Origin of the sequence: Planosporangium thailandense, from assembly GCF_011947195.1 — a bacterium.
Lineage (GTDB): Bacteria > Actinomycetota > Actinomycetes > Mycobacteriales > Micromonosporaceae > Planosporangium > Planosporangium thailandense.
Genome location: NZ_JAATVY010000007.1, coordinates 57,336 through 172,678 on the forward strand (window position 1 = coordinate 57,336; position 115,343 = coordinate 172,678).

General features: G+C 71.5%; 86 protein-coding genes and 1 pseudogene (2 of these 87 cut by a window edge). 32 read left to right on the forward strand and 55 right to left on the reverse strand.

The annotated features are described in order from the left end of the window. On the reverse strand, window positions 1-815 hold the 5' portion of the coding sequence (locus HC031_RS12765; RefSeq protein ID WP_167925487.1) for a Gfo/Idh/MocA family oxidoreductase. Its footprint begins 226 nt before the window's first position; 815 of the gene's 1,041 nt are visible here — the first part of the coding sequence; it begins with the start codon at window positions 813-815; its stop codon lies beyond the left edge, outside the window. A 99-nt stretch (window positions 816-914) separates the two neighbouring features. Here HC031_RS12765 and HC031_RS12770 point away from each other — a divergent pair, with 99 nt between their 5' ends. Both HC031_RS12770 and HC031_RS12775 read left to right on the forward strand, forming a co-directional pair. After that, complete coding sequence (locus HC031_RS12770) at window positions 915-1,916, forward strand: LacI family DNA-binding transcriptional regulator (RefSeq protein WP_338090630.1); 1,002 nt, start codon at window positions 915-917, stop codon at window positions 1,914-1,916. Beyond that, window positions 1,913-2,647 (forward strand): TSUP family transporter, encoded by a 735-nt coding sequence (locus HC031_RS12775; protein WP_205862666.1) that lies wholly within the window; start codon window positions 1,913-1,915, stop codon window positions 2,645-2,647. The genes HC031_RS12770 and HC031_RS12775 overlap by 4 nt, the downstream gene beginning before the upstream one ends. Window positions 2,648-2,656: 9 nt before the next feature. Here HC031_RS12775 and HC031_RS12780 read toward each other — a convergent pair whose 3' ends face one another. Continuing rightward, window positions 2,657-3,697, reverse strand: a complete 1,041-nt coding sequence (locus HC031_RS12780) for a substrate-binding domain-containing protein (protein ID WP_167925488.1) — start codon at window positions 3,695-3,697, stop codon at window positions 2,657-2,659. 105 nt (window positions 3,698-3,802) lie between these two features. Here HC031_RS12780 and HC031_RS12785 point away from each other — a divergent pair, with 105 nt between their 5' ends. Beyond that, window positions 3,803-4,978 carry a phytanoyl-CoA dioxygenase family protein gene (locus HC031_RS12785; protein WP_167925489.1) on the forward strand — a complete coding sequence of 392 codons (1,176 nt, stop codon included), beginning with the start codon at window positions 3,803-3,805 and terminating at the stop codon, window positions 4,976-4,978. Between the two features lie 78 nt (window positions 4,979-5,056). On the opposite strand, the gene HC031_RS12790 is transcribed toward HC031_RS12785, so the two are convergent. The 12 genes from HC031_RS12790 to HC031_RS12845 form a co-directional block, all read right to left on the reverse strand. Beyond that, the gene (locus HC031_RS12790) at window positions 5,057-5,938 is read right to left on the reverse strand and encodes a sugar phosphate isomerase/epimerase family protein (protein ID WP_167925490.1); all 882 of its coding nucleotides are present in this window, start codon (window positions 5,936-5,938) and stop codon (window positions 5,057-5,059) included. Continuing rightward, a complete protein-coding gene (locus HC031_RS12795; protein ID WP_167925491.1) occupies window positions 5,935-6,963 on the reverse strand; it encodes a Gfo/Idh/MocA family protein in 1,029 nt (342 codons plus the stop codon). Before HC031_RS12795 ends, HC031_RS12790 begins: the two co-directional genes overlap by 4 nt. Continuing rightward, window positions 6,960-7,871 carry an ATP-binding cassette domain-containing protein gene (locus tag HC031_RS12800; protein ID WP_167925492.1) on the reverse strand — a complete coding sequence of 304 codons (912 nt, stop codon included), beginning with the start codon at window positions 7,869-7,871 and terminating at the stop codon, window positions 6,960-6,962. The genes HC031_RS12795 and HC031_RS12800 overlap by 4 nt, the downstream gene beginning before the upstream one ends. Next, the gene (locus HC031_RS12805; protein ID WP_167925493.1) at window positions 7,868-8,923 is read right to left on the reverse strand and encodes an ABC transporter permease; all 1,056 of its coding nucleotides are present in this window, start codon (window positions 8,921-8,923) and stop codon (window positions 7,868-7,870) included. Before HC031_RS12805 ends, HC031_RS12800 begins: the two co-directional genes overlap by 4 nt. Window positions 8,924-8,929: 6 nt before the next feature. Then, window positions 8,930-9,919 (reverse strand): sugar ABC transporter substrate-binding protein, encoded by a 990-nt coding sequence (locus tag HC031_RS12810; RefSeq protein ID WP_338090631.1) that lies wholly within the window; start codon window positions 9,917-9,919, stop codon window positions 8,930-8,932. A 91-nt stretch (window positions 9,920-10,010) separates the two neighbouring features. Next, window positions 10,011-10,907: a TIM barrel protein gene (locus HC031_RS12815; protein ID WP_167925495.1), complete on the reverse strand. Its 897-nt coding sequence runs from the start codon at window positions 10,905-10,907 to the stop codon at window positions 10,011-10,013. Then, window positions 10,904-12,838 carry a 3D-(3,5/4)-trihydroxycyclohexane-1,2-dione acylhydrolase (decyclizing) gene (gene iolD, locus HC031_RS12820; protein ID WP_205862667.1) on the reverse strand — a complete coding sequence of 645 codons (1,935 nt, stop codon included), beginning with the start codon at window positions 12,836-12,838 and terminating at the stop codon, window positions 10,904-10,906. Before iolD ends, HC031_RS12815 begins: the two co-directional genes overlap by 4 nt. Further along, window positions 12,835-13,749: a 5-deoxy-glucuronate isomerase gene (gene iolB / locus HC031_RS12825; protein WP_167925497.1), complete on the reverse strand. Its 915-nt coding sequence runs from the start codon at window positions 13,747-13,749 to the stop codon at window positions 12,835-12,837. Before iolB ends, iolD begins: the two co-directional genes overlap by 4 nt. Next, window positions 13,746-14,645: a Cgl0159 family (beta/alpha)8-fold protein gene (locus HC031_RS12830; protein ID WP_167925498.1), complete on the reverse strand. Its 900-nt coding sequence runs from the start codon at window positions 14,643-14,645 to the stop codon at window positions 13,746-13,748. The genes iolB and HC031_RS12830 overlap by 4 nt, the downstream gene beginning before the upstream one ends. Next, window positions 14,642-15,631: a 5-dehydro-2-deoxygluconokinase gene (iolC, locus tag HC031_RS12835; RefSeq protein ID WP_167925499.1), complete on the reverse strand. Its 990-nt coding sequence runs from the start codon at window positions 15,629-15,631 to the stop codon at window positions 14,642-14,644. Before iolC ends, HC031_RS12830 begins: the two co-directional genes overlap by 4 nt. A 4-nt stretch (window positions 15,632-15,635) precedes the next feature. Beyond that, a complete protein-coding gene (locus HC031_RS12840; protein WP_167925500.1) occupies window positions 15,636-16,511 on the reverse strand; it encodes a sugar phosphate isomerase/epimerase family protein in 876 nt (291 codons plus the stop codon). A gap of 5 nt (window positions 16,512-16,516) precedes the next feature. After that, window positions 16,517-17,527 (reverse strand): Gfo/Idh/MocA family protein, encoded by a 1,011-nt coding sequence (locus HC031_RS12845; RefSeq protein WP_240942433.1) that lies wholly within the window; start codon window positions 17,525-17,527, stop codon window positions 16,517-16,519. Between the two features lie 263 nt (window positions 17,528-17,790). On the opposite strand from HC031_RS12845, the gene HC031_RS12850 reads away from it, so the two are divergent. Further along, window positions 17,791-18,528, forward strand: a complete 738-nt coding sequence (locus tag HC031_RS12850; RefSeq protein WP_167925501.1) for a UTRA domain-containing protein — start codon at window positions 17,791-17,793, stop codon at window positions 18,526-18,528. Between the two features lie 43 nt (window positions 18,529-18,571). Here the strand turns inward: HC031_RS12850 and cds1 are convergent, their stop codons facing one another. The 5 genes from cds1 to HC031_RS12875 form a co-directional block, all read right to left on the reverse strand. Continuing rightward, on the reverse strand, window positions 18,572-19,687 hold the full coding sequence (cds1, locus tag HC031_RS12855; protein WP_338090632.1) for an L-cysteine desulfhydrase Cds1: 1,116 nt from the start codon (window positions 19,685-19,687) through the stop codon (window positions 18,572-18,574). Between the two features lie 128 nt (window positions 19,688-19,815). Beyond that, the gene (mycP, locus tag HC031_RS12860) at window positions 19,816-20,997 is read right to left on the reverse strand and encodes a type VII secretion-associated serine protease mycosin (protein ID WP_167925502.1); all 1,182 of its coding nucleotides are present in this window, start codon (window positions 20,995-20,997) and stop codon (window positions 19,816-19,818) included. After that, window positions 20,994-22,514, reverse strand: coding sequence for a hypothetical protein (locus tag HC031_RS12865; protein ID WP_167925503.1), 1,521 nt, complete (start codon window positions 22,512-22,514; stop codon window positions 20,994-20,996). Before HC031_RS12865 ends, mycP begins: the two co-directional genes overlap by 4 nt. After that, window positions 22,511-22,906 (reverse strand): hypothetical protein, encoded by a 396-nt coding sequence (locus HC031_RS12870; RefSeq protein WP_167925504.1) that lies wholly within the window; start codon window positions 22,904-22,906, stop codon window positions 22,511-22,513. The genes HC031_RS12865 and HC031_RS12870 overlap by 4 nt, the downstream gene beginning before the upstream one ends. Window positions 22,907-23,340: 434 nt before the next feature. Continuing rightward, on the reverse strand, window positions 23,341-24,279 hold the full coding sequence (locus HC031_RS12875; RefSeq protein ID WP_167925505.1) for a hypothetical protein: 939 nt from the start codon (window positions 24,277-24,279) through the stop codon (window positions 23,341-23,343). A gap of 774 nt (window positions 24,280-25,053) precedes the next feature. Between HC031_RS12875 and HC031_RS12880 the strand changes: the two genes are divergently transcribed. Continuing rightward, entirely contained in the window at window positions 25,054-26,541 is a 1,488-nt protein-coding gene (locus tag HC031_RS12880) for a hypothetical protein (RefSeq protein WP_205862668.1), read from the forward strand. 103 nt (window positions 26,542-26,644) lie between these two features. Here the strand turns inward: HC031_RS12880 and HC031_RS12885 are convergent, their stop codons facing one another. The 7 genes from HC031_RS12885 to HC031_RS12915 form a co-directional block, all read right to left on the reverse strand. Further along, window positions 26,645-28,654, reverse strand: a complete 2,010-nt coding sequence (locus HC031_RS12885; RefSeq protein ID WP_167925506.1) for a hypothetical protein — start codon at window positions 28,652-28,654, stop codon at window positions 26,645-26,647. Next, complete coding sequence (locus HC031_RS12890; protein ID WP_167925507.1) at window positions 28,651-29,916, reverse strand: Gfo/Idh/MocA family oxidoreductase; 1,266 nt, start codon at window positions 29,914-29,916, stop codon at window positions 28,651-28,653. The genes HC031_RS12885 and HC031_RS12890 overlap by 4 nt, the downstream gene beginning before the upstream one ends. Next, window positions 29,913-30,983 carry a glycoside hydrolase family 130 protein gene (locus HC031_RS12895; protein WP_205862669.1) on the reverse strand — a complete coding sequence of 357 codons (1,071 nt, stop codon included), beginning with the start codon at window positions 30,981-30,983 and terminating at the stop codon, window positions 29,913-29,915. Before HC031_RS12895 ends, HC031_RS12890 begins: the two co-directional genes overlap by 4 nt. Before the next feature lie 4 nt (window positions 30,984-30,987). Continuing rightward, complete coding sequence (locus tag HC031_RS12900; RefSeq protein ID WP_205862670.1) at window positions 30,988-31,833, reverse strand: carbohydrate ABC transporter permease; 846 nt, start codon at window positions 31,831-31,833, stop codon at window positions 30,988-30,990. Window position 31,834: 1 nt separating this feature from the next. After that, window positions 31,835-32,761: a carbohydrate ABC transporter permease gene (locus HC031_RS12905; RefSeq protein ID WP_167925508.1), complete on the reverse strand. Its 927-nt coding sequence runs from the start codon at window positions 32,759-32,761 to the stop codon at window positions 31,835-31,837. Continuing rightward, a complete protein-coding gene (locus HC031_RS12910; protein WP_167925509.1) occupies window positions 32,761-34,047 on the reverse strand; it encodes an extracellular solute-binding protein in 1,287 nt (428 codons plus the stop codon). Before HC031_RS12910 ends, HC031_RS12905 begins: the two co-directional genes overlap by 1 nt. A 63-nt stretch (window positions 34,048-34,110) precedes the next feature. After that, window positions 34,111-35,154: a LacI family DNA-binding transcriptional regulator gene (locus HC031_RS12915; protein ID WP_338090633.1), complete on the reverse strand. Its 1,044-nt coding sequence runs from the start codon at window positions 35,152-35,154 to the stop codon at window positions 34,111-34,113. 701 nt (window positions 35,155-35,855) lie between these two features. Between HC031_RS12915 and HC031_RS12920 the strand changes: the two genes are divergently transcribed. The 3 genes from HC031_RS12920 to HC031_RS12930 all read left to right on the forward strand — a co-directional run bounded on the left by HC031_RS12920 (window position 35,856) and on the right by HC031_RS12930 (window position 39,877). Then, the gene (locus HC031_RS12920; protein ID WP_167925511.1) at window positions 35,856-36,647 is read left to right on the forward strand and encodes a CBM35 domain-containing protein; all 792 of its coding nucleotides are present in this window, start codon (window positions 35,856-35,858) and stop codon (window positions 36,645-36,647) included. A 134-nt stretch (window positions 36,648-36,781) separates the two neighbouring features. Then, the gene (locus tag HC031_RS12925) at window positions 36,782-38,122 is read left to right on the forward strand and encodes a Chromate resistance protein ChrB (protein WP_167925512.1); all 1,341 of its coding nucleotides are present in this window, start codon (window positions 36,782-36,784) and stop codon (window positions 38,120-38,122) included. Between the two features lie 174 nt (window positions 38,123-38,296). After that, the gene (locus HC031_RS12930) at window positions 38,297-39,877 is read left to right on the forward strand and encodes a GGDEF domain-containing protein (RefSeq protein WP_167925513.1); all 1,581 of its coding nucleotides are present in this window, start codon (window positions 38,297-38,299) and stop codon (window positions 39,875-39,877) included. 9 nt (window positions 39,878-39,886) lie between these two features. Here HC031_RS12930 and HC031_RS34365 read toward each other — a convergent pair whose 3' ends face one another. The 4 genes from HC031_RS34365 to HC031_RS12950 all read right to left on the reverse strand — a co-directional run bounded on the left by HC031_RS34365 (window position 39,887) and on the right by HC031_RS12950 (window position 44,402). Then, the gene (locus HC031_RS34365; protein ID WP_167925514.1) at window positions 39,887-41,419 is read right to left on the reverse strand and encodes a diguanylate cyclase domain-containing protein; all 1,533 of its coding nucleotides are present in this window, start codon (window positions 41,417-41,419) and stop codon (window positions 39,887-39,889) included. Window positions 41,420-41,506: 87 nt separating this feature from the next. Next, complete coding sequence (locus HC031_RS12940; RefSeq protein WP_167925515.1) at window positions 41,507-42,487, reverse strand: IS481 family transposase; 981 nt, start codon at window positions 42,485-42,487, stop codon at window positions 41,507-41,509. A 104-nt stretch (window positions 42,488-42,591) separates the two neighbouring features. Beyond that, on the reverse strand, window positions 42,592-43,875 hold the full coding sequence (locus tag HC031_RS12945) for a hypothetical protein (protein ID WP_167925516.1): 1,284 nt from the start codon (window positions 43,873-43,875) through the stop codon (window positions 42,592-42,594). Continuing rightward, window positions 43,875-44,402, reverse strand: a complete 528-nt coding sequence (locus HC031_RS12950) for a SigE family RNA polymerase sigma factor (RefSeq protein WP_167925517.1) — start codon at window positions 44,400-44,402, stop codon at window positions 43,875-43,877. Before HC031_RS12950 ends, HC031_RS12945 begins: the two co-directional genes overlap by 1 nt. A 275-nt stretch (window positions 44,403-44,677) precedes the next feature. Between HC031_RS12950 and HC031_RS12955 the strand changes: the two genes are divergently transcribed. Further along, the gene (locus HC031_RS12955) at window positions 44,678-45,562 is read left to right on the forward strand and encodes a phytanoyl-CoA dioxygenase family protein (protein WP_338090634.1); all 885 of its coding nucleotides are present in this window, start codon (window positions 44,678-44,680) and stop codon (window positions 45,560-45,562) included. Window positions 45,563-45,637: 75 nt separating this feature from the next. Here HC031_RS12955 and asnB read toward each other — a convergent pair whose 3' ends face one another. From asnB to HC031_RS12975, 4 genes and pseudogenes are all read right to left on the reverse strand, one after another. Beyond that, window positions 45,638-47,572, reverse strand: coding sequence for an asparagine synthase (glutamine-hydrolyzing) (asnB, locus tag HC031_RS12960; RefSeq protein WP_167925519.1), 1,935 nt, complete (start codon window positions 47,570-47,572; stop codon window positions 45,638-45,640). A 285-nt stretch (window positions 47,573-47,857) separates the two neighbouring features. After that, window positions 47,858-48,490, reverse strand: a complete 633-nt coding sequence (locus HC031_RS12965; RefSeq protein WP_167925520.1) for a class I SAM-dependent methyltransferase — start codon at window positions 48,488-48,490, stop codon at window positions 47,858-47,860. A gap of 182 nt (window positions 48,491-48,672) precedes the next feature. After that, window positions 48,673-49,509, reverse strand: coding sequence for a class I SAM-dependent methyltransferase (locus HC031_RS12970; protein ID WP_167925521.1), 837 nt, complete (start codon window positions 49,507-49,509; stop codon window positions 48,673-48,675). A gap of 161 nt (window positions 49,510-49,670) precedes the next feature. Then, window positions 49,671-50,123 (reverse strand): annotated as a pseudogene (locus HC031_RS12975) (questin oxidase family protein); the annotation flags it as partial. Window positions 50,124-50,239: 116 nt separating this feature from the next. Between HC031_RS12975 and HC031_RS12980 the strand changes: the two are divergent. After that, window positions 50,240-50,812, forward strand: a complete 573-nt coding sequence (locus HC031_RS12980) for a hypothetical protein (protein ID WP_167925522.1) — start codon at window positions 50,240-50,242, stop codon at window positions 50,810-50,812. A gap of 11 nt (window positions 50,813-50,823) precedes the next feature. On the opposite strand, the gene HC031_RS12985 is transcribed toward HC031_RS12980, so the two are convergent. The 4 genes from HC031_RS12985 to HC031_RS13000 form a co-directional block, all read right to left on the reverse strand. Next, entirely contained in the window at window positions 50,824-53,703 is a 2,880-nt protein-coding gene (locus HC031_RS12985) for a M48 family metalloprotease (protein WP_167925523.1), read from the reverse strand. Between the two features lie 10 nt (window positions 53,704-53,713). Then, entirely contained in the window at window positions 53,714-54,253 is a 540-nt protein-coding gene (locus HC031_RS32515) for a hypothetical protein (protein WP_205862671.1), read from the reverse strand. A gap of 109 nt (window positions 54,254-54,362) precedes the next feature. Further along, window positions 54,363-55,280, reverse strand: a complete 918-nt coding sequence (locus tag HC031_RS12995; RefSeq protein WP_167925524.1) for a helix-turn-helix domain-containing protein — start codon at window positions 55,278-55,280, stop codon at window positions 54,363-54,365. Beyond that, window positions 55,259-56,098, reverse strand: a complete 840-nt coding sequence (locus HC031_RS13000) for a peptidoglycan-binding protein (protein ID WP_167925525.1) — start codon at window positions 56,096-56,098, stop codon at window positions 55,259-55,261. The genes HC031_RS12995 and HC031_RS13000 overlap by 22 nt, the downstream gene beginning before the upstream one ends. Window positions 56,099-56,447: 349 nt before the next feature. Between HC031_RS13000 and HC031_RS13005 the strand changes: the two genes are divergently transcribed. After that, window positions 56,448-56,900 (forward strand): hypothetical protein, encoded by a 453-nt coding sequence (locus tag HC031_RS13005; RefSeq protein WP_167925526.1) that lies wholly within the window; start codon window positions 56,448-56,450, stop codon window positions 56,898-56,900. Window positions 56,901-57,002: 102 nt separating this feature from the next. On the opposite strand, the gene HC031_RS13010 is transcribed toward HC031_RS13005, so the two are convergent. Further along, complete coding sequence (locus tag HC031_RS13010) at window positions 57,003-58,622, reverse strand: AMP-binding protein (RefSeq protein WP_167925527.1); 1,620 nt, start codon at window positions 58,620-58,622, stop codon at window positions 57,003-57,005. Between the two features lies 1 nt (window position 58,623). Next, window positions 58,624-59,505, reverse strand: coding sequence for a crotonase/enoyl-CoA hydratase family protein (locus tag HC031_RS13015; RefSeq protein WP_167925528.1), 882 nt, complete (start codon window positions 59,503-59,505; stop codon window positions 58,624-58,626). 137 nt (window positions 59,506-59,642) lie between these two features. Here HC031_RS13015 and HC031_RS13020 point away from each other — a divergent pair, with 137 nt between their 5' ends. From HC031_RS13020 to HC031_RS13035, 4 genes are all read left to right on the forward strand, one after another. Further along, entirely contained in the window at window positions 59,643-60,254 is a 612-nt protein-coding gene (locus tag HC031_RS13020) for a TetR/AcrR family transcriptional regulator (protein ID WP_167925529.1), read from the forward strand. 110 nt (window positions 60,255-60,364) lie between these two features. Then, complete coding sequence (locus tag HC031_RS13025; protein ID WP_167925530.1) at window positions 60,365-61,780, forward strand: 3' terminal RNA ribose 2'-O-methyltransferase Hen1; 1,416 nt, start codon at window positions 60,365-60,367, stop codon at window positions 61,778-61,780. Then, window positions 61,781-64,306: a polynucleotide kinase-phosphatase gene (locus tag HC031_RS13030; RefSeq protein ID WP_167925531.1), complete on the forward strand. Its 2,526-nt coding sequence runs from the start codon at window positions 61,781-61,783 to the stop codon at window positions 64,304-64,306. Window positions 64,307-64,403: 97 nt separating this feature from the next. Beyond that, a complete protein-coding gene (locus HC031_RS13035; protein ID WP_167925532.1) occupies window positions 64,404-65,204 on the forward strand; it encodes a DNA polymerase beta superfamily protein in 801 nt (266 codons plus the stop codon). Here HC031_RS13035 and HC031_RS13040 read toward each other — a convergent pair. Continuing rightward, window positions 65,201-66,883: a tetratricopeptide repeat-containing diguanylate cyclase gene (locus HC031_RS13040; RefSeq protein ID WP_240942434.1), complete on the reverse strand. Its 1,683-nt coding sequence runs from the start codon at window positions 66,881-66,883 to the stop codon at window positions 65,201-65,203. The genes HC031_RS13035 and HC031_RS13040 overlap by 4 nt on opposite strands. Before the next feature lie 151 nt (window positions 66,884-67,034). After that, on the reverse strand, window positions 67,035-67,838 hold the full coding sequence (locus tag HC031_RS13045; RefSeq protein ID WP_338090635.1) for an SAM-dependent methyltransferase: 804 nt from the start codon (window positions 67,836-67,838) through the stop codon (window positions 67,035-67,037). Window positions 67,839-68,104: 266 nt separating this feature from the next. Here HC031_RS13045 and HC031_RS13050 point away from each other — a divergent pair, with 266 nt between their 5' ends. From HC031_RS13050 to HC031_RS13060, 3 genes are all read left to right on the forward strand, one after another. Next, a complete protein-coding gene (locus HC031_RS13050) occupies window positions 68,105-68,995 on the forward strand; it encodes a helix-turn-helix domain-containing protein (protein WP_338090642.1) in 891 nt (296 codons plus the stop codon). A 124-nt stretch (window positions 68,996-69,119) separates the two neighbouring features. After that, entirely contained in the window at window positions 69,120-69,359 is a 240-nt protein-coding gene (locus HC031_RS13055) for a DUF397 domain-containing protein (protein ID WP_167925535.1), read from the forward strand. 275 nt (window positions 69,360-69,634) lie between these two features. Then, the gene (locus HC031_RS13060; RefSeq protein ID WP_167925536.1) at window positions 69,635-69,925 is read left to right on the forward strand and encodes a hypothetical protein; all 291 of its coding nucleotides are present in this window, start codon (window positions 69,635-69,637) and stop codon (window positions 69,923-69,925) included. 171 nt (window positions 69,926-70,096) lie between these two features. Here HC031_RS13060 and HC031_RS13065 read toward each other — a convergent pair whose 3' ends face one another. After that, window positions 70,097-70,795, reverse strand: a complete 699-nt coding sequence (locus HC031_RS13065) for an NADPH-dependent F420 reductase (RefSeq protein WP_167925537.1) — start codon at window positions 70,793-70,795, stop codon at window positions 70,097-70,099. 143 nt (window positions 70,796-70,938) lie between these two features. Here HC031_RS13065 and HC031_RS13070 point away from each other — a divergent pair, with 143 nt between their 5' ends. The 4 genes from HC031_RS13070 to HC031_RS33885 all read left to right on the forward strand — a co-directional run bounded on the left by HC031_RS13070 (window position 70,939) and on the right by HC031_RS33885 (window position 81,265). Then, window positions 70,939-71,838, forward strand: coding sequence for a Gfo/Idh/MocA family protein (locus tag HC031_RS13070; RefSeq protein ID WP_167925538.1), 900 nt, complete (start codon window positions 70,939-70,941; stop codon window positions 71,836-71,838). A 239-nt stretch (window positions 71,839-72,077) separates the two neighbouring features. Beyond that, on the forward strand, window positions 72,078-77,324 hold the full coding sequence (locus tag HC031_RS13075) for a diguanylate cyclase (RefSeq protein ID WP_167925539.1): 5,247 nt from the start codon (window positions 72,078-72,080) through the stop codon (window positions 77,322-77,324). Window positions 77,325-77,452: 128 nt separating this feature from the next. Then, on the forward strand, window positions 77,453-77,764 hold the full coding sequence (locus HC031_RS33880) for an antibiotic biosynthesis monooxygenase (protein WP_167925540.1): 312 nt from the start codon (window positions 77,453-77,455) through the stop codon (window positions 77,762-77,764). Window positions 77,765-77,869: 105 nt separating this feature from the next. Further along, the gene (locus HC031_RS33885) at window positions 77,870-81,265 is read left to right on the forward strand and encodes a BTAD domain-containing putative transcriptional regulator (RefSeq protein WP_167925541.1); all 3,396 of its coding nucleotides are present in this window, start codon (window positions 77,870-77,872) and stop codon (window positions 81,263-81,265) included. Here HC031_RS33885 and HC031_RS13090 read toward each other — a convergent pair. From HC031_RS13090 to HC031_RS13100, 3 genes are all read right to left on the reverse strand, one after another. Next, complete coding sequence (locus HC031_RS13090; RefSeq protein ID WP_167925542.1) at window positions 81,247-82,062, reverse strand: ABC transporter permease; 816 nt, start codon at window positions 82,060-82,062, stop codon at window positions 81,247-81,249. The genes HC031_RS33885 and HC031_RS13090 overlap by 19 nt on opposite strands. Next, a complete protein-coding gene (locus tag HC031_RS13095) occupies window positions 82,059-83,060 on the reverse strand; it encodes an ATP-binding cassette domain-containing protein (protein ID WP_167925543.1) in 1,002 nt (333 codons plus the stop codon). Before HC031_RS13095 ends, HC031_RS13090 begins: the two co-directional genes overlap by 4 nt. A 197-nt stretch (window positions 83,061-83,257) precedes the next feature. Then, the gene (locus tag HC031_RS13100; RefSeq protein ID WP_167925544.1) at window positions 83,258-83,974 is read right to left on the reverse strand and encodes a diguanylate cyclase; all 717 of its coding nucleotides are present in this window, start codon (window positions 83,972-83,974) and stop codon (window positions 83,258-83,260) included. 340 nt (window positions 83,975-84,314) lie between these two features. Between HC031_RS13100 and HC031_RS13105 the strand changes: the two genes are divergently transcribed. The 6 genes from HC031_RS13105 to HC031_RS13130 all read left to right on the forward strand — a co-directional run bounded on the left by HC031_RS13105 (window position 84,315) and on the right by HC031_RS13130 (window position 89,962). After that, window positions 84,315-84,767 carry a helix-turn-helix domain-containing protein gene (locus tag HC031_RS13105; protein WP_167925545.1) on the forward strand — a complete coding sequence of 151 codons (453 nt, stop codon included), beginning with the start codon at window positions 84,315-84,317 and terminating at the stop codon, window positions 84,765-84,767. Window positions 84,768-84,860: 93 nt separating this feature from the next. After that, the gene (locus HC031_RS13110; protein WP_205862674.1) at window positions 84,861-86,621 is read left to right on the forward strand and encodes an MDR family MFS transporter; all 1,761 of its coding nucleotides are present in this window, start codon (window positions 84,861-84,863) and stop codon (window positions 86,619-86,621) included. Between the two features lie 448 nt (window positions 86,622-87,069). Beyond that, window positions 87,070-87,522: a helix-turn-helix domain-containing protein gene (locus HC031_RS13115; protein WP_205862675.1), complete on the forward strand. Its 453-nt coding sequence runs from the start codon at window positions 87,070-87,072 to the stop codon at window positions 87,520-87,522. 91 nt (window positions 87,523-87,613) lie between these two features. Beyond that, window positions 87,614-88,135, forward strand: a complete 522-nt coding sequence (locus tag HC031_RS13120) for a hypothetical protein (RefSeq protein ID WP_167925546.1) — start codon at window positions 87,614-87,616, stop codon at window positions 88,133-88,135. A 7-nt stretch (window positions 88,136-88,142) separates the two neighbouring features. Then, a complete protein-coding gene (locus HC031_RS13125; RefSeq protein ID WP_167925547.1) occupies window positions 88,143-89,363 on the forward strand; it encodes an MAB_1171c family putative transporter in 1,221 nt (406 codons plus the stop codon). Next, the gene (locus HC031_RS13130) at window positions 89,360-89,962 is read left to right on the forward strand and encodes a phosphoesterase PA-phosphatase (protein ID WP_167925548.1); all 603 of its coding nucleotides are present in this window, start codon (window positions 89,360-89,362) and stop codon (window positions 89,960-89,962) included. The genes HC031_RS13125 and HC031_RS13130 overlap by 4 nt, the downstream gene beginning before the upstream one ends. On the opposite strand, the gene HC031_RS13135 is transcribed toward HC031_RS13130, so the two are convergent. The 5 genes from HC031_RS13135 to HC031_RS13155 all read right to left on the reverse strand — a co-directional run bounded on the left by HC031_RS13135 (window position 89,927) and on the right by HC031_RS13155 (window position 95,228). Further along, window positions 89,927-91,495 (reverse strand): prenyltransferase/squalene oxidase repeat-containing protein, encoded by a 1,569-nt coding sequence (locus tag HC031_RS13135; RefSeq protein ID WP_167925549.1) that lies wholly within the window; start codon window positions 91,493-91,495, stop codon window positions 89,927-89,929. The genes HC031_RS13130 and HC031_RS13135 overlap by 36 nt on opposite strands. A gap of 148 nt (window positions 91,496-91,643) precedes the next feature. Then, entirely contained in the window at window positions 91,644-92,828 is a 1,185-nt protein-coding gene (locus HC031_RS13140) for a family 1 glycosylhydrolase (RefSeq protein ID WP_167925550.1), read from the reverse strand. A gap of 349 nt (window positions 92,829-93,177) precedes the next feature. Then, window positions 93,178-93,666, reverse strand: coding sequence for a helix-turn-helix transcriptional regulator (locus tag HC031_RS13145; RefSeq protein ID WP_167925551.1), 489 nt, complete (start codon window positions 93,664-93,666; stop codon window positions 93,178-93,180). 271 nt (window positions 93,667-93,937) lie between these two features. Beyond that, complete coding sequence (locus HC031_RS13150; RefSeq protein ID WP_167925552.1) at window positions 93,938-94,210, reverse strand: LysR family transcriptional regulator; 273 nt, start codon at window positions 94,208-94,210, stop codon at window positions 93,938-93,940. Window positions 94,211-95,006: 796 nt separating this feature from the next. Further along, window positions 95,007-95,228, reverse strand: coding sequence for an MbtH family NRPS accessory protein (locus tag HC031_RS13155; protein ID WP_167925553.1), 222 nt, complete (start codon window positions 95,226-95,228; stop codon window positions 95,007-95,009). Window positions 95,229-95,463: 235 nt separating this feature from the next. On the opposite strand from HC031_RS13155, the gene HC031_RS13160 reads away from it, so the two are divergent. The 4 genes from HC031_RS13160 to HC031_RS13175 all read left to right on the forward strand — a co-directional run bounded on the left by HC031_RS13160 (window position 95,464) and on the right by HC031_RS13175 (window position 100,380). After that, window positions 95,464-96,270 carry an alpha/beta fold hydrolase gene (locus HC031_RS13160; protein ID WP_167925554.1) on the forward strand — a complete coding sequence of 269 codons (807 nt, stop codon included), beginning with the start codon at window positions 95,464-95,466 and terminating at the stop codon, window positions 96,268-96,270. Beyond that, window positions 96,263-97,087 (forward strand): alpha/beta fold hydrolase, encoded by an 825-nt coding sequence (locus tag HC031_RS13165; RefSeq protein WP_167925555.1) that lies wholly within the window; start codon window positions 96,263-96,265, stop codon window positions 97,085-97,087. Before HC031_RS13160 ends, HC031_RS13165 begins: the two co-directional genes overlap by 8 nt. Further along, a complete protein-coding gene (locus HC031_RS13170; protein ID WP_167925556.1) occupies window positions 97,084-98,088 on the forward strand; it encodes a hypothetical protein in 1,005 nt (334 codons plus the stop codon). The genes HC031_RS13165 and HC031_RS13170 overlap by 4 nt, the downstream gene beginning before the upstream one ends. Window positions 98,089-98,190: 102 nt before the next feature. Next, the gene (locus HC031_RS13175; protein WP_167925557.1) at window positions 98,191-100,380 is read left to right on the forward strand and encodes an MMPL family transporter; all 2,190 of its coding nucleotides are present in this window, start codon (window positions 98,191-98,193) and stop codon (window positions 100,378-100,380) included. A gap of 103 nt (window positions 100,381-100,483) precedes the next feature. Here the strand turns inward: HC031_RS13175 and HC031_RS13180 are convergent, their stop codons facing one another. The 4 genes from HC031_RS13180 to HC031_RS13195 form a co-directional block, all read right to left on the reverse strand. After that, complete coding sequence (locus tag HC031_RS13180; protein ID WP_205862676.1) at window positions 100,484-102,259, reverse strand: phytoene desaturase family protein; 1,776 nt, start codon at window positions 102,257-102,259, stop codon at window positions 100,484-100,486. Beyond that, window positions 102,256-102,825, reverse strand: coding sequence for a hypothetical protein (locus tag HC031_RS13185; RefSeq protein WP_167925558.1), 570 nt, complete (start codon window positions 102,823-102,825; stop codon window positions 102,256-102,258). Before HC031_RS13185 ends, HC031_RS13180 begins: the two co-directional genes overlap by 4 nt. A gap of 67 nt (window positions 102,826-102,892) precedes the next feature. After that, entirely contained in the window at window positions 102,893-112,675 is a 9,783-nt protein-coding gene (locus HC031_RS13190) for a non-ribosomal peptide synthetase (RefSeq protein ID WP_167925559.1), read from the reverse strand. Continuing rightward, window positions 112,672-115,343: the 3' end of a non-ribosomal peptide synthetase gene (locus HC031_RS13195; protein ID WP_167925560.1), read on the reverse strand. The gene runs 5,986 nt beyond the window's last position; 2,672 of the gene's 8,658 nt are visible here — the last part of the coding sequence; the start codon falls outside the window, past its right edge; it ends in the stop codon at window positions 112,672-112,674. Before HC031_RS13195 ends, HC031_RS13190 begins: the two co-directional genes overlap by 4 nt.

Genomic DNA, 115,343 nt, shown 5'->3' on the forward strand with positions numbered 1-115,343 from the left:
CAGTGGCGGACGGTCAGCTGCGCCGGCGTTCCAGCCGTCACCATTCCGGCCGAGCCGAACACCTCGCCCCGCACGTCGTAGCCGTACGCGGCGGAGAAGCTCGCCTCGGCGGTGGCGAGCGCGCCGTTGTCGTACCGGATACTCACCACCGCCGTGTCGAGGAGACCGTCGGCCTTGAAGTCGGGCGCGACGAGGGCGTCGGCCATCGCGTGGACCTCCACGGCTGTCGCGCCCGCGTTGAACCAGTTGAGCGTGTCGAAGTCGTGGATGAGCGTCTGGGTGAAGATGGTCCACGGTGCAACCGCCCCGGGGTTCGCCAGGCCGGGGTCGCGGGTCAGCGAGCGCAGCAGCTGCGGCGTACCGACACCGCCGTCGTCGACGATCCGCTTGGCGGCCGCGAAGTCCGCGGCGAAGCGGCGGTTGAACCCGACCTGAAGGGGCACGCCGGCCCGCGCGCAGGCGGCGATCGCCACGTCGGCCTCGTCGAGGGTCATCGCCATCGGCTTCTCGCAGAACACCGCCTTGCCGGCGGCCGCGGCCCGCGTCACGAGCTCGGCGTGCGCGGTCGAGGAGCAGGTGATGGCCACGGCCTCGACGCGCTCGTCGGCGAGTACGGCGTCGACGTCGGTGGTGGCCTCGGCGCCGAGCGGCACGGCGAGGCGCTCCGCGGCGCCAGCTGCCGGGTCGGCGACGGTGACCAGCTCGGCTTCCGGAAGGCGCCGGGCGATCGTGGTGGCGTGGAAGGTGCCGATCCGGCCGGCGCCGATGAGCGCGAAGCGCACCGGTTCAGCTCCGGCGGGCGGGGGAAGCGGCATGACGACTCCTCGTACTAGAGCGCTCTAGTCGGAGAGCATTTACCGTATCCGGGCACCCGTCAAGATCCCATGGCTAGAGCGCTCCAGTAGAGTGAACCCGTGACCGCCAGCCGCCCGACCATGGAGGACGTCGCCGCCCGCGCCGGCGTGTCCCGGGCGCTCGTCTCGATCGTCTTCCGTGGCGCGGCCGGCGCTTCCCCGGCCACCCGCGAGCGGGTGCTCACCGCGGCCGCCGAGCTCGGCTACCAGCCGGACCGGAGAGCCAGCCGCCTGGGCCGGACCCGTACCCGCATGCTCGGCGTGGTGTTCGGCGTCGGGCACGCCTTCCACGGCGACCTCGTCGACAGCCTGTACGTCGCGGCAGCCGACTCGGACTACGAGGTGGTGCTGAGCGGCGTGACCCCGCGTCGCCGGGAGGACGAGGCGGTCCGCGCCCTGCAGGCGGAGCGCTGCGAGGCGATCGTGCTGCTCGGCTCGACGCTGCCGGCGCGAGCCCTCGCGGAGCTGGCGAGCCGGCTCCCGACGGTCAGCGTGCTGCGCGACGTGCGCGCCGCCGGCGTCGACGTGGTCCGCACCGACGACGCCGAGGGCCTGCGCCAGGCGGTGGCCCATCTGCACGCGCTCGGCCACCGGCGCATCGCCCACGCCGACGGTGGACAGGCGCCGGGCGCGGCCGAGCGCCGCCGGGGGTACCGGACCGCCGTGCGCCGGCTCGGCCTCGCCGAACTGCCCCTCCTGCCGGCCGGACTCACCGAGGAGGACGGCGCGCGCGCCGCCGGCGCGTTCCTGGCCGGGCCCGCAAAGGATCGGCCGACCGCGGTCACCGCCTTCAACGACCGCTGCGCGCTCGGCTTCGTCGACGCGGTGCGGCGCGGCGGGGTGGGCGTGCCCGAGCGGCTGTCGGTCGTCGGGTTCGACGACATCCGGGCGGCGGCCTACGCCCACATCGCCCTGACGACCATCCGCCAGGACGCGGACGCCCTGGGGCGGCTGGCCATCGAGCGGGCCGCTGCCCGGCTCGACGAGGGCGCGCCGCCGGGTCGACCGGCGGTCGTGGCGCCCACGCTGGTCGTGCGGGCGACGACGGGGGCGCCGCGGTGACCGTGACGACCATGGCCCTCTTCGGGCTCGCGGCGCTGCTGGTCGGCTTCTCCAAGACCGCGATCGGCGGCCTGTCGAGCATCTCGATCGCCATCTTCGCCAGCCTCATGCCGGCCCGGGAGTCCACCGCGGCCATCCTGCTGATGCTGATCGTCGGAGACGTGATGGCAGTCTGGAACTACCGCCACGACTGCGACTGGTCGCTGCTGCGCCGGCTCATCCCCAGCGTGCTGCCCGGGCTCGCGCTGGGCGCGCTGTTCCTCGGCGCGATCGACGACAACGTGCTGCGACGCGTCATCGGCGCGCTGCTCATCGTCATGGCCCTCCTGCAACTGCTGCTGCGGTGGCGCTCCCCGACCCGCGGGGGCCTCGCGTACGGGCGGACCGCGGCCATCGGTGCGGGCCTGGCCGCCGGCTTCACGACGATGGTCGCGAACGCGGCGGGGCCGGTGATGACCCTGTACCTCGTCGCGCAGGGCGTGGACAAGCGGCGGTTCCTGGGCACCGGCGCCCTGTTCTTCTTCGGCGTGAACCTGTGCAAGCTGCCGTTCAGCGCCGGCCTCGGCCTGTTCCACGCCGCGACGCTGACCCGCGCCCTCGCCCTCGCGCCTCTGGTCCTCGTCGGCGGCTGGGCGGGCGTACGCGTGGCGCGGAAAATCAGCCAGGTCCGCTTCGACCAGGCGGTGCTGGGCGCGTCGGTGCTCGCCGCGCTGGCCCTCGTGCTGCGCTGACGCCGGCGGTCACCCGGGTCGCAGCCGGGCCGGGATGTTGTAGGGCGTGATCACCTCGACCCCGGCCGGCACCGACGTCGGCGCCCCCGGCAGCAACCGGTGGTGGCGCAGCACCTGCCGCAGGGCGGCCCGCATGTCGGCGCGCAGATCGTGGTGCAGCACCGCGTGGAGGGTACCGGCCCGCAGCAGTTGCAGGTTGTGCCCGTCGAGGTCGTGACCGAGGAAGACCGCGCAGTCCACGCCCGCGGCGGCCAGCTCGTCGGCGATGGCCCGGTTGCCGCCGCCGACGGAGTAGACGGCCCGTACCTCGGGGTGCTCGGCCAGCGCGGACCTGACGAGGGCGCGCATGGCCTCGTCGAGGCCGTCGGCGTCGGTGACGACGACCACCGCCAACCCGGGCGCGAGGTCCGCCAACGCGTGCCGGAAGGCGTCGGCCCGCTCCCGTTCGCCGAAGAACACCGAGCGGCTCAGGGTCACGAGTACGGTGCCCGTGCCGGCGGGCAGCCACCGCGAGACGAGGTACGCCGCGGTGGCGCCGGCCGCCGCGTTGTCCAGCCCGACGTACGCGATGCGCGGGCAGTCGTGCACGTCGGTGACGAGCGTGACCACGGGTACCCCGCGCTCGTACAGCCGCCGCACCGCCGCCGCGACCTCCGGGGCGTCCGGCGCCTTCAGCAGTACGCCGTGGGTCGTCCGGCCGCGCCGCCCGAGGCCGTCGAGGGCGGCCGCGAGGTCGGCGACCGCACCGGACTCGCGCAGCTGGAACCGCGCCCGCACCGCGGCCGGTCGGATCGCCGGCAGCTCCGCTTCGAGCGCCTCGCGCACCGCGCTGCTGAACCGCTGCGGCGCCTGCATGACGACGTCGAGCATCAGGGTGCGTGCGCCCAGCCGCAGCTGGCGCTGCTGCCGGTCAAGGTCGAGGATCGCCTGTTCGACCGCGCGTACCGCCCGGGGGCTGACGCCGGGACGGCCGTGCAGCACGCGGTCCACTGTGGCTTCACTCAGGCCGGACTGCTCGGCGATGTCGCGGATGCGGTGCCCTCGGGTCACGCCGGCACCCTACCTGAGGTCTTTTTGATGGATTCCGGCGCTGCCGCAGCCGGCCGGCCGACCGGATGCTGGAGACCATCCCGACTCCGTCACGCAGGAGGAATCATGACCGCTACCGCCGCCGCGCGGGTCTGGCTGCGCGCCGCCGACGCCCACGTGGAGGAGCTCCGCGAGGTGCTCCAGACGCGGACCGACCGCGCCGACCACCCGCACGCCGACCGCGTCGAACAGCAGGTCGTCGTGTACGACGCCGCCGCGCTCACCGCGGCGGGAACCGATCCGGACGAGCGGCGCGAGGTACAGGCCGAGATCGCGTACGCGTTGTCGGACGGACCCGGCATCGTGGTCGTCGAGGGCGCCTTCGCGCCCGCGGTCGTCGACCGGGTCACCGCGGCGTTCAACCGGATGATTTCCGACCAGCGGGCGGCCGGGATGGCCGTGGGCGACCACTTCGCCAAGCCGGGCGCCAACGACCGGGTGTGGAACGCCCTGGAGAAGCTCGCCGTCATCGACCCCGAAGCGTTCGTCGACTACTACGCCAATGACGTCGTCGCGCTGGTGTCCACGGCCTGGCTGGGCCCGGGTTACCAGGTCACCTCCCAGGTCAACGTCGTCAACCCCGGCGGGGAGGGTCAGACCGTGCACCGGGACTACCACCTCGGCTTCCAGTCCCCGCAGGCGTCGGCGCGGTACCCCGCGCACGTGCACAGGCTCTCGGCCTTCCTGACCCTCCAGGGCGCCGTCGCCCACTGTGACATGCCGGTGGAGTCCGGGCCGACGCTCTACCTGCCGCACTCGCAGAAGTACGAGCTGGGCTACCTCGCGTACTGGCACACCGAGTTCCAGGACTACTTCGTCGACCACCACATCCAGCTGCCGCTGCGCAAGGGTGACGCGGTCTTCTTCAACCCGGCGCTGTTCCACGCCGCCGGGTCGAACCGCTCCACGGACATCAAGCGCATGGCCAACCTGTTGCAGATCTCGTCGGCGTTCGGCCGCGCCATGGAGACGGTCGACCGGGAGCGCACGGTACGCGCGATCTACCCGGCCCTGCTCGCCCGCAAGGCCGCCGGCTGGGACGAGCACGCCCTGGCCAACGTGGTGGCCGCCAGCGCCGAGGGGTACTCCTTCCCGACCAACCTCGACCGGGACCAGCCGATCGGCGGCATGGCCCCGCCGACCCAGGCCGCGCTCGTCACGCAGGCCCTCGCCGAGGGTGCGTCACCTGAGCAGCTGGCCGAGCGGCTCGCCGCACAGTCCGCGACGAAGCGGAGCCACTGACGGAAGCGCAGCCACTGACACTCATACCGCCGCGGGTGCCTGGCTGCCACGTCCGGGCACCCCGCGCGGGCGGGCGCGCTACGGGGATTCGACGATGGGCGGGGTGGCCCACCGGCCGAGGTACTCCAGGATGGTGTCCCGCATGAACGTACTGGACTCCCGCGCCCGCTCCTCCCAGGCGAACACGCAGGTGGTGACGATGCCGTCGAACCCGACCGACTCCAGTGTCGCGAAGAACTCGTCGAAGTCGACCTCGCCCTGCCCGATGTCGAGATGCTGGTGGACCGTGACCTGCGACCCCGGCGGGTTGACGATGTAACGCAGGCCCGAGGAGGCGGTGTGGTCGAAGGAGTCGGCGACATGGACCATGGCCAGCAGATCGCCCGCCTTCTCCATGATGCCCCTGCAGTCGTTGCCCTGATGGAACGTGTGCGGAGCGCAGTACAGGAACGACACCTGGGGCGAGTTGATGCCCCGGATGACGTCGATCGCCCGCTTGCCGTCCTCCTCCCAGTCATCGGGGTGCGGCTCGATGACGAGCCGGATCCCCTCCCGTTCGAAGACCGGCAGGAGCTCCTCCATGGAGCGCCAGAACTGCCGTTCGCACCCGGCGGCCTGGCGCGGGTTGCCGTTGAACTCCGAGTTCATCGTGTCGACCCCGAGGTCGACCGCGATCTGGATCGCCCGCTTCCAGTACCGGACCGCGGCCTGCCGGTCGTCTTCGTCGGGCCCCGACCACCGGTACAGCGGTAGCACCGACGAGACTCCCACGCCGGCGCCGGTGAGCGCCTTCCTGAACCGCCGCACGGTGTCGTCGTCGACGCGCGGGTGGTTGAAGAAGGGCGTGAAGTCCTCCCGTGGGGACAGCTCGATCCACTCGTAGCCCAGCTCGGCCACGAGCGACGGCAACCGCAGCAGGGGAACCTCCCGGAACATGTACGGGTCAAGGGCGAGCTTCATGTATCCGCGCCCCCGTACACCTCGGCGCGGTCGACCAGGTCGACACGGACCGGCTGGCCGGTCGCGAGCGACTGCATGCCGGCCGTGCACACCGCCACGGCGGCGTAGCCGTCCCAGGCGGTCGGGCCGACGACGTCCCCCCGCCTACACGCGTCGACCCACGCCTGGACCTCCAGGTCGTAGGCGCGGCCGAAACGGTCGCGGAAGTCGTCCGGGATGTACCCGCCGTAGCGGTTGTCGCGGCGGACGAACACGCTCTGCCCCAGCCCGATCGTGACGTTGCCGCACTCGGCGACCGCCTCGCAGCGGACCTCGTACCCGACCTGGCTGTTGACGAAGACCTCCGTGGTGGCCATGCCGCCACCCGCCATCCGGAAGATCGCCACCTGGGGGTCGAGGATCCCGTCCGCCGCCCGGCCGGTCGGCTTCGGCGCGAGCACCGTGATGGTGTCGATCTCGTCGTCGAACAGCCAGCGGCACACGTCGACCTCGTGTACCAGCGAGTCGCGGACGATCATCTCGGAGCGGAACGAGTCCCCGACGGACTTGTTGCGATGGACGTTGTGCACGAGCAGCAGCCGCCCCAGCCCGCCGGCTTCGAGCAGCCGCTTCATCTCGGCGTACTCGGGGTCGAAGCGCCGCATGAAGCCGACCTGGATGAGGGGCGAGCCGGCCTTGCGCTCGGCTTCGACGACGCGCAGCGCGGACTCGCTGTCCATGGTCAGCGGCTTCTCGCACAGGGTGTACTTGCCGTGCGCGACGCAGGCGAGGACCTGCTCCTCGTGGACGAATCCGGGCGAGGCTATGAGCACGGCGTCGACGCCCTCGTCGGCGATGAGGTCGAGCGGGTCCGGGATGGCGCGGACGCCGTCGTAGCGGGCGGCCAGCGCGGCGGCGCGGGCGGTGTCCGGGTCGGAGACCGCGACCAGCGTCGCGCCGGCGATGCGGTGGACGAGCCGGTCGGCGTGGTCGGCGCCCATCACGCCGACACCGACGACCCCGACCCGCAAAGCGGAGGTACTCATGCCGTCTGCTCTTCCTCTTCTTCGCGCTCGATGGCCGCGAGCTCGTCGGGGTTGAGCACGGGCGACTCGACGTGACCGGGCGCCACCTCGGCGGGCGCGGCGACCCGGCCCGGATCGACCCCGCTCAGCTCGTGGCTGAGCTCTTCGAGCTCCTGACCGCCGGCCATCTCCCTGGTCAGCTGCTCCAGCGTCAACGCGTCGCGGTGCGCGTCGAGCACGACCCGGCCCAGCTTGAGGATGACGAAGTGGTTGCCGACCAGGTACGCGTGGTGCGGGTTGTGGGTGATGAAGATGACGCCCAGGCCGGCGTCGCGTGCCTTGACGATGTACCGCAGGACGACGCTGGACTGCTTGACGCCGAGCGCCGCGGTCGGTTCGTCGAGGATGATGACCCTGGCTCCGAAGTAGATGGCGCGGGCGATGGCGATGCACTGGCGCTGTCCGCCGGAGAGCCCGCCGACGGGGCGGTCCAGATCGGGGATCACCACCCCCATCTTGGTCAGCTCCTCGTCGCAGATCCGCTTCATCCGGGCGATGTCCAGGGTGCGCAGCGGCCCCTTGCGGAGCTCGTTGCCGAGGAAGAAGTTCCGCCACACCGACATCAGCGGCGCGAGCGCGAGATCCTGGTACACGGTGGCGATGCCGCCGGCCTGGGCGGCGCGCGGCGAGGCGAACCGGCACTCGACACCGTCGAGCTTCATCGCGCCGTCGGTGTAGTCGTGCAGTCCGGCGATGATTTTGATCAGTGTGGACTTGCCGGCGCCGTTGTCACCGAGGACGCAGGTGACCTCGCCCTGGCGCACGTTGATGCTGACGTCGCGCAGCGCGTGCACGTTGCCGTAGCTGAAGCCGACGTTGTCGAGCTGGAGAACCGGGGCGGCCGACCGGTCGGTGGTCACGGCGCTCATCTGAGGTCCGCCTTCTTCTTGACGTACACGTTCACGATGGTCGCGAGCAGCAGCATCACCCCGAGGAACGTCTTGAACCAGTCGGGGTTCCAGCCGGCGTAGTTGATGCCGAGCTGCGTCATTCCGAAGATCAGCGCGCCGATCGAGGCGCCGACCACCGAGCCGTACCCGCCGGTGAGCAGGCAGCCGCCGATCACGGCGGCGATGATGAAGATGAACTCCTTGCCGACGCCCTCCCCGGACTGCACGGTGTTGAACTGGAACAGCAGATGCATGCCGGACAGCCAGGCGCAGAATCCCACCGCCATGAACAGGCCGATCTTCGTTGCCTTGACCGGCACGCCGACGGCGCGGGCCGCGGCGGCGTCGCCGCCGACGGCGAAGATCCAGTTGCCGACCCTGGTACGCAGCAGGACGTAGGCCGCGACAAGGGTCAGCACGACCCAGTACAGGACGGTGATCTTCAGGGTGACCGGCCCGACGGTGACCTCGGAGCCGAACATGGTGTGGGCGCTGTGGAAGCCGTCCATGTCGGTGATGTCCGCGGTGGCGACGTTGCCGGTCAGCAGCCGCGTGACGCCGAGGTTGACGCCCTGCAGGATGAAGAACGTGGCCAGCGTGACGAGGAAGCTCGGCAGGCCGGTCTTGAACAGCAGCCACCCGTTGAACGCACCCACGGCCACCGAGACGACCAGCGCCAGGAGGATACCGACCCAGACGTTGAGGCCGAAGTTCCAGGCGAGGAGCGACGCGGACAGGCCGGACGTGGTCACCGCGACGCCGGCGGACAGGTCGAACTCGCCGCCGATCATGAGCAGAGCCACGGGTACGGCCATGATGCCGATGGTCGAGGCGCCGTAGAGGATCGTCCCGACGTTGGCGACGTTACGGAACGGCGGCGCGACCGCCATGAACAGTGCGAAGATCACGATCGCGCCGATGAGCGACCCGACCTCGGGCCGGCTCAGCAGCCGGGCCGCCAGCGGGCGATGGGCGACCCGGTCGTCCCGGGCCGCCTCCCCCCTGCTCGGCTCTATCGCCGCAGCAGTCATGTCAGCTCACCTCGTGCCGTTGCCGGCGAACTTCTCGACCGCGGCGACGTTGGTCTTGTCGATGAACGCGGGGCCGGTCAGGGTCGCCTGGCCACCACCGAGCATGTTGCCGTTGGTCTTGTACAGCCACAGGCTGTCGACGGCGAGGTAGCCCTGCAGGTAGGGCTGCTGGTCGACCGCCCAGTCCACCTGGCCGTTCTTGATGGCGGTCACGAGGTCCTTGTTGGTGTCGAACGTGACGACCTTGGCGGAGCTGTTGGCGTCCTTGACCGACTTGATGGCGGTCAGCGCGAACGGCGCGCCGAGGGTCAGCACGTGGTCGATGCTCGGGTCCTGCTGGAGCTTCGAGGTGATGGCCGCCTGGACGCTCGGCATGTCGGTGCCGGTGACGTAGATCTTCTCGGTGTTGGGGAACGTGGTCTTCACGCCGTCGCACCGGGCCTCCAGGCCGACGTGGCCCTGCTCCTGGATGACGCAGAGCGCCTTCTTCGCGCCGTCCTTGGTGAGCCGCTCGCCGGCCGCCTCGCCCGCGATCTTCTCGTCCTGGCCGAAGTAGCCGAGGACCCCCATGCTCTTCCAGGCGTCAATGCCGCCGTTGAGCGCGACGACGGGGATGCCGCCCTGGACGGCCTTCATCACGTTGGCCTTCATGGCGTCCGGCTTGGCCAGGGTGACCGCGATGCCGTCGACCTTCTTGTCGATCGCCGACTGGACCAGGTTGGCCTGGTTCGCGCCGTCCGGGTCGGACTGGTACTGCAGGTCGACGTTGTCCTTCTTCGCCGCGGCCTCGGCGCCCTTGCGAACCAGGTCCCAGAAGGTGTCGCCCGGTGCCGCGTGGGTGATGAGCGCGACCGTCATCTTCGGAGTACCGGCGTTCCCGGCGTTGGCGGTGCCCCCACTGGTGGACTGCTTGCCGCCGCTGGAGCTACAGGCCGCGAGGGCGAGCGCCGTCAGGGCGCCGGCCGCCACTAAGGAGATACGGGATGTACGGACCACGGTTCTTCCTTTCGTCATCCGGGATTGCTGCGTTGGTGTGTTCGTTGGTGCGTTCGCCTCGTTGGGAGTCGGATCGGTGTAGGGGAAAGGGTCAGCGCAGTGGGCCACCGGACCGCAGGTACGCCAGGGTCCGGGTGGCGATGGGCAGGGGGCGGTCGGCGGGGCACGGGTACATGTCCTGCTCGACGATGGCGAAGATCTCGACGTCCAGCTCCGCCAGGGCCGCCAGGATGGGCGGCATCTCAGGTACGCCGGTGGGCGGTTCGCACATGGCACCCATCCGTACGGCCTCGCCGAAGCCGATGCCGTCGGCGTGCACGGCCGCGACGACCGCCGGGTCGACCTGCTTGAGGTGCACGTAGCCGATCCGCTCGGGGTAGTCGCGGATCAGCTTCAGGCTGTCGCCGCCACAGTAGGCGATGTGCCCGGTGTCCAGGCACAGGCCCACCAGGTCGGGGTCGGTCTCGTGGAGGAACCGCTCGACGTTGGCGTGGGTGTCCACATGGGTGTCGGCGTGCGGGTGGAACTGGATCCGCAGGCCGAACTCCTCGCGGATCTGGTGGGCGAGCCGGTTCATCCGCGCGGCGTACGCGGGCCACTGCTCGTCGGTGAGCTGGGCCTCCTCGAGCACCGCCCCGGTCTGCGGATCCCGCCAGAAGTCCGGGATGACCACGAGGTGTGCCGCACCCATGGCAGCGGTCAGCGAGGCCGCCGCCGAGACCTCCTTCCAGGTGCTGTCCCAGGAGTCCGGGCGGTGCAGGTGCTCGAAGATCGTTCCGGCGGTCATCGTCAGGCCCCGCCGGTCGAGCTCGTCGCGCAGCCGGGCGGGGTCGGTGGGCAGGTAGCCGTACGGCCCCAGCTCGATCCGCGAGTAGCCGGCGGCGGCGACCTCGTCCAGGAACCGTTGCCAGGGTGTCTGCTGTGGATCGTCGGCGAACCACACCCCCCAGCTGTCCGGGGCGCTGCCGATCATGGCCGGTCGGCTCATCGGTCGGTCCTCTCTGTGGGCGCCAGGTGCGGGCGCTGGGTCGTCCTGTGCGCGGCATACGTTCCGTAGGCCCGCCGGGTGCTGTCGAGCTCGCTGACCTGGCTGACCGGGACGTCCCACCAGGCGTCGCTGTCCGGGGCGTGGACGCCCGGGTCGGTCTCGACGTGGATCACGACGGGACCGCCGTCGGCGGGGGCGGCCTTGGCGTCCTTGATGGCCTGCTCCAGCTCGGCGCGGCTGTGCACCTCGATCACGGTGGCGCCGAGGCTGCGGGCGTTGGCGGCCAGATCGACCGGCAGCTTCTCCCCGTCGAGGCGGCCGGTGGCGGGGTCGCGGAAGCGGTACCGGGTACCGAAGCGCTGCGACCCGAGAGACTCCGACAGCGAGCCGATGGAGTGGAAACCGTGGTTCTGCACCAGCACCACGATGATCTTGACTCGCTCCTGCACCGCGGTGACCAGTTCGGTCGGCATCATCAGGTACGAGCCGTCGCCCACCAGGACGAACACGTCCCGGTCCGGATCGGCCAACCGTACCCCGATGCCGCCGGGAATTTCGTAGCCCATGCACGAGTAGCCGTACTCGACGTGGTAGGCCTTGCGGTCGCGTACCCGCCACAGCTTGTGCAGGTCGCCCGGCATCGAGCCGGCGGCGCACACGACCACGTCCCTCGGGTCGGACAGCTCGTTGACGCAGCCGAGCACGGTGCCCTGGGTGAGCACGCCGTCGGCGAGCGCGTCGGTGACGTCGGCGGGCGGGTGGTAGGCCGCCTCCACCTGCGCGTCCCACTCCCGCCACAGCGTCGCCTGGCGGTCGACGTACGCCGGGTCCACGGCGAAGCCGTCGAGGGCCGCGGTGAGCGCGGCGAGCGCCTCGCGGGCGTCGGCCACCACCGGCAGGCCCGCCAGCTTCCCGGCGTCGAAGCGGGCGACGTTGATGTTGACGAAGCGGACGTCCGGGTGCTGGAAGGCGGTGTGCGACGCGGTCGTGAAGTCGCTGTAGCGGGTACCGACACCGATGACGACATCGGCCTCCCGGGCGAGCGCGTTCGCCGCCGTCGTACCCGTCGCGCCGATCGCGCCCATCGCCTGCGGGTGGCCGTGCGGCAGCGCGCCCTTGCCGGCCTGGGTCTCGCCGACCGGGATCCCGGTCAGCTCGCAGAAGGCGCGCAGCGCGTCCTCGGCGCCGGAGTAGTGCACGCCGCCGCCGGCCACGATGAGCGGCCGCTGGGCCGCGCGGATCGCGGCCGCGGCCTCGACGATGTCGACCGCCTCCGGCAGCGGCCGGGCCACCCGCCAGACCCGCTCGGCGAACAGCTCGACCGGCCAGTCGAACGCCTCGGCCTGCACGTCCTGCGGCAGTGCGATGGTCACCGCGCCCGTCTCCACCGGGTCGGTGAGCACCCGCATCGCGTTCAGCAGCGCCGTGGGCAGCTGCTCCGGCCGGTTGACCCGGTCGAAGAAGCGCGACAGCGGACGGAACGCGTCGTTGACGGTGATGTCCGCGGCGTACGGGACCTCCAGCTCCTGCAGCACCGGCCCGGCCACCCGCGTGGCGAACGTGCCGGACGGCAGCAGCAGCACCGGCAGGCGGTTGACGGTGGCGAGCGCCGCGCCGGTGAGCATGTTGGTCGAGCCGGGGCCGACCGACGCGGTGCAGGCCCAGGTCTGCAGCCGGTCGGACTGCCGGGCGTACGCGACCGCCGTGTGCACCATGGCCTGCTCGTTGCGGGCCAGCACGTACGGCAGGCGCGCCCCGCTTTCGGCGAGCTCGTGCTGCAGCAGCGCCTGGCCGAGGCCGGCCACGTTGCCGTGGCCGAAGATCCCGACGCACCCGGCGAACAGCTTCTGGCGCCGGCCGTCCCGCTCGCTCCACTGGTTGGCCAGGAAGCGTACGACGGCCTGGCCCACGGTCAGGCGCACCGTACTCATCGGAGCCCTCCCATCGGCAGTCGGGGATCGACATCCTGCGTGGCCCATGACCCGCGGACCCAGCCGTGGGCCGGGTCGTCGCAGATCAGCCAGGCCCGGGTCGCGCCGGGGCCGGCCATCACGTTGAGGTAGTACAGGTCGTAGCCGGGCGGGGCCATCGCCGGCCCGTGCCACCCGTGCGGCACGAGGACCACGTCGCCGGAGCGGACCTCGGCGAGGACCTCGATCGGCCGCGCGGCGGTGCCGTAGACCCGTTGGTAGCCAACGGGATCCGCACCGGCGGGCGCACCCGGCTCGGCGCGTACCTCGAAGTAGTAGATCTCCTCGAGCGCGGTCTCCACGCCGTCGCGCTCCTCGTCATGCTTGTGCGGCGGGTACGAACTCCAGTTGCCGGCCGGGGTGACGACCTCGCAGGCGATGATCGAGTCGGCGTCGAGCACCTGCGGCGTACCGAAGTTGCGCACCTCGCGGGAGGCCATCCCGGCACCGCGCAGCTCCACGGGTACGTCGGTCACGGGCACGCGGCGGAACGGCAGCGGTGCCGGCCGCTTCGTCGCCTTCGCACCACAGAGTGCGACCTTTGCCGGACCGTCGCTCGCGTTGCGTACGGCCAGCCGCGCGCCCCGCGGCACGTAGGCGACATCCGTCGGGCCGGCGAAGACGCTTTCCCGCCCGGTGAGCTGGGCCTCGTGCCGCTCCCCCGCGTGGTCGGTTGCCGTGACGTCGAAGCTGCCGGCCAACGGCACGACGATGACCTCGCTGTCCCCGGTGGACAGCGTCACCTCGCCGGCCAGCTGGAGGGTGGCCACCCGCAGGCTCGTGTGTTCCCACCCGTCGAGCGCATCGGTGATCGACACCTCGAAGTCGCCCGCGCCGGCCGTACCGTACGGGTGGACCCACCGCTCGGTCATCGCACTTCTCCGTGCACGAGCCGGGCGGCCGCATCGACGGCGGCGGCCACGTCGCCGTCCGGCGGGAACAGCAGCGCCCGCCCGACGACCAGGCCGCGCACGGCCGGCAGGTCGAGGGCCCGACCCCACCTGGCGAACGTCTCGTCCGGACGCCCGCTCGGGTCACCGCCGAGCAGCAGGGTCGGCAGCGTCGTGGCGTCCATGACCCGCTCCAGGTCGTCGACGACCGGCAGCTTCAGCCAGGTGTGCCGGCTCGTCGCCCCGAGCCCGGCGGCGATGTGGATCGACTTGATGGTCGAGTCGGGGTCGAGCAGGTTGCGTACCCGGTCGTCCTCGCGTACGGACAGGAAGGGCTCCACCATCGCCATGACGCCGTGGGCCGCCAACTCTCCGATCGCGCGGGCGGTCGCCTCGAGGGTCGCCACGGTACGCGCGTCGCCGAGGCAGATCCGGGTCAGCATCTTGCCGCCGTCCAGGCCCCGCGCCGCGATCTCGGCCGGCGTGTACGCGGTGAACCGGTCGTCGAACTCGAAGACCGAGCCCTGCAGCCCGCCCCGGTTCATCGACCCGATCGCGACCTTGTCCTCCAACTCCCCCATGAGGAGCAGGTCGTCGAGGATGTCGGGCGTGCCGAGCACACCGTCGACTCCCGGGCGCGACAGCGCCACGGCGAGGCGCTCCAACAGGTTGCTGCGCGAGGCCATGGCCTGGCGATCGTCGCGGACGCCGAGCGCGCCGCGGGCGGGGTGGTCCGCGGCCACGATGAGCAGCCGGCCGTCCGCCCCTACCAGTTCGCGGCGCTTGCGGGCGTTCCACCCGTCGGCGATCCGCTGCGGCTCGCGTACCCGGATCTCGGTCAGCTCGGCGATGTCCGGGCGGCGTGACGTCGTGGTCATCGGCGCTCCTCCTGTCCCTGGCCGGCGCTCGCGGCCCCCGTTGCTTCCCGGCCGGCGAGCACCGACTCGACCTCGGCCTGTGTGGGCATGGCGCCCGAGCACTCGAGCCGGGAGGCGACGATGGCGCCGGCCACGTTGGCGAACCGCAGCACACGACGCAGATCCCAGCCGCTGAGCAGGCCGTGGACGAGCGCGCCGCCGAAGGCGTCGCCGGCGCCGAGGCCGTTGACGACCGTGACCGGGAACGGCGGCACCTCGACGCGCTCATCGGCGGTGGCGGCGAGCACGCCCTTGGGCCCCTGTTTGACGATGGCCAGCTCGATGCCGCGTTCGAGCAGGGCGTCCGCCGCGCGCCGCGGATCGGTCTCACCGACGGCGACCTGGCACTCCTCCCGGTTGCCGACCGCGACCGTGACGTGCTCGAGCGCCTTTCCCACCTGGGCGCCGGCCTCGGCCGGGTCCGGCCAGAACATGGGCCGGTAGTCGAGGTCGAGGATCGTGTACGGCCGGCGGCCGCGGGCCTGCCAGGCCGCGAAGTGCGCCGACCGGGACGGCTCCTGCGACAGTCCGGTGACGGTCGCCCAGAAGACGGCCGCATCGCGGATCGCGTCGGTCGGAATCCCGTCCGCGGTGATCATCAGGTCCGGTGCGATCGGATACCGGTAGAAGTACAGCGGGAAGTCGTCCGGTGGGAAGACCTCGCAGAAGGTCACCGGCGTCGGCGGGCCGTCGACCTCGGTGACGAAGGTGTCGTCCACATTGAACTCACGCAGCGCGCGGTGGATGTAGCGGCCGAACGGGTCGCGGCCGGTGCGCGTGACGATCGCGGTCCGGCGCCCGTACCGGGCCGCGGCCACCGACACGTTGGTCGCGCTGCCACCGAGGAACTTCTCGAAGCGCCGGACGTCCTCGAGCCCCACACCGTGGTCGAGCGGGTAGATGTCCACCCCGCACCGGCCCATCGCCACCAGGTCGTACGTCGTCATCGGCTCAAGCCCCGGCCACGGCGAGCAGGTGCGCGATGCTCGCCCGTACGTCGGCGACCGGGCCTTCGCCGCCGGGCTCGCCAGCCAGGATCGTGTCCTGCTCCAGGACGTACCAGCCGGTGTACCCGTTACTCTCGAGCGCGGCGACGATGGCGTGGATGTCGACGTCGCCGGTACCGAGCGGGACGTACATGCCGCCCGCCACGGCCTCGGTGTAAGTCGCCTCGCCGGACCGCACCCGCGTGGCCCAGTCCAGCCGTACGTCTTTGAGATGGGTGTGGGCGATCCGCTCCGGGTGCTGTCGCGCCACCGCGACCGGGTCGCCGCCGCCGATGAGCAGGTGCCCGGTGTCCAGGCACAGCCCGATGCGGCTGCCGGCGAGCACGCGCGTGGTCTCCTCGCCGCTTTCGACCATCGTGCCGACGTGCGGGTGCAGCGTGGCCACGAGCCCACGGCCGGCCGCGGCGTCGGTGATGCGGTCGAGGTTGCCCAGCAGGGTCGACCAGCCGGACTCGTCGAGGACCGGCCGGTCGTCGTACCCGTCCCGGCCGGTCGCGGCGGCGATGACGACCGTCGAGGCGTGCGCCGCGACCAGGCCGTCGATCGCGCGCTCGACCTCCGGCAGCGGGTCGTGGCCGGCGTCGTGCAGGACGACCGGGACGAACTGCCCGACCGCCTGCAAGCCGTACCCGGCCAGGGTCGCCGCCTTGGCCGCCGGCTCGTCGGGCAGGAAGCCGTCGGGGCCGAACTCCGTGGCGGTCAGCCCGAGTTCGCGCATCTGGCGCAGGACGGTGTCGGGTTCGAGCTGGTGGCCCCAGCCGGGGACCTCGCAGACGCCCCAGGAGATGGGCGCACCGGCGATACGCTCAGCCACGGTCATGGTTCTCAGAACCCCTTGATCTCGGAGAGGGCGACGGGACGGCGCTGCGCCCGGGACAGCTCGCACGCCTCGGCGATGCGGAAGGCCTCGAGCGCGTCGTGGACGGTGCACGGCGAGGGCCGCTCGCCGCGGGCGACGTCCGCAAAGGCGGTGAGCTCGGCCCGGTAAGCCGGGAGGAACCGTTCCATGAACGACCACTTCTGCGGCCCACGGGGGAAATCGACGCCCGCTTCCGCGGAGCGCATGGCCAGTGAGTGATCCAGCCCGACGGCGATGGTGCCCTTCTCGCCGTGCAGCTCCATGCGTACGTCATGACCGCCGCCGTTGTAGCGGGTCGAGGAGACGAGGACGATCGTGCCGTCGTCGAGGGTCAGCAGCGCCCCGGCGGTGTCCACGTCACCGGACTCGGCGAAGAAGTCGGCGCCCTTGTTGGCGCCGGTCGCGTAGACGGTGCTCACCTCCCGCCCGGTGACGAACCGGAGGATGTCGAAATCATGGACGTTGCAGTCGCGGAAGATGCCCCCGGAGGTCGGGATGTACGAGGCGTGCGGCGGGGCCTGGTCGTGGGTGTTGGCCCGGATGGTGTGGATGAAGCCCAGCTCGCCCGACTCCACGGCGTGCCGCGCGCGGCGGTAACCGGCGTCGAAACGGCGCTGGAAGCCGACGTGCACCGGCACGTCGCTGGCCGCGACGAGCTCGGCCAGCGTGATCGTCTCATCCAGGGTCGCTGCCACCGGCTTCTCGCAGAAGGTCGGCACCCCGGCCGCGATGGCCTGGCGCAGCAGCGGCGCGTGCCCGGGGGTGGCCGTGGCGATCACGAAGCCGTCCAGGCCCGACGCGAGGAGCGCCTCGACATCGTCGGCCACCTGGGCCCCGAGCCCGTCGGCGACGTTCTTGGCGGCTTCGATGTCGACGTCCGTCACGACCAACTCGTCGACGAAGTCGAGACCCGACAGGGTCTTGGCATGGAAGGCACCGATCCGTCCGACACCCGCGAGCCCGATGCGCATTCGCATCCCATCCAATCCAGGTTGTTGGTCCGTGACGTTGTTGGTTCTGACGTTGTCGTTTCGTCCACGTCGTTGGTTCGTCCACGTCCTTGGTTCGTCCACGTTGCTGGTTCGTCCGCGTTGCTGGTTCGCGCCTCTCAGGGCGCGAGGCCGGGGCTCCAGCCGACCGTTGCCGGGTAGCCTGCGCTTCTAGTGAACATCACGTCAATACTTTGTTCTGACATTTTTACGTAACGTCTTTCTAACCGGCCTGGGGTACACTTTGTGCCGTGGCAATCCAAGTCGGCGTGACGATCGACCGCTCCTCCCCCGTGCCCCTGTACCACCAGCTCGCGGAGCAGCTCAGCGGCGCCATCGCCAGCGGCCAGCTGCAGCCCGGCGACCCTTTCGAGAACGAGATCGCCCTCGCGGAGCGGCTGAACCTGTCGCGACCGACGGTGCGTCGGGCCATCCAGGAGCTGGTCAGCCAGGGCCTGCTGCTACGTCAGCGCGGTCTGGGCACCACCGTCGCGAACCGCAAGGTCCACCGGCGCGCCGAGCTCACCAGCCTCTACGACGACCTCAAGCGGGCCGGCGGTCGACCGACCACGACCGTCCTCAGCCACGAACTGGTGCGGGACGAGCAGGTGGCGGCTGCGCTCGACCTGCCCGCCGACGCCGAACTACTCTCGATCGTCCGGTTGCGGCTCTCCGACGATCAGCCGCTGGCCGTCCTCCGTAACTGGCTGCCCCCGGCGTACAACGACATCACCCGCGAGTGCCTGGAAACCGAGGGCATGTACGCCGTCCTGCGGGACCGCGGCGCCCGTCCCGTCGTCGCGCATCAGACGATCAGCGCCCGGATGCCGACCGCGGCGGAGCGGCGCCACCTCCGGCTCAAGTCCTCGGAGCCCGTTCTCACGATGACGCGCAGCGCCTTCGACGCGACGGGCAACCCCGTCGAGTACGGCGACCACTGCTACCGGGCGCAGGACTACAGCATCGAGGTCATGCTCGACAAGCGGTGAAGTGAGGCGTCGCGCCGAACCTCGGCCGTACACCTCCGCGCGGCTACCGCCACTCGCCGGTAGCGAGAAGGTGTCGCAGCGTCTCCGTGTACGGCGCGAGGTCGAGACCCTGGCCGACCACCCACTCGTCGTTGTAGTAGGTGTGGGCGTAGCGGTCACCGTCGTCGCACAGCAGCGTCACCACGCTGCCCGCCTGCCCTGCGGCGCGCATGCCGGCGATGATGCACAGCGCGCCCCACAGGTTGGTGCCGGTTGAGCCCCCCGCCCGCCGGCCCGTCACTTCCGCGAGCAGACGCATCGCCGCGAGCGAGGCCGCGTCGGGCACCTGGATCATCCGGTCGATCACGGTCGGTATGAAGCTCGGCTCGCACCGGGGTCGGCCGATGCCCTCGATGCGCGACCCACGTCCGGTGGTCCGGGCCAGGTCACCCTCGACCCAACCGTCGAAGAACGCCGAGTTCTCCGGATCAACCACCGCCAGGCTGGTGCTGTACCTGCGGTACCGCACGTACCGGCCGATCGTGGCGCTGGTGCCGCCGGTACCCGCGCCTACGACGATCCAGCTCGGCACCGGGTGCCGCTCGAGCGCCATCTGGTTGAAGATCGACTCGGCGATGTTGTTGTTGCCGCGCCAGTCGGTGGCCCGCTCGGCGAAGGTGAACTGGTCGAGGAAGTGCCCACCGGTCTCCGCAGCGACCCGGTGGGCCTCGTCGTACACGGCCGTCGGATCGGCGACGAGGTGGCACCGGCCGCCGTGGAACTCGATCAGCGCGATCTTCTCCGGGCTCGTCGAAGCCGGCATGACCGCGACGAACGGCAGGCCGAGCAGCCGGGCGAAGTACGCCTCGGACACCGCGGTGGACCCGCTCGACGCCTCCACGATCGTCATCCCCTCCCGGATCCAGCCGTTGGCCAGTCCGTAGAGGAAGAGCGAGCGAGCCAGTCGGTGCTTCAGGCTGCCGGTGGGGTGTACCGACTCGTCCTTGAGGTACAGGTCGATGCCCCAGTCCGCCGGCAGCGGGAAGACGTGCAGGTGGGTGTCGGCGGACCGGTTCGCGTCCGCTTCGACTCGGCGAATCGCCTCGTCCACCCATGCACGGGCGGACCCGCTGTACCGGTCGACCGACCGGACCGGCTGGCTGTCCAAGGTATGGCTCACGCGTCAGAGCGTAACGGGAGCCCTGGTCCTCAGATCATCGTGTCGCCAGGTCGTCGCATCGTCAGGTTGTCGTGGTAGGGCACCGACCCGTCCGGATCCAGCGTCGCCGCCGTGGCGACCCGGGCCCGTCACGTCGGCGGGTTCCGGGTGGTTACGGGTCCCGGCGGCTTGTTCCGGGCACGTACGACCAGCCAGACGGCCACGCCCACGCCGCCGAGGAACAGGACGGCGACGACCCCCAGGCAGACGAACAGCAACGGGCTGAACTTCAGCGGGGCCGCACCGGAAACGTCGATGCTGGGCTCGGCCGCCGGCTGCGACACCGCGGCGCCCGGGCTGCTGGGACCGCTGGTCGCCGGTGCCGGTGACTCCGGTGGAACGTTGGCCGTGAGGGCGGCGACCAGGTTGAGTACCCCGTAGCCGTACTCGGGGTCGCGGCCCGGCGCGCCCTTGTCGGTGGCGGTGGCGGTGAGCCGGTGCACCACCTCTTTCGCCGGCAGGTTCGGGTACTTGGACCGGATGAGCGCCGCGGCGCCGGAGACAATGGCGGTGGCGTCGCTGGTGCCGTTGCCGTCGCAGTACGCGTTGTGCTCGCAGGTGGAGAGAACGTCGACACCGGGGGCGGCGAGTACGACCTCCGGCCCGGTCATTGAGATCGGGGCGAGCGCACCATCACGGCCGATCGCGCCTACGGCGACCACGCCCGGAAGGCGCGCGGGGTAGATCACGCTGCCATCGACCGGCCGGTTACCGGCCGCCGCGACGATGACCACGTCGGCGTCCAGGGCGTCCTGGACCGCGTGCTCCAGGGCACCATCGATGCCGCTGGCGAGCGAAATCGAGATCACCTTCGCGCCGTCGGTGATGGCGGTCTCGATGGCGTCCGGCAGGCTGCCCTTACCGGCGAACTCCGTCTGATTGACGCGGATCGGCAGGATCTTGGCGTGGGGGGCGATACCCTGCACCCCGTCGGCACCGCCGGGACCGTGGCCGTGAGCGGCGATCAATCCAGCCATCGCGGTGCCGTGTTTGGCGACGTCCTGCTGGCCCTTGGTGTCCGCGCCGGTCAGGTCGACCCCGGGCAGCACGTTGCCGGCGAGGTCCGGATGGTCGGCGTTGACCCCGGTGTCGATGACCGCGACGGTCACACCGTCGCCCTGGCTGATCCGGTGTGCCTGCGCGACATGGAGGAAGTCCAGGTGCCACTCGTCGTCGCGGATCTGGTCGGCCGCCGCCGGTGGGGCGGCGGCCAGCACGGCCGCGAGGGTGCAGGGCAGAACCGCCCACCAGCGGCGTAGCCGACGGATCAACGGTCGATCCCGATGACACCGGGTCCGGCGTCGTGTGACCTCGGCTGCTCGTCCGGCTCGATCACCGGCGCGACGCCATCGGCGACCGCCCACGGGTTGTCCGGATCCCAGGTCCGCTCCTCGCCGTCGTCGCCGCCGTGGCCGCGCCGCTGCCCACCGAGGACGCCGGGACCGCCACGACCGCGTACGCCACCGCCCGCCTGAGCGACCGGCTCACCGGCGACGGCAGCACCGCCACGCGCGCGTACGCCACCGCCTGTCTCAGCGATCGGCTCACCGGCGGCGGGCCGCACTCCCCCACGCACGCCGGCCTCGTCCTGGCCGAGGACACCGCCGACCGGGTTGACCCGACGGGCACCGCCCGCACCGCGCACCGTCGCGTTGTTGAGACCGGGCTCGCCGCCGAGGACGCCGCCGGGTGGCAGTGCCCGCCCGCCCGGTCCCAAGCGGGTGCCGACCGGCTTTTCGACGCCGAGGCCGGGCTCGGCGGTCGCCGCGCGCGGGGTGGTCGGTCGCAACGTGCCGTCGAGCGCGCCGTACACGGACGGCACGCCGAGCACGAGGCCGGTCGTCAGGCCGGCGGTCACATCGGTCGCCGGGTTGGACGTCTGGCTCGCCGGCCCGACGACGGGTCCGGTGACCGGTGACGGGCCGTTCGTGCCGCCGGACAGCACCGGCGCCGGCGACGTTCCGTCCGCGCCGCCCGGCTGATCGGTACCGGCGCCTACGGGCGCGACCGACGTGTAGGAGGCACGGGTGTGTGCCGGCGGCGCAATCGCCGGCGGTCGGACCGCGCCGCCACTCGAACCACCGGGGGTGTACGGATGGGGAGTCTCTCCGCCGCGCCCGGGCATCGGCGGCGTGTACGAGGGGGGCATCTCCATGTGGGACGACGCGTCCTGAGCCGTGCCGGCCAGCGTGGCCATGGCGGTCCGAGCCTGCTGGTTGAGCTGGGCCTGGCGGCCGTCGGGCACCGGCGGCGAGGTGAACAGCTCCATGGCGCCCTTACCGAGGAACCCGCCCACGACCCGGCCCGCGCTGCTGACCAGACCACCGGCCACGGGGCCGCCGGCGACCTGCCCCGCGGCGGCGCCCGCCGCGCCGCCAGCCGCCTGCGCCGCGTTGAGCTCGGCGTGGTAGGCGGCCAACTTCTTCTCGTTGGCGACGTACTCGTGGTACAGCGGCGTCACCGTGTCGTGGGTGCGTTCGATCTCGCCGGCGACATGGTCGAGCAGCCGGGCGTTGGTCCCGGCCGCGTTCGCGGTCGCGTCGACGGCGTCCAGGAGGTTGTCGAGGTGGTGCAGGTACGCCGCGGATGCCGCGTTCTCGTCCGGCGGCCACTGCGCGACCAGGTCCGCGCGGTAGCCGCGCAGGGTGTCGGCGTGCCCGCGCAGCATCCCCTCGGCCCGCTGCCACGCCTGGATCTGCGCACGGGTCTGCGGAAGGCCCTGCTTGGCTGCGTCGACCATCGTGTACAGCTGCTTGACGTCGAACACGCCGTAGTCGCCGCCGCTCACTGCGCCACCACCCGACCGTGCGCGTGAGGCTCGGCCGGAAGGATCAGGTTCGCGTTCACCTCGTCCGCGGTCGCCCGCGCGAACCCGTCGGCGTCGCCGTAGCGGGTGGCGATGACGTCGGCCGCCTGTGCCAGCGCCTGGCTGCCCTGGTCGATGTTGTACAGCGCCTTCAGCGTCGTCCGCATGCACTCCGTGTAGACGTCCTGCAGCCAGACCCACTGCTCGCCGGCGATGTGACCACCGATCGTGGCGCCCGTCTGCATCGCGTCGTGCACGCTCGGCACCTGCGGCCGGTACGCCTGATCCAGATCACTGCGCATACCCGCGGCGATGGCTCGGACACTGTCGGTCTCGACGCGTATCCGGGAAATCAGCTCATCAGGTGGCAGCATCGACACTCCCCAGGTCGCTGGTGGACATAGACGATCAACAGAGTATCGAAACTTCCCACATCGCACCGCCCGCATCCGGCCCGACGACAACGAGCGGGCCCGCGCCCGTCGACAATCCCTCATGCTTCCGCTCGGCGAACCGACGACCCGACGAGCGGGAGACGGCACAGCTGACGCGGTCTGAGGGAGGCGACGATGGAGGCGGTGCGGCCTGATCGGGCTGCTTCGCGTCGCTTCGTAGCGGGGTACCCGCTCACCGTCGTCGTCGCGATCGGCGTCGAGGCCGCCTCTCCCGCTGACCCCCGGCCGCTACCCGCCTACGTGCTCACGCGCCCGGCGCACGACGTCCCGTTAGGCGCGGCGCACAATTCGCGAAACAGCCCCTCCGGCATCGCCGGAAGGGCCGTCTTGCGAGCGCTTGCCGATTCGTACGCCTACTGGCCGTTGGCGTTGTATCCGGCCCCGTTCGCGGTGCCCGCCGCCACCTGGTGCCGGGCCGCCCGGACCGCGGCGGGGTACATCTGCTCCAGCTGCGCCATCTGGGACTGCTGCGCCGCCAGATCCGCCTGCGCCGCATTCGCGGCCTGGTTGCACGCCGCCTGCGCCTGGTTCGCAGCCTGCGCCGGCGCGGCCGCCTGAGCCGCCGCGGCCTGGGCCGCCTTGATCGCCTGGATCTGCGCCTTCAGCGCCACAATCTTGGCGATGGTGTCGACGACGCTCCCGACGGCGCCGGCGACACCATTGACGACGCCCAGAACGCCGCCAACGGCGTTCACCTTCACACCGTTGGCATTGCCGGCGTTTCCGGCGTTCACGGCCGCGTTCAGGGCGGCCTGCGCGGCAGTGTTCGACGCCCCGTTGAGCCGGGCCGCCGCGTCGACAGCGCCGTTACCGGCTGCCGCCACGGCACACGCCATCGCCGGTGCCTGGGCCGCATCGGCGGCATGTGCCATCTGGTAGGCCGCCGGATACGCCTGTGCCAACTGCGTCAGCTGCGACTGCTGCGCCGCGAGATCCGCCTGCGCCGCATTCGCGGCCTGGTTACACAGTCGAGCCTGGCTGGCCGACTGTGCCTGGGTCGCCGCCGTCTTGGCGACCGTGATCGCGTTCTTGCTCGCGTGGATAGTCGTCATCATGCTCAACGCATGGCCGGCATGGGCCGCCGTGCTCGCACCTGCGCCGGCCGACTGCGCAGCGCCGCTGTCGCCCTGCGCCGACGAACCGCCGTCGGCGGCGTTACTGTCACGCGTGGCGGTATGCGACTTCAGCATCGCCCGGCAGACGCCGGGATCGAACTGTCGTACCGCACGGTCCTGCGCCGCTCCGTTCTCCGAGGCGAAGCTGAGCCCGGTACCGAGCGCGACGATCCCCATGCTCGCCACGATCGCCGCGCTCAGCCAACCGCGGCGCGGTTGGCCATAAGCTCTGATCGACTTCACGTGCCCACTCCTCCACTCCGCCGTCACCGCGTGCTACTGCTCGTCGGGGAATACGGAGTGGGCCACCGTCCTGTTCACGGTCGATTCAACTAAACCCGATTAGTCGGCAACTAAACTTGATTAGTTGCCGACGGGCACGCCCACAATGCATCCGGGCCATTTCCTCCGCGAACCGTTCGCCCGCCGGCGTCATGGATGACGGGACCGCCTCGACAGCTTCCGGCCAGCGACTTTCGAACCCGGCCACGGCCGTCGGGTACTCACGAATGAGGCCTAGGACGACAAAGCAGACCCCACCAGAATGAAGCCGGAGCGACCCGACCACCGTCCCGAGACCCCAAATGTCGAGCTTGCGAATACCGAACTTCATTTACAGTTATTTATAGCGCCAACGACTGAACCACCTTCCCCTCCCCGTCGTACGTCGGATTGACCTCTACCTATTCGTAGCCGTCGGTATTCGACGGGAGGCAACCTCATGGGGATCAGCCGAACCTCGATCGTCCTGACGCCGCCGCGCGCGACGGCGTCAACCACCGACCCGGTCAACGGGTCAGGCGGCACCGGCACGAAGAACCTCACTCGGATGACACCGGCCACGCCACCGCGATCCGGCCACGGAGGCGGCGGCAGGGGCGGAGACCCCGCGCACTGGTGAGCGCACGAAACGCAACCGTCGTTCCTACTTGACGAAAAGGGGCACCGGACATGCCGGAGTACCAGAGACGACCCACGCCGCCCAGAGTCCGTAGCCGGCCACGCCGGTGGCTGGTCGCCGTTCTCGGGGCGGGCACCGCCGCCCTGCTCGTCACCGCGGGCACCCTGGCGTTCGCGGCAGACGACAACGCCGCCAACCCCAACTGTGACCTCGTCGTTCCGCCCAACCCGCTGAGTGCGCAGGGCCTGGCAACGCCGTACCTGCTCGTGGCGAACAACCCCCGGAGGGGAGCCTGCCACGAAGGCAACACGGCACAGGCCGCCTTCGTGCAGGGCACCATCCTCGACCCGGCTACCGGACGACTGTCGGTCTACAACCCGCTGGTCATCGACGCGGGCCAGGTGCCCGCCGTCGCGCCGGTCGTACCGCGGCTGCCACCGAACGCCGTTGTAGGGCTCTGGTTCGGGTTCAACGGCACCAACCTGACACTGCGCGACGCCAACGGCAGTCTGGCGGCGGGCCGGTGCGTCAACGGCCTGGGCGATTCGATCTTCGGCCAGTTCGCGTACTGCAACGCCCCCGCGTTCTTCCAGGCCGCCAACAGCGCGATCAATGCCGGCATGCTCACCGTCCCGCCGCTGGGCACGGCCAAGGACGGCAACCCGTGCCCCACCACCCGGGACTTCAGCGTCGTCGACCAGGACCAGAGCGACAACGTCACGAGCACGTACCTGATCGCGGGAAACTCGGCGGCGCAGAACACCGCGGCCAACCGCGCCCGTCTCCGAGGCGTCGCCAAGGTGCAGGTCAACGGCAGCGACAACCTGCTGGTGGACGCCTTCATCGACAGGGCCCTCGGCTGCACTCCGTTCCAGGCCCCCGACCTGGCCGACAACGGTGCGATGACCACGTCGCTGGCGCTCAACGAGCTTCAGGCCGCCGCCGACCAGGGTGGGCAGGTCGCGCTCGTGCCGCCGACCAACCCGATGGTCATGGTCGGCAGGAGGGTCAGCATCGACAAGACCAACCTGTACCGGCTCGGCGTCGACCAGCCTCCGATCGACCTCAACCAGCTCGGAGTCAACGCCGATCAAAAGGGGGCCAGGGCCAACCGGGTGGCGGCCGACGTCGCCGGGGCGCTGGGTCAGCAGTACTGCCAGAACATGGTCGACATCCAGTCGCAGCGGGTGCAGCTCGACCGCAATATCGACAGCCAGGTCACCTCGCCGGACCGGGCGGCGGCCACCAACCTCTTCACCTTCCTGGCGCAGCGCCTGAACAAGTCGTTCACCCAACTCGGTTGCCAGCGGCTCCTGCGGACGCGGAACCCGGTCAAGGTCGTCACCAGGCGGAAGATCGCGGTCGACGCCGTCTTCGCCCAGCCCGTGCCCCCGTTACCGGCGACCGGAGCCGCCGGTAACCGCGGCCGGAACAACGCCGGGCCGGCGGGCGGCACGGGGACGGCGCCTCCCCCCGACATCCGGCCGAACCCGAACCTGGCCGGCGACGGATCCCTGCCGCAGCCGACCAAGTACTAGTCGGTCCGGACCGAACAGTGCCGGCAGCCGACCCCGCAAATGCGGTCGGCTGCCGGCCAGGCGATCCCGCTGTCCGCGATCAACGATGCTCCGACGGCCCTTCTCAGCGCCGCACGATGGTGAAGCCGCCGGCGAGCACGGTGACGGTCACCGTGGAGCCGGTTACGCGCCGGCGCTCGCGCAGCGCCCCGTCCGCGTCGTACACCTCGACCGTCGCCTGCCCGGTGCCGGGGACCTCGACCTGCGTCTGCCGCGGCTCCCGCGCCGAGCTACGCAGCAGTGCCACGCCGCCGTCACCGGCGAGCACCAGGCGCGACAGCAGCGGTTCGAGCAGCACGGCGTCGACGACCGCGTCGCCGCCCGCCGCCACCGCGGTCAGATCGGTCGCCCGCGCGGGCAGTTCACCGGGCAGCGTCACGGGCAGCAGCGCGCCCGGCGCCGGCGACCCGCCCTGAGCACCGACCCTGCCGTGATCCAGACGGCCCAGGAGCCGGCCGTCGGTCTTCCACGTGGTCGTCGCACCGCTCTGCTCGCGCAGATCCACCACCGGGATCACCCGCCTCGGCTGCTCGGCCGGCGGCACCCGCAGACGTACGGCGGCGCCCGGTGGGAGGCTCACGTACCCGCCGCTGTAGGAAGCCTCCCCGGTCCAGGCCGAGGGCGGGATGACCGCCGTGGCGCCGCCCGCGACCTCGCCCTGCTCCGCCTCCACGACCGAAGTACCCACCCGCTCGACAACCGTGCTCCGGCGGGCGATCGCGGCGACGTCCGGGTGGGCGTCCAGTGCCAGCATGGTGAGGAGACAGTGGATTGTGGACTCCGCACCGGAGTTGTGGTTGACCTTGCCGTCGCCGCCGATTCCGTCGATCGTGCGACCGGTGGACGGATCGTAGGCGGGCAGACCCGCCGGGTTCGCGCCGAAGAACCAGGCCGCCACGACGCCGGCAAGCCGACGGAACCCGGTCCGGCCGGTGGCGTCGGCGACGGCGAGCAGGGACTGGACCCGGGAGTCGACGCCGTACGCGATCTGCGTCCGGTCCACCGGCGTGGGCAGCCGGCCGTTGTCCGGGCCACCGGACGTCAGCAGCCACGGGGTGAACACGGCGCTGTCGGTCACCGCCGGCCGGACCAGCGCCGGGACGCGCAGGGCCGCGCCGGCTCGGGCGAGCGCGGCCGGCATCTGGGAGGCCCAGGCGTGCCAGACCGACAGCGACACGGCCCATGGCCGTACCGCGCCGAACGGCCAGTGCCGGGCATCGCCCCCGGACAGCGCCGCGATGCCGTCGGCGAACCTGCGCAGCGCCTGACGGGCGTTGGCGTTCCCGCCGGCCTCCACGTACGCGGCGAGACCGAGCACCGCCTCGGCGGTGGCATCCGCTCCGTCGACGATGAGCCAGGCCGGAGCGCGGTCGCCGTCCACCACCTGCCAGGATCCGTACCGTACGAGCACCTGCCGGTCGAGGGCGGCGACGGCGAGGTCCATCCGCTCGGACAGGAACGCGGCGAACGCGGGGTCGGCGTCGCGCCACGCGGCGTACCCCTCGCCCAGCGCCCAGACCGTCCGGGCGAGCCAGTACGACGGACCGCTGTCGGACGGGTCGGGCGCGTCCTTCGGATCCGCGCTGGGGTTCAGTGTGCCGTCCGGCTGCATCCACAGCACGACGTTGCCGGCGTTCGGACCGCTCGCCGTCTGCAGATAGGTCAGCCCGCGAAGGAGCGCGTACGACGCGTCCCGGCTCGATACCGCACCGGTCTGTCGCCAGTGTCGCAGGTAGACGACGGCCGCCCGGGCCATGTCGTCGGCGTTGTACGCACCCTGCCCCCATGTATTGGCGTCGGGGTCGTAACGGCCGCCCCCGACGCGGCGCATGGTGCCGTCGGGCTGACGCTCGGCGTAGGTCCACAGCACGCCGACGCGAGGGGACTCGGCGAGCCGGTAGGTGGTGTGGCCGGGCTGCGGGGCCGGGGCGACCTCGTCGCGCAGGAAGTCCAGATGCGACAGGTTGGTGAGCCGGTCCGTACCATCGTCGACAGACGCGGAGGCCGGCGCCGCGGACAGCAGCCCGGCGGCGGGAGAGACGAGGGCGGTCAGTAGTAGTCCACGACGGTTCACTTCACAGACTCCTCGGCTGGGGACACGGTGGCGGATGGTCGCTGGTGCGGCAGGCCGGTCAGCGAGCCGGTCAGCGGGCCGACATCGACGGTGCGGCGCTGCCGGGCGGATCGTCGGGCCGCCGAGGCGACGGCCACGGCGGTCCACCCTTCGTAGGCCCCGGCGGCCGGAGTGGCGCCGGTACGGGTACAGGTGACGAGGTCGTTCATCGCGGCGCGGACGCTCTCGGCGTACACCCGTTGTTTGGCCTGCTCTCCACCCAGGTGGATGACGATGCGGATCCGGTGCGGCAGCCGGCGCTCCAGGCCCCGCGCCCGGGCCATTTCGGAGCCGGCGTTCCGGTCGACCGTGACGTGGATACGGTCGCGGATGCCGAGGCGGTAACCGTCGACCGCGAGTAGCTGCGCCGCGCGCACGGGCAGCCCGTCGACGAGGGCCGCACCACGCTCGTCGGTCCAGCCTTCCAGCACCGCGTGCACCGGGATCCAGCCGCTGACCCGCGCCTCGACGGCGCCGAAGTCGATCCGCATGAGCTGGCGCTCGCAGCGGCCGGCGTGACTGAAGCCGTGCGCGAAGGTGGCCAGCGCGCCGCCGGGGTGGTGGCTGGTCGCCACCGCGAGGTCGACGATCTCCGTCCCGGGGCGCCGGGCGACCATGCCCTGTACCGTGTCGGGCACGTTCCCGATCAGCGCGTACGCGGCGTCGAAGAAGTGCACGCCGTGCTCGACGAAGATGCCGCCGCTGACCCGCTCGTCCCAGAACCAGTGCTCCGGGCCCAAGTCCTCGTCGCTGGCGTCGTTTTCGAACGCGAACCGCTGCACCGGCCCGAGCAGCGGGTCACGCAGCCGTTCGATGGCCCGCAGAATGGGGTTGTAGCGCAGGACGTGGTCGACCACGAGTACGAGCCCGCTTCGCGCCGCGAGGTCTCGCACGGCCGCGGCGTCGGCCTCGTCGGTGGCCAGCGGCTTCTCGCAGAACACGGGCCGGCCCGCCCGCAGCGCGGCCAGCGCGATCTCGGCGTGGGTGGCCGGCGGCGTGGCCACGACCACGGCGTCGACCTCGTCGTCGGTGAGCAGCGCGCGCCAGTCCGCCGACGGCCGCGCGGACAGGACGCCGGCGAGCCGGTCGACCCGCGTGCGGTCCGCGTCGGCGACGGCGGTGACCCGGACGGACGCCAGGTCGCGCACCGCACCGGCGACGAACGTGGCGAACCCGCCGGCGCCGACGATGCCGAGGCGCAGCGGAGCGGACGCGCCGGTCACGGCGTCCGGTCCAGGCGCGCGACGCCGATCTTGGCGTCGGCCATCCCGTAGAAGACGTAGTGCGCCCCGTCGATCTCCTCGATGGCCGTCGGGAAGACGACGTTCGGCACGACGCCCGCACGTTCGTCAGCGGTCTCGGGTACGAGGAGCGGCTCGGGCGTCCGGGCCACGACCCGCGAGGGGTCCGCGGGATCGAGAATCATCGCCCCGGCGCTGTACTCGACCCGTTGCCGCGTCGGGTCCCACCCGTCCGGGACGTGACCGGTGACCCCGTGGTGGATGAGCAGCCAGCCTTCGTCGACGCGCACCGGCGGCGGCCCGGCCCCGATCTTCAACTCCTCGAACGGGTACTCCGACATGGCGACGCACCGGTGGTCGGACGCGTGGACGAGGGCGCGGAGGTCTGCCTGCACCGCGTCGGCGGACAGGTAGGAGATCCAGATGCCGGGTCGTTCGTCGGTGACACCGGCCGGCAGGTGGACGGTCTCACCGTCCCGGATCCAGCCCAGGTCCCACATAGGACGGTGCAGGAGCGCGTACGACGGGCGCCCCTCCGGTCCGGGTACCGGTTCGGGGAAGAGGACCCCGTCCTTGTTCGGGAACAGGTTCAGGTCGGTGTCCAGACCGGGCTGGTACGCGAACAGCACCGGCCCGAGCCGCCGCCAGGACCGTAGGTTGTCGGAGACGGCCAGCGCCAGGCGCGGGCCGAGCGGACCGTAGGCGACGTAGGTCATCACGTGTACGCCGAGGCTGGGCACCCAGGTGACGCGGGGGTCCTCGACTCCGGCGTGGCCGGCGCCGCGCTCCCAACCCTCGTCCGGGGCGAGCGCGACGCCGCGCCGGGCCACGCCGACGGGGACTCCTCCGCGCAGTACGACCTCGGCCAGGCCGACCCGGGAAACGTTGCCCTTCGCGACCAGCCGGGGCAGCAGGTACAGCCGCCCGTCCGGGCCGCGCCCGCTGGCCGGATTCAGCACTCCTTCCGCTTCGAACGGCTCCCCCGGCTGCGGTGCCATCACCACATCGAGCCGGTTGAGGGTGTACGGGATGGTCGTCGAGACAGTCAACAGTTCAGCCCTTTACGCCAGATCCGATGTTGGTCGAGGTGAAGTAGCGCTGGAACACGATGAAAAGCGCCACCGCCGGTGCGGCGAGCACACAGGCGCCGGCCAGTACGGCGCCGTACGGGTTAGCGGCCCGCGCCGCCACGTTGCTGATGTAGTTCGCCAGCGAGACCGCCAGCGGCTGCATGTCGGTCTGCTTGGTGATCAGGAACGGCCACAGGAACTCGTTCCAGGGGCCGATGAAGGTCAACAGCACGACGGTCAGCAGCGCCGGGCGTACCAGCGGCAGCGCGACCGACCGCAGGATCCGCACTTCCCCGGCGCCGTCCACGCGGGCGGCGGCGAACAGTTCGTCGGGGAGTTGGAGAAAGAACTGCCGGAAGACGAACACGGCGGTGGTGTTGATCGCGTACGGCAGGATCATGCCCGGGTACGAGTCCGCCAGGCCGTAGCTGCGCACGATCAGGACGTACAGCGGGATGAGCAACAGCTGGAACGGGACCACCTGTACCAGCAGGACGACGGCGAACAGCGTTCCCCGACCCCGGAACCGCAGGCGGGCCAGCGCGTATCCGGCCAGCACGCCGAAGACCACCGTGCACGCGATGACCCCGCCGGTGAAGATGCCCGAGTTGACCAGCGACCTGACCAGATGTACCTGCGCGTTGATCTCCCGGTAGTTACCGAGCGTCAGGCCGGTCGAGGGCAGCGCCCCTGCCGGCGACGTGTCGGGCATGGCCTGCAGCGATCCGATGAACATGTAGTAGAAGGGGAAGAGGAAGGCCACCGCACCGGCGAAGAGCACGACGGCGCGCGCCACCTGGCCGGAGGCGCCCGAAACGGTCTGTGCCATGTCAGTCCCTCTCCAGCAGCCAGCGGTTGAGCAGCGATACGAGGACGACACCGATCACGAGCAGCACGCCGATGGCCGCGGCCACGTCCGGATGGCCCTGCTCGACACCGCGCTGGTACATCAGCAGGACCGGTGAGGTGGAAGCGCCGTTGGGCCCGCCGCCGCCGGTGAGCAGGTACGGCTCGGTGAACAGGTTGGCGCCGGTGATGGTCGCGAGGATCACGACGAGCGTCGTCGCCGGGCGCACCGCCGGCACGGTGACCGAACGGAAGCTGTCCCACCGGGACGCACCGTCCATGGCCGCGGACTCGTACAGCTCCCTGGGGACGTTCTGCAGCGCGGCGAGGTAGAGCAGGATGAAGAAGCCCAGCTGTTTCCACGCCACGAACACCGCGATGACGGGCATCGCCAGGTGCTCGTTGACCAGCCACGACGGATCGGGCGCGAGCGGGCCGAGCGCCTTGTTCACCAGCCCGCCGGAGCTGAACAGGAACAGCCACACCCCGACCACCGAGACGCTGGCGGTCACGTACGGCACGTAGTAGGCGACCCGCAGGAACATCCGCGCCCGGACCGCCCGGTTGAGTGCGGTGGCCAGCAGGAGCGCCAGCACCACGGTGAGCGGCACGTTGATCAGCAGGAAGACCACGATGTTGCCGAACGCCTGCCGCACACCCGGATCACTGAGGACGGCCGAGTAGTTCCGCAGCCCCACGAACGGGCGGTCGACCTGCGCGCCGGGTGCGGTGAAGAAGTACTCGTGGAAGCTCATCCACACCGACAGTCCGAACGGGTAGGCGAAGACCAGTGCGATGAAGGCCGCGTACGGCGCGACCAGGGCCAGCCCCACCGGGTGACGGCCGAGGAGGGCCGTCACCCGGTCCCGCGTGGCGCGGATGGGCCCGCCGGGCAGGAGCGTGGCGGGCATCAGGGCTGGCCGACCAGCTTGTCAATCTTCTCGGCTGACTGCTTGAGCGCGTCCGGTGCCGGATTCTTGCCGAAGATGACCGATCCGGTGTAGGCGTCGCGGAACGTCTGCCAGACCTCGATCGAGTTCGGCACGTTCGGCACCTCCACGGTGCGCGCGGCCTGGTCGGCGAATCCCTTGTAGGCCGGGTTCTTGGCGAAGTAGTCCGGGTAGGTCGCCACCAGGCCGGCACGCAGTGGCATCTGGCCGGTGGCCTGCAGCAGCGCGCCGTCCTGCTCCTTGCTTGTGGCGAACTTCAGCACGTCCCACGCGGTGGCCCGGTTCCCGCAGGCCGAGTACATCGCGACGTTCTTGGCGTCACTGAAGGTCTTGATCTCCCCAGCGGGTTTTCCCGTGGAGGTCGGCACCGGAACGGCACCCCACTTGATCTTGTCGCCGTAGGCCGCGATCGCCCACGGCCCGACGATCGCCATCGCCGACTTGCCCTCGCCGAAGGAGTCCCCGTTGTACTTCTCCTTCGGCGCCAGGCCCTCGTCGTACACCGTCTTCCAGAACTGGGCAACCCGCTGCCCTTCGGCCGTGTCGAACTGGGCCTTGCCGCCGGAGACCAGTTGCTTCCCACCCGTCTCGGCGGCGAACAGCGGGTAGAAGTCGAACCAGGACTGGAAGAACTCGCTGGTCGGTGCGGGGTAGATCGCCGCGGTCGCGGCCCCGGAGGACTTGATCCTTCGGGCGGCCGCGAGGAACTGGTCGTAGGTGGCCAGCGGCGGGTTCTCGGGGTCCAGACCGGCCTTTGTGAAGATCTCCTTGTTGTAGAAGATCATGACCGGGTTGGACTTCCAGGGCAGCTGGTAGTACTTGCCGTCCGGCGACCTGTACTGGTCGGCGGTCTGTCCGGTGCGCTGTTTGATGTAGTCGGCGCCGCCCGGAAAGCTGTCGAGGGCGACGAGACCACCCTGCTTCTGGAACTGCGGCACCGCCGCCGGGGCGGTGTTGAAGATCAGGCACGGCGCGTTGCCCGCGCTGATCGCGGCGCCGATGACCTCCTCGGAGGTCTTACCGGCAGGGATCTCCTCGGCTGTGACCTGCTGATCGGCGTGCTGGTTGTTCCACGCCGCCACCATGGCCTTTCCCCAGGTGACCTCCTCCTTGTTGTTCGACAGCCAGACCTTGATGGGTCCGCGCGCCGAGTCGGTCTTCCTGGCGGCGCCGCCGCCGCTGCCGCAGCCGGCGGCGAGGCCGACCGCGACGATGAGTAATGCTGCGGGAACAGCCGTACGTCTCATAGGGGTCTCCGATCGGGACTGAGGGGACCGCGACCTCGGACGGGGGCGATGAGCGGGCCGCGGTCAGGGCGCAGGGGGTGCTGTCGAAGCGCGAACGACGAGTTGTGCCGGGGGCATCTCGACGTCGGCGCCGGGCTTGCCGTCGATGAGGTCGAGCAGGGTGCGCGCCGCGACCTTGCCCCATCCGAAGGCGTCGGTACGTACGGTCGTCAGTGGTGGACGCAGGTGAGCGGCTATCTCGGTATCGTCGAAGCCGGTGATGGACAGCTGGCCGGGTACGTCGATACCGCGCTCCATCGCCACCGCGAGACCAGCCGTGGCCATCAGGTCGTTGGCGTACACGATCGCTGTCGGCGGCTCGCCGGTGTCGAGCAGTTCACGGGTGGCACGCGCCCCACCGGCGGCCGAGAAGTCAGCCACCAGGCACCGCCCAGGGGGCAGACCTGCGTCGACCAGGGTGCGCTCCCAGGCAGCGCGGCGCGTCGCACCGTGCAGGAAGTGGGCCGGGCCGGCGACATGGGCGATACGCTCGTGGCCGAGTGCGACCAGGTGCGCCACGGCTGCGGCGATCCCGGATCGCTCATCGACAACGACGGCCGGGAAGGTACTGTCGACGTCCGGCCGACCGAGGGTGACGGCGGGCAGGCTGATCTGCTCGAGCAGCGCGATCCGGGGGTCGTCCACGCGCAGGTCGGTCAAGAACACCCCGTCAACGCGTCCATCGGCTGCCAGGCGCCGGTAGCTGTCCTCCTCCGCCTCCCGGCCAGGCACGACCTGGAGGACCAGCGCCTCCTGCCGGTCGACGAGGACCGCTTCCGCCCCGGCGATGAACGACGGGAAGAACGGATCCGCACCGAGCAGCTCAGGCGGGCGCGACATGACCAGCCCGACGGCGAAGGCGCGTGAGGACGACAGCGCACGCGCCCGGTGACTCGGGGTCCAGCCCAGCGCTCGCGCGGCCGCGAGAATTCGGGCCCGGGTCTCCTCGGCGACCCCGGGGCGGCCATTCAACGCGAACGACACAGCACCCTTCGACACGCCCGCAGCCCGTGCGACATCGGCAATTGTCGGCCTATCTCGTGTCGTCACACCCGGCCTCCCGAACACCCATTCGAACAGCCCGTCGCATTGATAGCGATCTAACTTGACTCAGCAAGCTAGACCGGTTTAGCAGGTCCGTCAAGAGGCTGCCGCCCACCGGCGCCGGACCGCGCCCCACAGAGCAATCTCACAGCAGACAGACCATCCCCGGCTCCCCCGTTACAGCCGAGGGCGCACGGATCGGGACCGCCACCGCCGAGGCGGACAGACGCATCCCCGACCAGCGCCCGCAGCGACCTCGCCACCGCACCACCTGCACGGAAGCTCGGCCGCCGACACTCAGCGGGCAGCACCGGGCCCGACCCGTAGACCGTCAGGACGATCGGCACCGGGGGCGAAGCCCCGGAGAGCCGCACCTCGACCCGCACGACCAGCGATGCGTCGCGTGCCTATGTAGCGCGACCACATTCAGCCATAGATAAGGCAGTAAAGGTTACTAACAAAAAGCTCCCATCCAGGCTCAACATTTACCGCACACCATCTTTACCGCGGTTGACAATTGTCCTAAATGGAGAGCGTTTCGCCCGTGCCCATCTTCACCTTTTCAAATTGCCCCGACGAGCCCCTTGCGGTAACCGCCATACATAGACAAACGTAAAAGCCCAACGGGTCGCCGCCGACCCGAAACTCCTTCACATGTGAAACACGGAGGTCAACCGGGCTCGACCCGAGCCACCGCCTCAACCTGTCGTCGGAGGAGGAAAGCGATGACGGTCGGAAGGGAAGCAGCCACCTGGATCGCCGCCCTGGGCTACCGCGGTCAGCACACGGGTCGTGGCCGGCGGCGGCACGCGGCCACCGACCGTACGCAGACCATCCTCCTCGGCTCCGCCGGCGTCGCGGTCGCGGTGGTGACGACAGCCGCCGTCCTGCCGTTGTCGTGGCACGAAACAGCGCACTTCACACCGGTGCCCGCGCGCATGAGCACCCTGCCGCTGCAGCCCGTTCCGCGCGCGGAGTCGGGCCCGCCGCCCGGCGTACCGACCGCGGTCACCACTGCCGGGACGACGATCCCCACCCGGGCGTCGACCGCACCGCGTACCACGACCAGTGCGTTTCCCAGCGCGCCCGCGGCGTCGCAGACCACTCGCCCACCGGCCCACCCGCCCGTCGTACCGGTCAGCTACGAGGCCGAGGCGGCGTCGAACGTACTGAGCGGTGACGCCCACATCCGGGCCGCGGCGGGTGCGTCCGGCGGCGAGGTGGTCACGTCCATCGGCGGGGCGCCCGCCAACGCGCTGCAGTTCAACCGGGTCACCGTTCCTTTCGACGGCATCTACACGCTGGTCATCCGGTACATCTCGGCGGGTGACCGCACCGCGAACATCAGCGTCAACGGCAGCCGCACCGTGTCGCTGGGCTTCCCCTCCACCAACGACCTGGAAACCCTCGGTCTGCTCGCGCTGCGCGTCAAGCTCGTCCACGGCGACAACAGCATCGGGGTCGGCAACCCGGCCGCGAAAGCTCCGGACATCGACCAGATCGTTGTCGGCTCCTGACGCGAAAGCAACGCGTCCCACCAGGCGGGTACGACGGGCTTGTCTGCGGCATCCGGAACAAGCAACGGTGAACCAAGCCCGCGCGGAGCACGTACAACCCGACACCATCCCCTGCCCCGTGATCGGGAAGACGCATGAACAAACTCCCACAGGTCACCTTGGCCTTCTGGGTGATGAAGATCGCGGCGACAACTCTCGGTGAAACCGGAGGCGATCTCCTCGCCCAGACCATGCACGTCGGCTACCTGGCGAGCTCGGTCATCCTGGTCGGACTGTTCCTGGTCAGTCTGTTGGCGCAGCTACGAGCCAAGGAGCTCCACCCCGCGCTGTACTGGACGGTGATCCTGTCGACCAGCACGGCCGGTACGACGATGTCGGATTTCATGAACCGGACCCTCGGACTCGGCTACGCCAACGGCGCGCTCCTACTGATCACCGCCCTGGTCACGGTGTTCGTCATCTGGAAACGCAGCGGCCGTCCCTTCAACGTCCAAACCGTCAACGGGCTCGGCGGGGAACTGCTGTACTGGACGGCGATCCTCATCTCCAACACCCTCGGTACGTCGCTGGGCGACTTCCTCGCCGACGACTCAGGACTCGGCTTCTCCGGGTCCGCACTTCTGATCAGCGGTCTGATGGCGCTGATCGTGGCGGCGATGAAACTCCCCGGCATCTCCCGGACGTTGTTGTTCTGGGCGGCGTTCGTCCTGACCCGCCCGCTCGGCGCGTCGGCCGGCGATTTCATCAGCAAGCCGACGTCGAAGGGCGGCCTGGGCTACGGCACCATCGGCGCGTCGGCCGTGCTCATGGCCGTACTCATCGGATTCATCGCCTACCCCTACGTACGGCAGTTCCGCACATCCGGCGCCGCCCGTACCGGGCTGCGCACCGATCGCCGGCAATGGGTGATGCTGGTGTGCCGGGTGCCGGCGGACCGGGCCCACCACGACCGGGCGCTGCGGCGGGAACTGCGCGCCGCCGGCGCGATCGCGCTGAGCCAGGACGTCTGGATGCTGCCGGGCGTACCCACCGTGGAGCCGCTACTGGCACATCTGCGCCAGCATCCCGCCGCAGCGGACGGTGGCCTGATCGTGACGGTCGCCGCCGGCCGCGACGACGGGTCCACCGCCCTCCTGGAACAGCTCTACCAGGGTGCCCGGACCGACGAGTGGGCCGCGTTCCGCGCCGACTGCGAGGCCTACCTGGCCGAGTTCGACCACCCGGAGCTCGCCGGCCGCCCACCGGAGACCGCGCTCGACACGTACGAACAGAGCCTGTTCCGGCTCCGGCTGTGGTACCAGCACCTGCGCGACCGCGACGACGCCCTGCCCACGCCCGACGCGATGCGGGCCGAGGTACAGCTCAAGCGGTGCGCCGACCGGCTCGACCGGTACACGCAGCAGGCATCGGGGACGGCCTCTCCCACCTCCACCGGTGCTCCGACGCCGACCCCCGTCGGTATGGCCACGTCGTAGCGGACCGTGCGCACCCGCGCGGCAACCGCATCAGGGCCCGATCGCAACCCGCCCGGCGTAGCCTCGTTTCACCCTACGGTTTGGCGAAGGTGGATACGGGCGGCAATGGACGCGGCGTCGCAAGCGGTGACGGCGAGGGAGGTCGATGACCGGACCGCGCCGGTCGGAGGCGTGATGGACGCTCTCGACGACCTGTCCGCGGCGACGCCCGGGGCCGAGGCCCGGTTGGTCGCCGCGCTCGAGGCGATGGAGACCGCCCCCTCCACCGATTGGCGCGCCATCGCCGCGCCGGCCGAGCGAGCCGAGCGCCTCGCGGTCGAACTCGGCCGCCCTGACCTGCGGATACGGGCCAGGCTGCTGCGGGCCGACGTCTTTTCCTTGGAAGGCGACCAGGCGGAGTCGGGACGCATCGCCCATGAGGCCCACGCCTGGGCCACCGAGCACGGCCACGCCTACCTGCTCGCCCGCAGCCACCGCCAACTGTCGCTGTTCTTCTACCGGGTCGGCGATGTGGCCGACGCGCTCGCGCACGCCGTGCAGTGTGTGGCGCACACCGGCGAGGAGGCGGCGCCGGCGGTACGCGCCAGGCACCTGTCGACCCTGGCGGTGATGCTGGACGGGAACGGCTCGCTGGACGAGGCCCGTCGCCGCTTCCAGGAGGCGCTCGACATCGCGACCGCCGTCGGCGATGCCAGGTTGTCGCTGCAGATCCTCAACAACATGGCCTACACGGCGTACAGCTACCAGCGGCTCGACGAGGCGAGGGAGCTCGTGGAGCGGATGCGCGCGCTCCAGGACCGTCACGGTGTACCGCTCGCCGCCACCGACCTCGACACGATCGCCCGCGTCGAGATGACACACGGCCGGTACGCCGAGGCCGAGGCCACCCTGCGCCCCATCCTGGACGGGGTCGCCGAACACCTGCTGGACGAGGGGAAGGTACTGGCCGAGTGTCTGCTGACCGTGGCCGAGGCGCAGCGGCTGCGCGGTGACCTCAGGGCCGCCCAGGCGACGCTCGACCGGGCGGTCGGGGTGTGTGAGGAGCGCGGGCTGGCGTCCCTGCGAGCGCGGGTACGTGATGAGCAGTCCCAGTTGTACGCGGCGATGGGGCGGTACCGGGAGGCGTACGAGGAGTACCGGGTCTTCCACGCCGACGCCCTTGCCCTGCAGTCGGCTCAGCGGGAGGCGCGTGCCCGGATCCTGCAGGCTGTCTTCGAGACCGAGGAAGCCCGCCGCGACAGCATCCGCTTCCGGGAGATGGCCCGCCGCGACGCGCTCACCGGCCTGTACAACCGCCGGTTCGTCGACGAGCAGCTGACCCCGCTGCTCGCCGACGCGGCCGAGCAGCGCACCCCGATCTCGGTGGCCCTGATCGACCTCGACCATTTCAAGCGCATCAACGACACCCTGTCACACGCCGCCGGCGACGCCGTTCTCCAGCAGATCGCCACGTTGCTCGGTCAGGCCGCGACCGACGACGGCGTGGCCGCGCGGCTCGGCGGCGAGGAGTTCCTGCTCATCCTCCCCGGCGCCGGCAGCGACGACGCGGTACGTCGCTGCGAACAGCTCCGCCGGACCATCCGTGCCCACCATTGGCAACCGATCACCGGCGACATCCCGGTGACCGCCAGCATCGGCGTCACCACGGTCGAAGACGGACGCGGCACCCCGTCCGCACTGCTCGCACAGGCGGACCACAACCTGTACGCGGCCAAGCGCACCGGCCGCGACCAGGTCGTGGCGGACGCGACCTGACCGTACCGGCTACGCCTTCGTGGCCACCCGGGATCCGCCACCGTTCCGTTTCGCCTGGTACATGGCGTTGTCCGCGCGCCTGACCAGACCCGAGTGATCCGGCGCGTGGTCCGGGAAGACCGCGATGCCGATGCTCGCGCCGATGCGTACCTGCCGTCCCTCGACGCCGAACGGCTCCTCCAGCTGCGCGTGGATCCGTCCGGCGACCGCCGAGACCGCGGAGAGGTCGGGGTCGCCCGTGATCAGAACCGCGAACTCGTCGCCGCCGAGTCGCGCCAACGTGTTGTGGTCACGAACGGCGCGGAGCAACCGCTCGCCCACCCGCTCGAGCAGGACGTCGCCCGCATGGTGGCCGTACGTGTCGTTGACCTGTTTGAAGCCGTCAAGGTCGATCAACAGCAGCGCGACCCGTTCCCGACCGCCGGCCGCGCCGCTGATCGCTTGTTCGAGCCGGTCGAGCAGGAGCGAACGGTTGGGCAGGCCGGTGAGCACATCATGGAACGCCTGGTGGGCCAGCTCGGCCATCCGGGCCCGCTCGGCCTGCCGCAGGCGGGCGCTGTCGACGACCAGCCCGCCCTGCAACGCGAGCTGCCTGGCCAGCTCCCCGTCCCGGACACTCCACGCCCGGCTCCGGCTCGCGTCGCCGCACAGCGCGATCCCCACCAGGCCGGTCGCGGACAGCAGCGGCATCGCCACGTAGGAACGCAGCTGCAGCGTACGCACGAACCCGCCCGGTCGGACCGGTGCCCGGTCCGCGTCGTCCACCAGGACCGGTGCGCGCTCCTGTTCGGCTCTGCGCCACACCGGGGAATCCCGAGCTACCCGCCCCACCATGGAACGCGCGATGGCCTCACTCAGCTCGGCGGACACGCCGACTCCGGCGGTGTGCCGGATCCGGCCGTCGGCGTCCACGAGCAGCATGCCGGCGCGCTCGGTCTGGAACGCCTCGGCGGTCACCCGGGCCACGATCTCGCCGGCGGTCTCGAAGCTCGAGGCGGCCATTCCCTCCTCGAACAGTCGGCGAACGGCCCGGCCGGCAACCGCGACGGCTCGCCGTTCCCGTTCGTCCGCGGATGCCCGCAGGGAGCTGGCGAGGTGGAGCGCGACAGCGCGGACGACGTCAGGGCGCAGCGCCGCAAGCCGGTCCCCGGCCAGCACCAGCACGCCCAGCGTCCGGCCCCCACGGCGCAGCGGGACGGCCAGCCGCTGCGCGGTCACGACCTCCCGGCCGCTTCCGGACCGGTACAGCTCGGCGGCCATCAGGCGGTCCGCGTCGGTCACCGACGCCCCGGCGCCGACGGTCGATACGACCCGGTCCCGCTCCCTGTCGAAGCCGTGGACCGTGGCGAACTCCAGCCCGGTCGCTTCCCGTACGGCGCGGTGCATCAGGTTCAGGATGCGCTGGGCCGACGGCTCTTCCCGGGCGGCGAGGTCGACGAGATCGGCAAGCAGTGTGACCTGCGCATCGGCGTCCTCGGGGTACGCCTGGGACGCGGCGGAGCGCCACTCACCAGTCGCCCGCCGATCGCTACTGACAGTCACGATCGTATTTCGGCAGCCAACCGCGCATCCTGAGGACTCCAGCGCCCGGTGGTACGCGGCACGACGGCCGCGTACCACCGGTCGCGGCTAGCTGTAATGCCCAGGACCGTTGTTGACCCGACTGATGGGTGGTTGGCCGCCGAGTGAGGTGTGGCTGCGATGGTAGTTGTAGATGTGCAGCCAGTCCGGCAGTGCGTCGGCGCGGTCCTGGTTTGAGCTGTATGGCCGGGCATAGGCCCACTCGTCGAGCAGGGTGCGGTTGAACCGCTCGGCCTTGCCGTTGGTCTGCGGGCGGTAGGGGCGGGTGAACCGGGCCTGGCCGCCGAGGTCGGTCAGGGCCTCGCGCCAGGCCCGGCCGTGGCGGTAGGCGAAGGCGTTGTCGGTCATGACGCGCTCGATGGTGATGCCGTGGCGGGCGAAGAAATCCGCAGCGCGGCGTAGGAAGACGGCGCAGGTGGTGGCCTTTTCGTCGGGGTGGATCTCGGCGTAGGCCAGTCGGGTGTGGTCGTCGACGGCGCAGTGGACGTAGTCGTAGCCGACCCGGCGGCCGGCGAGTTGGTCGGTGCGGGACCGGCGATGCTGCCAGGAGTCGCGCCCGGCTGCCCGCCAGCCGCCGCCGTCGCGTAGCCGGCCGAGCTTTTTGACGTCGACATGCACCAGCTCGCCCGGGCGGGCGCGTTCGTAGCGGCGCACCATGTGGCCGGTGGGTCGGTCCAGCCAGGCCAGCCGGTGCAGACCGCGACGGGTCAGGATGGCGTGCACGGTCGAGGCCGGCAGGCCCACCAGCGGCGCCAGCCGGCGCGGGCCGAGCTTGCGTTCGACGCGCAGCCGACAGATCCGCGCCTCCACCTCGGCTGACGTCTTGTGGGGTAGCCGGTGGGCGACGCTGGGGCGGTCGGCCAGGCCGGCGTCGCCTTCGGCGTGCCAGCGGGCCAGCCACTTGTAGCCGGTCGCCCGTGAACACCCGAGCTCCTTGACCACGTGCGCGACCGGCCGGCCCTCATCGACGACACGCGCAACGAGCAGTCGGCGGGCGTACACGGTCAGGCGGGCATTACGGTGGGCCATCGAGACCTCCGGTCAAGGTATGGGCGTCAGCACCTCACACCTCGCCGGAGGTCTCCCTATTGCTCAAGCCGACACGCCGTCAACAACGCTCATGGTCACTACAGCTAGCCGGTGCAGCGCCAGATCGCGGGCTGATAGGTGATGTCCATCGACGATCCGGGCGGCGACGGAGCGGCTGCCGGCGGGCTGGGTCCGTCGCTGGGCGGGTTCACCCTCCTGCCGTAGGCGACCATTCCCACGACGACTGTGCCGTCGGCGCTGATGTACTGCGCGTGGACCTCAACCTGGTCAGCCGCGCCCGGCAGGGCCGGTAGGTCGATCTTCGGGCCCGCGGTCGAGGTCGCGGTGGATTCCAGCAGGGCACCCCCGGTGAGCATCCGGCCGGTGCTGGTGATGCCGATGACGTCAGCGCCGGGGATCTGCCTGGTCGCTCCGGTGCGGAGGTTCCACACCACGCCGTTGGCCGTCACCCACCCGTTACGGATCTTCGGACGCATGTCCCACTTGTCCTTCGCGTCGGCGGGGACGGACAGCTCCCTGCCCGTGCCGTCGGGGAACCACACGTACGGGCGCTGGTGGTGGAAATCGGAGTAGACCTCCCCGACGATGGTGCCGTCCTCGTCGATGTCGAACGCCTCGCCGTGCGGGGCGCCGGCCGGCATCGGCAGGGCGACGGGAGTGGCGCCGGCCGAGGCCCACTTCACCGGGACCGGGTAGCCCTCGCCGGTGGCATCGTGGGCTCCGACGATCACACCCGCCTCGTTGATCGCGTAGGCGGAGTTGTCGCCCGTCGTCGTCGGCAGGTGCGTCAGCTTCCCGTCACGCACGACGGCGGGCGTCGACGAGGCGCTCCGATCCTGTTGGGGGTCCTTGGTACGCAGGACCGTACCCACCGCCACGCCCCCTGTGGTGGCGTCGTACAGGTCGACATCGCGTCCTGACACGTCTCGGTCGACCGTGGACGGCTTGCCGTTGTCCCAGATCGTCTCGTTCACCTCCGGCCGGTTCGGGTCGGACGTCCTACGCGAGGTGGAGCCCAGGATGTACCGCCCGGACGGGTCGATCCCGCGCACGTAGAGCTCGTACCCGTCGGGAACGGCCAGCTTCTGCACGGTGCACGACGCGCCCTGCGGACGCGTCACGGGCGGCCGTGGCGCGGCCGGTCGCCCGGTGTGCGCGGACCTGCCGTTGGCGACCACCACCGCGGACACGACGACGACAGCCGCGGTAGCCAGCGCGGAGCCCGAGATGGCCAGGGTTCGCCGTCGCCGGTGGCGCCGTCCCTGCGCCATCGCCCGGCGCACGTCGACCCGTGGCGGTCCGAGCGGCGGATCGGCCAGCGGGCGCAGCAGCGCGGCGGCGAGTTCTTCATCAGACAACGCGCTCATCAAACTCTCCCGCACGGGGTGAATGCCGGGGTGTCGAGCAACTGGCGCAGCGCGGCAAGTCCCCGATGCGTGTGGCTCTTGACCGTGCCCTCGCTGCAGCGCAGCGTGGCCGCCACCTCGGCGACCGACAGGTCACACATGAAACGCAACACCAGCACCGCGCGCTGGCGGCACGGGAGCTTCGCCAACGCTGCGGCGACCACTTCACGTTCCTCCACGGCCGCCGGGTACGACCCGGGAGGGGAGGGTGCCACCTCCGGGTCGGGGCCCTTGCTGAACAACCGCACCCGCGCCCACGGGGACCGCCGCTCACTCAGGAACGTGTTGGTGAGCATCGTGCGGACGTACGAATCCAGGTTGTCGACCGTGCGGATCCGGGCCCAGCCCACGTACAGCTTGGTGATCGTCTGCTGGACGAGGTCGTCGGCGCGGTGCCCGTCGCCGCAGAGCAGCGCACCGAGCCGCCTGAGGTCCGGCAGCCGCGCCGTGACGTACTCGACGTACTCGTCGTCCGCCGATGCCCTCATCGGTCATCTCTCCTGATGTACCTCACACCCGTGGGACGCTGGGCGCGCTCCCCCGGGTTGACACGACACGGTGTCCATTTCACATCGGACCGCACACTCCGACATATCAGTACTTATCAAGCTGTACGGCGTCGAAGCAACGGGAACGGCCGTCGCTATCGGCGACCGTCCAAAAGCGATCGGTCATTTTTGCCGATGACGTAACCCTCGCGGGCCTCCATGCCCGTCATTCGGTCAGCGAGACGTTGTGTTCGTTGTCGATGAGAGGTGAAGCCGTGAGTGTCTCCACACTGGGAACCACGTGGACCCCGATGAGCCCGGCACAGCGCGACCAGTTCGAGCGCGACGGCTACCTGATCCTGCCGGGCGCCCTGTCTCCGGACGAGGTGGGTCGGTACCGCGCCGCCGTCGAGGCCGTCTACCGCACGAAGGACGCGGTGGGCCGGCTCGCCCCGGACCGTTCGCTGCACTTGCTCAGCGCCGTACGAAACTGCCCAGAGCTCGCCGGCCTGATCGACCATCCCGCGGTCTTCCCGCTGGTCTGGTCCATCCTGGGCTGGAACGTGCACGTCTACCACTCGCACATCGACGTCCACCCGCAACTGCCCGGCCCCAAGCCGGCCTGGTGGCACTGGCACCAGGACGGCGGCCGGCAGAACCGTGAGCTGGAGACCGACCCGCGCCCACGGATCTCGGTCAAACTGGCCTTCTGGCTGTCGGACGTCTCCCGTCCCGGCCGGGGCAACCTCACGCTCATCCCGGGCAGCCACCGTACGAACTGGCTGCCCGGCCCGCCCCGACGTGACCTCGCCTGGCCGCAGCCGGACGGCGCCGTCCAGATCACGGTCGAGCCGGGTGACGTCGTCTTCTTCGACCGGCGGATCTGGCACGCGCGCTCCGACAACCTGTCGCCGGTCACCCGCATGGCGGTCTTCTTCGGGTACACCTACCGCTGGATCGCCGTCCGCGACGAGGTCGCCGACCTGTGGCGGCAGCCGTGGTGGCAGGAGCTGAGCCCGGTACAGCGGCAACTGCTCGGCGGCGCCGGCGACGGCAGCGGCGACCACCTGTGGGGCCACGACCCGGGCAGCACCCCGCTGTACCGGGAACTCGCCGCGCGCCAACTGCTGGACCCCGGCTACCCGCCGCTCATCCCATGATCCTGCGATGGCGCCGTCGCCCGCAGCGCCGGGATCCCGGCGCGGCGGGCGGCGACCCGACGCTCGGCCCGGTTCTCAGCCCGCGGCGCCGCTGGTCGGGCTGACGGGCAGCGACCCGGCGCGAGCCGACGGCTGCGCCAACGGCCGGCCGAGGAACATGTCGTACCACAGGCAGAAGATCAGCACCGTCCACAGCTTGCGGCTGTGGTCCGCGGCGCCCCGGCGATGCTCCTCCAACAGCCACCGCGCGTAGTTCAGATCGAGCAGGGCGTCCGCGCCCGAACCGCCGAGGATGTCCAGCGCCCAGTCGTACATCTCGCTGCGCAGCCACACCCTGATCGGGGTGGGGAAGCCGAGCTTCGGCCGGCTGACGATGTGGGGCGGGACGACGTCGGCCAGCGCCCGGCGCAGCGCGTACTTGGTGACGGTGGAGCGCGGGGGCAGCTTCAGCTCGGTAGGTACCGACGCGGCGACCGCGAACATCTCCTGTGTCAGGAACGGCACGCGCACCTCCAACGAGTGCGCCATCGACATCCGGTCAGCCTTGACGAGGATGTCACCGGGCAGCCAGGTCTCCAGATCGACGTACTGCATCTTCTCGACGTCACCGAGGTCGGCGCAGGCGGCGTAGATCGGCCCGGTGACCTCGGCGTGCGTCAGGTCCGGGTCGTACCGGCGCAGCAGACGCCGCTTGGTGTGCGCGTCGACCTCGCGGGCGTTGCCGTAGTACCGCTCCTCGATGTCGGTGGTGCCGCGCTGCAGGTAGCCCCGCCCCTTCACCCCCTCCGGGATCGCCCGCGACACCGCGCGCAACCCTCGCCGCAACGGCGGGGGAAGCGCGCTGACCGGCCGCAGCGACAGCGGCTCGCGGTAGATCGGGTACCCCGCGAACAGCTCGTCGGCCCCCTCCCCGGACAGCGCGACGGTGACGTGCTCGCGCGCCGTGGCCGCGACGTAGTACAGCGGCACCAGCGCCGGGTCGGCGACCGGGTCGTCGAGGTGCCACACGATCCGGGGCAGCGCGTCCATCATCATCTGCGCGGTGACCGTGACCGGATGCATGGTGACGCCCAGGTGCTCGGCGCTGCGCTGCGCCGCCTCCAGCTCGCTGTAACCGGGTACGTCCAGCGCGGCGGTGAACGTGTGCAGATCGGCGTTGAACTCGCGGGCGAAGGCGACCACGGCCGTGGAGTCGATGCCGCTGGACAGAAAGGCACCGACCGGAACGTCGGAGCGCATGTGCAGGCGGACGCTGTCGCGCAGCGTCTGGCGGATCCGCCGGTACAGCGCCTCCGGGTCGTCGGTCGGGGTGGGCCGCCACTGCGGGCGGTGGTACCGCTCGACCTGCGGCGCGCCACCTGGCTCGAGGGTGAACATCCGGCCGGGGCCGAGGCGGGCGATGCCGTGGTGCATGCTGGCCGGCTCCGGTACGTACTGCAGAGTCAGGTAGTGCGACAGGCTCGTCTCGTCGAGCCCGGCCGGGTCGCGGGAAGCCGCCAGGAACGGAAGCAGCGCCTTCTTCTCGCTGGCCACGTAGGTGCCGTCGGCGGTCGTGAGATGGTAGAGCGGCTTGATGCCGAACGGGTCGCGGGCGCCGAAGGCCCGGCGCTGCTCGCGGTCCCAGATGACGAGGGCGAACATGCCGCGCAGCCGCTGTACCGCCGCCGCTCCCCAGTGGTGGTACGCGGCCACGACGACCTCCGCGTCGCCCTCCGTGGCGAACCGGGCCCCGTACTCCCGGACCAGCTCTTTTCGCAGCTCCAGGTAGTTGTAGACCTCACCGTTGAAGGTGATCGCGTATCGGCCGTCGGCGTACGTCAGCGGCTGGTCGCTGTGTGCCACGTCGATGATCGACAAACGCTTGAAGCCCAGCACGGCGTCGTCGTCGACGACCACCAGGCCGCCTGCGTCCGGTCCGCGGTGGTGCAGGCGCTCGAGCGCCCGGGCCACGGCCGCGCGACGGGCCGGTGCCGAAGCATCGGCGCTGACGAATGTGAGCAGACCGCACATGAACGGTTTCCCTCTGGTCGGCGTGAATGCACCGCCCCGGCGGGGACGGCATCCCCGGCGCAAGGCGCACCGCCGGCACGGGGGCGCCCACCCGGTGAGCGCGGCACCCGAACCGGGCCGGCCGCCGGCGCTCACTACGGTGACGGGCGGGGGCGGCCGTGAGGTTGTCACGATCGTCGAACTTCCCGACCGCGGGGCGCGCCCGCCCCACACCGGTGATGGCCGGGTCTGCGCGGCACGATCCACCGTCGCGCACTGGCACCCCGGCCTCCGTGTGCAGGACGGCTACCGCGTACGGCGGATCCGCAGCACGCTGTCGGTGTGCCGGCCGGGTTGCCCCTCGGGACCGGTCAGGTCGTGTACGACGAGGTCCGTCACCTCGACCTGCCACCGATCCGGAGGAAGGTCGAGGGAGTCGACGACTTCCGGCGCGGTCGGGAAGTGATGGGCGAACGGCGGGTGCTCGTGCCACGACGGCCATCCGGCGTGGCCGACGATCAGCAGGACCCCGCCCGGCGCCACCGCGTCGGCCGCCCTGCGAAGGATCTTCTCCCGCTCGTCGGCCACTGCTACCGGTGAGTGGAAGAACTGAGCCGACACGAGATCGAACAGTCCTGCCGGAAACGACTGCGAAAGGTCGTGGCGCTCCCAGACGATACGGTCGCGGACGCCGGCCTCGGTCGCGCGTGCGGCCGCGCGGCGCAGGGCGGTCGCGGCGATGTCGACAGCCGTCACCCGCCAGCCCTGCTTCGCCAGCCAGATCGCGTCGGCGCCTTCGCCGCATCCCAGGTCCAGTGCGGTGCCGGGGGCGAGCGAGGCGACCTCGCGCACCAGCAACGGATTGGGGCGCCCGCTCCACACCTGGCCGCGCTCCTGGTAGAAGCCCTCCCAGTACTGCTCCGGGGAGGTGTCGGTCATGCTCGTCTCCTGTCAAAGCGGCTGCGCATGCGAGCTGACCCGCCGGTCGTCGATGCGGAGGCGAGCATCCTCGCCCCTGGCAGACAGGGTGCGGCGCGTACGCGCGAAACCGCCAACTCTTTTGCTGCTTCGGCAAGTTTTGGTGACCCGCCGGACGCCCGTCGAGCGCGTCCTCGGAGCCGTCAGCCGCTGCCGGCCGTGACCAGCCACGCTGCGGCGCGCACCCACACCCCGTCCCGATCCTGGCGAGCGGCGAACTCCTCAGCCATCGTGGCCAGCACCCGCCGGGCGAGCACCTCGTCGCCGAGCCGCGCCATCAGCTCCCGAACCTTGGACGTGCTCCGCACATACCCCATCACGTCCGCGAAGTCGGACCCGATCCGCGCCCGCTCGTGGACGGCTGCGACGCGGATGTCCGTGAAGCCCGCCCCCCCAAGCAGATCGATCACCCGCCTGGGGTCGGCGAACAGGTCGTCGTCGACCGCAGCGGGCAGCTGCGCGTGGCGCATGAACGCCCGGAGCGCAATCGCGAACACCTCATTGCGCAGAGCGTCCTGCCAGCACAGGAACGCCAGCCGGCCGCCCGGCCGCAGGGCGGTCCGGAGGTTACCGAAGGCCGCGGCCGGGTCATCGAAGAACATCACGCCAAAACTGCTGATCACCAGGTCGAAGGCGGCCGGCGGCAGCGGGTACACCTGGGCATCACCCTGCACGAAACGGAGGTTGGCCACACCGGCCTCGGCGGCCAACCGGCACGCGACCTCCTGCATCGGGCCGGACAGGTCCAGGCCCAGCACACCACCGTCCGGGCCGGCCGACCGCGCCACCGCGACCGTCGTCTCACCGCACCCGCAGCCGACGTCGAGCACCCGGTCGCCCGGCGAGACAGCCGCGGCGCGCAACAGGTGCGGCGTGAGCCGCTCGCGTACCGACGCGTGCCGCTCGCGCTGGGCGATCCACCGGCGGGCCGTGTCCCCGTTCCAGCGCTGGACCTGTTCGGCGTTGACCACGGTACTCATCCGCTTCTCCCCGTCGGTGGACCTCGCTCGCGGTCAGTTCGTGGGCCTATCCCAGATTGACACACGTCGACGGCTCCCGCCCGGGAAGGGTTCCCTCGGCGATCCGGCCAGCACCCGACCGAACTACCGGAAACCTAGTCAGCGACGATCTGCCCGATCGCCCGGGCCGCCCAGTACGCGAGCCCCTGGCCGAGTTCGGCGACGCGCGGGGCGGTCTCGTGGTCGAGCAGCGCCCGGACGGCGTGGCCGACCCGGATCACGCCGTGGGTCGCGCCCGCGGCGATACCGGACAGCAGGCGCGGCCACCACTGGACGAGCACCTCCCGCCAGGGTCGGGTGGCCAGCTCACGGTCGAAGTAGTTCAGCCAGTCGCCGGTACGCACCGGGTCACCGAGCGGATCACGCCACTCGTGCGCCGGGATGGGTCGGATACCGCGCGGCCGCTCCTCCAACCGGTCCGCGTACGAGTCGAGCCACCCATGGACGGCCCCCGCCCGCCCATGGCGCACCAACGCCTCGGCGGCCATCGGGGCGTGGTTGGACAGCCAGCCGTCCCGCTCCGGGCCGGTGTGCCGCAGACGTTCGTATGCTTCGTCGAGCGTGGAATCTGCCATACGCTCGAGGCTGCAACGTCAAGCGAGGTTGAAGTCAAGGAAACGTAGCATAGGACTGCGTCGATGCGGAGAGGTGTCGGGTGCGGCGAATCGGCGAAGGTTCCTGGCGGATCAGCGTGCGGCGATGGGAGACCCTGATCGACTATGCGCTGTGGATTCGGGCGGCGGAGCGGATCGAGGTGCCCGCCGGCGGCCTCGTCCCAGGTCCCGTCGACCTCGATCCGCTTCCGCCGTCGACACCGTCGGCGGGTGGCGCGCTCGGCGGGCAGTGGGCCGACTGGTGGGGGTCGCTGGTCGACACGCCGCGCCGGCATCCCCCGGTGCCGCCCGACCCCGTGCCGGAGCCGGCCTACGACACGCCTGACCCGCTCGGTCTTGCCCAGCGGCCGGCGCTTGCCGAGGTCGTGGCCCGGCGGTGGCGGGAGGCGCACGCATGGCACACCGCCAGGGAGGCGGCCGGCATGGCGCGGCACGTTCCGCCTTCAGCGATCGAGGGGCAGATCGTCCGGGACGTCGAGCGGGCGGCGGGCCGGCGGATCCGGCCGTTCGACGTGGAGTTCATCCTGTTGCCGGTCCGCGACGACGTGATCCGCCGGGTGCACGACCGCCGCTACCTGGTGCCGGAGGGGGTGTATGACGGGCCGCGCTGGGCGACCTGGCTACACGCCCTGGTGTCCCGCATCGGCTGATGGCAATGAGGTCATCTGCCCCTGATGCTGCGGAACACATCGGGCGTGGATCCGCTGACATCGACGAACGTGTTCATCGACGACACGAAGAGGGAGTAATCCCCGTCGTCGATCGCGCGCTGGCAGTCGGCGGCGGCCCGATCCGCCTGCGCCAGCAGCCTCTCCCATCGCTGCCTGGCCTGCGGATCCGGCACCGGAAAGTAGGCGTGGAACCCATCGGCGACCTGCGCGACGTCACGGCATCCGGGGCGGATGCGGGTGGCGGCGAAATCCCGGTCGGTGAGTGCCGCGTCGTCCTCCAGCGCGGTGAGGATCTCCAGGAGGTCGCCGTGGAAGCGCACCGCCAGGTCCATCCCGCCGAGCCGGAGCCAGGCGTCCGTCTGCAGGCTGAGGACCTGGGGCGACACGGGACCGATCGCGGCCCCGGGCACGAGCTGGTTCCGGGTGAGGGAGGTCCGGGTGGTCGGTTCCGCGCCGCTCGGCAGGCTCACCGCGGTGCTGAGCACGACGACCGCAAGGCAGATCGCGGCCACCCACAGGCGCCGCGTCACCAGCCTGTCCCGTCCGGCGGTCTCCACCTGCCCGGCGGCCCGCGCGGCGGTCTGGCGCAACGGCCGTAGCGCGCGCTTCACCCCCAGGGCCAGGAGGGCAGAGCCGGCGGAGGCGAAGATGCCGAGGCCCAGGACCAGCGGCAGCAGCACCTCGATCGAGGGCCAGATCCTCATGGGTAGCCAGTGGCAGGTGGATCCGAGCGTATTCAGGGGTCCCAGACAGCCGTCGGATGATCCGAGGAGGAAGACGCCGGCCAGACCGAACAGCGCCGCGGTCCCGGCCGCCACGAGCGCGGCGAGCAGCGGCAGGCGGCGGACCACCACGGCGGCCAGGACGGCCGCGGCCACCGACCCGCAGGTCACGGCGATCAACAACCATGCCAGGAAGACCAGCAGGTACGTGCCGAACCGCCGGTCGACGGGCGGCTGCCAGGTGTGCATGTAGGCCATGACCCCCGCGGCGCCCGACCAGCACACCAGGGTGCCGATCCCCGCGACCGCCAGGATCCGGCGCAGCGACGGCGGTCGCTCTCCCCCGAGCGGGATTTCAGGGACGTCTCGCAGTGCCCGGCGCGCCCACTCCGGGGCGCTCGTCGCCGGACGCCTGGCCCAGACGAGCAGCGGCAGCAGCCACAGCACCGCTGCGGCCCACATCACGAGCGGGTCGGTACCGAGCGGCAGGAGCACCGGCAGCGCCACGGCGATCGCCGACAACGCGCCCTGGTGCCCGGGCACCGAGCCGGGAAGATCCCGCTCCAGCGCCTGTCGGATCCCGGACTCGGAGAACGCCGAGCCCAACACGAAGATCTGGCCCTCGGTCTGCCACCAGGCGTACCACAGAGCGAAGACCGCCCACGTCGCCGCCAGCCCGATCAGCAGCGCCGGACGGAGGGTCCGGCCCTGCCACGACCGCACCGACAGTTCGGCGTACTGCGCTGTCCAGCCCATTGTCCCCACGGCGAGGACGATGAGCACCGCGAACACTTCCGGATGGCTGGGCAGCAGCCGGGTACTGCCGGACGTGTTGCTCGTCAGCAGTTCGCCGACCGCGAGCCCCACGCCGAGCCACCATCCCACTCGCAGTCCGGACGGCACCCGGTCGCCGGTGAGGACCGCGCGCGCCACGGCGCGCCACAGCGCGACGCCGGGAATCGCCGCGATCAGCCCGGCGAGCAGTCCCGCCAGCGGCCGGACCGCCCATCCCACGTCGTAGGTGCGCAGCAGGCTGGACGTCTGGTCGGCGGCTATCGTCGCGGTGGCGCCGGCCACGAACAGGGTGAGGGCATGGGGCCGGAACAGCTCCCTGGTGTCAGCGAGCGATGCCGCTCGCCGATCCCATGGCGGGTGGGTTCGCCACAGTGCGGCGAAGGAGGCGAACGCCTTCCTGGCCCTGCCCGGCTGCGTGTGCTGGTGCACACCGCGGAGCCAGCTCCCGGCATCGGCGCCCCCGGCCAGTGCGTCCAGGTCCGCGTAGGTCTCACGGGTACGCAGAATGTCGGAGCGCGCCAGGTAGACGAAGGCGATCATCACGGCCGACAGCACAAGGTTGTGGCCCGTGCCCAGGCGTTCGGCGGGGCCGAGCACCGTCGACGCCCTCGACGCCTTGAGGTCCAGCGCGGCCCAGACCAGATAGGCCGGCAGTACCGTGACGAGGAAGACCCGCCAGACGGCCACCGTCGCATAGGTGATGTCGACGTCGCGGTTGCGGATGTGGGCAAGCTCGTGGAGGACCACCGCACGGAAGCCCTCGGGATCGCTGCGCCGGCGGGCGACCAGGCCGCCGTGCAGACAGACCGAGTAGCGGCGCAGCCGTCCGAAGACCACCGCGCTGGCGGTGGACGCCGCCGGCGCGATGACGAAACGCGGAGCGCGGGGCAGTCCGGCGACGGTGACCAACTCGTCCAGGAGCGCACGCAGCTCGCCCTGGCCGTCGACCGCGTCGACCGGGACGACCCGGCTCCGCCGCCCCTTCCAGCTCGGCAGCAGCCAGTAGAGCGCGACCGCGGCGACCACGAGCGCACCGAGAACCACAAGCGGAGTCCACATCGAAGCCGAGGGAACGAACCGGTCCAGGCAGGCCCGGTACGCGTCGCCGGCACGTACCGTGGACAGGGTGATCCCCAGGTAGTCATCGTCCGGGTTCAGTCCGGCCGCGAGGGCGCAGCCCACCCCGTAGTGGTGCGGGTCGACCACCGAGTCGGCGATCATCGACGCCACCGTGGCGCTGCTGGTCAGAAACAGCACCAGCAGTAGCACGAAGCGCAGCCCGGTCCCGGCGCCGAGGACGCGCTCGTCGACGTTGCCGCCGGCGCGTACCGGCCCGGCCGTGGGCCCACTCATCGGCTCCCCTTCAGGTCGCAGGCTCCCCGCCGTCACCGCGCTCGCCCGCCAACTGGTCCAGCGGCCGCAGTACCAGCCTCGCCACCACCCGCTCGGCGAGTGCCGTGGCGGCTGCCGGCGCCATGCCGCTCTCCGTGCTCAACTCCAGGACCCGCAGGCGCACCGCCTCCAACTGGTCCGGGGTCAAGGGCGGGATGGTTCTGGTGACAGCGGGCCGCCGGAAGATCCGTCGCAGCCACACCCGCAACCGGCGCCCTACACCGCCGACGGCCGCGCCCGTCGCCTTGCGCGCCGCCTCGTCCAATGCGATCCACACCACCGGCGTGACCAGCGCCGCGATCTCGCCCAGGCCGAACCCGAGGGGCTCATCCGACCGGTCGCGGGCCGCCAGCCGCGCTGCGACGCTCTCGTCGTCGGACCGGCACAACCCTTCGACCAGAAGCAGCTCATCCGGAGCGGCGTCGGACACGACCTCACGGACGACATCCCGTACCGGGCGGGTGGCATCGGCGGTCGCACGCACGTCGCTCGGCTCTGACAACGAGTCCATCTAGTCCCCTCATCGGACAGCGCGTCGCCCGCGCGATGCTAGCGACTCCGACACGTCGGCAGGACCCTTCCGACGCGATGACGACATCCGGGGTCGAGCGGTCAACCGGTCATCGACGGGATGGCGGATGGGCGGGCGGTGACACGGAAACCGTACGGGTGCCGCCCCACGGTGTACAGCGAGGTTCGCCGCCGTCCGACTGCACGCACGCCCGCACCTGGGAGTGGCGGTCCGCGGCCACCATCCGGGTGGAGAGGTAGCCCTCGGTCGAACTGCCGTCGGCGACGGTTGCTTCGGCCCGACCGGCGCGGTCGACCACCATCACCCGATCACCGGCGACCGGGTACGAGATCCGCGCCCATGCGGCCGCACACCGGTCGCTCACCCTCAGCTCCAGGTGGCGTCCGCCGACCTGCAGCTCCGCGTACGACCCGGCGTCCACCGCGCACGCCATGCCCACCGGCTCCAGACCCGCGCACCGGATACCGGTGCAGCCGACCGGGTACCCCGGCCCGGTCGACGCCGCCGGGACCGGGCCGGCGAAGATGCCGGTCGACCCGACCAGCGCGATGAGCACGGCGGTGACGGCGCCACCGGCAAGGGCGGCGGCCGTCCGGTGCGGTGGGCGGGGACGGCGCCAGGACGGGCCCCGACGCCGAGGTGCGGTTTCGGCATGTTCCTGTACCACGGTGGACGATGGTGTCGGCGGCGCGGTTGCCGGCCGGGCTTCGGCGTCACGCCCGCTCCACCGTTCCTCGGCGCGCTCCCACAGCGCCAGCAGCAGGTCGGTCGGCTCCCCCACCAGTTGCGCGAGCGCCTCGACCGCGTGACGGGGCGGCAGTTTCGTCCCGTTGAGGTACCGCTCCCACGTCGACTTGCTGTACGCCGTCCTACCCGCGAGCCCCGCCAGGCTGAGCCCCGACCGGTCCTTCAACTCCCGCAACGCGCCTACCAGGTAGGCGACCTCGGGGTGCAGCGCGGCGGGCAGCGGCCGCCACCGGCCGGTCATCCGCGGAGCAGCGCCCACGTCTGCGGCCCGACCATTCCGTCCGCCACGGCGCCACCCGCGCGCTGCAGATCCTTCACGGCCTGCTCGGTGTGCGTCCCGTACAGGCCGTCGATCCGTCCCGGGTCGAAGCCGTGCCGCTTGAGTAGGCACTGCACCTCGGCGACATCCTTACCGCCGGCGTTGAGCGCCACGAGGCGGTCGGAGGTCGTGCTGTGTCCCGCGTAGGTTCGGCCGTCCCGGGTGGTGTAGTCGCAGTGGTAGCTCGACGGCGTCGCCACGGACGACCTCCGGGTCGACAGGCCGGGTCCAGCCACCCAGATTCCCAGGCCGAGCAGGGACAGGACCGCCACACCCGAGACCACCGCGACCCCGACGCGTCCGAAGCGCCACCGGAAGCGCCGCCGGAAGCCCGGCGGCGCTTCGCCGGTGCCCGCGTCGGGCTCGGTGTCGGCCCCGCCGGCGGGCTCGGTGTCGGCCCCGCCGGCGGGCTCGGTGTCGGCCCCGCCGGCGGGCTCGGTGTCGGCCGCGCCGGCGGGCTCGGTGTCGGCCGCGGGCTCGCGCCCGGGCCGTGCCTGCCGGGCCTGATCGGCCAACATCCACAGGGCCAGCAGCCGCGCCGGGTCCGCCCCGGCCAGCTTCCCCAGCGCCTCGACCGCGTGGCGCGGCGGGCACGTCCGGCCGTTGAGGTACCGCTCCCACGACGACTTGCTGTACGCCGTCTTGCCCGCGAGCGTCGCCGTGCTGATGCCCACCTCGTCCTTGAGCTCGCGTAGCCGCACGATCAGCTGCCGCACCCGCAGATCAAGATCACCGGGCAACGGCTTCCACTGAGCCACTGCGTCCCCCGTCCGTCGACAGTCGACTCCGCAATCCTCGGTTCTTCCGTTCCAGACCTACCCGGTGCAGTCAGCACGCTCAATCCAGACGATTTCGGATGCCGAAAAGTCAGCGCCGGCGCCACGTCGCGGTGCCGGGGCGGCGCCGCGGGGACGGCCCGGTGCCCACCGTCCCCGTGGGACGGCAGCCGGACTGACGTCTGTCCAGGTCAGAGGCTGGGCCGTCCCGCGTTGACCCGATCTGCACCGCCGGCCTGTCGTCGTGGGCGGTCATCGCAACACGATCGGTCATGGGACCACGACGTGGCCCCGCAGGACCAGATCCCTTCTCGTAGAGGAGACCAACGGCATGAACCACAACATCCGACGGCTCATGACCGCGGCGGGCGGGACAGCGCTCGTCCTGGCCGGCCTGGCCGGCGCGACGGCGGGGCCGGCGGCCGCCGCGGCCGGCTCCGCGGCGACTCCGCAGGTGGCACCGGGCAACGCGGACACCGTCGTCACCGTCGACCCGTCGCCGGGCCTGGGCATCTTCAGCGCCACCGGATGCCACGGCACGACCTGCATCTTCGTCAACGGCAAGGGACTGCGCGTGAACTACGCGACGGTGACCAACAAGAAGGGCAACCCCGTCGGTCGCGGGATGATCTCCAGCAACTGGGACGGCAGGACACACGTCGGACCGGTGCTGCACAAGAACGAGTCCTGGCGGTTCGACTACAACCGCATCATGAACAACGGCAACAAGGTGTGCGGGTCCATCGAGGGCAGGGATGTCGCCTGCGTGACGATCCACCGGTGACCGTCCCGGCGAGGGCGCCCGTCCAGCCGATCGTGTGACGGTGGCAGGCCGGGGCCGGCGGAGTGTGGACCCCGCCGGCCCCGGCCCACCGGGAGAACAGTCCTAGGCCGAAGGGAGTTGCCGGAGAGTGCCGTCGAGGATCTGCTCCCGCAGCCGGAACTTCTGGAGCTTGCCCATCGCGTTGGTCGGTAGCCCGGTCGTCAGGTACCAGGTCTTCGGTGTCTTGTTCGGAGCGAGCCGCTCCCGGACGAAGTCGTGCAACTCCGTGCCGGAGGGTGGCTTGTCCTCGTCCCGGGGCTGGATGACCGCGGCGACGACTTCGCCCCACCGTTCGTCGGGAACGCCGACCACGACCGCGTTCACGACCTTGGGATGGGTCACCAGCACGGCCTCGATCTCACGGGGATAGATGTTCTCCCCGCCACGAATGATCATGTCCTTGAGGCGGCCGGTCACGCGGAGATAGCCGCGTTCGTCGAGTACGCCCAGGTCGCCGGTGTGCAGCCACCCGTCGGCGTCGACGGTCTGGCTCGTCTGCTCCGGCATGTCGAAGTAACCGAGCATCGCCTGGTAGCCGCGCGCGCAGATCTCACCGGACCCGCCGACCGGCAGGGCGTGCCCGTTGATCGGATCGACGATCTTGACCTCGACCTGCCACAGCGGCCGGCCCACCGTGTCGCACTTGTCCTGCGGCGCGTCGTCGGGGCTCGTCTGCGCGATGATGGGGCTCAGCTCGGTCTGACCGTAGACGGTCGTGAACCGGGAGGTGAATCGCCGCTCGACCTCGGTGACGAGGGCGGCCGGCACGGTGTCACCGCCGGAGGCGGTGATCCGCACGGAGCTGAGGTTGTAGGCGTCGAAGTCGGGATGACTGAGCAGGCCGACGTACATGGCCGGCACTCCCGCGTACAGATCCGCCTTCCACTCCTGCAGGGACTCGAGGATCAGCGTCGGGTCGAAGAGCTGGCAGAGCACCAGGGTGCCGCGACTGGCCGCGGTGCCCAGGACCGACATGCCGCAGCCCGCGGTGTGGAAGAGCGGAAGCGCGGTGGCCCACACGCCGTGGCGGGGGAACTGCGCGCGCACGTGTACGTGGTACGCGTTGGTGATCAGCCCGCGGTGGTGCAGCAGCGCGCCCTTGGGGAAGCCGGTCGTGCCCGAGGTGTACTGCAGCTGCGCCGCGTCGGTGGGCGCGACGCCCGGCAGCGGCCGTTGCGGGCCGGCGAAGGCCCGCAGCTCGGCGCCCCACGTGGAGAGCCGGATCGCCTCCCGCAGATGGGGGACGCGGGATCGGACGTCGGAGACGATCGAGGCCATGTCCGTGCCGCGGAATGCGTCGACGTAGGCGATGCCGACCGACTTCGACTGCCGGAGCACGTACTCCAGTTCGCCCGCGCGGAGGGCGGGGTTGGCGGTCACGAGGACCAGGCCGGCCAGCGCCGCGCCGTACTGCAGGATCACCCACTCCGGCACGTTCGGCGCCCATACGGTGATGTGCTCACCGGGCTCGAACTTCGTCAGCAGCCACTGCGCGGCCCGCTCGGCGTCGGCGAGCAGTTCGCGGTAGGTCCAGACGCGGGCCTCCTCGCCGGGCGCCACCGCGATCAGGGCGCGCCGGTCGGGCTCGGCGTGCGCGACCTCTCGCAGCAGGTCGCCGGCGGTCAGGTCGACGATCGCCTCGCCGGTGTCCGCCGGCCAGTACGAGGTGTTCAGGGTGGCCACGTCAGTCCTCCGCACGCAGCTGGGTCGCGGTGGGGACGTCCCCGCCGCCGTTCGGGATCCAGCGGCCGGAGTCGCGCCACCGGACCGCCTCGTCGAAGCCGTAGGTCGCGGCGAACTCGCGGAACCACCGGCCTTCCGGCGAATGCCGGGTGATGCCGTCGAACAGGGTGGCGAGGATCTGGGTGCCCTGCAGGCCCATGTTGTCGTAGGCCTGGTTGATCATGAGCTTCTGCATGACAAGCTGGTTGATGGGGACGCCGGCCATCCGGTCCGCCAGCTTCTCGACCGCGGAGTCGAGCTCGTCGGCGGGCACCGCGTCGACGACCAGCCCCCAGTCGGCCGCGGTCCGGCCGTCGATCGTGTCCCCGGTCAGCAGCATCCGCTTCGCCTTCTCGGCGCCGAGCCGGTAGACCCACATCGCGGTCGTCGGGCACCCCCATACCCGGGCGGGCATGTAACCGATCCGCGCGTCCTCGGCCATCACCACGAGGTCGCAGGAGAGGGCGATGTCGCTGCCCCCGGCGACCGCGTACCCGTGCACCTTCGCGATGGTGGGCTTCAACGAGCGCCAGAGGCTGAAGAAGTTGTCCGTATTGCCCTTCATCATCGCGAAATCCTGGATCGGATCCCAGACCGGAGGCTGGAAGCTCTCCCCGGCCTCGGCGTACCGCTTCAGGTCGTAGCCGGAGCTGAACGCCCGGCCGGCGCCCTGCAGGACGACGACGTGCACCTCGGGGTCCTCGTTCGCCCGGTCCACCGCGGCCTTGATGTCCCGCGCCATCTCGAACGTGATCGCGTTGAGCCGCTCCGGCCGGTTCAGCGTGAGATAGGCCTTGCGGTCGCGGACCTCGTACAACACGGTCTGCTCGCGGTCGTCGGTCATGGCACTCCTCACTTCCGGCGGCCGGTGCCCGTGGACGCTCCGGCCGTGCGTTCGAGAGGCTAGGGGAATTTTCACAGTCCGTCTAGACTGTCAATGTAACTTTCCGCTGGTCCGCCGCCGACCCGTAAGCTCGCGGCATGGCTTCGCTCAGTCGCAAGCAGCAACGCGAGCAGACCCGGCAGCACCTCCTCGACGCGGCCGTGGCGTGCCTGGTGGAGTACGGCTACGCGGGCACCACGACCCAGCGCGTCCAGGAGCGCGCCGGGGTGTCCCGGGGTGCGCTGCTGCACCACTTCGGCTCGAAGGCCGATCTGTTCGTGGCCGCCATCCACCACATCGCCGAGAAGCGGCTGGCCCGGGTACGCGCGGCGGCCGAGACCGTCGACCCCGGACCGGACGCCGAAGAGCGCGTCGTCGCGGCGATGCGCGCCGCGATGTCCGGACCGCCGTTCCTGGCCGCGCTCGAGCTCTGGATGAGCGCCCGTACGGATCCGGCGCTGCGGGCGGCCCTGATCCCGGCGGAGCGCGGGCTCGGCAAGGCGCTGCGCGAGATATTCGACGGGGTGTCGGGCGACAGCGACCCGCACGAGGCGCGCATCGCGTACGAATCACTGCTCGTCGTCCTTCGCGGGCTGGCCGTGACCAGCGTGCTCCGCGACGACCGGAAGCAGGCAGAGGAGATCATCCGGTACTGGATCGAGCGCATGGCCCCGTCCGCGACCGCGCGCCGCGACGCCGGCACGGGTTGAGCGGACTCCCCTTCTGACGCGGGTCAGGACTGCGGGCGGGCGTCCGACTCCGTCCCGTTTGGCCCTTCGCGGGACAGATATTCGCTGGCTGGTGCTGCCATCATCGAGTGGTGCTATTGACGATCTCCACTACTCACGTCCCGGCCACGGACCTTGGCTTCCTGCTGGTCAAGCACCCAGACCGGGTGCAGTCGTTCGACACGACCGGCGGGACGGCGCACGTCTGGTACCCGGAGGCCGGCGCGGAGCGGTGCACCGTCGCGCTGCTGCTGGACGTCGATCCCGTGGCGCTGGCACGGCCGTCGAAGGGGCACCGGTCGCCGGACAGCTTCTCGCTCGGTCGGTACGTCAACGACCGCCCGTACGCCGCGTCGAGCCTGCTGACCGTCGCCCTGGGCAAGGTGTTCCGCAGCGCCCTGAAGGGCGCGAGCAGGGATCGACCGGAGCTGGTCGACGTGCCCCTGCCCTTGGAGATCAAGGTTGCCGCGCTGCCGTGCCGGGGCGGCGCCGCGATCGTGGAGCGGCTCTTCGGCCCGCTGGGCTGGACCGTGACGGCAGAACCGGTGCCGCTCGACCCCGCGTTCCCGGCCTGGGGCGATTCGCGGTACGTGCAGCTGACCCTGACCGGCCGGCAGAAGCTGTCGGATGCGCTCAACCATCTGTACGTGCTGCTACCCGTCCTCGACGACGCCAAGCACTACTGGGTGTCGGCCGACGAGGTCGACAAGCTGTTGCGCGCCGGTGAGGGCTGGCTGCCCGAACATCCGGCGAAGGAGCTGATCGCGCGGCGGTATCTGGCCAATCGGCGCTCCCTGGCCCAGAGCGCCCTCGAGCGGCTGCGGGCCGCCGATGAGCTGGAGGCGATCGCCGAGCCGCCGGCGGCGGAGGAGCTGGCCGAGGTCGAGGCCGCCGAGCGCAGGAAGCCCCTGGTCAGGTACCGGCAGGAGGCGGTGCTCGCGGCGCTCGCCGAGTCCGGCGCCACCCGGGTGCTCGACCTCGGGTGCGGCTCCGGCGCGCTGCTCCTGCGCCTGCTGGCCGATCGCCGCTACACCGAGATCGTCGGCGCCGACGTGTCGAGCGTGAACCTGCAGCTCGCCGAGCGGCGGCTGAAGCTCGACCGGCTGCCGGAACGGCAGCGCAACCGGATCACGCTGATCCAGTCGGCCCTGACCTACCACGACGACCGGCTCGCCGGCTACGACGCGGCGGTGCTGATGGAGGTCATCGAACACGTCGACGAGGTGCGCCTGCCGGCGCTGGAGCGGGCGGTGTTCGGGCACGCGAGCCCCGCCACCGTCATCGTGACGACGCCGAACATCGAGTACAACGGCCGCTACGACGGCCTGGCGGGCGGGCACCTGCGCCACGACGACCACCGCTTCGAGTGGACCCGGGCCCAGTTCGCGGCCTGGGCTGCGCGGGTCGCCGACGCGTACGGCTACGGCGTCGACCTCCGACCGGTCGGCGAAGACGATCCCGAGGTCGGCTCCCCCACCCAGCTCGCGTACTTCCGGAAGGCCGCCTGAGTGAACCTCGACATACCCGAACTGTCCCTGATCGCGCTCATCGGCATCTCCGGCTCCGGCAAGTCGACGTTCGCCCGCCGGCACTTCGCCCCGACCGAGGTGCTGTCCTCGGACGCCTTCCGGGCCATGGTCGCCGACGACGAGAACGACCAGTCCGCCTCGAAGGACGCCTTCGAGGCGCTGCACCACGTCGCGGCCATCCGGCTGCGCGCCGGCCGTCGGGTGGTCGTGGACGCGACCAACGTCCAGAAGCACGCCCGCGCCGAACTGGTGAAGCTCGCCCGCGCGCACGACGTCCTGCCCGTCGCGATCGTCCTCGACACGCCCGAGGCCATTGCCTGGGAACGCACCGAGGCCCGGGCCGACCGCGACTTCGGCCGGCACGTGCTGCGCAGACAGCAGCAGGACCTGCGCCGCTCACTGCGGGACCTGGGGCGCGAGGGGTTCCGGAAGGTCCACATCGTCGCCGACCCCGACGACGTCACCATCACGTACGAGAAGGCCTGGAACGACAAGCGCGACATCACCGGGCCGTTCGACATCATCGGCGACGTCCACGGCTGCCGTTCCGAGCTGGAAACGCTGCTCACGACGCTCGGCTGGCGGCTGGAGCGCGACGAGGCGGGGCGGCCGGTCAACGCCGTCCACCCCGAGGGCCGGCGCGCCGTCTTCGTCGGTGACCTCGTCGACCGCGGCCCCGACTCCCCCGGTGTGCTGCGCCTCGTCATGGGCATGACCGCCGCCGGCACGGCCCTGTGCGTACCGGGCAACCACGAGCAGAAGCTGCTGCGCAAGCTGCGCGGCCGCAAGGTCAGCGTCACCCACGGCCTGGCCGAGACCCTCGAGCAGCTGGCGGTCGAGCCGCCCGAGTTCGTCGACGCCGCGGCCACGTGGATCGACGGTCTGGTCAGCCACCTGCGGCTCGACGGGGGCCGGCTGGTCGTCGCGCACGCCGGGCTCAAGGAGGAGTTCCACGGCCGGGCCTCCGGTCGGGTACGGGCCTTCTGCCTGTACGGGGAGACCACCGGCGAAACCGACGAGTACGGGCTGCCGGTGCGCTACCCGTGGGCCAACGACTACCGGGGCTCGGCGATGGTCGTGTACGGCCACGTGCCGAACCCGAAGCCGGAATGGGTCAACAACACCATCTGCCTCGACACCGGCTGCGTGTTCGGCGGCCAGCTCACCGCCCTGCGGTACCCGGAGAAGGCGCTGGTCTCGGTGCCGGCCGAGAAGACGCACTACGAGCCGGTCAAGCCGCTGGTCGAAGCCACCCCGGCGCGCGACGCCACCACGCTCGACCTCGCCGACGTGACCGGCCGGCGCCACATCCGCACCGACTACGGCACGGTCCTGGTCGACGCGGAGAACGCCGCGGCCGCGCTCGAGGTGATGAGCCGGTTCGCGGTCGACCCCCGGTACCTGCTGTGGCTGCCGCCGACGATGTCCCCGCCCTCGACCTCCAGGCTGGACGGCTACCTGGAACATCCGGCCGAGGCGTTCGCCGACTACCGGGCCGCCGGAGTCGAGCGGGTCGTGTGCGAGGAGAAGCACATGGGCTCGCGCGCCGTCGTGCTCGTCTGCCGGGACGCGGCGACCGCGGCGAGGCGGTTCGGCGTGGACGACGCCTCGTCCGGCGCCGTCTACACCCGCACCGGCCGGCCCTTCTTCGCCGACCCTGCGCTGACCGAGACGCTACTGGCCCGGGTCCGGGCGGCCGCGACCCCGGCGTTCGGCGAGCTGGACACGGACTGGCTGCTGCTGGACTGTGAGCTGCTGCCGTGGTCGGCGAAGGCCACCAGCCTCATCAAAGGCCAGTACGCCGCCGTCGGCGCCGCGGCACGCGCCGCCCTGCCCGCGGCCCTGCGCGCGCTCGACGCCGGGCTCGACCGGGGACTCGACCTCGCAGCGCTCCGGGACCGGACGGCCGCCCGCGCGACCAACGCGGACGCCTTCACCGACGCGTACCGGCGGTACTGCTGGCCCGTCGACGGGCTGGACGGCATCCAGCTCGCCCCCTTCATGGCCCTGGCCTCCGAAGGCGCCTCCCACGCGGCGCGCGACCACGGCTGGCACCTCGAACACTGCGACCGGCTCGTCGCGGGCGACCCTGACCTGTTCCGGCGTACCGAACGGCGGACCGTCGACCTCTCCGACGAGGCGTCGGTCGAAGCCGCCACCGCCTGGTGGCGGGAGCTGACCGGCGCCGGCGGCGAAGGCATAGTGATCAAGCCCTGCGACGGGCTGCTGCACCGCGCGAACGGAAAGCTCGTCCAGCCCGGCATCAAGTGCCGCGGCCGCGAGTACCTGCGCATCATCTACGGACCGGACTACACCGAGCCGCGTCACCTCGACCGGCTCCGCGACCGGGGCCTGCACCGCAAGCGGAACCTGGCCCTGCGTGAGCACGGCCTGGGGCTGGCCGCCCTGGACGCGGTCGCGGCCGGCGCACCACTGTGGCGGGTCCACGAACTGGTGTTCGCCGTGCTGGCGCTCGAGTCCGAGCCGACCGACCCCAGGCTGTGAGCGTCACCGCCGCCCGGTACGCCCGCACCGGAAAACCGGTACGCCCGCACCGGAAAACCGGTGCCGGTGTGCCGGCGCGCCGTGGCATGATCCCGCGGTGACCGACACCGCCACCCACACCGAGCACGGTGACCGGGGCCTCGCCCTCGACGGGGAGATCCTGCGTACCGTCGTGGGCTCCGGCGTACACGGCATCGCGATCGAGGGCACCGACGACCACGACGAGATGGGCGTGTTCATCGAGCCGCCCGCGCACGTCATCGGGCTGCGCGCGCCGGTCGAGCACTACGTGTTCCGGACCCAGCCGGAGGGCGCGCGATCGGGCCCCGGCGACACCGACCTGGTCATGTACTCGCTGCGCAAGTACCTGCGGCTGGCCGCCAAGGGCAACCCCACCGCGCTGCTGCCCCTGTACGCGCCGCGGGATGCGGTCCTGACGCTGCACCCGCTGGGCGGGGAGTTGCGTGACCTGGCGCCGAAAGTGCTGTCACAGCGGGCGGTGCACCGGTTTCTGGGGTACCTGGAGGCCCAACGCGACCGGCTGCTCGGGCGCGGTCGGCGCAGTGACGTGCCCAACCGGCCCGAGCTCGTCGCCCGCTACGGCTATGACGTCAAGTACGCCTCGCATGCGCTCCGGCTGGCCTATCATGGCCTGGAGATCGTCCGGGACGGCCGGCTCACCCTCCCCATGCCCGAACGCGAACGCGAACGGGTACTTCGCGTCAAACGCGGCGACGTGTCCGCGCTCGCCGACGTCCTGCACGAGATCGACGAGGTGCAGGCGGCGGTGCGGGAGCTGCTCGACAGCGGCCGTACGCCCCTGCCGGCCGAGCCGGATGTCGACACGATCTCCGAGTGGTCCGTCAGCGCCCACCGTCGCCACTGGAGCTGGAGCTAGCGGTCTCCCGGGTCGCCGATGACCCGGTTGCGTCCGCTCCGTTTCGCCGCGTAGAGATTGCGGTCGGCGCGGGCGAGCAGCGCCGAGGGTGTGGGACGTTCATCGGCGATCGCGGCGACTCCGACGCTGGCGGTGACCGGGAGGTCGCCGGTGACCGGTCGCCAGGGGTGGGCGGCGATCGACCGGCGCAGCCGCTCGCAGCGGCGCATCGCCTCGTCGAGATCGACGCCAGGGAAGATCAGCACGAACTCCTCGCCACCGAGCCGTGCGGCGACGGGCTGGTCGGTGGCGTCCCCGTCGCTGGCGGCGTGGTCGCTGGCGGCGTCCGCAAGCAGGCGGGCGACCTGGGTGAGGACGGCGTCGCCGGCGGCGTGTGACAGCGTGTCGTTGATCCGTTTGAAATGGTCGAGGTCGACGAGCGCCACCGACAACGGGGAGCCCCGCTCGGTCGCGCGGTCGAGCAGGGTGGCGAGGCATTCGTCGACGTAGCGACGGTTGTACAGGCCGGTGAGCGCATCGCGTTGGGCCATCTCGCGGAAACGGAGACTCTCCCGGCGAGCCTCCTCGGTCTCGAACACCGCCTGCAGGGCGCGTGCCCGGGCTTCACGCTGCGCCGACATCAGCGCGAGGGTCTCCTCGTGGAACCGTAGGTGCTCCTCGTACGCCTCCCGGTAACGCCCGGTCGCGGCGTACAACCTGGCCTGCTCCTCCCGCACCTCGGCCCGCACCGACATCAGGTCCCGCTCGTCACAGATCCGGGCCGCCCGCTCAAGGCTGGCCTGTGCGGCCTCGATGTCACCGCGTAGCCGCTGCGCCTCCGCAACGGTGAGCAGACATTGAGCCAGCGCGTCCCCTTCGGTGAGCAGGTGGCCGGCTGCTCCGTCCAGAATGGGTGACAGCGTTTCCTCGGCAATGTCGTACCGCCCGTGCATCGTCTCGACGCGGGCGATCGTGTCGAGATCGCTGGCGTCAAGGGCGGCGCCGTGGCGGGCGGCGAGCATTCGCATGCGGTCCGCCAGTTCCCGCGCCTCGTCGGCATCGCCGCGAAGGTACGCCAGGTAAGCCATGTTGTTGAGGACATCCATCGATACGTCGACGTCGCCGACGCCGGTGGCGATGTCGAGCGCATCCCGGAACCGACGGCGGGCCTCGTCGAGCGACTCGTTCTCGTGCAGGACCGTCGCCAGGTTCGCCAGGTGCCTGGCCCGGATGCGGGCGGGCACGTCGTCGCCGGTGTGCGTCACCGCCTGCACGGCGTGCGCCAGCGCGTCCGCCAGGTCACCGATCTGGCGGAAGAAATGCGAGAGTACGTGGTGGCTACGAGCCAGCAGGTAGGCATCCTCGTGCTCGGAGGCCCAGGCGTTCACCTCGTGGGCGGCGCGCCCCGCGGCGGCCGTGTCGCCTTCCCGTCGGAAGACGTCGGCGCGTACCAGCCGGGCCCGCATCTGGAGGTCGGTGCGCCCCAGTTCGCTCGCCAGCCGCTCCGCGCGCTCCGCCGGCTCGGCGACCGACCGGAACTCGGCAAGGCCGATCGTCTCCATCACGTCCAGCGCCGCCGCCAGACTGGCCTCGGCCTCGGGCGTCGACACGGACATATCGGCGAGGGCCTCAGCCCCTCTGATCAACAGCGCCGTCGCCGCACCAAGCTCGTCGGCAGCCGTCCGCAACGCCGTGTCCATGCCCCACCCTCATTGAGTCCAGGCACACCACGCTATGCAACGCCGGTTGCTGGCCACTACGTAGCCGGGTTGCCATTCGGGTCCGGCTTCCGCGGTGGCGTCGCTCGAATCCCGAGGTCCGTGCTACGCGGCAACGAACTCGCGTCCGGGATCAGGGTTTGCGGCCGACGGCGCCAGCGATGCAGTAGGACACCGGCGGTAGCGGCTTGACGCGGGGGCCGTCCGGCCACCAGTCGGCGCAGATGGTCAGGCCGGGGTCGACCAGCTCCAGACCAGCGAACATGCTTTCGATCTCGGAGCGGGTACGGAAGACACCGGTACCCATCGGGCTGTGGAGGAACGTCTCCTCCATCTTCCTTGCCAGCTCGCTGTGCTCGGCTGTCTCGGGGTCGAGGAAGTGGCTGATCGCCACGTAGGAGCCGGACGGCAGCGCCGCGATGTACTCCCGCATGATCTCGGTGGGGCTGGGCTCGTCGTCGTAGTGGTGCAGGGTGCCGAGCTGGAACAGCGCGATCGGCTGGGAGAAGTCGAGATTCCGGAGGACGATCTCGTCCTCGAGGACCGCGCGCGGTTTGAAGATATCCGCGGCGGTGAGGTGGGTCTGGTCGTTTTCTTCCAGCAGCGCTCTGCCGTGAGCCAGCACCACCGGGTCGTTGTCCACGTAGACGACGCGGGCATCCGGCTGCAGCCGCTGGGCCACCTGATGAGTGTTCTCGGCGGTGGGTAGGCCGGAGCCGCAGTCCAGGAACTGGGTGATTCCGGTCTCGGTCGCGATGAACCGGGTCACCCGAATCAGAAAGTTCCGGTTGTCCCACGCCAACTGGGTCGCCTCGGGCGCGACCCGTTGGACCCGCTGCAGCACTTCACGATCGATTTCGTAATTGTCCTTGCCGTTGAGGAAGGCGTCGTAGACCCGCGCGATGCTCGCTTTGGTCACGTCGATGTAGACGGGCACGCCAACGTCTGAGGAGGAATGGGTGATGCCAGGCATAAGAGGCCTCACTGGGCGCGGGAAGGATGACATCTGTGCATACACCACAAGGCCACATAGCCTAAACACAGGATCCGTAGCTACACCAGAGTGCAATTGACATCTGGCGAAGCCGCGCACGTTCAGCGATCAAGCAACGCGGGCGTCGGCGACCAGTGGTGCGTTGCACCGCAACCCCCCACTTGCAGCACCGCTGTCGAAACGCACAGAAGGAGCGACACGTGAGCTCAATTGATCCGTCCACATCGCCCAGTGATCCAACTGGCGAACGAGTTGGTGGCCCGACCGCACTGCGCATCGTGCTGGGGGCCCAGCTACGCAGGCTGCGCGAACGCGCCGAAATTTCGCGTGCGGACGCCGGATACGGCATCCGCGGTTCGGAGTCGAAGATCAGCAGGCTCGAGCTCGGCCGCGTCAGTTTGAAGGAACGGGACGTCGCTGACCTGCTCACCATGTACGGAGTGTCCGACGAAAATGAACGGACAACGTACCTGGACATGGTCAAACGATCAAACGAACCGGGCTGGTGGCACCGCTTCAGCGATCTGATGCCGGACTGGCTTCAGGACTACGTCGGGTTGGAAGAGGACGCGTCCCGGATCCTGACCTATGAGCTGCAGTTCGTGCCCGGTCTGATGCAGACCGAGGACTATGCCAGGGCGGTGGCCAGTCACGGACGGCCGGAGCTGGCCGGCAAGGACGTCGATCGTCGGGTCGACCTGCGGGTACGACGCCAGAAGGTGCTCGCGCGGCCGGGTGCGCCACGACTGTGGGCGGTGATCGACGAGTCGGTGCTGCACCGCCCGATCGGCGGTCGGGACGTGATGCTCGCCCAACTGGAGCACCTTCTCGAGGTCACCAAGCAGCCGCACGTCACGCTGCAGGTCGTTCCCTACCGGATGAGCGGGTACGCGGCCGAAGGCCCGTTCTCGCTGTTGCGGTTCGCCGCGCCCGAACTGCCCGACCTGGTGTACATCGAGCACCTCGCCGGCGCGCTCTACCTCGACAAGCCCACGGAGGTGGAGATTTACAGCAGGGTGTTCGACCGGTTGACGGTGGACGCTGAGACTCCCAGCAACACCAGGCAGATGCTACTAAAGGTACGAGCCGAGATGATGTAGCGCTCTTCCGTCACCATCTGCACGGGCTCATGCACGTGCATTGACTGTGCACCGCGAACTGCTAGCGTCAGGCGCGGATCACGTGCGTGTGCATGGCCATTCCCGGGGGGAAGGTGGTGTGACGGTGAGAGACGACACCCGAAATCAAGATCCGGTTACCACGCTGACCGGCGTGACGTGGAAGAAGAGCGCTCGCAGCGGTGCGGTGGGGAACTGCGTGGAGCTCGCTCGCCTTGACAACGGAGAGATCGCGGTACGCAACTCGCGTTTTCCCGACGGGCCCACCCTGATCTATACCCGCGCCGAGTTGGCTGCTTTCCTGGCCGGCGCGAAGGACGGGGAGTTCGACGATTTCGTCAGCTGATCCGCCGTGACGGCGGCGGATCAGCCAGGCGTTTCAACAAAGCGGACACCGCCGCGTCCTCGTTTTCCACTGCCCGTGCGCGACGTCGTCGTATCACGTGGACGGATCAACGGCGAACGGTGCTGTGGCCGCGGGTGCTGTGGCCCGGCCGGTGCGCCGGATCCATCAGTACAGCGCGGACGCGGCGGCCGGCGGGACCATGCAGGACAACGTCGGCCCCGCGGCGCGCTGTCCACACCGACCAGGGAGCCCCGATCGGGAAGGAACCCCGACCCATGACCAGCATGAAGGCTTGTCACTACGCACCCCTGGCAGCTCTGGAGACCGAGCCCGTCGGGGCGTACACCGACCCCGGGCTGCGAGAAGAAGCGTTACGGGATGCGCTGCGCGGTATCGACCTGGGCACCTACGACGAGCGGATGATCGACTGGACGGTCCGGCAGTTCGACAACTCGGCCCTGCGCGTGCTCGTGAGCTGGATCGAACGGGCGCGGAGGGCAGCGACGGGCGACGGGCTGGAAGTCGACAGGGTACGCCGGAACCGGGGACGCAACTGGTCCTACTGACCATTCCCGACCGGCAACCGGCTCGGTGGCGAAAGGCGACCCGCTCGCCCACCGCGTGGACGGCAGCGGCGTCGATGAACACTCCGGCTGAACCAGGGGGGGTAGGCCGGTGGACCGGCGTCGCCATGTCGCCGAGGCGCCGACAGCGCCGGTCCACCGGCGTCGAGTCGGTCAGTTACCGTCGCTGTCGGCGTAGCGGCGGGCGGCCGCCAGGGCCGCGCGCACGGTGTCAGCGTCGGCCGGCGCCCCCACTTCCCCGAACGCCGTGCCCGCGACGAAGTAGAGGTTGGCGTACGCGGCGGTGTCGCGCTGGAAACGCCATCCCTCGGCGAGCGGCCCGGCGTCGACCGTGTCGTAGCCGATCTCGTCCAGGAAGGCGGTCACGGTCGCCTTCGCGTCCGCGTCGTCACCGGCGATCGCCAGGGCGCTCCGGTCGGGCGCGCCGGCCGGTCGGGCCAGCGACAGCAGGTGCTTGAAGTAGATGTTGTTGAACCCCTTCACGACCTTGGCCTCCGGCAGATGGCGCTGGAGGAGCTCACTTGTGGTGGTCGACTCGTCGTCCAGCTCGGGGAACCGTCCGTCGCGCTCAGGGTAGTAATTGTTGGTGTCGATGACGACCTTGCCAGCGAGCGGCTCGACGGGAACGCTGCGGTAGGCCTTCAGCGGCACGCTCACGACCACCAGGTCGCCTGCCGCAGCGGCTTCGGCGGGGGTCGCGGCACGGGCGCGGGGCCCCAGCTCGCCGACCAGCGCCCGCAGTGTCTCGGGTCCGCGTGAGTTGCTCAGGACGACGTCGTAGCCGGCCGCGACGGCCAGCCTCGCCACCGTGCCACCGATGTTCCCACTCCCGATCAGTCCAACGGTTGTCATGTCGCTCCCAACCTCCGACGGTCGGCACCGCATTCCCGTCGATGGATGTCCACACACGAATGTGGCCACGCCCACACGACCGTTCGGCTCGTCGTGTTAGCTTTCGGCCGGGTGGACGTGGCGAGGGAAAGGCGGGCACGGCGATGCGGTTCGGACTATTCGGTACGGGTCCCTGGGCGCATCTGACCCACGCGCCGGGCCTGGCCGCGCATCCCGACGTCGAGCTCGTCGGCGTGTGGGGTCGCAACCCGGACAAGGCCGCCGCGCTGGCGGACGAGTACGGGGCGCGGGCCTACCCGACGGTCGACGGCCTGATCGCCGACGTCGACGCGGTCGCCGTGGCCCTGCCGCCCGACGTGCAGGCGCCGATCGCGCTGGCAGCGGCGCGCGCGGGCAGGCACCTGCTGCTCGACAAGCCGGTCGCGTTCACCGAGGCGGAGGCCGACGAGATCGCCGCGGCCGTGGCCGACGGCCACCTCGCCTCGACGGTCTTCTTCACCCGGCGGTTCATTCCGGAGATACAGGAGTTCATCGAGCAGGCCCGCAGGACCGACGGCTGGGTCGAGGCCCGCGTTGACCACGTCGGCTCGATCTACGAGGAGGGCAACCCGTTCGGGGCGTCGCCGTGGCGCCGCGAGAGCGGTGGCCTGTGGGACGTCGGCCCGCACGCGGTCGCGCTGGTGCTCCCGGTACTCGGCCCGGTCGCCGAGGTGACCGCGATGACGGGCCCGCGCGACATGACCCACCTGCTGCTTCGGCACGCGTCGGAGGCGATCAGCACGCTGACCCTCTCGGTCGGCGCGCCGCCGGCCGCCGCCCGGCAGGAGGCCGTCTTCGCCGGCAAGGCGGGCGTCGTCACGGTACCGGTCACGCGGTGGGAACCGGTGGAGCCGTTCGGCCGCATGGTCGACGAGCTGATCGCCGCCGCGGGCGGCGGGCCGCGACCACAGCTCGACGTGCGGTTCGGCGCCGAGGTCACCGCGGTCCTGGCCGCCGCCGAGGAGGCGGCGACGACCGGCCGGACGGTCCGGCTCGCCCGTTGACGCCGGACCCGGGGTGCGGCCCGCTGAACGGGAGAACGCGGCTTGCCGGCGGCCCGGCTCGTCGCGTTTCCGCCGCACCCGCGCACGCCCGTCCGGCCGACGCGGACGCGCGGCAAATATGCAGCCATTACCCGCAGGTTGATCGGGACGCTGCCGATTGAGTAGCCGTGGACTCCACGGCAACTCACGTTGGGCAGCCCCCGGCCGATGGCCGACAGGGGCCGTCCGGCGCACCCACCGTGCCGGGAGTCACGGTACTGGCCGAGCTCGGTCGGGGCGCCCGTAGCGTGGTGTACCGGGTGCACCACAACGGAACCGACCTGGCGATGAAGGTGCTGCACGCGCCTCTCGACGCGGACCGCCGGACGCTCGCCTCGTTCCGCCGGGAGGCGTCCCTGCTGGCGCTGGCCGACCACCCCGGACTTCCGGCCGTACACGACGTCGGCGAGGCGGACGGCCGCCCGTACCTGATCATGGACCTGATCGAAGGCCAGGAGCTCGCCACGGCCCTGCGATCGGGGCCCCTGGCCGAGGAGCGGATCCTCCAGCTGGGCATCGAGGTGGCCGAGGCCCTGGCCGCGGTGCATCGGGTCGGTCTGGTGCACCGCGACGTCAAGCCCCAGAACATCCTGCTCTCCGCGGGCGGTCGGGCCCGACTGATCGACCTCGGCATGGCGACCCGCACCAGCGCCGAGCTCTCGGAGGTGGTCGCGGGCACCCTGGTCTACGCGGCCCCGGAACAGGCCGGCACCCTCAAGCGCCCGGTCGACGCCCGCGCCGACCTGTACTCCCTCGGTGTGGTCCTCTACGAATGCGCGGCCGGCCGGGTGCCCTTCGCCAGCGCTGACGTCGGCGAGCTGCTGCGCCTGCACGCGACCGTGCCGCCACCGGACCTGCGCGCCCTGCGCGGGGACCTGTCAGCCACTCTTGTCCAGATCATCGGCAGGCTGCTGGCGAAGGACCCGGACGACCGGTACGCCACCTGCGCGAGCCTCGTCGCCGACCTGCGGGCGCTCACCGCCGACCGGACCGCGGACCTCCCGCTCGGACGCCTGGACGTCGAGACCACCGGCCGGGTCGAGGCGGACTTCGTGGGCCGCGAGACGGAGCTGGCCGAGCTGCACGGCCGGTGGGAGCGGGTGCTGTCCGGGTCCGGCGCCCTCGCCCTGATCCGCGGCGCGTCGGGAGCCGGCAGGACCCGGCTCACCGGCGAGTTCGCGGCAAGGCTGGACCGGTCCGGGCTGCCGGTGCTGACCGCTGCCTGCGGCCACGCCGCGTCGCCGCTCGCGCCCCTGTCCGGCGCCGTCGAGCGGTATCTCGCGACGGTCGCCCGCCGCGACGCCGACGCGCGCACGGAGACGCTGGGATGGGTACGCTCCGCGGCCGGCGCCGCCGCGCCGTACCTGCGTCGGCTCTCCCCCGCCCTGGCGGAGGTCCTCTCCGACGGCGACGAGACCGTCGACGACCAGCAGGACGGGTACATCCGCGCGGTCGCCGGCTTCCTCGCCGACCTGGCCCGTACCGCCGGTGGCGGCGTGCTCGTCTTCGACGATGCCGAATCGGCCGACAGCGCCACCGTCCGTGTGCTGCACCTGCTGGCGTCCCAGCTCGCCGACGCGCCGCTGCTGCTGGTCGTCACCACCGGCGGCGGAGAGGCGGATCAGCCGGACCTCCTGCCCGCGGGGGCCGTCGACGCCGACCTGACGCTCGGCACGCTCGACCGGGACGCCCTGCACCGGCTGGTCAGCAGCCTCCTGGGGCGGCTGCGGCTGGAGCCGTCACTGGTCGAACGGATCGTCGCCCGCAGCGGCGGTACACCGCTCGGGGTCATCGAGTACGTCGGCGCGGTCCTCGACGCCGGACTCATCCTGCCCCGCTGGGGCACCTGGGTACTGGACGAGGCCGGTCTGAACGATCTCGACCTGCCGACCGACATGCTCGGCCTGCTGCTGCGCCGCGTCGACGAACTCGGCAGCCGGACCCGGGACCTGCTGACGGCGGCGGCCGTCGTAGGCGTCCGGTTCACCCGTGCGCTCGCCTGTTCGGCCGCCCGTCTGTCCGAGGGGGACGGAGCGCTGCTGCTCGACCAGGCCGTCGCCCACGGAGTACTTGACAGGCACGACGGCGGCTACACCTTCGTACACGACCGGATCCGCCGCGCGCTGCTCGACGGGCTGCCCAGCGACCGGCTTCGGGACCTGCACCAGCGGGTCGCCGACGCGATCGACGCCAGCGGCGCGACGGACCCGGCGCAGCGGTACGCCCTGGCCCGTCACCTCACGCAGGGCCACCCCGACCGCGACCGCGCCCGCACCTCCGCCGCCTGCTGGGCCGCCGGGCAGCTGGCGCTGGCCGAGCACGGCGCGGCCGAGGCGGTGGAGTTCCTGGAAGCGGCGATCGCGCACGCCGACGGACAGGCCGGCGCCGAGCTCAGCGCGATGCACGAAGCGCTCGGCGTCGCCCACCACCGCGCGGGCCACCTGGCGCAGGCGCTCGAGACGCTGAGCGTGGCGCTCGACAGCGCCCCGAACGGTATCGACCGGGCCCGCATCCTCGAGCAGCAGGCCAAGCAGCACCTGGCGTACTGGAACACGCACACCGCGGTGGACGAGATCACCCGCGCGATGGCGGAACTGGGTCGGCCCCTGCCGCGCAACCCGGTGTGGCGGGCGCTCACCGCCGCCGCCATGTACGTGGCGGCCATCGTCATCGAGCGCACCGGCATCGGGTTCGGCACCAAGGACCCCGAGAAGCGGGCCTGGTACCGGCAGCGCGCCAACCTGTACGAGACCGGCTTCGACGCCGCGGTACGCGGTCTGCGCTTCGGGCTGGCCGTGGTGTTCAACGCCCGGCGGCGGTACGCGGCGGCCCGGCTCGGCCCGTCACACGAGTACCTGCGGGCCCTGGGCACTGTGGCCGGCATGATCTGGCTGTTCCTGGGGTACCGGGACTCGCGGGGCATGGCCCGGGCCAAGGCCCTGGCGCAGCGGCAGGGCGATCCCGCGGCCGCCGCCTACATCGAGAGTCTGCGCCAGACGGTCATCACCCAGGTCGGTGTGGACCCGGACACCGAGGGGCTGCTGCGCTGGCTGGAAAAGCACGCCGCCTTCACGGAGTTCGTGTACGCCATCGACATCGCCCAGGCGTCGAGCTTCCGGCTGCTGATCCGGGGGCGCGCCGTCGAGGCGGTCGCGGCCACCCAGCGCGCACACGCCCGGCTGGGCGCGGCTGATCTCGCCGCCCACCCCGTCGGCCACGTCGGCGCCGCGTTGGCGGCGGCGCTCGGCCGGCCGGTCGACGCCGCCGCCAGCCTGCACCTGCTCGACGCCGAGGTCGGCGCGTTCCGCGACCCCGCCGGCCGGATCTACCTGCTGAACGCCTGCGCGATCCTGGCTGTGGAGCAGCGCGAGTACGGCGACATCTTCGACCGGGTCGCCGCCGAGCTCGCCGCGCTCAAGATCCGTCACCCGCTCATGGTGATTAACAGCCTGCGCGGCCTCTTCTCGACAATCGCGTACGGCCGGCTCGAGCAGGCCCGCGCCGCCACCGGCGCCGACCGCGCGCCGGCCCTGGCCGCGGCCCGACGCGCGCTCCGCGATCTACGCCAGGTGGCCTGGGGGTCCGGCCCCGGCCCGCAGCTCAAGGCCCACTACCTGGTCGGACGGGCGCACCTGCGGCTGCTGGCGGGCGACCCGAGGGGTGCGCTGGACCGGCTCGCAGCCGCCGATCGCCAGCTCGCCGGCCAGGACGTCCCGCTCGCCGCGTACGAGGGCGCCCGGATCCGGGCCCGTGCGCTGGCCGAACTCGGCCGCACGATCGAGTCCACCGCCGCGGCGGCCACCGCGCTGTCCATCGCGCAGCAGCTCAGCCTGCCGCACCGCGCCGAGTGGGTACGGGCCGAGTTCGGTGTGGACATCGGCACCACGACCGGCACCGGATCCAGCACCCGCTCGATCGTGCTCAGCAGCGTCACCTCGACCGTCAGCGGCACCTCCGGAGCGGAGAGCCGCCGGCTGGCCGCCCTGGAGAAGCTGAGCGTCACCGCCTCGCGGATCCTCGACCCCGACGAGCTGACCCGGGTCGCGCTGGACGAGACGATCCGGATCCTGTCCGCCGAGCGGGCGTACCTCTTCCTCACCGACGGCGACGGGCGGCTGCGGCCGCACCGCGGCCGTGATGCCGCCGGCTCGGACCTCGACGAACTCGCCGACTACGGCTCCACGGTCGTGGAACGGGTACGGCAGAGCCGTGAACCGGTCATCGTCACCGGGACCGACGAGGGCGCGGCGCTGGGCTCGAAAAGCGCCGTCGCGCACGGGCTACGCAGCATCATCGCCGCACCGTTGCTGTTCGACGGCCGCCTGCTCGGCGTCGTCTACCTCGACAGCCGGGTGGCGAAGGGCATGTTCACCCCGTCCGACGCGGGCATCCTCACCGCGATGACCAACCACATCGCCGCCGCTCTGGAGACCGCCCGCGCCGCCCAGCTCGCCGTCGCGGTACGGGCGGCCGAACAGCAGCGCGACGTCGCGGACAAGCTGCGCGACGCGATGCTGGAGCTGAGCAGCTCACTCAACCCCGATGACGTGCTGCACCGGCTGCTGCTGATGTTCAAGCGTCTCCTGCCGAACGACGCATCGTGCCTGATCCGGGTCCGGGACGACGCGCTCGTGGTGACGACCGACGCCGACCCGGGCACCGAGCCGCGGCTGGTGTCCAGCTCGCCGTCCAACCTGGATCCGGTACTGACCGCCGACTCGCCGGCCGCCGGCAACGGGGCTACGGCGCCGGCCGTGTCCCTGGGCTTCGGCGAGGCATCACCGGACACCTCCTGGCTGGCAGTGCCGCTGCACACCCGGGCCGGGTACGTGGGATCGGTGGTGTTGACCGCCGACCGACCCGGCGTCTACGGCCCCACCGAGGTGCAGCTCGCCGCGGCGCTGGCCGGCCAGGCCATGGTCGCCTACGACAACGCGAGACTGTTCTCCCAGGTCGAGCAGATGGCGACGACCGACGCGCTGACCGGGGTGGCCAATCGCCGCCACTTCTTCACCGTCGCCGAACAGGACACGGCACAGGCGCGCGCGGCAGGCACCACCCTGATGGCGGTCATGCTCGACATCGACCACTTCAAGCAGATCAACGACCAGCGCGGCCACCAGGTCGGCGATCAGGTCATCGCGGCCGTCGCCGGGAGGCTGCGGCAGACCCTGCGCGACACGGACCGGCTCGGCCGCTACGGCGGCGAGGAGTTCGCGATCCTCGTGACCGAACCCGTTCGCCCCCTGGCTGAGCGGCTGCGGCTGGCGGTGTCGGACAGCCCGGTCGGCACCGACCACGGTTCCGTACCCGTGACGATCAGCGTCGGCGTCTGCGTGTTCGACGCCGGGCAGCTCACCTTGACCGAGGCGCTCCGCCGGGCCGACGCCGCCCTGTACCGGGCCAAGGACGGCGGGCGTAACCGCGTAGTGATCGACGAGGCCTGACGCCGTCGCCAGATCCGTCGGGAGCCCGCCCTACCGTCCTCCGTCGGCGCGGTCACCCGCCGCTCAGCTCAGCGCGATCAGCGCCCGCCGCACGGTTATGCTCGCAGCTCAAGCATTGGAGGAGAACCGTGTCCGTCGTCGTCACCGCCCTGTTCCATCCCGTCGAAGGACGCACCGCCGAGCTGATCGACGCGCTGCGCGCCAGCATCCCCGCCGTCCATGCGGAGCAGGGCTGCCGGCTCTACGCCATCCACGACGCCGAGGACGGCACCATCACGATGATCGAGAAGTGGGACTCGCGCGAGGACCTCGCCGCGCACGCCGCCGGTCCCGCCGTCAAGGCGCTGGAAGCGGCCGTCGCGAAACTCATCGCGATGCCCACGACCGTGACGATCATGACGCCGCTCCCCGCCGGCACTCCGGAGCAGGGACAGTTGTAGTCGCGCCGGACATCCCGACGGTCACCCTCCCAGTGCCGAAGACGAATACCGTTGTCCACGGTCACCGGTTCGGGGCGGGTGGCATCGACGCGAGAGGATCGTCGGGTGGACGAGCGCGACGGGTGGGAGCACCGGGTGGAGGTGGCGCTGCTCGGTCCGTTACGCGTTCGCCGTGACGGAGCGGCGGTACCGCTGCCCGGCAGCCGACTCCGCGGGCTGCTGGCCCGGCTGGCGCTGACCGCGGGCCGCCCGGTCGACGCCGCAACGCTCGTCGACGCGCTCTGGCCGGAGGTCCGCCCGGCCGACCCGACCAACGCGCTGCAGTCGCTGGTCTCCCGGCTGCGCCGCGCGCTGGGCTCCCCCGACGCGGTCGAGCAGGTGGCCGGCGGCTACCGGTTGACGGTCTCCGGCGACGCCGTCGACCTGGCGCGCTTCGAACGGCTCGTCGGCGACGGTCAGGTCCGGCTGCGGGCCGGCGACCCGGCCGCGGCCTCGGACCTCATCGCCCGGGCCATCGCCCTCTGGCGCGAACCGGTGGCCGCCGAGGTCGCCGCCGTGGCGCCCGCGGCCGCCGTACGGCTCGCCCACCTCCGGGTCGAGGCGGCAGCCGACCTGGCCGAAGCGGACCTGCTCCTGGGCCGCGCCGCCGAGGTCGCCGCGCGGCTGCCGGCCCTGCTGGCCGAGCAGCCCCGGAACGAGCGACTCGCCGGACTGTACATGGACGCTCTCACCGGGCTGGGCCGGCAGGCGGAGGCCCTCGCGGTGTACGAACGCATCCGGCGCGACCTGGCCGAGGAGCTGGGCGCCGATCCGGGTAGCGCGCTGCGCGATCGTCACCTGCGGTTGTTGCGCGCCGAGGCCGGAGCGGCCGGCGACGGCCCCACCCCCGCCGGTACCGACCCGGATCCTGCCGGCGCGCAGCCACCGGGGACGCAGCCACCGGGAAACCTGCCCGCCGCGCTGACCAGCTTCATCGGCCGCGACGACGACCTGGCCCGAATCGAGGCGATCCTGGAGACCGGGCGGCTGGTCACCGTCCTCGGGCCGGGCGGGGCCGGCAAGACCCGGCTGGCGGTGGAAGCCGCGGGGCGGCTGCGCGGCCGCTACCCCGATGGAACCTGGCTGGTCGACCTCGCACCGGTCACCGAGCCGGCGGAGGTCGCCGCCGCGATCGTGTCCGCCCTCGGCGTGCGCGGTACGGCGCTGTTCGAGCAGCGGCGGGGCCTGACCGACGGCCGCAACGTACTGGACGTCCTGGTGGAGCGGCTGGCCCCGCAGGATGTCCTGCTCGTCATCGACAACTGCGAGCACCTCGTCGAGGCGGTCGCGCAGGTGACCACCGCCCTGCTGGTGCGCTGCCCCCGGCTGCGGGTACTGGCGACCAGCCGGGAGCCCCTGGCGACCGACGGCGAGGCGCTCGTGCCGCTGGCGCCGCTGGAGCTGCCGCCTGCCGACGCCGGCCCCGACACCGCGGCGCGCGCCCAGGCCGTACGGCTCTTCGTCGACCGCGCCGCCGCGGTCAGGCCCGGCTTCGCGGTGGACGCGACGACCGTACGCGACGTGGTGCAGATCGTGCGCCGCCTCGACGGGCTGCCACTGGCATTGGAGCTGGCCGCGGCGCGGTTACGTACCTTGCCGCTGGCCGAGCTGGCGGGCGGGCTCTCCGACCGGTTCCGGCTGCTGACCGGTGGCAACCGCACGGCCCTGCCGCGCCACCGCACCCTGCGGGCGGTGATCGCCTGGAGCTGGGATCTGCTCGGCGCCGACGAGCGCGCCCTGGCGGAGCGCGTCTCGGTGTTGCCGGCCGGGGTCACGCCGCGGTCCGCCGCCGCGGTCTGCGCCGGTACCGGCATCGCCGCCGACCGCGTACCGGAGCTGCTCGCCGCCCTGGTCGACCGCTCGCTGCTGCAGCTGGCCGGCGAAGGACCCCGGTACCGGATGCTGGAGACGCTGCGCGAGTACGGTGTCGAGCGGCTGGCCGAGCGCGGTGAGCTGACCGCCGTCCGGGAGCTGGCCGCCCGCCACGTCGCCGCGCTCGTCGCCGAGACCGACCCGCTGCTGCGCACCGCCGACCAGCTACCGGCGCTCCGGTTGCTGCGCGCCGAGTACGACAACGCGCTCGCCGCGCTCCGCCACTTCTGCGATTCCGGCGACGGCCCGGCCGCCGTTTCGCTGGCGCTGAACCTGGGCTGGTACTGGCAGATTCTCGGCTACCACGCCGAAGCGGTGTTCTGGCTGCGGGAGGTGTTGGCGGCGCCCGGCGAGCACGACCCGGTGACGCTGGACTGTGCCCAGGCGTTCCACGTCCTGAACACCTTCGGCGTCGATCCGGCCACGGTGACCGAATCGGCAGACGAACGACGCGACCGGATGCGTCAGCTCGCGGCCCGCCTGGTCGCGCACGAAAAGCTGCCCGACCTCGTCAACGTGCTGGTGTTCGTGCTTCTGCACTTCGCCGGCGACGTCGCCGGTGCCCGCCACAGGGTCGATGTCCTGGTGGCCGGAGACGACCGCTGGCTGTCGGCGCTGGCGCTGCTCTTCCGGGCCCGGCTGGCCGAGAACGACGGCGACGTGGCGCAGGTGCGCCGGGACGTGGATGCGGCGCTCGCCGGGTTCCAGGCGGCGGGCGACCGGTGGGGGCAGGCCACGACGCTGCCGCTGCGGGCGCTGATCCGCCAGTACGACGGAGACCTCGACGGCGCGTTGGCCGATCTGCGTGCCGCGCGCGCCCGGTCGCGGGAGTTCGGCGCCCTCGACGTCGCGGACGAGGTCTTCCTCGAGTTCCGCTGGGCCGACCTGCACATGCGCCGCGGCCAGCCGGAGGAGGCCGATGTCGCGCTCGCCGCCGCCCGAGCCCGGGCCGAGCGCGCGACGTCGCCGGAGATCATGATTCTCGTCGACGCCCTGGAAGCCGGCATGCTGGTCTGGCGCGGTGAGCTCGACCGCGCCGAGCCGCTGCTGCGCCGCGCCGAGCAGCGGGTGGCACCCAACGGGCAGCCGCAGGCCGCCGGTGACCACGGCGTGGCCATCGTCGCTGGCGTGCGGGCCACCTTCGAGGTCGCGCGTGGCGAGCTGACGGCCGCCGAGGCGGCGCTGGCCCGCGCGTACGTCGCCGCCGTGGCAGCCCGGGACATGCCGATCCTCGCGTTGGTCGCGGTGGGCACGGCGGAGCTGGCCGACGCCCGGGGTCGGCACCGCGACGCCGCGCTGCTGCTCGGTGCGGCGACCCGGCTGCGCGGCACCGAGGACCCGACCAGCCCGCAGGTCGCCGAACTCACCCGGCGCAGCGAGGCCGCGCTCGGGCGCGCCGCCTTCGCCGAGGCGTACGCCGCTGGCTGGTCGCTCGACGCCCGGGCCGCGTTGGCCAGGGTCGACCCGGCCCGTGGGCTCGGCCCGGCGCCGGCCGCCGCTCCGGCCGGCGCCACCGGTGTCGAACCCGCGGGCACCGGATCCGCGCTGGGCGGTGACGCGGAGCCGGACGCTCAGGCTCGTCGGGCATAGGCGCGCAGCGCCAGCGGTACGAACACGACCAGGAAACCGGCCATCCACACCAGCGTCCAGAACAGGTGGCCGGCCACCGGGCCACCCACCAGCAGCCCGCGTACCGTGGCCACGAGCGGGGTCATCGGGTTGACCCGGACGAACGCCTGCAGCCAACCCGGCAGCGACGCCGTCGGCACGAAGACGTTGCTGCCGAAGGTCAGCGGCAGGACCAGCAGGAACATGACTCCCTGTACGGCGCCCGAGGTCCGTACCAGCATGCCGACCAGGACCGACAGCCAGCAGAAGCAGAGCCCGAAACCGATCGAGAGGGCGATCGCGGCGACCGCGGCCACCGGCCCGGTGCCGATCCGAAAGCCCATCACCGCACCGAAGCCCAGCATCACCACGCACACCGTCAGGTACCGCACGATGTCGGCGAAGACCGCGCCGACCAGCGGAGCCGACCGGGAGATCGGCAGCGAGCGGAAGCGGTCGAAGACGCCCTTCTCGATGTCGGCGTTGAGGTTCTGCCCGAGCGCGATGCCTCCCATCGCCAGCGACTGGCCGAGCATGCCGGGGAGCAGATACTGCAGGTAGCCGTGCCGGTCACCGCCGCTGATGGCCCCGCCGAAGATGTACGTGAACAGCAGCAGGAAGATCACCGGCTGCAGGGTCACGTCGATCAACGCCTCGGGCGTACGGAGCGTCTTAATCAAACTGCGCCGAGCGAGCGCGGTACTGTGCCGGGCCAGTGCGGTCAGTCGTCCGCCGCGGGGCCGGTCGAGTCGCGGGTTGGCGATGGTCGTGGCGGTCATACCAGCTCCTCGGCGGGTTCGTGGATGTCCTCGTGGGCGGTGCGGGCAGGTGCCCCGGTCAGGGACAGGAAGACCTCGTCGAGGCTGGGCAGGTGCAGGGCCAGCTCGGTGACCTCGATGGAGGCGCGGACCAGGGCGGCGACGAGTTCGGCAAGGGCCGCGTCGCCGGTCACCGGCACGGTGGCGGCACCGGGCCGGGAGCCCGCGGCGGTGTCCAGCGCCGCCGACGTGCCGGGTGCGGCCACGGCGTCCAGCAGCGCGCGCACCTCCGGCAGCCGGGCCGGGTCGGTGGGCCGTACCCGCAGGGTCTGCCCGCCGACCCGGCGCTTGAGCCCGTCCGGGGTGTCGTGGGCGATGACCCGGCCGGCGTCCATCACGACGATCTCGTCGGCCAGGGCGTCGGCCTCCTCCAGGTACTGCGTGGTCAGCAGCACGCTCGCCCCGTCGGCCACCTGGCTGCGCACCACTCCCCACATGTCCTCGCGCTTGGCGGGGTCCAGGCCGGTGGTCGGCTCGTCCAGGAAGATCACCTCCGGATGGCCGACCAGGCTCGCCGCCAGGTCGAGCCGGCGGCGCATCCCACCGGAGTAGGTCTTGGCCGGCCGCCGCGCCGCCTCCGACAGGCCGAACCAGTCCAGCAGTTCCTCGGCGCGTCGACGCGCGTCCCGGCGGGACAGGTCGAGCAGCTGCCCGATGAGGACAAGGTTCTGCAGGCCGGTCAGATCCTCGTCCACCGACGCGTACTGTCCGGTCAGGCCGATGCGTCGCCGCACCCGCTCCGGATGGCGCAGCACGTCGATGCCGGCCACCTGGGCGCGGCCCGAGTCCGGTCGCAGCAGCGTCGCCAGCACCCGTACGGCGGTCGTCTTGCCAGCCCCGTTCGGGCCCAGCACGCCGAGCACCGTGCCGCGGCGGACGGCCAGGTCCACGCCGTCGAGCGCGGGGGTGTGCGCGAACCGTTTGCGCAGCGCCTCCGCGTGTACCACCAGATCATGCATGGTCGTCGTCTCCTCCATCGCGGTCCGGCGTCGGACGCCGGTCCGCGTGCCAGGCTGCGCCGGGACGCTGGCAGGACGCGCACCGGACGCTGACAGGCGGCCGCACGCGGTGACAGCGTCGCGTCAGGGGCGATCAGGATTGACCGAACGCGCCAGCGGCGCGCGGGGATCTGGCCGGAGGCGGTGGTAACGGGGTGTCAGTCGGCGCACGCCGGCGGGCCGGACACCGCACGCGTGCCAGACGGCCGCGACGTCACGGCGGTGCGGGTCTGGTCCCGGCCGGCGAGCTTCGCCAGGCGCAAGGCGCCGTCCGCCTCGAGGAGAAGATCGGGCAGGCTGGCGGTGCGGCCGGCGTCGTGCGCGGCCACCCCGATGGACGCCGTGCATCCGGTGATGACCACCGGCCCGGCAATGGTGCGGGCGGCGGTCCGCATGGCTCTGATTCCGGCCTGTACGCGGCGCGCCACGGCGACCGCGGCCGGCAGGTCGGTGGCCGGTAGGAGGGCGAGGAACTCGTCGCCGCCGTGCCCGCCGTAGCGTCCGAGCAGGTCGTCCCGGCGGGTCGCCGTGCGCAGCACGACGGCGACCTGCTGGAGCACCGCGTCGCCGGCGAGGTGACCGAACCTGTCGTTGACGCCCTTGAAGTGGTCGAGGTCGACGATGATCAGGGCGGTAGGCTCGCCGCGCTGCTGGGCGTGCGCCAGCGCGCGAGGGGCCTCGTCATCCCATCCCCACCGGTCGAGGAGGCCGGTGAGCCGGTCTGTCGCCCACCCACCGAGCGGCTGGCCGCAGGCCCGGCACCGCGAACCGTACGGCCCCGCGCCGTCGGGTGGAGCCGTGGTCGCCAATGGCCGGGGCGGGCCGATCATCAGGCCGCGTCCGTTCGAAGACACCACCGGTGGGAACGCGTCCACGCCTCGACGGGAGCCGATCCGACCGGCGGGTACCCGGACAGCCCCGTGGTCTGCCCGGGCGCCTCGCAGACCGCCGGGCCGTCACGGCGGGTCGACCGGCTGGACGGGCGGGCCGCGGCCGGGATCACGCCGGTCCACCACGCCTCGACCGACGCGGTCGCGATCGCCGGTACACCACCCTGCCAGCAACTCCGCATGAGTCAGCCCGCCCACCGTCATTCACGCCCGTTGATGCTGTCCCGGACAGCATAAAGCGACTACGCTCGATGCCGTCAACTCTTATGAACGTTTTAGACCATGCGATATTCACGAGCGTTCGCCACCGGTCCGGAGGTACGAGATGGCCGAAAGCGCCAAGCAGCGGACGCTGGCCGACAAGATCAATCATCTCTTCCAGACCGTGCACCCGGCGAGCCGCGGACCGTACAGCAACGAGGAGGTGGCCACCGCCATCCGCGACCGCGGCGGACCGAGCATCTCCGCCACATACATCTGGCTGCTGCGCAGGGGCGAGCGCGACAACCCGACCCTCAAGCACCTGGAGGCGCTCGCCGCCTACTTCGGCGTACCCGCCGCCTACTTCTTCGACGATGAGGCGACCGAACGCATCGACGCCGAGCTCAGCATGCTCTCGGCGATGCGTGACGCCGGCGTTCGGGCCCTCGCGATGCGGATGGCCGGCCTGTCGTCGCGCAGCCTGCAGCCGATCGCCGACGTCATCGAACGGGTCCGCGAACTCGAGGGCCTACAGGCCGCCGACGCCGACGCTTCGGGTGAAGGGACGCGGCCGTGACCGCCCGGACACACACCCCGCCGGCCGGCGGCGCCCACGGACGGCCGTCACGCCGTGGCGGGCAACCGCGCGGTCGCCAGGGAGAGCCGTAGCATGCCGGTCGCGGCCACCGCGTACCGGTCGCCCGGCGTGTACCGCAGTGAGCACGCCTTCGCGACCGCCCAGGCGCCACCCACCCCACCCACCGCACCCATGCCGGACCGTCCACGGCGGGACCCCCGGAGCGGCGAGGACTGGCATCGGCAGCTGATGTCGGTGCTGCCCGGGCTGCTGGCCGCCATCTTCCTGGCGGCCCTCGACCAGTCGGTGATGAGCACGTCGATCAAGACGATCGCGGACGACCTCGGCGGGCTGAGCCTGCAAGCGTGGCCGACGACCGCCTTCCTGATCACGTCGACGGTCTCGACGCCCCTCTACGGCAAGCTGTCCGACATGTACGGTCGGCGGCCGCTGTTCGCGATCGCCATCGGCGTCTTCGTGCTCGGCTCGCTGTGCTGCGCGTCCGCACAGTCGATCTACCAACTCGCCGCTTTCCGGGGGCTGCAGGGCCTGGGCGGAGGCGGACTGCTGTCGATCGCCAGTGCGATAACGGCTGACCTCGTACCACCCCGGGAACGTTCCCGCTACCAGGGCTACACGATGTCCTGCTGGATCGCGGCGAGCCTGCTGGGGCCCATCATCGGTGGCCTGTTCGCCTCGGCCCACTCGGTGCTGGGAGTGGCCGGCTGGCGCTGGGTGTTCCTCGTCAACGCGCCGGTCGGCGGCACCGCCCTGATCGTCGTCTCGCGGGTACTGCGACCCACCGGGCAACGGCGGGCCCGGCGCATCGACCACTGGGGCGCCACGGCGATCAGCGTCGCCGCCGTGCCGCTGCTGCTCGTGGCCGAGCAGGGCAACCGCAGTGGATGGACCTCACCGACGGCCCTGGCCTGCTATACGGTCGGCGCCCTCGGCGTGGTCGCGTTCCTGCTCGCAGAACGCCGGATGGGCGACGACGCCCTCATCCCACTGCGGCTGTTCCGGGTGGCCACCTTCAGCCTGGCGATCACAATCTCGGCCCTGGTCGGCCTCGGTATGTTCGGCGTGATCTCGACGGTGCCGCTGTATCTGCAGGTCGTGCACGGACTGACCCCCACCGCCGCCGGGCTGATGATGCTGCCCATGATGGCCGGCACCCTGGCGTCGGTCATCCTGTCGGGCAAGCTCATCAAGCGGGGCGGCGGTCTGAGGATCCTGCCGGCGACCGGCTCAACCATCATCGCGTTGGCCATGTTCTGCTGCTGCCTGGTCACCGTCGACACCCCGCTGTGGGCCCTGGGCTTGATCATGGTGGCCTTCGGCATCGGGATCGGTAGCTGCCGGACCGTCAACGTGACCGCGCAGAACGCGGTGCCGCCACGTGACGTCGGCGTCGCGACCGCGTCGGTGGTGTTCTTCCGCGAGATGGCGGGCGCGATCGGCGTCGCGGGGTACCTGTCGGTCCTCTTCGGCGCCCTGCCGGCGCGCCTGGCCACGGCAGTGGGGGACGCGGCATCGCGGCCGGAGGTCTCCGCCGCCCTCGCCGACCGGGCGGTCGCCGGCAACCCGGCCAACGCGCCGTTCTTCGCCGTCCTGCGAGGCGGACGGGAGGCGCTGGCCGACTGGTCGTTCCTGCCGGCGATGGATCCACGGCTGGCGAGGGCGTTCCAGCTCGGGTTCGACTCGGCAATCGGCCGGGTCTTCCTGGTCGGCGGCCTCGTGATGTGCGTCGCGGCGCTCCTTGCGCTCTGCATGAAGCCGCCGGAGCTGCGCACCGTCGGGGCCGCCCAGGCCGAGGAGTACTTCGGCCGGCACCGCGCGCCCGAGAGCGCCTGAAGGGTTCGTTCGACGAGAACGAGCCGCGGCAGAGCGGTCCGAGTGCACTCCGCACCACCGGTGACGCGCGGCACCGGGCCGGGGCGACGATCGGAGTCCGCGCGGCGGGTCCGTCGGGACGGCCGGGCTCAGGTCAGCCGCACCGTGGCCAAGCATCCGCTGCGGCAGTGGCCCTCCCCGACACTGCTGCCGAAGGAGACCGCATCGGATGGCGTTCACCGCGAGCTGCCACGACCCTGAACCGGCGTCCCGACGGGGCGGAACTGGATTCACCGCTGATACACCGGCACCTTCGGCACCCCCGTGCCGTCGAAGGTATCCGGCTGCGACACCAGAACCTCGTTCATCTCAGCTAACATCGAGGAGAATAACAGCGACTAGCGTGACTATGTCAACTGATATAGCCTGAGCTCCGGGATCTCATCCACCACCGCAAACGGAGTGAGCCGTGGCAGCCGACGCGGAAATTGGGCCACTTGCACAGCGGATCGACAAGCTCTTCAAGACGGTCCAACCCAAGGGCCGTGAGTACACCTACGACGAGGTCGCCCACGGCTGCGAGGCCGTAGCGGGCACGTTCTCCAGGACGTACGTGTGGCAACTGCGTACCGGACAACGGGACAATCCGACCAAACGGCACCTGGAGGCACTGGCCGCCTTCTTCGGAGTCCCCGTGGCGTACTTCTTCGACGACGACACGGCAGCGCGGGTTGACTCGCAGCTCGAACTGGCCGTCGCGCTGCGCGACGCCGCGGTTCGCGACATCGCCCTGCGGGCGATGAGGATGGATGAAGCCACCCGCCGGTCGGTCGCTCAGATCGTCCGGGAGATCGGCCATATCCGGGAGGGCAACAACCGGGGCAATTCCGACCAGCCATTGCCGTCGGACAATGACTCGTGAGCCCGCCCAGCAGGGAGAAGCCGGCCAGCCGATCTGTCGGAGGCTGGTTACCGTCCCCACCGGTTCCCTCAACCTGATTAGGGTGTCGAACGTGCGGTATCGAGACCTACGGCGTCGTTGCGACCGCCATGTCCGATCGCTGGTCGAGGCCGGCGGCATACCGGACCCCTTCACGCTGGACGAGTTCATCGCGCGGCTCGCTGCCCGTCGTGGGCGCCGGATCGAGCTGCACCCCGAAGACTACGTCCCCGGTGGTGTCTGCGGCATCTGGCTCAAGCTCGCCGAGGCCGACATCATCGTCTACGCCCGGACGGCGCTGCTGCATCAGGAACACATCGTGCTGCACGAGGTCGGGCACATGCTCAGTGACCACCGGGGACAGGCGGGCCGGGAAGAAGATCTCATGCGCATCCTGCTGCCCGACCTGGACCCGGCGATGGTGCAGAGCCTGCTCAAGCGCAGCTCGTACACCGACGCCGAAGAGCAGGAGGCCGAACTGCTCGCCACCCTCATCCTCGAACGGGTGGCCGACCGGCGGCCGGGCAACCCGGAGGACCTGGACCCCGATCTGGCATCGGAAATCGGTCGACTGAAGTCGACCTTCAGCGGTTGAGGCGCCCATGGCAAACGCCGTAATGATCGTTGCGGGTCTGCTCGGGCTCGTCACCTGCGCCCTGAAGGCCGGGAGCGCGCTGCGGCACCCGGAGCGGCCCGCGTCGCGGGCGCTGTGCGTGATGCTCGGCGTGTTCGGGCTCGCGTTCATCGTCACCGCCCCGGCGGTCACGCCGAGGGTCAGTGCGGCGCTGGGCATCGTCAACGGCGGTCGTCTCGTCGGCAATGCGCTGACGCTGGTCAGCGGGGCTGCGCTGCAGGCGATGATGCTCTACCTCGCGCATCGACCCGAGGACGCCCGGCCACGGGTGCGGATCCGCCTCGTCGCTCTCGCGGTCGCCGTCGCCGGCATGTCGGTGTCGTTGTCGGTCGCCCACACCGTCGAGACGACCGATTTTCTGAGTGTGTACGCCAGCTATCCGCCGGTCATGGTGTACCAGCTCTTCTACCTGTCGTTTCTCGGACTGGCGATCGCCGACCTGCTCTATCTGTCCATCCGCTACTCCCGTTACGCCGAAGGTGCGCTCCGCTGGGGGCTACGGGTGGTGGCGACGGGCGCGGTGGCCGGGGTCGCCTACTTCGGCTACAAGCTTCTCCTGCTGATCGCCGGCTGGGTCGGCACCTCGCCGCCCGGCAGCGAGTCGAACATCTCGACCCTGCTGGCCGGCACCGCCGGCATCCTGGTGGCCATCGGTGCGACGATGCCGCTCTGGTGGCGGTACGTAGAGGTCCCCTGGCATCGCGCCCGGCAGTACCTCGCCTACCGCAGACTCGCTCCACTGTGGCGTGCCCTGCTCGCCGCGGTCCCCGAGGTCGCCCTTGCCGCGGGCGACGCGATGACCGGCGACTTCCGCCGCTGGCAGATCAGGATCCGGCTCTATCGAAGGGTGATCGAGATCCGGGACGCGCAGCTCGTCCTCCGGGCGTACTGCGACCCCCTTGCGGTACGCCAGGCCGAAGAGGACGGGCGACACCAAGGGCTCGCCGGCGACCGGTTGCGGGCCCTCATCGACGCCGCCGTGCTCGTCACGGCGCTCCAGGCGGTCGGGGCCGGCAAACGGAGCGGCACCGCCACCGCCACGCGGCCCGCCACCGAGGTCGGCACCGACACGGAGGCCCTCGCCGGCGACGCCAGCCTGGCCAGTGAGTCCCGCTACCTGGAGATGGTTGCCGCCGCGTTCAACAGCTTTCGCCCCACCCTGCCGTCCCCATCGAAAGCGGAGACATGACTGAAGCCCACACCAGCGAGCGCACGACGGCTTACCAGGTCGCCCGGACCGTCACCTACGTGTTCTCGCCGGTCGTCCTCGCCACGCTGCAACTGTTCGCCGTACCGGTACACGCCGTCGGCCTGGTTCGCGGCCTCGGCTGGGGCCTCTTCGCGGTGGCCTTCGTCAGCGTCGCGCCGTTGGCCTACATCCTGGTGCGGGTTCGACGGCGCACCCTGAGCGACGTCCACATCAGAACGCGTGAGCACCGGCGGGTGCCGTTCATCGTCGGCCTCGTCACCGTCGGTGTCGGACTGGTCCTGCTCGCGCTCACCGGCGCACCGCGCGACCTGCTGGCGTTGGTCGCGGCGTTCGTGGCGCTGACCATCGCCACCATCGCCATCACGAGCTGGTGGAAGATCTCCGTACACGCGATGGTCGCCATGATGACCGCCGTCATTCTGGCCGCCGTGTACGGTCCGGCTTTGATCGTGACGGTGGCGGCTGTCGCCCTCATCGGGTGGGCGCGCGTGGAGCTTCGCGATCACACGGTCGGCCAGGTGCTCGCCGGCGCTCTTCTGGGTCTAGGCGTTGCAGGACTCTTCGTGCTTGCGCGGTAACGGCACCGCACCGCTGCCCAGCACGCCTGCCTGCGCGCAGGCGTGCAGCGCGGCATGGGCGAAACCGAGCGCGATCCGGCGCGGCTCGTAAAGCACCTTGCCGTGCCACAGCGGTGCTCGACCGTCCGCCGGAAAGCCTGCCTCGCGGCCCGCGACGAGGTAGGCGGCACCCCGCCGCAGCGCGGGCCCGGTGGCCGGCGTCCCGGCGGCGAGCAGGGCGCGCACCGCGTATGCCGTCTCCTCGAAGGTGCCGTGCCACACGCCCCAGGATCCATCGGGACGCTGCGTGTCCAGCAGCCAGCGGGTCGCTCTGGTCGCCGCCGACGACGTCGGGTCGCCGGCCAGCGCCAGCATCACCGCCGAGGTGGCGTAGTACGGCGAGGCGTGCCACTTGTCGTCCCAGAAGCCGTCGGCGTTCTGGGTGTCCGCCAGGTATCCGTAAGCCACGCGCGCCGCCCGGTCGGCGAACGGGTCTGCCGTGTCGCCGTAGGCGCGCACGGTCCGCAGAACGTGCGCGTTGGTGGATATGGACGGCGTTCGCTCCACCTGGAATGTGGCGAAGTGACCGTCCCGCTCGTAGGACCGCAGCAGCCCGATGTCCGGGCGTTCCCCGAGGTAGCCGAGGGCGTAGAGCACGCAGGCCGTGTCGTCGGCGTCGGGCGGCAGGCCGGTGCCCGGTATAGCGCCCTGCGGCCTGAGGGCCGAGGTGAGCCAGGTCCGCAACCGGTGGGCGAGACCGGGCTCGATCCGCGCGCCGCCCTGCGCCATGGCGCAGACCACCCAGGCTCCCTCGAAGAACCGGACCCGCGTCACCGTGGGCCAACCCCCGGCGTACCGCTCAGCCTCGGCGGTGAGGAATCGGACCGCCTCCGGGGCTGGTCGGGCGGCCGTGGCGAGCGCCGCCGCCGTCGCCGAGGGCGAACATGCCACCGCGCCGCCGGGCACCTCCGGCGTCGGCGCGGCGATCGGTCCCAGGACCTCCAGTGAGTGCCACAGCGGCAGCGGCAGGTGGGTCGCGGCCCTGCTTTGCCGGCGCAGCTGATGTAGCCGCTCGAGCTGCGATAGCTGCAGTTCGAGCGCGGCGTCGAGGTCATTGAGGCCGGCCGCCCGCAGAGACTCCAGCAGATCCGGCAGGATGAGCTCGACCGCGACCGTATCGGGCTGCCGGGCCGGATGGAAGTCGGCGATGTGCTGCCCGAGGAACGCGACGCCGCGCGCGGCGGCCGCCGCGGCCTGCGGCCCGCCAATGGCCGCCAGCGCGTGGACGACCCCGAGCGTCGGCACCAGCCGATAAGCCACCGGCGCCGCCGGGTAACCCCAGCTGCCGTCCGCGTTCTGCCCGGTCAGGAGCCGGGCGACAGCGCGCCGCGCGAGGTCGGGCGGCATCCCCTCGGGCTGCCGCGACCAGAGCGAGACGACGCGAGCCGTGTCATACCAGGAGATGGAGAAGTCGGTCGTACTGTCCTCGATGATCTCCGTCAGCAGGCGACCTAACGTGGCCTCGCCCGCGGTGACGTGGACCTGCTCCAGCATCGGCCCCCCGTTTTGCCAGCTTGGACGCAACAAGGGGCCTAGATTACACGAATACTACCGTCGATGTGTCCACCCAGAGCCGCCACGAATCTCCTATCCGGACGGTCGCGGACGAACCGGCTCAACGGTCCCGCCGTCATCGGACGAGTCAACGCCGGCTTCGCTGGATGACGTTACGGACGAAATCGGCGCTCCCGCGCGGCTGGCGGTCAGCGGTGAACAGACCGAACGGAACCGTGTAACCGTCCGTCCACTCGTAGTTGTCCACTCCGGTCCACAGGAAAACTCCAGCCACGTCGACACCGTCCCGCATCGCCGCGTTGACGTGGGCCAGCGCCTGCGAGAGGTACTCGACGCGCGCGGCGTCGTCCGAACCGCCGTAGCCGAGCTCCGATACCAGCAGACGGCGGCCGGGCAGTTCCTCGGCGAGGCGATCGAGCACCAACCGGAGACCCTCCGGCCATGGAACGTACCCCTGGGGGCCGACCGCACGCCCCGGCGGATAGGGCCGGGGTTGGCCGGCCTCGCCTATTTCGACGGCGAAGTAGTACGAGAAACCGATGTAGTCGAACGCGTCACCGTACGCGTCGCTGCGCGCGAGCCCCAGCCAGGAATCCCACAGCACGCCATCGAACGCTTTCGCCGCCGGCCGAGCGGCCTCCGACCCGGGAATGACCGGGGCCAGCGCCGCGACGCTCGCCGTCGGGCGGCCCGTCGTCCGGAGCAGCCTGGCCGCCTCGAAGTCGGCTACCTGGATCGCCCGCAGCGCCCTGCCGAACATCGTCCGGTCGGTGACGCCAGGAGGAAACTGCCCGGTCAGGTAGCGCTTCGTCGCGAAGCTCGCCGGCCCGTTCACCGGTTTCCAGCCGGACACGAGATCGCCAAAAGTCTCCGCCGCGAACTCCACCCAACGCCGCCATCGCGCCGCCGCCTCCGGATGCAGGAAGCCGCCCTCGGCGGTGAACCAACTCGGCAGCGCGCCGTGCAGCAGGCACGCCCAGACCGTCAGGCCGGCTTCCCGACCAGCCGCGAGCATGGCCCGGTAGTGCTCGACGGCCCGCTGATCGAAGCGGCCGGGCGTCGGCTCGAGCCTCGACCAGTCGAGCGACAACCGGTGATGGAGCAGCCCCCACTCGGCGAGCAGCGCGAAGTCCTCCGCGAAGCGCGTGCCGAACCCGTTGCCGTCGCCGGATGCCGGCGCCCGCCCCGCGCGCTCCCAGGCCAACCAGTCCGAATCCGCTCCGGCACCCTCCGCCTGGGTCGCCGATGCCGCGGTCCCCCATACGAAGTCGGTCGGAAACACCAACTCCGCCGCGCTCGCCACAGTCGACACGAATGTCCCTCCGGATCCACTACCGTCCGTTTGCCATCGGCACGCAGCCGCCGTTGTCGACGTCAGCGCACTCATCCGATGGATCTCGCCTCGTTCCCCGTCGACGGTCTGACACCGCCGGTGGTCGTCACGATGGCGCAGCCAGCGGACACGTCCAAGGCGTCAACGACCAGCCTGGAGCGTAGCCGATCAATAATCGATCACTAGCGATGGCATCAGGGTGGACATTCAGGACGCCGCAGGGCCGACGCGGTGACGAGCGGTCAATCGACCGAGTCAGCCCCATGCGCCGGCGCACACCCTCGAAAGCTGGCACGATTGCGCGCGGACGCACCACCGCTCCACCCGGTCAGGCCGGCTCCGCGCCGCTTTCCCGGCGACGTCCACCGTCGAACGACCGCGCACCGCGCCGGTCACGGGCGGACGCCGGATTCTCCAGCTCCCACAGCTTTCGGATGATCTCGGCGACGGTCTCCCTGGTGCTCGGCGAGATGTCGGCCGCACGAAGAGCGATCTCCGTGACCTTCGCGTCCCGCAACGTGCCGAGCAGCTCGAGCTGGCCGTCGATCCGACGCGATTCGACATCGTCGAGGAAGTAGGCGACCGGGACACCGAAGAAGGTGGCGAGCGCGGTGAGGTGCTGGATGGTCGGATTGTCCCGACGCCCGGTGCGCAGCTGCCAGATGTACGTGTGGGAGATCGATATTCCCTGCTGCTCCCGGATCGCCTCGGCTACGGCGGTGTAGGTGTACTCCGCCTGATCGCGGGCGTGAATCTGCGTGAAGAGCCGGTCCAGCTTCTCGGCGATGGAGAAGACCCTGGGCTCATCGTCGGACACCCGGGGCCCTCCACTCTGAGGTGAGCTGATAGCGGAACAATACTGAGTTGATAGCGGAATCGTACATCATTCGCCCTCGTTGACACACCGACATTCACGGGATCAAGTTTTATTCTCATCGATCTTGTGCACCCCTCGCCGTCGGGCATGACCAGCGCGGACGATGGCGGGACCGGGCGGTGCGCCGCGTCGGCCGCGAGCTCCGGCGGGGGTGCGCGTGGGCGACGGTCGGCCCGATGCGATACGGCACATCGATGGCGGAACATCGCACCTACGCGACGCTGGAGTAGTGACGATCCGTCACACCCTTGATGTTGTCGATGAGCATGAGCATCGCCCGCACGGAAGGCAACACCATCTGTCCTTCCCGCGTCAGTTTCGCCCCGGTGGAGTCTCGAATGAACAGCTTCGTACCCAACGACTGCTCCAGACACCTGATCTGATAACTGATGGCGGGCTGGGAGTAGCCCAACGCCTTCGCGGCCAGGTCCATCCGGCCGATCTCGGCGATCAAGGCGAAAGCCCTCAGCTCCCGTTCGTTCATGCCTATCCCCCGTTTTCACGTCTCCTCGGCGGGTGCTCCCGTCATCGCACGGATCCGCGTGTGCGCACCGCCGGCGGGCCGCTCGTCCGGCATCCCGCAAGCTCCGTCCACCTCCGGACCGCGGCACCCGCCCGGACACCGCGCGTTCGACCTTGTCCGATGCCGGACCTCGCGAGCCAACCGCGTGACGCTCCACTCCGGTAACCTCGGACCCGCACATCCCGCCCCCAGCCGGTTGTCTGGAGGCACCGGTCGGCCCGGAGTTTCATAAACCTCAGCTTATGGCTCGCACGGTGAGCATAAACGGATCGCACAAGCCGCTCAACTCCCTATCGGCGCTCGACGATGAAGGAGCGATGGCGATCCGGTGTACGGGAGGCCGCGCGCGGGTTGCGACCGCGACCAGCTCCCGGCCGTGACGGGCCGAGCAGTCGGGGCTCGGCGTCGGGCAGCGGGCCGTCGTCGCGCCACATGGCAGCAGCGCGGGCACGACGGCGTCCGCGCCGATGCGGTTGACCGCGACTCAGACAGCGGGGGGGCTCGCGACCGTGCACGCCGCGCCGCGGGCTCAGCCCAGGAGCGGGATGGGAGCCGAGATCTCGACTGCGCGCGGCACGAACGGTCGCGGCAGGAACACCGTGTCAGGGTAGGGACGTACGTGGTCGGCGTGGCCTGGTGGCCCGCCGGAGCCGCCAGCGGGCCACCAGGCCGCTCGTCCTCTTCGAGTTACGGGGTGAGCGGCCACCGGCGCATCCGGCGCCGCGCGCCGCATGACCGCTGAGCCGCCGGGAGCCCGCTACGCCGCGCCGGGCGCGTCCATCGCGGCGGCGAGGCTCCGGGGCCGCATGTCCGTCCACCGCTCGTCGACGTGGTCCAAGCACCGTTGGCGGGTGTCCGGCCCGAACGCCACCCGCCAACCCGCGGGCACGTCCGCGAACGTCGGCCACAGGGAGAACTGGCCCTCGGCGTTGACCAGGGCGTAGTAGCTGCCGTCCTCATCCTCGAACGGGTTCGTCACGCGCTTCCACCTTCCTTCGCCGCGGACAGGCCGGCGCCTGCCGCTCCGACGTGGCGCCGTGCCGGGCGCGGTGCCGCGTCGGCCACACTGCCACGCCGTCACCGTGACACCCGGGTCCGCGAGCGCAAAGGCCGTATCGACAGTTTCGATACGTCATCCCCTTGCCGCGTCCGGCGCCCATATGGTTGCCCCGGCCGGTGGACGGGTCGGCCTACGGATGACGAAAGGGCTCGACGTGTCGGTTGGAACCGGTGGCGCGATAGTCCGCCCGCTACCCCGACCGGGCGCGACCGCCACACTGGTCTGCCTGAGCTTCTGCGGCGGCGGTACAGCGCCGTTCCGCCCCTGGACGGCGGCGCTACCGGGCGACGTCGAGCTTGCCCTTGTCACCTATCCGGGCCGCGAGGGTCGGTACACCGAACCGTTCGCCGCCGACTGGGACGAACTGATGGCCGACGTCGTCGCGGCCGTCGAGACGCTGAAACCCCGCCCGTTCGTCCTGTTCGGACATAGCATGGGCGCGCGGGTGGCGTTCGACCTCGCGCTGCGCCTGTCACGTCACGCCGGGCCGCAACCGTCGGCGGTCGTCGTATCGGCCGGCAACCCACCCTCCGATCGTCCCGGCGCACCGCATACTCCACCCGCCGACCGCGCCACGGACACTGAGCTGCTGTCCTGGATGCGTGGGCTGGGCCAACTGCCGGACGTCATCCTGACCGAGCCCGACCTGCGCCGGATGGCGGTGGACACCTGCCGCGCGGATCTGCGTGTTCTGCAGTCGTACCGGTACGCGCCGGGAGCGCGACTGCACCAGCCGCTGTATGTGCTGTGCCCGCAAGACGACGAATCCATGGCCCCGCAGGCACCGCACGGCTGGGCGGCGCTGGCGAGCGGTCCGGTGCACGTCCGCACACTGCCCGGTGGGCACTTCTACACGAGTGCCGGCTGGCAAGGGCTTCCCGAGCACTTCGCCGACGTCTGGCACCGTCACGGACCGCGCCCGGCGCCGGCGTACCGGGCAGGACAGCTCCGACATGACTGAGCCCGTACGTCACGAGGCGGCGGGACCGCCGAGGGGACGGGCGTTGGCGCTGCACGGCCTCGGCAGCGGGGCCGGTTGCTGGACCCCCCTGCGTACGCTGCGCCGCGACGATCTCGAGCTGTGGACGGTCGACCTGCCCTGGAGCGGCGAGTGCGCCGAATGGGCCGGTAGACGGCCGGCGACGGCGGCGCTGCGCGACGCGTTCGAAGCCGTGGAGCACCCGGTCGACCTCGTCATCGCGCACTCGTTCGGCGCCAACGTTCTTCTCGAGATGCTCGCGACCGATATCGCCGCCGGCCGGGACCCGGTCGACCGGTTCGGCCTCCGCGGCCTCCTGCTCGTCGCCCCGCTGTACCGACGTAGCCGTGACGAGTTCACCTGGGACGAGATGCCCGCCTACCTGTCGAGGTTCGGCAACGCCATGGCGGAGGGGGTACGGGTGCACAGCACCCGCCGCCGGAACCGGGATCTCCAGGCGGCCATGGCCGACCGGGTGTGCCAACGGGTCGGCCCGTACGGCTGGCTCGAGTTCTTCGGCACCTACCTGCGCACGCCGATGCTGCGGACCGACCTGCTCGACCTGCCGTGCCGGGTCCTCGTCGGCACCGACGACCGGGCCGCCCCGCCGAACGAGGCGGCCGCGCTGGTGGCGGCGCTGCCCACGGCGACCCTGTGCCGGATCGCCGACTGCGGCCACTTTCCGATGCTCCAACGACCGCAGGACTTCGCCACCGAAGTAGATCGCTTCTTCCGTTCACTAGGCGTCCGCTCCGGGAGTGCCGGGGCGGACACGTCAGGGAGGCCACCGTACCGATGACCATCGAAGAGACCGCCGCGAAGGCCCTGCTCGAAACCGAGAGCACGGTGACGCTGAAGCCCGGTTACGAAGGCGGGAACATCAGCACCACGATCGGCTTCAAGCACGTCCACTACCTCATCGAGGCGGCCGTACTCCAGCATTTCCGCCGGGTCGGCCTGGGCGCCACCGAGCTGTACCTGACCTATGGCGTCAACTTCGACGTCACCTCGTACGACAGCAGGCTGCACACCGTACTGACCCTCGACGACGACGTCGACTTCGAGGTCGTACCCCGGACCGACGAGCGCCTGGCCTTCACCGTGGTCGGCTCGGTCCGGCGCGGCGCACGGACGACGAAGGCCGTCACCTCGCGGGTCGAGGTCCGGCTGCGCAGGGACCCCAACGTCGCCGAGCCCGCGCCGTTGCCGGCAGCGCTCGACCGGTTCGTCGTCGACCGCCTCGCGACCGCCGAGCCTCGACCGCTGCGGGCCACCCCGGTGGACAACCTCTCCCTGACGCTGGGCCGCGGCGTCCACACGGACGACGACCCGGTGCTCCAGGAGATCATCGGAGCCACGAACGCCTTCGGCTGGAAGTGGCGCATCCCGTACTTCTACTGCCACTTCACCCACCACATGCAGATGTCGGGCTTCCTGCGCCAGATGGAGGAGATCCTGCACCTGTTCGTCAACGCCCGGGGCATCGGTATCGCACACCTTCTCGCCACGCGCGGCTGGATCCCGGTGGTATCGGAGTGCAGCCTCGAGCTCACCGACGAGGCGCTGATGGAGGAGGATCTCTACACCGTGTTCACGGTGGAGGACTTCTTCAAGGACATCCTCTACACGTCGCGCATGGACTGCTACGTCGTGCGGGACCGCCGCCTGGTCCTCGTCGCCACCGGGCACATCACGCACGGCTACGTCAGCAAGGACTCGCCCGAGAAGGACTGGAAGCTCTGCGCCTTCGACGACGTCGTGAAGCGGGCACTGCGCAACGAACTCGCCGGCGCACGGTGAGGCGACGATCCTCCCGCCGGACGGTCAGCCTCCGCGGTGCCGGCCCTGCCCGGTCACGCCTGACCTCGTCGGTACCCCTCACAGCAGAAAGCGACGAATGACATGACACGGCAACCTTTGACGGTCCGAATGGCCCGCTGGAGCGCCACGCATCCGTGGCGTGCGGTCCTGCTCTGGGCGCTGCTCGTCATCGTGTGCGCGGCTGCCGGCGGCGCCACCGGCAGTCGGCGGGCGTCACAGCAGGACCAGTCGGTCGGGGAGGCCGCCCGCGCCGCACGGATCGTGGCCGCGGGCAAGTTCGACTCGCCGGCTGTCGAGAACGTCCTCATCACGGCTCGGTCTGCGGCGCTCGACCGGACGGCCGCGGCCCACGTCGCCGACGACGTCGCCGGACGGATGCGAGGCCTCCCCGGTGTGGCCAAAGTGGACGACCCGGTCGTCACCCCGGACGGAGCCGCCGTCCTGGTGCCGGTCACGATGGCCGGTCCGGCCGACGACGCCCCGAAGCGGGTGAACCCGCTGCTCGCGGTGACGGCCGACGTCCAGCGAGCCCACCCGGACGTCCGGATCGAGCAGGTCGGCGGCGCCTCACTGCAGAAAGCTCTCGAAGCGAACCTCGGCAAGGACTTCCAGCGGGCGGAGGCCGCCAGCCTTCCGGTGACCCTGGTGATCCTCATCGTCGCGTTCGGCGCCCTGATCGCGGCGAGCGTCCCGATCGTGCTGGCGCTCTCCTCCGTCATCGCAGCACTCGGCCTGGCCGCCCTGACGTCCCAGGTGTTCCCGGCGGTCGACGCGATCAACAGCATGGTTCTGCTCATCGGCATGGCGGTGGGCGTCGACTACTCGCTGTTCTACCTCAAGCGCGAGCGCGAGGAGCGCGCCAAGGGCCACGGCCACGTGGACGCGGTGGAGATCGCCGCGGCGACCTCGGGCCATTCGGTGGTGATCTCCGGCATTGCCGTCATCGTCGCCATGGCGGGCCTGTACCTGGCCGGCGACGTCACCTTCACGTCGCTGGGAACCGGCGCGATCCTGGTGGTCGCGGTGGCGGTGACCGGCTCCCTGACCGTACTGCCGGCGTTCCTCGCCAAGCTCGGTCGGTGGGTGGACCGGCCGCGCATTCCCGTGGTGTGGCGGCTGAGCCAGCGCGGCGGCGAGCCACGGCTGTGGCCGGCGATCCTGCGCCCGGCGCTGCGCCACCCGGCGGTGACGTTGCTCGTGGCGACCGCCGCCCTGGTCGGACTCGCGGTTCCCGCCGTGGGCATGAAGCTTCAACTGCCGGGCATCGAGGACCTGCCGCGATCAATACCGATCATGCAGTCGTACGACCGGATGACGACCGCGTTCCCGAGCCAGGGAACCACGTTCGAGGTGGCGGTACGCGTGCCGGCCGCCCAGACGGATGCCCTCCGCGGTGCGATGACCGGGCTACTCGCCCGCACGTCGGGCGATCAGCTCTTCGCGCCGCCGGCGCCCACCGCGCTGCGGTTCTCAGCCGACGGCCGCGTCGCCACCGCATCGGTCGCCACGCCGCACGGCGGTCGTACCGCGCAGGCGCGCGAGGCGCTGGACAAGCTTCGCCACGAGATCGTCCCCGCCGCCCTGCGCGGCGTACCGGGCAGCGAGCACGCCGTCGGCGGCTTCACCGCCATGAGCGTCGACTACACCGACCATCTCAGAAACCGGCTGCCGTGGGTCCTCGGCTTCGTCCTGCTGCTGACCTTCGTGATGATGACGGCCACCTTCCGGTCGGTGGTCATCGCGACGACGACGATCGTCCTGAACGTCCTGTCGGCCGCCGCCTCGTTCGGCATTCTGGTCCTGGTCTTCCAGCACACGTGGGCCGAGGGCGTCCTCGCGTTCGAGTCGATCGGCGCGGTGGTCGCCTGGCTGCCGCTGTTCCTCTTCGTCGTCCTGTTCGGCCTGTCGATGGACTACCACGTCTTCGTCCTGAGCCGGATCAGGGAAGCCCGCGGTCGGGGTCTGAGCACCAGGGACGCGGTGCGCGACGGCATCTGCACGTCCGCCGGGGTCGTCACCAGCGCGGCCGTCACGATGGTTGCCGTGTTCTCGCTGTTCGCCACCCTGAGCACGATCGACATGAAGCAGCTCGGCGTCGGCCTGGCGGTAGCGGTACTGCTGGACGCGACCATCATCCGCGGCGTACTCCTGCCCGCGGCGATGTGCCTGCTCGGGGAGCGGAACTGGTGGACGCCGCGCTGGCTGCGGCGCCGGCCCAGCCCCGACGACACCGTGTACCGCGCACCGGACCGGGTGCTGCAGACGACGTGACCGCGTCCCACCGCAGCGGGCGGCCCCGGCCAGGTTCACCCTGACCGGGGCCGCTCGCTGCCGGGCCCGCTCGCTGCCGGGCCCGCCCGCTCGCTGTTCGGGGTCAGCGACCGAGCCGCGCCAACCCGGGCGCGGCTCGCCGCGCGCGTCCCCGGGACACCGCCAGCGCATCCCAGGCCGGCGGCCGGTGCGGCATCAGATCGGTGTCGGCGAGGACCGCGCCGCGGGAGACCTCCGACAGCAGCGGGCGCTCCAGGATCTCGGCGGCGCACGCGATACCGCTGACCGCCACCGGGCCCACCCCGACACCGTACTGGGTGTTCTGCCCGACGACGTACAGCCCGCCGACGGCGGTGCGGATTCCCGGGCGGTGGTCGGTCATGCCGTACGGAGTGCCCCCGGTCGACAGCAGGTAACGCTCGTGGGTCAGCGGGGTGGCAAGCTCCAGATGGGTGACGGCGTCCTGGAACGGACCCAACGCCGCCTCGGCCGCCCGCAGCATCGACGACATGAGCCGCTCCTTGCGGTCCCGGTACCGGGGCTCGCGGCGGTACCGGTTCCCCGTCGCCGGGCCCGCGCCCACTCCCCAGTAGGCGTAGTCGGGAGGGCAGAGGGTCATGACCTGGAAGTTGCTGTGGCCGGGCGGGCAGCACCGCTCGTCCTTGATCGAGGCGAAGGACAGGAAGACGAACGGGACCTCGTCGAGCTGCCCGCGGTGGAGCTCCGCGTAGGCGGCCTCGATGTCCTCGCCGGCGAACCACCACATGTTGGCGTTCCGCCGGTCCGACAGCGGCCTGTTCAGCCCGACGTAGAGCACGGCGAACGGCAGGCGCATCACCGCTTCCTCGGCGTTGCGCACGACCCGGGCGGGCAGCCCCGCGTCCGGACCGATCAGCTCCAGGACCGTCCGGCGGTAGTCGGCATTGGACACCACGACCGGTGCGCGCACCTCACTGCCGTCGCCGAGCCGCACGCCGACGGCCCGTCCCCGGTCCACGACGATGCGTTCGGCGCGGCACCGCGTGCGCAGCTCGCCGCCGTGCGACTCGATGACCTCGATGATCGACGCGACGAGGTGCTGGCCGCCACCGACCGGGTAGTAGGCGCCGCGCAGGAAGTGGTCCATCATCGCGGCGTGGGTGCCGACCGGCGTGTGCTGCGGGCCCGATCCGTAGTTGCCCGCCTGGGCGGCCAGCACCGTCCTGGCCCGTGGCGACAGCCCGCAGTGGTCGAACAGCTCCGTCAGCGATCGTCGGTGCCAGGCTTCGCCGGCCCGCTGGCCGGCCGGCGCGGCGGCGGCGCGCTCGCCGAGGACGTGCGCCCGGATCCGCGCCGCGGACGTCGTGCAGGTGTCCACGAACGTACTGATCTGCCGGGCCTCGTCCGGGAACGCGTGCAGGAGCCGTTCCTCGTAGCGCGACCACCGCGTCGGGACGTCGACCGTCAAGCTCGGCAGGACGATACGGTCGAAGCCGTCCGGGTCCATCTGCCGGAACTCGATCCTCTTGCCCAGTCCCAGGCCGCCGAGGATGCGTGGCAGCACGCCGTCGGGCCCGCAGTCACCGAGGTAGTGGACGCCGACATCGAACTCGTACGCACGCCGGCGCCGGAAGACGTGTCCGTTGCCGCCGCCGACGTCATGCTGCTCCACAACGAGCACGCGTCTGCCCGCGGCCGCGAGGTAGGCCGCGCAGACGAGGCCGGCGAACCCCGCGCCGATCACGACGGCGTCCCAACGGTCCTCGTGCCGCCCCTTACCGCCGGTCGCGCCGAGGCGACCGTCACCCGCAGCGGACGTTGTGCCGATGAGCCCCATGGCGCCGCCCTCGTCACGATCGCGCCGGTCACCGTCACGGCGCCGGCTCGGCTCAGCCGTCATCGGCCCGCGTCGCCGGGGGCGGGGTCGATCGGCGGGCCGGCCGCGACGCGCCTGGCGTGTCGCCGGACCCCACGCAGCCAGATCCGGCGGATGAAGCCGCTACCGGCGCGGATGACCAACCAGTAGGCGGCGAAGAGGCGGCGGGCGCGCTTGTCCGTGCCGAACACCCGCGTCTCGGTGCTCAGTACGCCGTCGCGGTAACGAAAGTTGAAGGCGAGCTTGAGGTGGGCCGGCTCCGCGAAGCTGCGGAACCGTTCGGCGACGTCACCGTCCAGCGGCACCACCGGCTGCTTCCGGGATATGCGCTCGACGCCGCCGACCACCAGCTCCTCGCCATCGCGGTACAGCATCGCGAATCCGCTGGACAGGAAGAGGTCGATGATGCGCTGGTCGGCGGGGAACGGGCGACGCCCCAGCGCGACGGCAGCCATCATCGCCCGGAACACGGGTACGTCACCCCACACCGCGTTCTCCGCGGCGTGCAGCACGGCCCAGGCCGGCAGGTCCATCGACAGCCGGTGCCGCTCCCTGCGGTGCCATACCGGCATCAGCTCGTTCAGGACCATGGACGCCCCTTCCATTGTGGATGGAGGAACACCGGCGTACCGATGCCCTTCCGTGGCATACCAATCCTCATCGACCGGACTCCGCGTTGCGACCAGCGTCCCGCGCGTCGAGCCAGTCGGCGATCAGCCGGCCGATCACACGCGCCGGCCCGGGCTGCATCATATCGGCGTGCGTACATGAAACATCGCGCCGGTGGATTCGCCCTGCGACGTACGGGCGCCAACTGTCCACCGTCAGGTGCGGCTCGTCCTCGTGCGGCGCGGCGATGAACAGCATGTCGCCCCGCAGCCGGTCGAAGGTGGCGGTGTTGGCCAGCCTCATGTTGTTGACCAGGACGCGACCGATCCCGGCGACGTCGCGCTCCGCCAGCCCCGACAGGCTGCTGTGGCCGCCGCGGAGCACGGCCGCGACCCGCGCCGCGTCCAGCGGATCCGGCCCGAGGTCGGCCCGGTCGACCCCGACGGAGTCCAGCATGATGGCGTACACGTCCTGCTCATCCGTGCTGACCTCGTGGTCGTCGCCGTACGGCTTCGGGTACGCGTCCACCATGGCCAGGAGCTCGACGCGCTCCCCCGCCTGTTCGAGCCTGGTCGCCATCGCGTGTGCGACCAGGCCGCCGAACGACCACCCGAGCAGGTGGTACGGCCCCGCTGGCCGCACCTTGCGGATCTCCTCGACGTAGTCCGCGGCCATCTCCCGCACCGTGTCGGGAAGCGCGTCCGGATCGGTCAGGCCACGGGCCTGCAGCCCGTAGACCGGGTGCCCGGTCAGCTGCGGCAGCAGCCCCGAGTACATCCAGCTCAGGCCGGCGCCCGGGTGCACGCAGAAGATCGGGGCGCGGTCGCCCTCGCCGCGCAGCGGGAAGAGCACGGCGAGCGCGCCCTCGGCCGGCCGGTCCGCGCCGAGGCGGGCGGCCACGCCGGCCACCGTCGGCGCCTCGTACAGGTGACGCACCGTCAGGTCGGTGCCCATGGCCGACCGGACCTGGTGCATCAGGCCGGCCGCGGTCAGCGAGTTGCCGCCCAGCTCGAAGAAGCTGTCGTGGATGCCGACCGACGGCACTCCCAGCGCGGCGGCGAACAGGCCGCACAGCACCTCCTGCTCGCTGGTCTCCGGTGCGGCGTGGCCGCTGACGGCGGCGCGGTCGGGGACCGGGAGAGCCCGGCGGTCGACCTTGCCGACCGGGGTCAACGGCAGCTGGTCGAGGACGACGAACGCCGCGGGGACCGCGTACGACGGGACCGTCCCGGCCACCTCGCGCCGCAGGTCGGCGAGGTCGGGTGACCCCGCTCCCGGAGCCGGGACGACGTAGGCGACCAGACACTTCCCGGTCACCCCGTCGTCACGCACCATGACCAGCGCCTGCGCCACGGCCGGATGCCCGGCGATGGCCGCCTCGACCTCGCCCGGCTCGATCCGGAAACCGCGGATCTTGACCTGGTCGTCCGTACGGCCGAGGAACTCGACCTCGCCCCGGCCGGTACGCCGCGCCAGGTCGCCGGTGCGGTACATGCGGCCGCCGGCCGGGCCGAACGGATCGGCCACGAAACGCTGCGCGGTCAGCCCCGGCTCGCCGACGTAGCCCCGGGCCACACCGGCGCCACCGATGTACAGCTCCCCCGCCACCCCGTCGGGGACCGGGCGCAGCGCGTGGTCCAACAGGTACACCCGCATGTTGTCGAGCGGGCGTCCGATCGGCACCGGGTCGGTGACCGTGTCGGCGGAGCTGACCCGGTGCCGGAGCGCGAACACGGTGGTCTCGGTCGGGCCGTATCCGTTGACGACGGTGGTCTGCGGGCACTGGCGCAGCAGCCGGCGCACCGCGTTCGGCGGCACCACGTCCCCGCCGGCCCACACCTCGGCCACCCCGGCCAAACTCTCCGGCGCCTCGGCGACGAGCAGTTGGAAAAGGCCCGAGGTGAGCCAGGCCGCGGTGACGGCGTGCTCGGCGATGAAGGCCCCCAGCACCGCGAGGTCGAGCGCGCCGGGTGGTGCGATCACCAACTCGCCGCCGCGCAGCAACGGTACCCAGATCTCGTACGTCGAGGCGTCGAAGGCCACCGGCGAGTGCAGCATGACGCGGCCGTGCGCTGCGGTGTCGAAGGACCGGTCGAACACCAGGCTCGTCACGTCCCGGTGCGAGACGCCGACGCCCTTGGGGGTCCCGGTCGAGCCGGACGTGTACATGACGTAGGCCAGGTGGCCCGGGTGCCCTCGCGTCACCGGATGACCGCCAGCGGCGACGGCCTCGCGCGGGTCGGCCGGCTCCTCGACGGTCAGCACCCGCCGCCCGGGCAGTGCGCGTACCGCCGCCTGCCGGTTGGCGCTGTCCACGAGGACGACCGGCGCGCCGGTGTCCGCCACGATGTCGCGCAGCCGGTCGTCGGGGTAGCGCGGGTCGAGCGGCACGTACGCGCCGCCGGCCTTGAGGATGCCGAGCAGCGACACGACCAGGCCGGCCGAACGCTCCTGCAGGACCGCGACCGGCGTCTCCGCTCGTACGCCCAGCCGCCGCAGGCGGTCGGCGAGCCCGTCAGCACGTCGGTCGAGTTCGCGGTAGGTCAGGGTGGCTTCGGACGCGCGCACCGCGGTCGCCTCCGGGGTCAGCCGCGCCTGCGCCGTGAACAGTTCGGGGATGGTGAAGGCGGCCTGCGGCAGCCGCCGCCCGGTCTCGTTCCACTCGTGGATGATCCGGTGACGTTCGGCGGCATCGACCACCGGCAGCCTCCCCACCGTCTGGTCGAGATCGGACGCCACCGCTTCGAGTACCCGCACCATGCTGGCGAGCAGCCGCTCGGCGTCGGCCGACGTGAACAGGTCGGGCCGGTACCCCAGCCGCAGGTGCAGGCTGTCGCCGGGGATGGCCGCCAGCGTCAGGGGGTAGTGCGTGGCGTCGTGGCCGTTGACGGCGGTCATCGTGAGCCCCGGCGCCGGGTGGCGGAACTGCGCGCTGTCCACGGGGTAGTTCTCGAACACGGTGATGGTGTCGAACAGCGGTGCCGTGCCGACGATCTCCTGCAGCCGGCTGAGGCTCACGTGCTGGTGGTCCATGACGCCGGCCAACCACTCCTGCAACCCGACGAAGAAGTCACGCAGCGTCTGCCCGGGCCTGACCCGCACCCGTACCGGAAGGGTGTTGATCAGTAGTCCGACCATGGACTCGACTCCGGGGATCTCCGCGGGCCGCCCGGACACGGTACCGCCGAAGAGAACGTCGTCGCGGCCGGTGAGGTACGCCAGGACCAGGCCCCAGGCGCCCTGGAAGAAGGTGTTCAGCGTCAGGTCGCTCTGCCGCGCCGACGCCGTCAGGGCGGCGGTGAGCTCCGGACTCAGCGTGGCCACCGCGTGCGCGGGCACCGCGGCCCGGCGGGCCGGGTCGACGGGCGCGACCAGGGTCGCGTCGTCCACCCCGGCCAGGCTCTCGCGCCAGACCGTCTCGGCGCCGGCCAGGTCGCGCCGGGCCACCCAGGACAGGTACTCCCGATAGGGCGTGGGCGGGGGCACCGCCTCGTCGCGGCGGCGGTTGTACAGCTCGAACAGCTCCGCGAACAGCAACGGCATCGACCATCCATCGAGGAGGATGTGATGGTTGGTCATCAGCACGGTGTGCTGCTGCGGGCCTCGCTTGATCAGCGTGAACCGCAGCAGCGGTGGCCTCGTGACGTCGAACCGCTCGGCGCGGTCGGCCGCGAGCACCCGTTCCAGCTCCTCGGCCCGCCGGCCGGGCTCGTGGGCCGTCAGGTCGACCTCCGCCCAGGGCACGTCCACGTCCGAGAGGACGACCTGCACGGCATCACCCCGCAGCCGGCGGTGGAACGCGGTCCGCAGGTTGTCGTGGCGGCGCAGCAGCGCCCGGGCCGCCGCGCGCAGGCCGCGCACGTCGAGCGGTCCGTCCAGGTCGAAGTAGGTCTGCACGTTGTACACGTCGGGTGCCTGGTCGTCGTACTGCGCGTGGAACAGCAGCCCGTCCTGCAACGGCGCCAACGGCCACACGTCGACCAGACCCGGCTGGGCGGCCTCCAACTGCTCGATCTCGGCCTGCCCGAGGCGGACCAGCGGCAGGTCCGACGGGGTGAACCCGCCGGCACCCGGCCGCGCCGCGCACACCGTCAGCGCGTCGAGCGCCCGCAGCCAGGTGTCCGCCAGCTCGACGACGGCGTCCTCGTCGAGCAGCGCGCCAGGCCACGACCAGGTCACGCTCAAGGCGGGCCCGGCCTCGGAGTCCTCGGTCGCCGCGTTGATCTGCAGGGCGTGCGGCGCGGGCATGTCGGGATCCGCGCCACCCCCGAGCAACCCGGACTCCGGCGCCGGCAGCCAATCGCCGGAAGCCGTGGACGCTGCGGTGTCGAGGCGCCCGAGATAGTTGAACGCGATCTCCGGTGCCGGGTCCGCCGCGAGTTCGGCGGCGGTGTCGGGATTGAGGTATCGCAGCAGCCCGAAGCCCAGACCGTGGTCCGGTGGCAACGCCCGGAGCTGCTCCTTGATCCGTTTCAGGGCGGCCGCCGCTTCCGGGCCGCCGGCCAGGGCGTCGTCCAGGTCCAGCTCACCCAGGTCCAGGCGGGCCGGGTGCATGCCGGTGAACCAGCCGACGGTGCGGGACAGGTCGATGCCGTCGGCGTCGTGCTCCCTACCGTGCGACTCCAGTTGCAGCAGCAGCGCCCGCTCGTCCGCCCCGCCCCGGCGTCGTCGCCAGTCCGCCACCGCGATGCCCAGCGCCGTCAGCAGCACATCGTTGACCCCCGCGTGGAACACGGCGGGTACCTGTGTCAACAGCGGGATCGTCACCTCGACCGGCAACCGGCGGGTGACCGCCCGGAAGGTACCGACGACGTCACGGTCGTCCCGCGCCCGGTTCAGCTCCAGCCGGCCACCCGCCCGGCCCACGGCCCGCCAGGCAGCCAGTTCGGCTACCCGCTCGGGCGTACGCGCCGCCTCGACGAGGTGCTGGCTCCACCGGCGCAACGACGTGCCGACCGGGGTCAGCTGGATCGGGCTTCCGGACTGCACGCAGCGCCACCCGTCGGCCAGGTCGGACATGAGGATCCGCCACGAGACGCCGTCCACCACGAGGTGGTGGACGACGAGCAGCAACCGGCCGGGGCGCGCCGGGCCGGCGTCGAACCAGACCGCCCGCAGCATGACCCCGGACCGGGGAGCCAGCCGGTCCCGCGCCCGCTCGGCATGCGCGGCCACGACATCGTCGAGTGGCTCGGCGCCCAGGTGCGCGACGTCCACCCGCTCGATCAGGCCGTCGACCCGTACGGAACCCTTGGGGGGAATGTCCAGCGACCAGCCGCCGTCGTCCACCAGGCGCCCGCGCAGCGCGTCATGGTGGTCCACCAGGGCCTGCACCAGCTCGGTCAGTCGAGGCAGGCTCAGCTCCGCCGGCGTCCGCAGGAGCACCGACTGGCTGAAGCCGTCGATCGGGCCGCCCAGCTCGCGCAGCCAGTGCCCGATCGGGGTCAGCGGTACGACTCCGATCGCGGCTTCCGGCGGTTCGGCCGCCTGGTCGGCCAGGCAGTTCACCGCGGCGGCCAGGGCGGCGACGGTCTTGTGGGTGAACACGTCGCGCGGGGAGAACAGCAGGCCGGCCTTGCGCGCGCGACTGACCAGCTGGATGGAGGAGATGCTGTCACCGCCGAGGTCGAAGAAGCTGTCGTCCACCCCGACCTGCGGCAGCCGGAGGACCTCCGCGAACAGCTCGCTCAGCGTGCTCTCCTGCGGGGTACGGGGCGCCCGGCCGGTCGTGGCCGCCGCCACGTGGGGGGCCGGCAACGCCCGGCGGTCGACCTTCCCGTTGGGGGTCAGCGGGAGCGCGTCGATGACCATGACGCTGCTCGGCACCATGTACTCGGGCAGCCGGCCGCGCAGCTCGGCCAGGACCGCCGCTTCCAGCTCGGCCCGGCTGCGGGCCGACACGGGGGTGTTGGCGTACGCCTCCGGCCGCGCCCCGGGGGCGGCGAGGTAGAAGTCGGTGGGCGGCGCGGCGGCCGCCTCGGCCGCGGAGACCAACACCGCGTCGAACGTGTCCTCCGCGCCCCCGCCCGACCAGGTGGTGGCCACCCAGTAGCCGGCCTCGGCGGCGAGCCGGTGCAGCGCCGCCGGCTCCACCGCCGGCCCCGGCGGTGCGGTGAGGACGGTACGCACGGACTCCACGTCGGCGGCGTCGACAAGGGCGCGCGCGGCGGCGACCTCGGCGGCCACCCGGGCGTTGGGCACTCCGACGACGCGCAGCTGCGCGGGCCGCTCCTGTGACAGCAGCTCGCGCAACGCCCCGACGGTGGCCACCTCGCCGCCCCAGCGCACGGTCCGCGCCGGCGCGAACGGCCGCGCGGCCGTCGGTGCCTTGCGCAGGACCACCTCGTACCGGTACCGGCTCAGCTCGTTGTCGAAGTCGCCCTGCTTGAGGTGGATCTCGACGCCGTCGATCCCGTCGACGACCGTCCGCAGCGCGGGGAAGAACTCCGGGTCGAGCAGCAGCTCGTTCTCCACCAGCAGCCCGTGCTCCACGCCGGCGCGCAGCGCCGCCACGTCGGCGCGCGGGCGCATCAGCTGGATCCCGGTCTGCAGAGCACGGTGCAGCCGCAGGTTGCGGATGTCACCGAGGTACACCGCTCCGCCCGGGCGCAGCAGCCCGACCGCCCGGCGCAGCACGTCGACGACGTAGTCCGCCCCCGGGAAGTACTGCACGACGGAGTTGAGCACGACCGTGTCGAAGAAGTCCTCGGGAAGCCCGGAGAAGTCGTGTGCCGGTTGGGCGCGCAGCTCCACCCGGTCGGCGATGTCGGGCTCCCGGGCCACCTGCCGGGCCAGGTTCTCCACCGCGACCGGGGAGAAGTCGGTGCCCCAGTACGCCGCGCAGCGCGGCGCGACGGCGGCCAGGATCAGTCCACTGCCGACACCGATCTCCAGCACCCGGCGGGGCCGCAACGCGAGCACCTGCCCGGCGGTGTACTCACGCCACGCGAGCATCTCCGGCAGCGGAATCGGAGCACCGGTGTAGCTGGAGTTCCAGCCGCCGAAGTTCGTACCGAAGCCGCCCGTCCCGGTGTGCTCGCGGTACATCGAGTCGTACAGCTGCCGCCAGTCGCCGACCGACTGCGCCGCGCCGTCGTCGTCGCGGCCGGCGGCCTCGTCGGCCCCGGGCACCACGTAGGCGACCAGCCGCTTGTCCCCGGGGCCGTCGGCGCGCGCCACCACCGCCACCTGGCCGACACCGGCACAACGCGCCGCGGCCGCCTCGATCTCGCCCAGCTCGATCCGGAAGCCCCGCACCTTGACCTGGTCGTCCAGGCGGCCCAGGTACTCCAGCTCACCGGCGGCGTTCCAGCGCACCTGGTCCCCGGTGCGGTACATCCGCCCGCCGTCGGCGTCGAACGGATTGGCGACGAACCGCTCGGCGGTCAGCGCGGGCCGCCCGAAGTATCCGCGGGCCAGTCCCACCCCTGCGATGTAGAGCTCGCCGGCCACGCCGACCGGTACCGGTTGGAGCGCGCCGTCGAGCACGTACACCTGCATGTTGTCCAGCGGGCGCCCGATCGGCACGCTGTTCGGCACGCCGTCGGCGGCGCGGATGGGGTGCCGGGTGGCGAACGTCGTCGTCTCGGTCGGGCCGTAGCCGTCGACCACCATGATTCCCGGACACGCCGCGCGGACCCGGCGTACCGCCTCCGCGGGGACGACGTCGCCTCCGGTCCACACCTCGCGGACCCCGGCCAGGCACTCCGGCGACTCGTCCGCCAGCACCCGGAACAGTCCGGCGGTCAGCCAGAGCGCGGAGACCTGCCGCTCGCCGATCACCTTGGCCAGGGCGGCGATGTCCAGCTCACCCGGGCGCGCCACGACCACGTGGCCGCCGGAGAGCAGGGGAACCCACAGCTCGTACGTCGAGGCGTCGAAGGCGGCCGGGGAGTGGAACAGCACCCGTCGGTGCGCCCCGGTGGCGAAGGACCGGTCCCGCGCCAGACCGACGACGTCGCGATGGGTCACCGCCACACCCTTGGGCACGCCGGTCGACCCGGACGTGTACATGATGTAGGCCAGCCGCCCGGGATGTCCCGGCAGCCCCGGGTCGGTCACGCCCACCTCGGGGCCGACCGGCTCCACCACCGAGACGACCCGCACCGCCGGGCCGAACGCCCCGGGGTCGGCGGTGCCGTCGGTGAGCACCACCGACGCCCCGGTGTCCGCGACGATGTGCGCCAGCCGGTCGGCCGGGTAGCGCTCGTCGAGCGGCACGTACGCTCCGCCGGCCTTGAGCACCGCGAGGATGGAGACGATGAGGTGCGCGGAGCGCTCCTGCAGGATCGCCACCGGCTCCTCGGGACGCAGCCCCATGCCGAGCAGCCGGTGCGCCAGGGCGTTGGCCGCGGCGTTGAGCTGGGCGTACGTCAGCGTCGTGTCGCCGGCGCTGACCGCCACGGCGGTCGGTGCGCGACGCACCTGCGCTTCGAACAGGTCGACCAGCGTGGCGTCCGGCAGGGGGTTCTCGGTGCCGTTCCAGCTCACCAGCACCCGCTCCCGTTCGGCGTCGGAGAGCCCGGCGAGCTGCTGGATGCGTACCTCGCTGTCCCGGCTGACCGCCTCGAGCATGCGGTTGACGCGCTGCACGACCGCCTCGGCGGCCGGCTTTTCGACCAGGTCGGCGCGGTAGTCCAGGCGCAGGTGGAGCTGACCGTCCACAATCGCCGCGAACAGGGTCAGCACGTAGTGCGCGGAGTCCCGGGCCACCAGGCCCCGGATGGTCAGGTCGTCGCCGATCGTGCCCCGCAGCGAGTTCTCGTCGACCGGATAGTTCTCCAGCACCATATTGGTGTCGAACAGCTCCCGCTGGTCGATGAGCGCCTGGATCCTGTTCAGGCCGAGATGCTGGTGCGGCAGCAGCGCCACCTGCTCACCCTGTAGCCGGGTCAGCAACGACGTCATGGTCTCGTCGGGGGCGAACCGCACCCGTACCGGCACGGTGTTGACGAACAGTCCGACCATCTTCTCCATGCCGGGGATCTCCGGCGGCCGTCCCGACACGGTCGCGCCGAACAGCACGTCACGACTGCCGATCAGGTCGGCGACGACGACGCCCCACACGCCCTGCACGACCGTGTTGACGGTGACGCCGTGCCGCCTGGCGTAGGCCTCCAGGGCCCCCGTCACCTCAGGTCCGGCGACGAGCACCGTCTGGTGCGGTGTCACCGAGGTGCGGCCGGGGTCGGCGTCGGCGACGAGGGTGGGGCCCTCGACGCCGGCCAGGGCGTGCCGCCACGCCGCCTCCGCCGCCGGTACGTCCTGCTTGCCGAGCCACGTCAGGTAGTCGCGATAGGGGGTCGCGGCGGGCAGCCGCGCGTCGCCCCCGCGGCTGGCGTACAGCGTGAACAGCTCGCTGACGACGACGGCGGTGGACCACCCGTCCAGCACGATGTGGTGGTTGGTCATCACCAGGCGATGCCGGTGCGGGCCCAGCCGCACCAGCGTGAAGCGCAGCAGCGGTGGCCGGTCCAGGGCGAACCGGCGGACCCGGTCGTCGTCCATGAGGCGCGACAGCTCGGCGTCACGTCGGCCCTCCTCGACCTCGGTGAGATCCACCTCGGTGAACGACACCGTCACGTCGCTGAGGACCGCCTGGATAGGGTCGCCCGACTTCCGGGTCTTGAACGCCGTCCGCAGCGCGTCGTGCCGGGAGACCACCGCCTGGGCCGCCGCGCGCAGGGCGGCGACGTCGAGCGGTCCTTCCAGGTCGAACCCGAGCTGCACGGTGTACACGTCGGTGCCGCGCTGGTCGTACAGGGCGTGGAAATGCAGGCCCTGTTGGACCGGGGTGAGGGGCAGGACATCCTGAAGGTGGGGCCGAGTCACGGCACGATCTCCCAATCCGTGAGGAGCTCTTGTTCCAGCTCGTCGATTTCGTCCTGGCTGATCGGTACCGGCACGTCCGACGGCGTCAGGCCGCCCGCAGGCGCGACGGCACAGTGCTCGACCAGCGCCGTGAGCAACCGGAACCAGGCGTCGACCAGTTCACCGGCGTCCTGTTCGGACAGCAGCTGCGCCGGCCAGCCGACCACGACCTGCAGGTGCGGCCCGTCCGCCCGGTCTTCGGCGACCACGGTCACTTCCAGCACGTGCGACAAGGGGGTACGGGGGTCGACGGCCGCGGCGGCGCTGGTCAGACCGTCGGCGCCGGTGATCACACTCCAGTCGGCGCCGTCGGCCGCCGGCAGGCGGCCCAGGTAGTTGAAGCCGATCTGCGGCTCCGGGTGGCGCGCCAGCGCCGGACGGGTGTCCGGGTTGACGTACCGCAGCAGGCCGTACCCGACCCCCCGGTCCGGGACCGCCCGCAGCTGTTCCTTGACCGCTTTCAGGGCCCGGAGGATTCCGGGACCGGTCCCGTCGACCTCCCCCGGGTCCAGCCGGACCGGGAAGATGCTGGTGAACCACCCCACCGTTCGGGACAGGTCCGCGGCGGCGGCGCCGTCGCGGCCGTGCCCCTCGAGGTCGATCAGGACGCTGCTGTCGCTGCCCAGGCCCCGGTCCTGACGCCACCGGGCCACCGCGATCGCGAAGGTGGCCAGCAGCGCGTCGTTGACACCGGCCCGGAACGCCGCCGGCACCGACGTCAGCAACGGCTCGGTGACCGCCGTCGGTAGGGTCCGCACCAGGTGCGAGGCGGCGCGGACCAGATCCCGACCCGGGTCGAGCGGACGGTTGGCCAGCAGCGGATCGGCGCCGCGCATCGTCGCCGCCCAGTACGGCAGCTCCGCCTCCCGGGCCGGATCGAACGCCGAGGCCGAGACCTGCTGTGCCCACCGGCGAAACGAGGTGCCGACCGGCGGAAGCTCAGGGGTACGGCCGGCGTCGGCCTCCCGCCACGCCTCGGCCAGGTCTGCCGCGACGATCCGCCACGAGATGCCGTCCACCACGAGGTGATGGGCGACCAGGAGCAGGACTCCGCTGCGGGACGGGCCCGCGTCGAACCACTCCGCCGCGATCATGCGTCCGTCGGCCGGCCTGATGGCCGCGGCCACCCGGGCCGCCCGTTCGCCCGCGGCGGCCCGCAGCCGCGCGTCGTCCCACCCACCGACGTCGACGCGGGTCACGCAGTCCTCGGCGCGGACCGCGCCGGCCGGAGGTACCGTCAGCGCCCCCTCGGTGCCGTGCCCGCCGGCGACGAAGGTGCCGCGAAGCACGGCGTGCCGGTCGAGGACAGCCTGTACGGCCACGAGCAGGCCGCGGTAGCCCAGCCCGGCCGGTACGCGCAGCGCCAGCGTCTGGTTGTAGCCGTCCACCGGCCCGCCCAGCTCCCGCCAGCGCCGCATGATCGGCGTCAGCGGGACCTCGCCGACCGGCTCGTCGGGCACGTCGTCGTCGGCGGCTGTCACGGAGCTGGCCACCGCTGCCAGGGCCGCCACCGTCTTGTGCTCGAAGACGTCCTTGGGGGTGAGGATGATGCCGGCCTTGCGGGCCCGGCTGACCAGCTGGATCGAGATGATGCTGTCCCCGCCGAGGGCGAAGAAGTCGTCCTGGACCCCCACCTCCGGCAGTCCGAGCACCTCGGCGACCAGGGCGCAGAGCTGCTCCTCACCGGGAGTGCGGGCCGCGCCGCCCTTGACCGGCGCCGACAGCGCCGGGGCGGGCAGCGCCGCCCGGTCCAGCTTGCCGTTGGGGCTCAGGGGCAGCCGGTCGAGCATGACGAACAGGGCCGGGACCATGTAGTCGGGCAGCGTCGTCGCGGCGTGCCGGCGCAGCTCGTCCGGCGACGGAGCCGGGCCGGGGCCGGCCACCACGTATGCGACCAGGCGCTGCCCGAGGCCGTCGTCCTGCCGCGCGGCGACGGCCACCGCCGCCACGGTCGGGTGGCTCGCCAGCGCCGCCTCGATCTCCCCCAGCTCGATGCGGAACCCGCGGATCTTCACCTGGTGGTCGACGCGGCCGAGATAGTCCAGTGCCCCGTCGTCGCGCCACCGGGCCAGGTCGCCGGTGCGGTACATCCGCTCCCCCGGCTCCCCGAACGGATCGGCCACGAACCGCTGCGCCGACAGGCCGGGTCGGTCGAGGTAGCCGCGGGCCAGCTGAACACCTGACAGATACAGCTCGCCGACCTCCCCTACCGCCACCGGGCGCAGCCGCGCGTCGAGCACGTGCAGGCCGGTGTTCCAGACCGGTCGGCCGATCGGTACCGGGCCGGACTCGTCCGGCGCGCAGGGCCAGTACGTGACGTCGACCGCCGCCTCCGTCGGCCCGTACAGGTTGTGCAGCGTCGGCCCCGAACCGCCGTACAGCTCGTAGAACCGGTCACGCAGCTCCGCCGGGAGCGCCTCGCCGCTGCAGATGACCCGGCGCAGCCCCGTGCATGACACGGCTGCCGGCTCAGCGAGGAAGGGGCGCAGCATGGACGGTACGAAGTGGACCGTGGTGACGCCCGCGGCGGCGATCAGCCGGGCCAGGTACGCCGGGTCCTGCTGGCCGCCGGGCCGGGCGAGCACCAGCACGGCGCCCGTCAGCAACGGCCAGAACAGCTCCCACACCG

Bases quoted from the DNA above. Each gene is read 5' to 3' on its own strand.
- HC031_RS13065 (WP_167925537.1), bottom strand. From the start codon at position 70,795: ATGACAACCGTTGGACTGATCGGGAGTGGGAACATCGGTGGCACGGTG.
- HC031_RS12815 (WP_167925495.1), bottom strand. From the start codon at position 10,907: ATGAGCCGACCGGCCATGATCGGCAGCGCCCCGGACAGCTGGGGGGTG.
- HC031_RS13040 (WP_240942434.1), bottom strand. From the start codon at position 66,883: ATGGACACGGCGTTGCGGACGGCTGCCGACGAGCTTGGTGCGGCGACG.
- HC031_RS12970 (WP_167925521.1), bottom strand. From the start codon at position 49,509: ATGAGTACCGTGGTCAACGCCGAACAGGTCCAGCGCTGGAACGGGGAC.
- HC031_RS13005 (WP_167925526.1), top strand. From the start codon at position 56,448: ATGAACCACAACATCCGACGGCTCATGACCGCGGCGGGCGGGACAGCG.
- HC031_RS12900 (WP_205862670.1), bottom strand. From the start codon at position 31,833: ATGGCACAGACCGTTTCGGGCGCCTCCGGCCAGGTGGCGCGCGCCGTC.
- HC031_RS13020 (WP_167925529.1), top strand. From the start codon at position 59,643: ATGGCTTCGCTCAGTCGCAAGCAGCAACGCGAGCAGACCCGGCAGCAC.
- HC031_RS12940 (WP_167925515.1), bottom strand. From the start codon at position 42,487: ATGGCCCACCGTAATGCCCGCCTGACCGTGTACGCCCGCCGACTGCTC.
- HC031_RS13135 (WP_167925549.1), bottom strand. From the start codon at position 91,495: ATGCTGGAGCAGGTCCACGTCACCGCGGGCGAGGCCACGTTAGGTCGC.
- iolD (WP_205862667.1), bottom strand. From the start codon at position 12,838: ATGAGTACGGTGCGCCTGACCGTGGGCCAGGCCGTCGTACGCTTCCTG.
- HC031_RS13105 (WP_167925545.1), top strand. From the start codon at position 84,315: ATGGCCGAAAGCGCCAAGCAGCGGACGCTGGCCGACAAGATCAATCAT.
- HC031_RS13125 (WP_167925547.1), top strand. From the start codon at position 88,143: ATGGCAAACGCCGTAATGATCGTTGCGGGTCTGCTCGGGCTCGTCACC.
- HC031_RS12965 (WP_167925520.1), bottom strand. From the start codon at position 48,490: ATGACCGACACCTCCCCGGAGCAGTACTGGGAGGGCTTCTACCAGGAG.
- HC031_RS12925 (WP_167925512.1), top strand. From the start codon at position 36,782: ATGAACAAACTCCCACAGGTCACCTTGGCCTTCTGGGTGATGAAGATC.
- HC031_RS13130 (WP_167925548.1), top strand. From the start codon at position 89,360: ATGACTGAAGCCCACACCAGCGAGCGCACGACGGCTTACCAGGTCGCC.
- HC031_RS13090 (WP_167925542.1), bottom strand. From the start codon at position 82,062: ATGACCGCCACGACCATCGCCAACCCGCGACTCGACCGGCCCCGCGGC.
- HC031_RS13070 (WP_167925538.1), top strand. From the start codon at position 70,939: ATGCGGTTCGGACTATTCGGTACGGGTCCCTGGGCGCATCTGACCCAC.
- HC031_RS13110 (WP_205862674.1), top strand. From the start codon at position 84,861: ATGCCGGTCGCGGCCACCGCGTACCGGTCGCCCGGCGTGTACCGCAGT.
- HC031_RS12805 (WP_167925493.1), bottom strand. From the start codon at position 8,923: ATGACTGCTGCGGCGATAGAGCCGAGCAGGGGGGAGGCGGCCCGGGAC.
- HC031_RS12870 (WP_167925504.1), bottom strand. From the start codon at position 22,906: ATGCTGCCACCTGATGAGCTGATTTCCCGGATACGCGTCGAGACCGAC.
- HC031_RS12785 (WP_167925489.1), top strand. From the start codon at position 3,803: ATGACCGCTACCGCCGCCGCGCGGGTCTGGCTGCGCGCCGCCGACGCC.
- HC031_RS12830 (WP_167925498.1), bottom strand. From the start codon at position 14,645: ATGACCACGACGTCACGCCGCCCGGACATCGCCGAGCTGACCGAGATC.
- HC031_RS13175 (WP_167925557.1), top strand. From the start codon at position 98,191: ATGACACGGCAACCTTTGACGGTCCGAATGGCCCGCTGGAGCGCCACG.
- HC031_RS12945 (WP_167925516.1), bottom strand. From the start codon at position 43,875: ATGAGCGCGTTGTCTGATGAAGAACTCGCCGCCGCGCTGCTGCGCCCG.
- HC031_RS12875 (WP_167925505.1), bottom strand. From the start codon at position 24,279: ATGGGGATCGTCGCGCTCGGTACCGGGCTCAGCTTCGCCTCGGAGAAC.
- HC031_RS13165 (WP_167925555.1), top strand. From the start codon at position 96,263: ATGACTGAGCCCGTACGTCACGAGGCGGCGGGACCGCCGAGGGGACGG.
- HC031_RS13150 (WP_167925552.1), bottom strand. From the start codon at position 94,210: ATGAACGAACGGGAGCTGAGGGCTTTCGCCTTGATCGCCGAGATCGGC.
- HC031_RS12985 (WP_167925523.1), bottom strand. From the start codon at position 53,703: ATGAGTGGGCCCACGGCCGGGCCGGTACGCGCCGGCGGCAACGTCGAC.
- HC031_RS12920 (WP_167925511.1), top strand. From the start codon at position 35,856: ATGACGGTCGGAAGGGAAGCAGCCACCTGGATCGCCGCCCTGGGCTAC.
- HC031_RS12800 (WP_167925492.1), bottom strand. From the start codon at position 7,871: ATGAGCGCCGTGACCACCGACCGGTCGGCCGCCCCGGTTCTCCAGCTC.
- HC031_RS13095 (WP_167925543.1), bottom strand. From the start codon at position 83,060: ATGCATGATCTGGTGGTACACGCGGAGGCGCTGCGCAAACGGTTCGCG.
- HC031_RS12905 (WP_167925508.1), bottom strand. From the start codon at position 32,761: ATGCCCGCCACGCTCCTGCCCGGCGGGCCCATCCGCGCCACGCGGGAC.
- HC031_RS32515 (WP_205862671.1), bottom strand. From the start codon at position 54,253: ATGGACTCGTTGTCAGAGCCGAGCGACGTGCGTGCGACCGCCGATGCC.
- HC031_RS12795 (WP_167925491.1), bottom strand. From the start codon at position 6,963: ATGAGTACCTCCGCTTTGCGGGTCGGGGTCGTCGGTGTCGGCGTGATG.
- HC031_RS12880 (WP_205862668.1), top strand. From the start codon at position 25,054: ATGCCGGAGTACCAGAGACGACCCACGCCGCCCAGAGTCCGTAGCCGG.
- HC031_RS13185 (WP_167925558.1), bottom strand. From the start codon at position 102,825: ATGGTCCTGAACGAGCTGATGCCGGTATGGCACCGCAGGGAGCGGCAC.
- HC031_RS12910 (WP_167925509.1), bottom strand. From the start codon at position 34,047: ATGAGACGTACGGCTGTTCCCGCAGCATTACTCATCGTCGCGGTCGGC.
- HC031_RS13170 (WP_167925556.1), top strand. From the start codon at position 97,084: ATGACCATCGAAGAGACCGCCGCGAAGGCCCTGCTCGAAACCGAGAGC.
- iolC (WP_167925499.1), bottom strand. From the start codon at position 15,631: ATGACGACGTACGACCTGGTGGCGATGGGCCGGTGCGGGGTGGACATC.
- HC031_RS12790 (WP_167925490.1), bottom strand. From the start codon at position 5,938: ATGAAGCTCGCCCTTGACCCGTACATGTTCCGGGAGGTTCCCCTGCTG.
- HC031_RS12930 (WP_167925513.1), top strand. From the start codon at position 38,297: ATGGACGCTCTCGACGACCTGTCCGCGGCGACGCCCGGGGCCGAGGCC.
- HC031_RS13015 (WP_167925528.1), bottom strand. From the start codon at position 59,505: ATGACCGACGACCGCGAGCAGACCGTGTTGTACGAGGTCCGCGACCGC.
- HC031_RS12840 (WP_167925500.1), bottom strand. From the start codon at position 16,511: ATGACCGTGGCTGAGCGTATCGCCGGTGCGCCCATCTCCTGGGGCGTC.
- asnB (WP_167925519.1), bottom strand. From the start codon at position 47,572: ATGTGCGGTCTGCTCACATTCGTCAGCGCCGATGCTTCGGCACCGGCC.
- HC031_RS12845 (WP_240942433.1), bottom strand. From the start codon at position 17,527: ATGCGAATGCGCATCGGGCTCGCGGGTGTCGGACGGATCGGTGCCTTC.
- HC031_RS13180 (WP_205862676.1), bottom strand. From the start codon at position 102,259: ATGACGGCTGAGCCGAGCCGGCGCCGTGACGGTGACCGGCGCGATCGT.
- HC031_RS12950 (WP_167925517.1), bottom strand. From the start codon at position 44,402: ATGAGGGCATCGGCGGACGACGAGTACGTCGAGTACGTCACGGCGCGG.
- iolB (WP_167925497.1), bottom strand. From the start codon at position 13,749: ATGACCGAGCGGTGGGTCCACCCGTACGGTACGGCCGGCGCGGGCGAC.
- HC031_RS13060 (WP_167925536.1), top strand. From the start codon at position 69,635: ATGACCAGCATGAAGGCTTGTCACTACGCACCCCTGGCAGCTCTGGAG.